We start from the raw sequence: 115,343 nt of genomic DNA on the forward strand, positions 1-115,343 counted from the left end.
AAGATTCGTGAAAGCCGCACAGGTGCCAAGCCATTCATTCTGCATGATGGCCCACCGTACGCTAACGGTAGCATTCATATTGGTCACTCAGTAAATAAGATCCTTAAAGACATTATTATCAAGTCTAAGACCCTGTCGGGTTTTGACGCGCCATATATTCCAGGTTGGGACTGTCACGGTTTGCCAATCGAGCTTAAGGTCGAGCAGAAAGTGGGTAAGCCTGGCCAGAAGGTCTCTGCGGCCGAGTTTCGTCAGAAGTGTCGCGAATACGCTGCTGCCCAGGTAGATGGTCAGCGTGAAGACTTTATCCGTCTTGGCGTGCTGGGCGACTGGCAAAATCCTTACCTCACCATGAACTTCGACACCGAAGCCAACATAGTTCGCTCTTTGGCTAAGGTGATCGACAACGGCCACCTGCACAAAGGTGTTAAGCCTGTGCACTGGTGTACCGATTGTGGTTCAGCACTGGCTGAAGCGGAAGTCGAATATGAAGATAAGACTTCACCTGCCATCGATGTTGCCTTTGTGGCGGTCGATCAAGCGGCTGTGCTGGCTAAATTCGGATTAGAGCAATCTGACGCCGAAGTGGCGACCGTTATCTGGACCACAACGCCTTGGACACTGCCTGCTAACCGCGGCCTCTCAATGGCCGGTGATATCGATTACGATCTGGTTGAGTTCACTAAAGATGGCAGCAAGCGCGCGATTATTGTGGCGCAGGAGCTGGTTGAGTCTTGCATCGAGCGTTACGGCGCCGAGTTGCACAGTGTGCTGGGCACAGTGAAAGGTCAGGCGCTGGAGTTGCTGCGCTTTAAGCATCCTTTCTATGATTTCGATGTGCCTGTCATCATAGGCGACCACGTCACTGTTGATTCGGGTACCGGTGTGGTACACACGGCTCCTGGCCACGGTCAGGACGACTTTGTTATCGGGCAAAAATATGGTCTGGAAGTGGCTAACCCTGTAGGGGATAACGGTGTCTACAAGCCAGATACCGAGTTCTTCGCCGGCCAACATGTCTTTAAAGCCAACGATAATGTGGTTGCACTGCTCGAAGAGAAGGGCGCACTGCTGAATCATGTGGCTTATCGTCACAGCTACCCACACTGCTGGCGCCATAAGACACCTATTATCTTCCGCGCGACGCCGCAGTGGTTCATCTCTATGGACCAAAAAGGTTTACGTACTCAGTCGCTGAGCGAGATCGAGAAGACGCAATGGATCCCTGACTGGGGTCAGAGCCGTATCGAGAAGATGGTCGAGAACCGCCCTGACTGGTGTATCTCACGTCAACGTACCTGGGGCGTGCCTATCACCCTGTTTGTACACCGTGATACCGAAGAGTTACACCCTGACAGTGTTGCCCTGATGGAGCGCGTTGCCCATCGCATCGAGCAAGAAGGTATTCAGGCTTGGTGGGATCTCGACGCCGCAGAGCTGTTAGGCGAAGAGGCCGACCAATACCGTAAGGTCACCGATACCCTAGATGTCTGGTATGACTCAGGCTCTACCTTCTCATCTGTGGTTGCCGCGCGTCCTGAATACAATGGTCATCCTGTTGACCTTTACCTAGAAGGTAGCGACCAGCACCGTGGTTGGTTCATGTCATCACTGATGATCTCTACCGCCATGAACGGCAAGGCGCCTTACAAGCAGGTATTGACCCATGGTTTCACCGTGGATGGTCAGGGCCGTAAGATGTCAAAGTCGATCGGTAACGTGATCGCCCCGCTGCAAGTCACCAATAAGCTAGGCGCCGACATTTTGCGTCTTTGGGTGGCGGCGACCGATTATAGCGGTGAGATGACAGTGTCTGATGAGATCCTTAAGCGTAGCGCCGATGCTTACCGTCGTATCCGTAACACGGCGCGTTTCCTGCTGGCTAACCTAAATGGTTTCGATCCGGTAAACGACACCGTTGCCATCGAAGATATGGTGGCGCTGGATCGCTGGGTGGTGCGCCGCGCTGCCGCCTTGCAAGCCGAGATCTTAGAGGCTTACGAGCAATATAACTTCCACCTAGTGACTCAGAAGCTGATGCAGTTCTGCTCTGTTGAGCTTGGCAGCTTCTATCTGGATATCATCAAAGACAGACAGTACACGGCTAAGCGTGACAGCCTGGCACGTCGTAGCTGTCAGAGCGCGCTGTTCCTGATCGCCGAAGCCATGGTGCGCTGGATTGCGCCAATCCTGAGCTTTACCGCCGATGAGGTATGGCAGTCGCTGCCGGGCGAGCGTGAAGAGTTTGTCTTTACTCAGACTTGGTTCGAAGGCCTGGTCTCTGTGACCCTAGATAGTGACCTGAGCGACGATTATTGGGCAAATCTCATCACAGTACGTGATGAGGTGAACAAGGCCATCGAGCAGGCGCGCCGCGAGCAGCGTGTCGGCGGTTCGTTAGAAGCCGAAGTGACTATCTATGCCGATGAGGCCTTAACAGAGTCTCTGGCGCTGCTGGGTGATGAGCTGCGCTTCGTGTTGCTGACCTCTAATACTCAGATTGCCCCGCTGGCGAACGCCGGTGACGATGCGGTTGAGACAGAGCTGGCTGGTCTTAAGCTATTAGTGGATAAGACAGAGGCGGCCAAGTGCGATCGCTGCTGGCATCACAGAGAAGATGTGGGTCAGGTTGAAGCGCATCCACTGCTGTGTACACGCTGTGTGACCAACATCGAAGGTGACGGCGAAGTTCGCCAGTTCGCATAAGGGAATCGAATGCCATCTAGCTGGAAAGAGAGTGGCTTACGTTGGTATTGGGTAGTTGTATTGGTGTTCGTCGCCGATCAACTATCCAAACAATGGGTACTAGCCAATTTTGACCTGAGAGAGTCAATCAACTTACTGCCATTTTTTAATTTCACCTATGTGAGAAATTATGGTGCCGCCTTTAGCTTTCTAAATGATGCCGGTGGGTGGCAGCGTTGGCTGTTTACCTTGGTTGCCGTCGGCTTTAGTACCTTGCTGACCGTCTGGCTGCGTAAGCAACCGAAAGGATTATGGCGACTGAATCTGGCCTATACCTTAGTGATTGGTGGGGCGCTGGGGAATTTAATTGATCGCTTGCAACATGGCTTTGTGGTCGATTTTCTCGACTTTTATTGGAAGACGAGCCATTTCCCCGCCTTCAACATTGCCGATTCGGCGATCTGTGTCGGTGCTGGACTCATCATCTTGGATTCGTTTATTTCAGAGCGTAAGCCAAATGGCGAAGACGTTGCAAAGGGGTAAGAAGTGACTGTTACACGTTCATTATTGTGCCATATGAATATACTGCTGGAAGATGGTTCGACCGCCGATAGCACTAAGGCCTCTGGTAAACCGGCCAAGTTAAATATTGGCGACCAGAGTCTGAGTCCGGCATTTGAGGCCGAGCTTTCGAACCTCAAGCAAGGCGATAAGCACAGTTTTACCCTGGCAGCAGCGGATGCCTTTGGCGAGTCAAACCCGGATGCTATCCACCATATGGACAGGAGTAAGTTTCCTGCCGATATGCAGCTCGAAACTGGCGTTATCGTCAGTTTCGCCGGACCTGGTGGCAGTGAGATCCCTGGTATCGTCCGCGAGGTAGTTGGGGATTCGGTAACCGTCGATCTTAACCATCCATTGGCAGGGCGCGCGGTGACATTTGAATTGGAAGTGGTGCAGGAGCTCTAATCATGACGCAACCTCCTCAAAGCCTGCAGATTAAATTGGCCAACCCGCGTGGTTTTTGTGCCGGTGTCGATCGGGCCATCAGCATAGTCGAGAGGGCGCTCGAGCTGTTCTCGCCGCCAATTTATGTACGTCATGAAGTGGTGCATAATCGATATGTTGTGCAAAATCTCAAAGACAGGGGCGCTGTGTTTGTCGACGAGCTAGATCAAGTGCCAGACGACAGCATAGTGATCTTCAGTGCTCACGGTGTATCCCAGGCGGTTCGCGCCGAGGCGAAAAAACGTGGCCTGCGAGTATTCGATGCCACCTGCCCATTGGTGACCAAGGTGCATCTGCAGGTCACCCGTGCCAGTCGTAAGGGGATCGAATGTATCCTTATCGGCCATGCGGGCCACCCTGAGGTTGAAGGGACCATGGGACAATACGACAACCCTGAGGGCGGCGTATTGTTGGTGGAGTCACCTGCCGATGTAGAGGCCTTAGTGGTGAAAGACCCTGATAACCTCTGCTTCGTGACACAGACGACTCTGTCTATGGATGATACAGCAGATGTGATAGCGGCTTTGCAGAAGCGTTTCCCGTCAATCCAGGGACCACGTAAGGACGATATCTGCTACGCCACCCAAAACCGACAAGATGCGGTGCGTAATGTCGCCGATGACGTCGACCTCTTCATTGTGGTGGGTTCTAAGAACAGCTCCAACTCGAATCGTTTGATGGAACTGGCCATTAAGAAGGGCACACAGTCTTATCTTGTGGATAATGCCGACGACATTAAACCTGAGTGGTTTAACGATATCGAGAAGGTTGCCGTTACCGCTGGCGCATCGGCGCCGGAGGTGTTGGTACAACAGGTTATCGATGCTATCGCCAAGTTGGCACCTAGTGTGATCACCGAGGTGGAAGGGCGTAAAGAAGATACCGTATTTGCCGTACCGGCTGAACTACGCTAGGTATCTTGCTGTTTTGATGAGAAAAGGAGGCTAAAGCCTCCTTTTTTGTTGCCTAAAAATTGCCCTTGGCATATCGAATTTCCTTTTTAGACCTAATATTACTAGCGAGTAACATTCGACTAATCTATGATTAACTAGTATAGTTTAAAGTTATGCTAACTTTCAGATTTTAAAAGACTAAACGACTGAAACGACTGTCAAAAGTATGGCTAATATCGGAGATTTGACATCATGGTAAAACGTGGGAAAGGGTTTTCCCTAATAGAGGTGATGGTTTCGCTCGTCATTCTTGTTATTGGCCTGATCGGCATATTTAATCTACACGTTGTTTCTAAGCGAGGCAGCTTCGAGTCTTTTCAACAGACCCAGGCTTCATACTACGCCAACGATATTATCAATCGCATGAAGTTAAATCCTAGCCAGATAGCAAATTATGCTGGCACCTATAGTGGCGCGCCAACTCTGCCAAATCCCGCCTGTACTGGCGCAGCCTTATGCTCTCCCTCTCAGACTGTCGCTTGGGATTTATATGAGTGGCGTTCAGCGTTTATCGGTGCGGCTGAGGTCGTGGGAGGGCAAAATGTAGGAGGACTTGATACTCCGACAGCTTGCGTTACGGTTAATGGGAATACCGTAAATGTTGTTATGGCGTGGAAAGGGATAAGAGCTACCTCTGATGCAGGAAGCTCGAGTGATTGCGGCACAGCAAGCAATCGACGTCGTCTTTACTCAATACAAACAGTGATCATCTAGATGAATATGGCTTTGAAAATAAAAAATAAGCAAAAGGGCCTGTCACTTGTAGAAATGATGGTAGCTCTAGTTATAAGTCTGTTTTTATCGGCTGGGCTTTTTACCATGTTTAGTATGTCGTCTTCGAATGTAACGACTACGAGCCAGTTTAATCAATTGCAAGAAAATGGACGGATAGCGCTTGCCATAATGGAGCGAGATATCTCTCAGCTTGGATTTATGGGGGATATTACGGGGACGGATTTTGTTGTTGGGACAAACACTGTACTTGAAGTGCCCACATCAGGTTTCATTGATTGTGTTGGCGCTGGATTAAATAATGCGACGCTTCCTAATACGCAACCTGCTCATTTCAGGCGGTTGTGGGGATACGAAAGTGGCGTTGGAGGTAGCTCTTTAAGCTGCTTGGCTGGTGTAACGGTTAATAAAAATACCGATGTATTACAGATGAAACGCTTTATTGGGCCCAATGTAGCAAATGGTAATAGTGATGCCATATTTGCTGCTACGAACTCTAGTGAAGTTGCATTTTTCGTCGGTGCTAACCCAGTAGCAGCCCTAACCAATCCAAGGATCTGGGAATATCAGCATCATGTTTACTATATTGCAGATGATGCAGCAGGTACTCCAGTATTACGACGAATTACTCTAACAAATAAGGGAATGAATAACTTTGAGCAATTAGTGGAAGGAATAGAAAATGTTCGTTTCCTTTATGGATTTGATAATGATGGCGATAGCACGCCAGATCGCTACATTCCCGAATCCCAAGTGACCTCGCTAATGTGGGATAACGAATCATTTCAGCGTTTGGTTGCGATAAAAGTTTTTGTTTTGGTTCGTTCTGTCCAGAATGACCCATCATATACGAATGAGACCACTTATCAATTGGGTGATAAGCAGATACAGCCTATCAAAGATAATTTTAGACGTAAGGTTATGTCGACAACGGTGGTATTGGAAAACCCAGTACTAATAAGGAGCTAAAGATGATGAAAAAACAGCAGGGGATAGTACTTTTTCTTTCCCTGATAATTCTCATTATCATGACTGTAATAGGTGTTGCTTTAGCTGTTAACTCTACACAGTCTCTTCGTATGGCTGGTGCTGGCTCTGAAAGAATTGAAGCTAAGGCAATAGCTGACGGTGGGCTTTCGCAAGTTATTGATAATTATTCCGGTGCCGCTTTTGCCAATCTTTCTAATAAGGTCACCGAGACAACTTTTAGTAGTACGCAAGTGATAACCCCACTCCCTGAGACAGCAGTTAAGGATGTTGGTTGTCAAAGAACTACCAACGCCACAGGGGCTAACTTAGTGAGTTGTCGTCGTGCTCAGGTTACCAGTACTGCCGTTTTTGGCCGTGACAATCTCGGCTCTCTAACAGTAGCTTCAGGCATCGAACAGCAAGTACTTACAGGAAACTAGGATTATGTTTAAGAAATTACTATGCAGCACAGTTATGGCTTTGGTCGTAGTTTCTGGAATGACTATAGCTGATGATACAGAACTCTATTTGATTGACTCGAATGTGCGCTCGGGAAAAAGGCCCCAAGTTTTATTTGTATTTGATAATTCAGGAAGTATGTCAACTGAGGACCAGAATGCGACTAGTTCCTACTGTTCAGCTGATGATAAAGCAAATGGTATTTGTGATTATGCCGATGGTTTCGGTGATTATTTAGCTGGCTATTCTGGTTATATAAACGAGAAAGGAATTTATTGGAATGCTGGCGGAATAGATAATACCAGTAACATGCCTACTCCCGATGAGCCGAAAGATTCGCGACGCTTTTATGCCGCTAATAATAACTGTCATAAAGCTGCTATTGCATTGCAAGAAAGAGGACGCTATACGGGATATTTACGAGAATTTAAGTCCAGTGGCAATACGGGGAAATGGTATCCCTTGGCAGATAACGAAGGGTTTAATCGTGGGCAAGTTGTTGATTGTCACCAAGATATTCTGGATAGTGATCCAGAGAATCCAGGGTTGGAAAAGGTAGGAGGAAGCTCTGTACCATTTGATCCTGGTTACCCTATAGATTCAAAGAAAATGTACACCGACTCAACAGATTCAAGCGCTCGTGATTATAGCCTTGAAAACACAGAGTTTGGTAAAGGTACACCAGTGACCCTTTATACAGCACACTACCTAGTTTGGTATCAGTGGGTTACTACCACAGAGGAAGGGCAAAATAGTGGTGGGACAGGTACTCGTTTAGAAGTTGCAAAAGATGCATTGACAACAGCCTTGACGTCATTATCTATTCCAATCGATGCTGGGTTAGCTGTATTTAACTTGAATTATCCAGATGAAGGCGACGCAGATGGCGGGCGTATTGTTTATGACATTAAGGAGATGACCTCTACAAATCAGAATTCTTTGATTTCTTTGATTAATGGTATGCCAGCTCAAACTAACACCCCTTTATGTGAGACTCTTTATGAGGCTTACCAGTACTTTAGCGGCGGGCCTGTTACCTTTGGTAATGACGATAAGAATGCTCAGGGTAGTTATAAAATCGATGGTTATATTCCTAACTCTCCTCCAAGTATTCTTACTGGCGGGAATTATACTACGCCATTTAAAAAATGCCCTGATACGGCCTATATTATTTATATTACTGATGGCGCACCGACAATAGATAGTAATGCAGATAGTGCGATCATCTCTTTAGCCAGCTCAGCTGAGAATACTGCAAACTATTCAGGATTTGACTTTGTCAATTCTTGGGGGGATACGGAAACTAGTTATCTGCCAGCCTTAGCTGCTTATATGTATAACAATGATATGGTTAAGGGAGTCAAAGATGCTAATGGCATTGATAATAAACAGAATGTTAGATTATTTACGATAGGTTTTTCCGAAGGAGCTGACGTTGCGGCCAAGTTATTGGAAGAGGCTGCTTTTAGAGGTGGAAACCCTAGAGATGATTCGGGTGTATCTAAAGGTTATTACGTTGCTAAGAATGGTCTTGATCTGGTGGCGGCAATGGATGATGCCTTAAAGTCTATTTTATCAATTGACTCATCATTTACCTCTCCAAGTATTGCCAGTAATAATTTCGATAAAACACAGACTTATAATTCAGCTTACTTTGCAATGTTCTTACCCGGTAAGGGGCCTAGATGGAGTGGAAATCTTAAGAAGTTAAAGGTCAATTCTTCAGGAGAGATTGTTGGTCCAGGAGGAAGTTCCAAGGCAATTGATTCTAATGGTAATATTGCCGCTTCTACCTGTACCTATTGGAATACATGTCCTGCTAATAATATCGATGGTAATAAGGTTAACTCTGGAGGGGTACTGCCCATTTTAAGATCAACATTAAAAAGTCGAAACATTAGGACGAATGTCGGTACTAGTATTGTGGGCATTCAATTCTCAGGTTTCGCGTCAGCCTATTCTCAAGAGGATTTAGATTGGTTGTATGGTGTTGATGTCGATGATGATGATAACGATGGTAATATATATGATGCCAGAGAAGATATTATGGGCGATCCTCTGCATTCAAAACCCCTGGCTATTAACTTTGGTGAGAAACCTAATGCGGATGGAACAGAAAATCTAGATGTTAGAGTTATAGTGGGAACTAATCAGGGGTTAGTTCACATGTTTAAAGATTCCGATTCTGGAAGTAATGATTATTCAGTTGGTTCTGTAACGGAAACCTGGGCATTTATTCCTCAGGAGTTGTGGCATAACGTTCCTACGCTTAGAAAGAATTATTCTACTGGAAGCCATAGCGTGTATGGTATGGATTTGTCGCCAGTTGCCTATACGGAAACGGATTCTAGTGGGAAAGTCAATAAGGCTTGGGTGTTCCTTGGTATGCGAAGAGGTGGTACTTCCTATTATGCCTTGGATATCACTAATCCGGACGCACCAAGTTTTAAATGGAAAATAGATTCAAATTCGACTGGATTTGAAGAGCTGGGGCAGTCTTGGTCAGAGCCTGTTGTCACCTTTGTACCAGGTATTGATGATCCTGTGTTAGTTATTGGTGGTGGCATGGCCTCAAGTGAAGGTACTGGAGAGGCGGTTTATATTGTTAATGCTAAATCAGGTGCATTTATCAAGAAGTTTTCAGCGACAGGTATGGCAAGTGTGCCTAATAAAGTTGCCGTTTTAGACAGCAATAATGATGGTATAACCGATAGAATCTATGCTGCGGATATTGGGGGGAATATTTGGCGAATGGATATGCCAGAATCGACTCAATCGACTTGGTCTACGTTCAAGTTTGCGTCTATTGCGACATCTACTTCTCCAAATGACAGGATGTTTTTTGCAGAGCCATCAGTAGCACAGACTCAATTTAATAATATTCATGACAATAGTGGTGAACTTACCTATCAGAGTGTTCCATATGACGCTGTCACTATAGGTACAGGAAATCGAACTCACCCTCTTGATATAAATACGAATGACATGTTTTATGTTTTTCAAGATCGTAATGTGGTAACTAAAACCTTTACGAGTACCGATGCACCAGCTGCGTTAACCATTAGTGAATTGTATGATGTCACCACAGCTGCGCCATCATCTCAGAGTGATAATGTTACTTTTGGAACCAAACGTGGTTGGTTTTACGACTATAGTGTTGCTGGAGAAAAGACTTTATCAGCGTCACTGATATTTGACGGAAAAGTTTATTTTACTTCATTTATTCCTCCGACTCGAACAGATGTCGATTTGGATGCCGGAATATGTGGCTTCGCAGGACAGGGACGTTTATACGTATTTGACCTGCATAAGGGAACCAGATCTTACAGCGAAACCTACTATGAAATTGGTGAAAGGGTACCAGATACGCCACAGATTGTAATACCTAAACCTGAAGAGGGTGAAGATTCTACTGCCTATATCATTGGTGTGGGCAAAGGCGAGTGTGAAGATGGAGAGTGTAAAGGCACTGTGTCTTTAGGCAGTGGTTTAAGTACCAATAGAATTTATTATCATTTGGATGAGAAGAATTAATAAATGCAGAAGTTAAAGGGCTTTACCTTAATAGAGGTGATGATCACCGTTGCTATAGTGGGAATATTAGCTGCAATTGCATATCCTTCCTACATTGATTATGTGACTAAAAGTGGACGAGCTGAGGGCGTGGCTGCGGTGATGGAGGTTGCAAACCTTCAAGAGCAGTACTATTTGGATAATAGAACTTATGCCAGTGATCTAACCAAGTTAGGGATGAGCGCAAATCCTTTCGTTACTGAGCATGAGCATTATAAAGTGGCCTCTACTGGAGGAGCTACATTTAAGGTAACCGCCACGGCTATTGGCTCTCAGGCTAGCCGGGATACGGCTTGTGCAACTATCACCATGACGGATGCAGGTGTTAAAGGTCCGTCAAAGGAGTGTTGGAAATGATTAAGCTACTTAGCACAACGATATGTCTAATATCGATTGCACTGATAACACCTGCGTATGCAAAGATGAAAGATTATAAGTGTTTCATTACTAGTGTCAAAAAGGGAGGGCAAGTTGTTTTTTATAGGTGGGAAGAAAGCCAGTTGCCGATTAGAGTGGCCGGATTACCAGGAAAACAATTAACAGATGCTAAGGGAAAGAAGTACTTTATTAAAGAAGTTGAGGAATGCGTACCGCTGTCTGACTCCTTTACAAGCGATAAAGCAAATGCTGTAGATAAACGTACTCTCAGATAGTATTTTGGTATAGGAGTCCCTGCTATTAGGGACTTTAAATTAGCAGCTATTTCCATCGGCACCATAAGAGATGAGGCCACTGCTACTTATTGTTACACTTTGAGATTCGCTTGCCTTGCCATTTGGGCAATAGATAATAGAACCGCTGGAAGATAAACCATCTGCGCTAAAGGTAATCAATGGGCCGGAACCTTTGACAGAATCATTAGTGTCAAAACCATCTATTGCTCTTAGTTCTTTGTCTGTTCCCCCCGCATCGGTTAGATAGACTCTAATTCCTCCCTTCCAATTTGTCCCTGTTCCACAAGAGGTTGCTGAGGCAAAAGGGCAGACATTGACTGTCGCGCCGTAACTTATTGCCTGATTTCTGGCAAAAGACATTAAGTTATGGATACGCTCAATACTGCGATTTACTCTGACGCTTTCATAGGCCGAAATTAAAGATGGGAGCCCTATGGTTAATATGATTCCTGCAACGACAATAGTTACCATGAGTTCAACGAGTGTGAACCCATTTTTATTCTTCATCATGAGTAAAATCCTCTATTCACTTAACACTAGTATAAGCGAGAAGTTTTAGGATTTCAGTATATATAAGCTATTCTTTTTAATGCCAATAATTTGTCGGCTTGATTAAAATTGGCGTGAGTCGTTAGCTTTGGAGCTGTTATTGGTTGCAGCTGATATTTTTCTCTTTTGAAAAGCGTATTCTACCGGCTTGATTGACGATAACGGCTTTGGAATAAGGGCTGTTGGCCGAGCCAGGGCAGTACCTTAAGGTTCCGTTGCTGCCTGATGCGAGCCCATCAGGTTGAAAACGAGCAGACGCGCGGTTGTAGTAGACAAAGTCACCACTATCAAATGAACTTGTTTGCATCAACAATTTGTCTGTGCCATCGAGCTGGTTGCTGGTCCCCGAGTCGGTAAATACCCCCAAGCCTAGGTGCCAGTCATTGGTACATTGGTTATCTTTTATTGGGCAAACCGTTACCCTAAGCCCGTAGTTGATGGCAGTATTTCTGGCGAACTGAAGAGTCTGTTGAATCATCTTTATCGCGGCGTCGGCTCGGTAAGCCTGATAGAGATCTGTAAGACTTGGTAGGCCAACCGAGAGGAGTATGGTCGCAACGGCGAGTGTGACCATTAATTCTATGAGTGTAAATCCATTATGATGTTTCATGGCTATTCCTTGCTGTATGTAGTCTATGCTTCCTGCAATGACCTGAACTCGTTTTTGGGGCGAGTTCATTGAGTATAGAAGAGTTAGCTCAACTTTAGGCGATGGGCATATATTGTTCTGCTCTATGAATATTGAATCATTTTATCTCTCGATATAATCATCTTTGGTGGTTTGGGTGGACGTGATAAGCTAGTGCCTAATAAACTTAGGTTTTGTCGAATTGGGTTAGCAGAATTTTAGGGAGCGTTTGATGAAGAAGGTCGAGGCCATTATTAAGCCGTTTAAGTTAGATGATGTACGCGAATCTCTGGCGGAGATCGGTATTACCGGCATGACGGTTTCTGAAGTCAAAGGTTTTGGACGCCAGAAAGGGCACACGGAGCTCTACCGCGGCGCCGAGTATATGGTGGATTTCCTGCCTAAAGTAAAAATTGAGCTGGTTATTCAAGATGAGCAGCTAGATCAGGCGCTCGAAGTCATCGTCGATACTGCGAGAACGGGTAAGATAGGTGACGGTAAGATATTTGTTACCGAAGTCGAACGCGTGATTCGAATTCGTACCGGCGAAGAGAACGAAGAGGCAGTTTAAGTCTAAAGTTATAAAAAACCGCTGATATCTCAGCGGTTTTTTATTGTCTGTAGATAATCATTAATCAAAGTTTGATGCCGATTCCTAGGCCTTTGGGCTTGCCGATGAGTCTCTTAGTACCGGCTCGGGAATGAAGACCTGATGAGCCGTCTCACTCTGCTTGTTGCCCTGATTCTCGATAAGTAACTCGGTTGCCGTCTGCGCTATCAACTTATTTGGCTGATGGACTGTGGTTAGCTTAGGCCAGGTCTGTCTAGAGAAGGGGCTGTCCTCGAAACCCACGATAGAGAGTTCGTCGGGTATTGCTACCCCTGCTAACCTAGCCGCGAAGAGAGCCCCCGCGGCAATTTCATCGTTACAGGCGACTATGGCCGTCGGCCGATTGGCTTTCGCCAGCAGTGTTTTAGCGCCTTCTACACCCGATTCAAAAGAATACTGACCATTGATGATGTTGGACTCGTCAAGCGATAGGTGATTGCTTTGCAGGGCGGCCTTAAAACCGGCGAGACGTTCCTTGGTGGATTCGTGCTGATGGTCACCGCTCAGAAAGGCGATATTTTTATGGCCGAGATCGATAAGGTGCTGGGTGATGGAAACCGCTCCATGTTTATCGTTGACCAGGATCGATAAGCCATCGGTTGTGCTCACCTCTTCCCCTGCAATAATGCGTACATAATTGGCATTAATCTGATCCAAGGCAGCCAAGACTTTTGGGTCTTCCGATAGCGGCGGGGTTAAAACCAAGCCTGACAGCCTGGCATGGCGCACCATATCGACCAGCTCCTGGCAGATATTATCTGACTTAGCATCGCAGGGATGGATGAGGAGCTCATAGCCTCTTTGCTTACAAGATGACAAAATACCATTTTGCATATCAATGACATAGTAGGCATTAGGGTTGTCGTAGACAAAGGCGATCACGTAGGATTTTGTGCCGGCTAGATTACGGGCAGCGACATTAGGCTGGTAGTTAAGTGCGGCAATCGCCTGATTCACTTTATCAATCGTCGCCTGACGAACCGAAGGCTCGTTATTTGTGACCCGTGAAACCGTTTTTATGGAGACGCCGGCATATTTGGCGACGTCATTAATGGTGACTTTCATCTAGCGGATACTCTTTGTGTCTGCACAGCGTCTAGCTGCTTCAGAATTCAAATATGTCTCAAACAATGTACTGTATGGTTACACAGCAGATCTCACTTCCCCTGGCGACAATATTGCTGAGTTTTACGCTATTAAGCAATCATCAAATTGATTTCTATCCCGAATTACATTTGTCCCGTTTCGAAAGCTAGTGATTTTTATCCTTGTTTATCAGTAAATTGCAACAAGATGCAACGAGAGTGTTTTGTTTAATAAATGTATAAATCCAAAGAAATTCCTGCTTTTGGTTATTTTGTTGTGGCGCATCTGTTAATTGTTGTGTAATCTTTGTACTCACATGACAGCGTTGTCATTCCTTCGGGGATGGTTATGAATACGAAAAAAGATAATAAAGTTATGGAAGGGAAACGAGATGCGACCATCTACTTTTAAGAAAAGTGTACTAGCTACAAATATTGCGCTGCTGCTGAGCGGTGCAGTGTCTGTTTCTGCTCTAGCGGCAGAGGCCGATGCAGAAGCGGTTAATACTGATAATATTGAAAAAATTGAAGTACGTGGTCTGCGTGCTTCGATGAAGGCGTCAATTAACGCCAAAAGATTTTCTGATGCCGTTGTCGATGCCGTTACAGCCGAAGACATTGGTAAATTCCCCGATGGCGACGTAGGTGAGTCACTGGGTCGTATTCCTGGTGTTACCGTTAACCGCCAGTTTGGTCAAGGCCAGCAGGTGTCGATTCGCGGCGCATCTGCTCAGCTAACCCGCACCCTGTTAAATGGTCACTCGGTTGCTTCGACCGGTTGGTTTGACCAACAGGCTATCGACCGTAGCTTTAACTATTCTCTGCTGCCACCCGAGATGATCAGTGGCATCGAAGTCTATAAGTCTTCTCAGGCCGACATCACAGAAGGTGGTATTGGTGGTACCGTGGTTGTTAAGACCCGTAAGCCGCTGGACTTAGATGCCAATACTCTATTCTTAAGCGCCAAGGGCGATTATGGTACTGTCTCTGAGGCGACAGATCCTGCTGTCTCTGGCTTGTATAGTTGGGCAAACGAGGCCGAAACCTTCGGTGTTCTGGTTTCTGCTGCGGGCTCTCAAACCGACTATCAGCGTAACGGTATCGAAACCTTGTTGGGTTGGGGCGAAATTGTGCCGACAACCTTCCAACAAGATCGTGAGCGTACCGCCTACAACATTGCCGCTCAGTATCGTCCAACCGACAACTTAGAGTTCGGCCTAACGGTTACTAGCCTGGATCTTAAGGCAAACAACGCCAACACCTCTATCTTCCTCTTCCCTACACAACAAGGCGTAAGCACTTGTAACAAAACCAATGCTGCGGGTGTTTGTACCGACATTACCCATACGGGCGAGGGTGGATTTGCCTGGGCACAGACTTGGGCTCGTGAAGCCGAGATGTCGTCAGATACCTATGACCTGGACTTCAAATATGAGGGTGAAGGTTTCACCCTTGAAGGCCGCGTCGGTAACACCAAGGCAGATGGTGGTACTAGCCTAACCTCTAACTATGGTAACTCTATCGGTCAGCCTGGTGACTTCGCCGGTCACTATGACGCTACCGGTGAAAAGATCATTATCGACATCGCTAACAAGTCTTTCGATGCGGGCGACTTTAACGGTCAGCTAGAAACTGCTGGTTGGGCACTGAAGAAGCAGCCTAACACCGACGAAGAGACCTATGCTCAGTTCGACCTGACCTTCCTGGTTGATTTCGGTGCCATCACCTCGATCAAAGCCGGTGTGCGCTATGCAGACCATGACGTGACACAGCAAACTGACGCGGCAATCGTGGGTGACATTGTGGCTAAAGATGCCTCTGAATACTACTCTGGCACCATCTCATCTGGCGCAGGTTTTACCCTGCCTAAGCCGAATTTCGATGCCATGATCCGTGACGCTAAAGCCTCAGTTGATGGCTTTACCCGCGATAAGTCTGGTTACGGTACCCTGAATGAGAAGAACCTGGCCGCCTACGCCATGGCTAACTTCGAGGCGGAAGGGATCCGCGGTAACTTTGGTTTACGTTTCATCTCGACTGATATCGAGTCTGATTACTATGCGCTGAGTTCAAGCGGTCAGTTCGCCGATGAGTTGAGCACAGACAAGTCGAGCTACAGTGACGTATTGCCAAGCATCAACGTGACGTTCGACTTAGCACCGGATCTCTTGCTACGTACCACGGCGGCTCAGGTGATGTCTCGTCCTAACTACGCAGACTTGTTTGCCACTTCGACTCTTCCTGGTCTGAACGATGGCACGCCAGGCAACGAAAAACTCAACCGCGGTTCTGTTGCCCTGGAGCCATTTAAGGCGACCCAGGCAGATGTGAGCCTAGAATGGTACTTCGGCGGTGAGGGTCTGGCTTCTTTGACCTACTTCATCAAAGACGTGAGCTCTTTCATTACCACTCGTCAGAAGCTAAACCAGCAGATTGGCATCGAAGACGATAACCTCAGAGATCAAGGCTACAGCGCCTGTGGTGTAGGCGTCTATGACTGCTGGACAGTCAGCGAGAAGTACAATGCTAACGGTGGTCATATAGAAGGAATTGAGTTACAGCTACAAGACTCGTTCGAAAACGGCCTGGGCTACTCGGTTAACTATACCTTCGCCGATGCAGGCTCTCCAGCCGAGAACTACCCAGATAAAGTGGGTGTATTCTCTGACTCTTCTAAGCACACGGTTAACCTTGTGGGCTACTATGAGATGGAAAGCTTCTCTGCGCGTCTGGCCTACAACTGGCGCAGCGAATACATGATGCGTGAGCTACCAGGTTTCTATGGTAACCGTCAGCACCAAGACTATGGCTCGCTGGATCTGAGCATGAACTACAGCGTGACCGATTGGATGGATCTGACCTTCGAAGCCGTTAACCTCACAGAGGAAGACAGCATTCAGATCGGTGTCTCGCCAGTCGACAATCCAGATGTGATCGCCGAGTTTAAAGATAACTACCCAGTATGGAGCTTCGAAGGCGAAGCGAGATACAAGGTGGGTGTCGCACTGCGATTCTAATTGACACATTAGTGTACAAAGCCCGGCTTAAGCTGGGCTTTTTATTAGCACCAACTTTTTATCAGCGACTTGTTATTAGCACCGACCTTTAATTAGACAAAGAGTAGGGCAGAGGTGAAACCATGGACATTAAGCGTATCCTTATATTGGGCGGCGGCACGGCAGGCTGGTTGGCGGCCAATCACCTGGGCAAGGCCCTTGAACATCGCCAGGACGTGACCATCACGCTGGTGGAGTCTCCCGATATTCCCATTATTGGGGTTGGCGAAGGTACAGTACCCGCCATTCGTCAGAGCCTGAAACGCTTCGGGATAAGTGAATCTGAGTTTATTCGTCGGTGTGACGTCACCTTCAAGCAGTCAATCAAGTTCGTCAACTGGATGGATAAGGACCGTCACGGAGCGGGAAACTTCTATCATCATCTGTTCGATATGCCTAGCCCTTTGGGGGAGGATCTGACCCAGCATTGGCTAGATAATACTAATACTGCATACGGCGACATGGTCTCGCCTCAGCACAAGGTGTGTGAAGCCGGGCGGGCGCCAAAGCGGATCACCCACAGTGAATATGAGGGAGCGCTGGGTTACGCCTATCACCTCAATGCGGCTAAGTTTGCCAAGCTGCTTGCCGAAAATGCCATCAGGCGTTTCAACGTCGAACATATCATGGCCAATGTGCAAGAGGTCACGCTAAGGGAAAATGGCGAGATCGCCTCCCTGGAAACCGATTGCCGGGGCAGTATTGGCGCCGACTTTTTTATCGATTGCAGTGGCTTTGAATCCTTGCTTATCGACAAGACGCTCAAGGTGCCCTTTGTCGATAAGTCTCATCAGCTGTTTGCCGACAAGGCAATAGCAGTGCAGGTACCCATTGATGAGAATGAGGCGATCCCGCCTTATACCCTGGCGACGGCGCATCAGGCCGGCTGGATATGGGATATCGCCTTGACCCATAGGCGCGGTGTCGGGTTTGTCTACTCCTCTAAATATATGGATGATGACACAGCGCTTAACAAGCTCTCCCGTTATCTGGGACAGGATATCGCCCAGTATCAGTATCGGGTCTTGCCGATGAAGCTTGGCTATCGCAGGGAGTTCTTGCATAAGAATTGCCTCTCCTTGGGATTGGCTCAGGGCTTCCTCGAGCCCTTAGAAGCCACCTCTATCTTGCTGACCGATTTTGCCGCAGGCTTCGTGGCTAATCGCATGCCTAAGGATAGCGAGGCGCTTGCCTTGCTCTCTGAACAATTTAATCAGGTGATGACCTATGCCTGGGAGCGCGTCGTCGAATTTATCAAGATGCACTACTGCCTGTCAGACAGGAGTGATGCGCCGTTCTGGGTCGATAATCGCGATTCGGAAACGATCCCCAGTGAACTCGCCACTCGACTCAAGCTGTGGCAAAACCATTACCCCATAAGGCAAGATTTCTTCAGCAAGTTTGAGGTGTTCGACTTAGAGAACTATCTCTATGTCCTCTATGGCATGCATTATCCAACGGCGCCTCAAGTTGCAGCTAAAGATCGCAGAGAAGCCTGGCAGGCCCAGGCTAGGCAGATAGCGAGTGTGGGTGAGCACCTGATGAAGGAGCTGCCAGAACACAGGGAGTTGCTAGAGAAGATCGCGGTATATGGCTTACAAAAATGTTGAGCTCGAAGCGCTATGATGTTTGATTTTTGAAAGGGCACAATCGATTTGGCGGGGCGTAGTTTATTCCAACGTCCCGCCATTAGCTTGCAGCGGATGCTTATTGTAGCTTGTCGAACTGGTTTTGCTTGGCGATAAGGCGAGACAGCTGGTTGAGCGAGGCTCTGTGAGCATAGACGATAGGCAGCAAACCTTTCTTTCTTAGCTCGAGGAAATCCTCATCGCTTAGCTCGTTCAGCACCTTATCGTCGATCAGGTAGACACCATTGATGTTGATCTTCTGCTCAGATCTTTCCAGCTTAATCGTTAGCTGCTGAGAAACCAGTAAGTTCTTATCTGCCAGGTATTGGCAAACGGCCTGTGTCTGTTGATGCATGGCGGCGACATCCAGCAGGGCATTGGTTCGCGCCGTCAGGTATTCACTGCGCTCACCCTCGTCGGTGAAGAGTCGATTACCAGCGTCCTCTGACACCATAGGGCTCTCCTCATCGATACAGACGATCACATTGTCGCCTTCCTCCGAGGTTCTGGCGATGGACAGAGGCGCATTGCTAAAGCCGATTGGGCTGATGGGCGCATCCCATTGGTTGCTCTGGCAGTAGAGGTTAACTTCGGGCTCGATCCCCATGATGGCCACCGGAATAAACTGGCCGGTCTCGCCATTCTTCACGAAGACGATGGGGAATTCGGCTGCCAGGCTAGGGATCTCCCTGGCCAGCACTGGGATCAGGTGTTCCTTGTTGAAACGGCTGAAATCGTTTGAATGCGTCAGCTTGATGTTGAGATGTTTTTCTGTCGATAGGGGGACAATCTTTGCCATGTTTTTACCTTAGTTAATTTTAGTTTGTGGTGTCTGTTCCTAGCCCACTGTTCGTTAGGCTGGGAAACGCTGGGTTAATCTTTTACCGCTAGTGGCGACCATAGTGCAAGCATTAATAGATCAAGCAGGCGCTAAAATGGTGCGATAAAGGCGTTAAGTTGAGCAACTTTCACTATTCGGCGCTTCGAATTAGATTTATCGCTGGTAGGGCATGAGTTTGCGCTTCTTAATCCCCTTCTCATAGGACCTTCTATTTTCTTTAAGAAATCATCTGGCGCCACACTCAGAATCATAGGCCTTTTTCGTTAGCATTGGTGCTCGTTTTCGGCTTTGCCATCTTCTGGATGTTACCAATAGTTGACAGCGTTGTCATATTTATGTGGCATTTGATGTTGGGTACTGTCTTTGTAGCTGTGTCTGCGAGTGGCGGTTTTCAACGGGCAGATAAAAAATTGCCTCAGAATGTCAAAAAAATGTAGAAATTCTGTTCTTTCTTAGGTAGATTAATGAATGACAGCGTTGTCATTTGCTTGTGTGGCACGTTCGTTTTGTAAGGTTTGCATTGTTAGGAAGAGGTCTCCTAACTTGTGCATTGGCAGTAGCCATTAAGTTTGTAGCAATGGTTATTGTGTTTGTTTTTTCCTATAGTCTCTCCCCAGATACTAGAGATGGCTAGATGTGTTATGTCTCAATTGGCGCCTTTATCGGCGACCCTTGATACATGATGCATCTAGCGCTTTTTTCTGGATTAGAGTGACGCCTGATGAGTGGGCTCTAGGGAAATGCGGAGCAGCGCGCACAGTACAGCACAGCACAGCGTGGCGTTCGCTGTCTTGCAGAGGTTCAGATTAAATAAACAGATTTCTTTCATTGTCAGATGACTTTTCAAAGCCAGAGTGGTTTCCAAAGCCAGATTGTAAGCCTTAGTCAGGTTGGTTTCGGGGAGCCGCTAGATTTGTACAAGTCTGACGATGATCTATTTTCGCGGCGGCATTTTTGTTAATCGGCCAAGATGCGGCGGCAAATAAGACCAAGCGCAATAAGTAAGTGATCAGCAATAGCGCAGGGAAAATGTTTGAGAGCAAGGCTGAATTTTTAGGTAAGTAGTTATTCTACAATCAAAAAAGTAATGCAGTTATCGAACGTTTTAACAAGTTAGCTTGAACAGTTATTTATTAGGATTGGCATAAAGTGGTGGCTATCTCAGATATCGCAATAGCAGGAAGCTGATTGCCTATGCTGACGGGGAAGGGTGGCTGCAATGAGACTTGAACGTTCAAGTCGAGAAAAGTGAGGATAACAATGAATAATAAGCTCATTCCAATAACATTACTCATGAGCCTGGGACTGCTTGGGTGCGGTCAGCCAACCACTAATCAAATTGCCAAGGATGAAGGCGCCGCGGCGCAGCAGGTCAGCGAAAGTTCTGCGCAGCAGGCACTGCATCAGTTTGCTACCAGCCTTGCCGTTAATTATCACACCCTGACCAATTATCCTCAGCAGTGCACCTCAACAGGTGTCGATGGCCGCTGCTTCGCCGCCCAGATAGAATTAGTCCCGGGTGTCGATTTTGACCGTAAGGATTGGGCTATCTACTACAGCCAGATGCGGCCGGTGAAACAGGTGTTAACCGATGCCTTTGAGCTGACTCAGGTTAAAGGGGATCTGCATCGCATCACCCCCACGGAAAGATTTAGCGGTTTTCAGAAAGATCAGCCAGTCGACATCGCCTTTCTCGGTGAGTTGTGGCAGCTATCGGAAACCGATGCCATGCCCAACTACTATATCGTCGTTCCCGGCCTTAAGCCCGAGCTCATCAGCAGTACTCAGCTGACTGTCGATGCCAGTACCGGCATGGAGCAGCGGCCCTATGTCGAGACTTATGTCAGCGCCGAGAGCCAATATAAGCGTAGCGATACCGATAAGCTTAAGTGGGCGACGCCTCAGGTCTTGTTTGATGCAAACCAGGATATCGAGAGTCGCCCAGAGCTTGCCGTTAACGCGATCATCCCAACGCCCAAGCGACAAATAGTCACTAGTCAAAGCCCAGTGTTATCCCTGGCCTCCGGCTATCATCTGGATGCAGGCAGTGTAGCTAAGGCGTCTGTCGAGGCGGCATTGGCTCGCCTGGCCCACCTTGGCGTTAAGCCATCGCCTCAAGGTATCCCACTCAAGTTAGAGCCGTCGACGACAAAACTTGCCGAAGGGGGCTATCGCCTCGATATTACCTCTGATGGCATCACCATAGGCGCCAGCGACGATGCCGGTTTCTCCTATGGCTTGGCGTCGCTAACAAGCCTTATTTCTCTCGACACCCTATCGCTCAATGCCATGATGATTGAAGATGAGCCTAGATATGACTTTCGCGGCATGCATGTGGACGTGGCGCGTAATTTTCACAGCAAGCAGTTTATCTTAGATCTGCTGGATCAGATGGCGGCCTATAAGCTAAACAAGCTGCATCTGCATATGGCCGATGATGAGGGCTGGCGCCTAGAGATAGACGGCCTGCCCGAGCTGACCCTAGTGGGCAGTCGTCGCTGTCACGACCTGCAGGAAGATACCTGCTTATTGCCGCAGCTGGGCAGCGGCCCAGATGGCGATAGTAAGGTCAATGGTTTCTACTCTAAGGCCGATTATATCGAGATCCTCAAGTATGCCGGCGCGCGCCAAATTCAGGTGATACCGTCCATGGATATGCCGGGTCACTCGCGCGCCGCCATCAAGTCGATGGAGGCCAGATATCGCCGTCTGATGGCCGAAGGCAATGAAGCCGCTGCTAACGAGTATCGTCTCATCGACCCGCTGGACAAGACCCGCTACGCCTCGATCCAATATTACGACGACAACACGCTCAACGTCTGTATGGATTCTAGCTATCACTTTGTCGATAAGGTGGTGAGCGAGATATCCAAGCTGCACCAGGCTGCGGGTCAGAGCCTGGAGCTTTACCATATCGGCGCCGATGAAACCGCCGGTGCCTGGGTCGACTCTCCCGTCTGTCAGGCGCTGCTTGCAGACAAAGAGAGCGGCCTGGATAGCGAGGCACATTTTGGGGCTTACTTTATCGAGCGGGTGGCCAATATGCTGGCCGATAAAGGGATTGAAACAGCGGGCTGGAGCGATGGCATGAGCCATACTCGACCCGAGCGTATGCCGGCAAATAATCAAACTAACATCTGGGATGTGGTTGCCCACGGCGGTTATCAGCGCGCCCATGCACAGGCCAACTTGGGCTGGGATACGGTACTGAGTAATCCCGAGGTGCTCTATTTCGATTTCCCCTACGAAGCCGATCCTAAAGAGCATGGATACTACTGGGCGAGTCGCAGCACCAACGAGCGCAAACTCTTTAGCTTCATGCCAGATAACCTACCGGCCAACGCCGAGCAGTGGACGGATATCGAAGGTAAACCATTTGAAGCCGACGATACCCTTAAGCTCGATGATGCGGGCAAACGCCTCAGCGGGCCGCTAAATCAAGGCGTTAGATTCAAAGGGATCCAGGGCCAGCTCTGGAGCGAGACCATACGCTCAGATCAAGTGGTGGAATATATGGTGTTTCCTCGCCTGTTAGTGCTGGCTGAAAGGGCATGGCACAAGGCCGATTGGGAGGTGCCATATCAATATCAGGGGGCTAAATATAGCCCAGAGACAAACTACTTCACGGCCGAGATGCGCGAGAAGCAGCGCGTGCAGTGGCAGACCTTTGCCAACACCTTAGGCTATAAGGAGCTGGCCAAGCTGGATAGGGCGGGGATAGCCTACCGTGTGCCGACCCTAGGTGCCAAGATCAAAGATGGTTATCTGCAAGTGAACAGTATCTATCCCGGGCTTGGAATAGAGTATCGAGTCGATGGCGGCCAGTGGCAGCAATATACAGAGGCGGTTAGCGTCTCAGGTAGAGTCGAGGTCAGAGGCGTCGCCGCCGATGGTATCCGCAAGGGGCGCATACTCAAGGTCAATTAGCATTTCGCTTTTAGCACTAGATTACTGACCGAAAAATAGGTCATTTAAGTCAGCTAATGAAAACGTAATTGAAGATAGCGCGGTTATCCGAGGTCCGATAACCGCTTTCCTCCCTGTTAAATAGCAAACAAAAATTGGGCGCCTTAGAGGCGTTAACCGGGCAGTGATTGAGAAGCTTGCTGTCACAAATTTAGTGATAATTTTAAATGACAGCGTTGTCATTTCTGTTGTAACATGACATTAACTTAGTCAGTGGGCAGGGCGGGCGAAGCTAGATGCCCTGGATAATAAAACTGTGAAAGAGGTTGGTAATGGGATTTAACCAGACAGAGGAACAGGCCCTCGTCATAGGCATAGATGGTGGTGGCAGCAAGTGCCGCGCGACTATCTACGCCGCCGATGACAGTGTGCTCGGCACTGGTGTGGCCGGGCGTGCGAATCCGCTTTACGGCCTGACACATACCTTCGACTCTATCTCGCGCGCGACCGAACTCGCTCTACAAGACGCCGGGCTAAAAGCTGGCGACGGCAAGACAATGGTGGCGGGCGTAGGCCTGGCTGGAGTCAATGTCGCGCATCTCTATCAGGCGATCAAAGCATGGCAGCATCCCTTCGCAGAGATGTATGTCACCACAGATCTGCACACCGCCTGCATCGGCGCCCATAAAGGTGGCGATGGCGCGGTGATCATCACAGGTACCGGCTCCTGCGGCTATGCCCACGTGGGCGAGCAGTCCTTGAGCCTAGGCGGGCACGGCTTTGCCCTGGGCGATAAGGGCAGCGGCGCCTGGCTTGGCTTACAGGCCGCGCAGCAGGTACTGTTAGATCTCGATGGCTTCGGCCCGGCTACCCAGTTAACCGAGCGTCTGTTGGAGCACTTCAAGGTGAACGATGCCATGGGCATAGTCGAGCACCTGGCGGGCAAATCATCCGGTTGTTATGCCACCCTGGCGCGCACGGTGTTATCTTGTGCACAGGCCCAGGATGAGGTGGCTAAGGCGATAGTGGTCGAGGGCGCCGAGTATATCAGCGCCTTGGCCCACAAGTTATTTGAGATCCACCCGCCGCGTTTCTCCATGATAGGTGGCCTCGCCGAGCCTCTGGCCCCTTGGCTGGATAAGCGGGTGGTCGACAAGATCTCGCCAATTCTTGCTCCGCCCGAATTAGGTGCCGCCTATTTTGCGCGTCAGCAGCTAGGCTTTAGCAGTTAAGCTTTAGCAGTCAGGCGTGAGCCAAGCGTAACGAGTTGTAGATGATGTTTTGCCAGGAATAGAATCGATGAAACAGACACTGATTGCCGAGCGAGTATTTGACGGCGAACACTTCCACCATAACCAGGCCATCACCATAGAGGACGGGCGTATCGTCTCTTTCGATAGGGCTAGCGATGTCGAGCCGATTCTGCTGGCCGGCACCCTGGTGCCTGGCTTTATCGATGTTCAGGTCAATGGCGGCGGCGGTGCCCTGTTTAACGACGCACCCAGCGTCGAGAAGATAAAGACCATAGGCCAGGCCCATGCCAGATTTGGCACCACGGGCTTCCTGCCGACCCTGATCACCGACGAAATTGAGGTGATGCGCGCCGCCGCCGATGCGGTGGCCGAGGCGCTGGCGCTGAATACGCCAGGCGTGCTGGGGATCCATTTCGAGGGGCCGCATCTCAGCGTGCCCAAGAAGGGTGTCCATCCGGCCAATTATATTCGTCGTATCTCTGATGAAGAGCTGGCGGTTTTTGCCCGTAATGATCTGGGGACTAAGGTGGTGACACTGGCGCCTGAGAACGTCGCACCAGAGGTGATTCATGCCCTGGTCGAGTGCGGCGTCAGGGTTTGTCTCGGTCACTCTAATGCCGACTATGACACTGTTATTAAGGCGCTTGAGGCCGGGGCAACCGGTTTTACCCACCTGTTTAACGCCATGTCGCCCATGGATTCCAGGGCGCCGGGCATGGTGGGCGCGGCGCTGGAGAGCCAGGATGCCTGGTGCGGCCTGATTGTCGATGGTCACCACGTGCATCCGGCCTCGGCTAAGGTAGCCATCGCCGCTAAGCCAAGGGGCAAGGTGATGCTGGTGACAGACGCCATGCCGCCTGTGGGCATGGATGATAACGCCAGCTTCGAGCTGTTTGGCACCCAGGTGGTGCGCCGCGGTGACAGGTTAAATGCCGTAACCGGCGAGCTTGCCGGATGCGTGCTGGATATGATTGGTGCGGTCAACAACAGCGTTAGCATGCTAGGCGTGGCCCACGAAGAGGCGCTGCGGATGGCGGCTAGATATCCTGCCGAGTTTATCGGTCATCGTCAGCGCGGAGTGTTTACCATAGGCGCCAGGGCGGATATGGTGTTGCTGGGCAGCGATAATCAAGTGGCGCGCACCTACATAGATGGCCAGTTGGTCTATCAGGCATAGCGACCCCATTAGATGCATAGCCGTCGCGATAGAGAATTGGAAAAGGCGCTGAAACAAGCGCTCTATTTGTGCTCGTCATTGAGGCGCTAATTAAGCTCTGTGCTTGTGCCTATCGGGTTAAGCCTAGTGTTTGATTTATAATAATAACGATAAGAGAGAGGCTCCTGATGGAACCTAAAACAGATACCCATCCAAAACCGGCCGCGAAACCCAGGCTGATGTCGCTCGATGCCCTAAGGGGCTTCGATATGTTCTGGATCCTGGGGGGCGAGGCATTGTTTGCGGCGTTGCTCGTCTGGACTGGCTGGCAGGGCTGGCGTATCGCCGATGCCCAGATGCACCACAGTCAGTGGCATGGCTTTACCTTCTACGACCTTATCTTCCCTCTATTTATCTTTCTCTCCGGCGTCGCCTTAGGCCTATCGCCCAAACGCCTGGACTCGCTGCCCTGGCCCGAGCGTCTTCCCCTCTATCGCCACGCGATAAAACGTTTGATGCTGCTGCTTCTGTTTGGGGTGCTCTATAACCATGGCTGGGGTACAGGCATGCCGATGGCGGCGGATGAGGTGAGATATGCCAGCGTGCTGGGACGCATCGCCTTTGCCTGGTTCTTCGCCGCCTTACTGGTGTGGCATACCGACCTGAAGACGCAGATCTTGGTCGCCATCGGTATACTCCTCGGATACGCCGCGATGCAGCTGTGGCTGCCGGTTCCCGGCGGCGTGGCGGGGGACTTCTCTATCTCTGGCTCGATTAACGCCTATGTGGACGGCAAGTTTCTGCCCGGTATTAGCTATCAGGGCAGGGCGACAGACCCTGAGGGGATCCTCTCGACCCTTCCAGCCATAGTCAATGCCTTAGCGGGTGTCTTTACCGGTCGCTTCATCGTTAAGTCTCATCCCAAGTGGGGAGGGGTAAAGGGCGAGTGGGCTAAGGTTGGCATCTTGTTACTTGCTGGCTTGCTCAGCCTGGGGCTAGGCTGGTTGATGAACCCTTATATTCCGGTAAACAAAGATCTCTGGACCAGCAGCTTTGTCATGGTCACCCTGGGCTGGAGCCTTATCTTACTCGCCATCTTCTATGCGCTGGTGGATGTGCTAAAGCTGCACAGATTGGCATTTGGATTTGTGGTCATAGGCTGCAATGCCATCATCATCTATTTGGCATCAAGCCTGGTTAAATGGGACTACCTTGCCAGCAGCCTATTTGGCGGCGCGATACAGGCGCTGCCGATTGAGATGCAGCCTCTGGCGTCAGCCTGCGCCATGCTCTTGGTGCAGTGGTTGCTGCTCTACTGGATGTATAAGCGCGGCATCTTCATCAAGGTTTAAGTCTTATAGAAGATAATGGCTGGGCAATTTAACAAGGAAAACGCTGTGTTAGCCTGCTAAGGCTAAAAAGTCAAAAATGACAGCGTTGTCTTTTTTCTGTTTATGTTTTAACATCGATGAAACAAGGGGGCAACTTGCGCCCAAGCTGTAATGTACCAAGCCGATATCATTGAGCTGATATCCGAAGATTAATTACTATAAGAAAACAGGCTTATGGAAATGACATTAAATAGTGAAAGTAAGCGCAGCAGCGTGATCCCCATGGCGATCGTTGCCGGACTCTTCTTTATTCTGGGTTTTGCGACCTGGCTAAATGGGTCCTTGATGCCTTACCTCAAGCAGATCCTGCAACTCACCCCGCTTCAAGCCTCCCTCATTCTCTTCTCCTTCTATATCGCCGTGACCTTTACCGCATTGCCCTCGGCATGGGTGATCCGTAAGGTGGGTTACAAGACAGGCATGGCGATGGGCATGGGGATCATGATGATTGCCGGCCTGCTGTTCATACCCGCGGCCAAGACGCAGGTATTTGCGTTGTTTCTGTTTGCGCAGCTGGTGATGGGCACGGGCCAGACCCTGCTACAGACGGCAGTGAATCCCTATGTGGTCAGAATTGGCCCCGAGGAGTCGGCCGCCGCTCGCGTGAGTGTCATGGGGATCCTCAACAAAGGCGCAGGGGTGATCGCGCCGCTGGTGTTTACCGCCCTGATCCTCGACAGCTTTAAAGACAGAGTCGGCGTTGAACTGACCCAGGCGCAGATCGACGAGATGGCCAATGGCCTAGTGTTCCCATATCTGGGCATGGCTATCTTTATCGGTGTGCTGGCGCTGTTGGTGAAGAAGTCGCCTCTGCCAGAGCTTGAAAATGAAGACGAGCAAGAGGAGGGCACCAAGGGCCATACCCGCGAGGCGCTGTCTCATCCTAATCTGGCATTAGGGGTAGTAGCACTGTTTTTCTATGTGGCAGTAGAAGTGATCGCCGGCGATACCATAGGCACCTTCGCCCTCTCTCTCGGGGTCGAGAACTATGGCGTGATGACCTCCTATACCATGATCTGCATGGTCATAGGTTATTCGCTGGGTATACTGACCATTCCCCGCTTCATCTCTCAGCCTAAGGCGCTGATGATCTCGGCGATACTAGGCCTAATGCTGACGCTGGGGATCTTATTTGGTGACAACGAGTCCTATGCTATCGCCAACGCGTTGCTGGTTCCCTTCGGCGGCGCCATGTTGCCAGATACCCTGTTGATGATAGCCTTCCTGGGTCTGGCTAACGCCATCGTCTGGCCAGCAGTATGGCCGCTGGCGCTATCTGGCATGGGCAAACTGACCAGCACAGGCTCGGCGCTATTGGTGATGGGCATTGCAGGTGGCGCATTCGGTCCGCTGTTTTGGGGATTAACCAGCTCGGCAACCTCCCTCGGTCAGCAGGGCGGCTATATGGTGATGTTGCCTTGTTACCTGTTTATCCTCTTCTATGCGGTGAAAGGCTATAAGATGCGTAGCTGGAAATAGCCGAGAGTGTTTATCGAATTAAAAGGAGCCGAGTGCTCCTTTTTTGTTGCCTAATATCGAGGGGTAACTCGTTAATAACGGCTTTATTAAGAGAGGGGATGTTTGTATCAGGAGTGTAATGAATCCCATCAAGGGCGGTAAATTTCCGATATAAAAAAGCCCCGACATTGTCGAGGCTGTTTTATATGGTGCCGGCACCAAGAGTCGAACTCGGGACCTACTGATTACAAGTCAGTTGCTCTACCAACTGAGCTATGCCGGCTAAATTGTGGTGCCCGAACCCGGAATCGAACCAGGGACACGAGGATTTTCAATCCTCTGCTCTACCGACTGAGCTATTCGGGCAACTAAACTAAGTGTCTAGTTAACTACTTCAAACCAGGTCTCTATGACCCTTGCCGTTTGGAGTGCGCGTATAATATAGCGCTGATATTTATCCTGCAAGCGCTTTTTTGGAGAAATTTAACTGCATGGCTAGTTAATGTGCAAAGTGCTGGCTTTTTGGCATTTATGTCGTTTTTTAGCACAGTGGCTGTGGTTAAAACTCAGGTTTTAGCCACTAATTGTTCTTAAGGGGGCATTTTCAGGCCTCTTATTTCCCAACTCCCCACTAATCTCGTTTGTCTTAGCACTACCTTTCTAAAAATTAGAAGTTTATTGGCGAAATTACGCGATATTTGTCGATCTAAATCGAAGTTAATATGCTGTTAAGTCATAAATGAGGATGAATCGTGTTTAAAAATACCCAGAGCCGCTACGGCTTGGTGAGCATAGGCCTGCATTGGCTGACAGCGATTGCCGTATTAACGCTGTTCGCCCTGGGCGTGTGGATGGTCGAGCTGACCTATTACAGCGCCTGGTATAAGCGAGCGCCGGATCTGCATAAGAGCATAGGCGTGCTGCTGATGGTGTTAACCCTGTGCCGTCTGCTGTGGCGTTGGTTAAACCCGGCGCCTAAGTCGCTCCCCGGACATCAAAGGTGGGAGAAGCTGGCTGCGGGCCTGGTGCATCGTCTGCTGTATCTGATGCTGCTTGGCATCTTGATCTCTGGCTATCTTATCTCGACCGCCGACGGCAGGGCCATTGGCGTTTTCTCACTCATCGAGCTGCCAAGCCTGGGACTATTGTTTGAGGGGCAGGCGGATATAGCCGGCAAAGTACACCAATATCTGGCCTATGGCTTTATCGCATTGGTAACTCTGCATGGGCTTGGGGCACTTAAACACCACTTTATCGACAAAGACGCAAGCTTGAAACGCATGTTAAACATTAAGGAGACACAATGAAGAAGGCTATATTGAGCGCCGCACTTATTAGCACACTAGGCGCGGGGGCATTCATGTTACCGGCTACGGCCAACGCCGCCAATTATGTGATAGATACCCAAGGCGCCCACGCCTCGGTGCAGTTTAAGGTGAGCCACTTAGGTTATAGCTTCGTGGTGGGACGCTTTAACGAGTTTGCTGGCGACTTTAGTTTCGATAGCAAGCATATGGCTGATGCCAAGGTAAATGTAACGATCAACACGGCGAGCCTCGACTCTAACCACGCCGAGCGTGACAAGCACCTGAGAAGCGAAGACTTCCTTAATGTGGCTAAGCATCCCGAGGCTAGCTTTAAGTCGACCTCGGTCAAAGAGCTGGGTGACGGCAAGTTTGTGCTCAATGGCATGCTGACCCTTAACGGGGTGACTAAGCCTGTAGCAATCGATGCCAAATTTATTGGTGAAGGGCAAGACCCTTGGGGGGGCTACCGCGCCGGTTTCGTCGGCCAGACAGAATTTGCCCTGAAAGACTATGATATCAAGATGGATCTTGGCCCAGCGTCCAGCCATGTGACCCTAGATCTCGTGGTCGAAGGCATTCGTCAGTAGTGACGGCTTAAACAACCCCCCCATTATAGAAAAAGCGCCAATAGGCGCTTTTTATTTTTATAGAGCGAGTAATTTATTACTCGTCATCTTTTTGCGGCACATAGCCTTCGATCTCGACCTCTTTGCCCTCAAACAGGAAGTTAACCATCTGCTCTTCGAGGAACTTGCGATCGTCAACATTCATCATGTTGAGTTTCTTCTCATTGATCAGCATGGTCTGCTTGGCCTGCCAGAGCGACCAGGCTTCCTGGCTGATGTTGTCAAAAATTCGCTTACCGAGTTCACCCGGGTAGAGCTGAAAGGCTAGGCCGTCTGCCTCTTTCTTAAGATACTGGCAGTTCACTGTACGCGCCATGATTACTCCTTATTTGATACTGAACCTAAGCTGGCGAGGATCCGCTCTGTGGCGGCGGCCAGACCAACCTTGGGTGGCTTGGCTATGTTATACCAGAGAGAGCCGCTCTCTTCCATGATCTCATGTGCGCTTGTGGTTTGGTGTGCCACAAAGGCGCTGATATCCAGATGGAAATGGCTGAAGGTGTGACGAAAACTGTCTATGGGCTCCTCACTAATAAGAGTTAGGCCGTTTGTTTTGGCAAACTCCTCGAGCGCCTCCTGGCTGTCAAACTGTGGGAAGCACCAGAGCCCGCCCCAGATCCCCGCAGGTGGGCGTTTGCTCATCAGCACCCTATCGTCATCTTTAATCACTAGCATATAGCCGAGCTTTTCCGGAATCGTCTTCTTCGGTTTCTTGCCGGGAAACTCAGTCTGGCGGCCCATCAGCTGCGCCTTACAGTCGATGGCGACGGGGCAGAGCTCGCACCTGGGCTTAGAGCGGGTGCAGATACTGGCGCCAATATCCATCATCGCCTGATTATATTGGGTTACGCCTGTCTTAGGGGTCAGGCTGTTGGTGAGCTGCCATAGCTGCTGCTCCACCTCGCGTTTGCCGGGCCAGCCAGCTATGGCGCCATGTCTTGCGAGCACTCGCTTGACGTTGCCATCTAATATGGGGTGATGTTGTCCAAGAGAGAGTGAGAGTACCGCCCCAGCGGTCGAGCGGCCAATACCCGGTAGGGCGAGTACCTGCTCGAATTGGGTTGGGAAGACACCATCATAGTCGCTGGCGATCAGCTGGGCACTCTTATGTAGGTTACGCGCCCTGGCGTAATAGCCTAGGCCGGTCCAGTGGTGCAGCACCTCATCCTGATCGGCATTTGCCAAGTCCAAGATAGTGGGGAAGCGCGCCATAAAGGCTTCGAAGTAGGGGATAACTGTGGCAACCTGAGTCTGTTGCAACATGATCTCGGACACCCATACCTTATAAGGGGTCTTATCTTGTTGCCAGGGAAGATGCTTGCGTCCGTGTTTGTCGTACCAGGTGACGATGCGCTGGTGAAATTGCTCTGTTTTCATGGCGCTCAGTCTATAGAGGGGCAAGGTTTTTCTCAACCAAAATGGCATCTCAAGGGCGCCATGGCTCGCACGCCGTGGGATAATTGGTATACTTTGGCAACATAGGGCTTGCCTTAGCGCAGTAACTTTGGATAATGCCCTTCTTTTTATAATTTTCCAATCATATAAGTGTCAGGATCCCGTGGGATCATATGAGTTTGTGAGTCGAGCCTAGAGTCGCTTGACGCTGACTTTTTCTCGGCGCTATATGGCCAACCAATGGCAGATCTGAGGCTGAAAAATAATGAGCGAAGTGACCACCGCAGAGTTTAACGAAGAGGGTAAATACCTTCGCAAAGTGAGAAGCTTTGTTTTACGTGAAGGACGTTTGACCAAGGGCCAGGCGCAGGCGATGGAGCAGCAATGGCCTGTGATGGGACTGGACTACTCGCCCGAGCCTTTGGATCTGGTCAAGGTGTTTGGCCGGCAGGCCGATACCGTGCTGGAGATAGGGTTCGGCATGGGCGCCTCACTGGTTGAGATGGCTAAGGCAGCTCCCGAGCTTAACTTTATCGGTATCGAAGTTCACAAGCCTGGCGTGGGTGCTTGTCTTGCTGATGCGGCTGAGGCCGGCGTCACCAACTTGCGTGTGTTCCACCACGACGCCATCGAGGTGTTGGAAAACAGCATCCAAAGCGGCAGCCTGGCCAGAGTACAGCTATTCTTCCCAGATCCTTGGCACAAGAAGCGTCATCATAAGCGCCGTATCGTTCAGCCGGAATTTGCCGAGCTTATCCGCCGCTGCCTTAAGATAGGTGGTGTGTTCCACCTGGCGACCGATTGGGAAAACTACAGCGAGCACATGTTAGAGGTGATGAGCGCGGCGCCTGGCTATAAGAACCAGGCGCAGGATGGCGACTTCGTGCCCCGTCCAGATCATCGACCGCTGACCAAGTTTGAGGCCAGGGGCCATCGTCTGGGACATGGCGTCTGGGATCTGATGTTCGAGCGTACCGAGTAAGCTTAATTTCTATAAAAAGAGGGAATACACATGGCAACACGTAGTCGTCGTTTACGTAAAAAATTACGCATTGATGAGTTTCAAGAGTTCGGCTTCGATGTGAATTGGACCTTCGATGATTCGGTAAGCGAAGAGCAGATCGATGCTATCGTCGATCAGTTTATCGACCAGGTGATCGAGGTGAGAAAGCTAGGTTTCCACGGTGGCGGCCATAAAGAGTGGGAAGGCATCATCGCCACTCAAACTATCGGCAAGTGCACCGAAGAAGACAGGCAGGCCGTGAGTGACTTCTGGAAGAGTCAGCCGGTAAAAGACGTCGTGGTCAGCGAGCTGTACGACATCTGGTGGAACTAATGCCACAGAAGGACCTGCTCGAGACTATTATCGAGCAGGTGCGTCCTCTGCTGGGAAAGGGCAAGGTCGCCGACTATATTCCTGCCCTGGCCGAGGTGGATCCTACCAAGCTTGGGATCGCCGTGACCACAATCGATGGTCAAACCATAGGGGCTGGAGACTATCTCGAGCCCTTTTCGATCCAGAGTATCTCTAAGGTCTTTAGCCTCACGGTCGCCCTGACCCTGTACGAGGAGGCCGAGATCTGGTCTCGCGTCGGTAAGGAGCCCTCGGGGCAGTCCTTTAACTCCCTGGTGCAGATAGAGCTCGAGCGCGGAGTACCGAGAAACCCCTTTATCAACGCCGGCGCACTTATTATCGCCGATCTGTTGCAGAGTCGCCTCGGCGCGCCTAAGCATCGTATGCTCGAGGTGGTCAGAAAGCTGAGCGCCAACCCTCATGTGATTTATGATAAGCGTGTCGCGGCCTCTGAATATGAGCACAGCGCCCGTAACGCTGCCATCGCTTACCTGATGAAGTCCTTCGGCAACTTTAATAACGATGTCGATAGGGTGCTGAGAAACTACTTTCACTACTGCGCGCTGAAGATGAGCTGCGCCGATCTATCCAAAGCCATGCTCTATCTGGCCAACCGAGGCCAGAGCCTCTCGGCAGAGCAGGTGGTTTCGCCCATACAGACACGTAAGCTTAACGCCCTGTTGGCGACATCTGGTCTGTACGACGGTGCGGGTGAGTTTGCCTATCGGGTCGGCATGCCGGGTAAGAGCGGCGTGGGCGGCGGCATCATAGCCGTGATCCCGGGCGATATGAGCATCTGTGTCTGGTCACCCGAGCTAGATAAAAACGGTAACTCTCTAGCGGGCACCGCCGCACTCGAGAAGCTCTCCCAAGCCCTGGGCCGTTCTATCTTCTAAAAGAGCGCCTGGTTAATTTAAACCATCGTTCTGTCTTTATCCTTCTCTGCATTCTACTGTTCATGTCTTAGCTGTATTCAAATCGATGGTGAAATTTACTAAAAACTGGTTGAAGGCTTTACTTTTGTTAGCCCATCGCCGACTTACAGCCTTAGTCCACATAGTAAGTTTTGCCTAATTCATTGATTATATTTGATTAGTTAAAATTGGCACGATACCTGTATTGTTAGTCATCAACGACACATGGTGCACCTTAAGCTTCTCATCATGTGATTTTCGATGACTTAAGGAATAAGAATATGAAGAAATTGACCGCATCTCTTGGACTGACAGCTTTCGTACTTGCCACCACCAGCGCCGCCTGGGCCGGTGAAGATAAGGACAACCATATCTCGTTCGGACGGGATGACAAACAGTGCGAGGTGAGCCTCAACTATGATGTTTCGGTCGAGCCGAGCAAGTTGGTGGTCAGTGAGGCGAAGAAAGAAGTGTATCGCATCGAACTTGGACGTCTCTATGTTAACGGTGACAAGGTTGAGCTAAACGACAAGCAGCAGGCGCTGGTTAATCAGTATGCCGGTGAGGTGTCTAAGCAGCTTCCCGAGGTGATCGACGTGGTGCATGACGCCGTCGATATCGCGTCTACCGCCGTGAGCATGGCGCTCACGCCGCTGCTGGGTGATGCCGCCGGTGCCAAGATCGATGAGATGATGGACGGCCTGTCGAAGCGTATCGACACGGTTGCCTATCAAAATGGCGACAAGTTCTACCTGGGCGCCACCGAATCTTCTATCGAAGACACCTTCGGCAAAGAGTTCGAACAAGAGATGGAGCAGCTGGTGCAGAGCTCTATCGGTAGCATGATGATGACCCTGGGCAGCGAGATGATGAAGGGCGACGGCGAGAGCTTCGAGGAGAAGATGAATGCCTTCTCAGCCAAGATGGACAAGGTGGGTGACGATATCGAAGCCCAGATTGAACAGCAGGCCACAGATCTCGAGGCGCGCGCCGACAAGCTATGTGACAACTTCCAGCAGCTGGTGGCCCTAGAGTCCCAGATGCGCAGTGAAGTACCGGCCCTACGTGACTACCCACTGGTGAGCGCTAAGCAACAAACCCTGCGGGAATAGCCCGCAAACGATTTCCTCTGGCATAGCAAGATCCACATTTCCCTGCACTTACCTTGGGTGCAGGGCTTTTTTTATTCTGGACCTGCCATTGTTATGACTTTTCCTCCACTCCTAACTGGGTGTATAGTGGCTAGAAAATAGGTATTAGAATCAAAGAGCAAATCTTTGGTATACTTGTAAAAAATAATAACAATGCTGGCGAAATTTCGATAACGAAATGGCTAACAGTCTGACTCTACTCTTAAAATAATCTGCATAGTCAAGGGGATAACTTCGCGTTTAGGAGGTATCTCTATGATTTATAATTGGTATTTATAGGGTCGCAAACACCTTAAGGCTATTTAAATGTTAGAACTTTTAGAACCTATTGCAATTTTTACTCATGTTGCTCGCGCCGGGAGCTTTAGCTCTGCCGCGCGAAAATTGGGGATTTCTAAATCAAAGGTCAGTACTCAGGTTGCCGACCTTGAGCATAAATTAGGTGTTCAGCTGATACAGCGTACCACTCGTAGCTTGAGTCTAACCGAGGCCGGACAGCTGCTTTATGCCCAGGGTGAAGAGTTGCTTCGCGATGCCGATCAGGCGGTCGCCAGCGTACACAATCTCAACGATGCCACGCGCGGCGTACTCAAGGTGGGGATCTCCCAATCCTTCGGTACCATGCACATCATTCCTGCCTTACCAGATTTCATGGCCAGACACCCTGAGTTGGAGCTACAGGTTAGCCTGTTGGATCATAAGGTTGACGTGGTCAGTGAGGGCTTAGATCTCCTGTTGACCATGTCTGAGCAGCTGCCGCTTGGCATGGTGGCCAGGCCCCTGATGAAGTGTCAGTTCCTGCTGGCAGCATCTCCCGAGTATGTGGCCAAGCACGGTTACCCTGAGCGTCCAGAGCAGCTGGTGGACCATAACTGCCTCGTGTATCACGGCGAGTGGCATGAGCACAGCGTGTGGCAGTTTAAGAAGGGTGACGATTATTGTGAGATTGGCGTATCGGGTAACTTCAGGGTCGACAACGCGCCGGCGCTCAAGTCTGCAGCCGTGAGCGGTCTGGGTGTGGTGTATCTCGCCAGTTACCTGCTTGAGAATGAGATAGAGAAGGGCACCCTGGTTCCCTTATTGCCGGAATGGCAGTTGACTCACCATCTGCCATTGCAGGCCGTTTACCCAAGACGTAAACACCTGGCACCTAAGGTGAGCGCCTTTATCGACTTCATTAAGGATCATATCGGTTCACCACCATATTGGGATGAGCCATACGCCGCCCTGTATGCCCAGCGTAAATAGCAGGATGTGGCTGAAAAAACAGCATTTTATCCATGTTGCTGTTAAGGTCTTTACCATTTTCAGTTATCAATAACTTAAAAACATTGTTCTGATAACAAGACGATAACCCCCGGTATTTTTGATGTCGGGGGTTATCTTTTTATAATCATGTAGTTGCACTGGTATTACCTCTCTATTTTGCGATGGCTTATTTAGCTTGAGCTAAAGCTTGAGAGGAATTCACGTTGCAGTCTGTTCTTAATTTAATACAATGGTGGCAGTTGATATCGGGATGACCTGAATCAGTTAGCCGAGCCAGAGAATGACCCCTCTCTCGTTTGGTTGCACAGGTCGGCGTTACTGCAATCTTGAATCAATGCTGGCAGCGGTTTAAGAACTAAAACAATGCTAGCCTTAAAACCATCATCCTAGTTTTGGTTTACCCCAGCAAAGATTGCTGGGGTATTTTTCTTTTAGGGCCTTGGATTATTAAGCGTCCAGATCTCCGCCCAATCTTTTCCTGTAGCTTCCCCTTCTGTCATAGTGCTTTGGCTTTGACCAAACATCTTCATCTTTTAGTTTCTTATGACTGAAAAATAAAGATAGTTTAATGCGCCGTGCATGGTATCTGAGTATTACTCAGGGTATCGTGCTGATATTGTTTAATTCAGCTCGTTTCGTGTACGACGCATTGCTTAAAGGCCATCGTTTAAAGGCCATTGCATAAAGGGCATGGCGCGATGAGTGCGAAGCGAGATAAAGGGAAGTATATGGCGCGTAAGATCTTATTGTTGATTGTGGGGTTGCTGGTTCTAGTGGTGCTGGCGGGTGTCTACCGTTTTAATTTTACTAATGACGATCTCTATGTGGTTAAGGAAGATGGCAGTGTCATCCCCTTAGATGAGGATGTCGATAAGGTGATGCTTACCCTCTTTAGCATCAAGACCCATAAGGCTTGGTCTATCAAGCTGCCTGAGTCTCAGGCCGAGGCGAGACTCACCAGTATCAGCCTGAGCGGCGACAGACGCTTTGCCAGCGGTGATTATCAGGATGGCCCAGAGCGTGGCAGTGTGCACCTGGATTATATGAAGATAGTGACGCTGAACCATGTCGCCGACGGGGATGAAGAGCGCGTGTCGGATACAAACAGCGACGAGATGCTGTTTGTGGCGCCTTTCTTCGTCTCCAATCAGGGCAGCGGCGTGTTCGCCTATCTGGGGCTGTTTAGCATCAATCACAAGCTTGGTGATATTGAGCAGTTAGACAGCTACTTTATCGGAGACAGGGTTGAGATAAGCGCCCTGCAGACCGAGGAGCCGTTTGAGCTGACCTCGAGTGTGTCGCTGAGCTATCTCACCCATGGCGATCAGCAGGCGATGGCCGAGGCGCCCACCAACAAGGTGACTAAGCTTATCAAGGTGACCCCTGAGGGCTTTAGCGAGTAAGCCTTAATCCTCAGCTAAGAGGCGTTAGCCTTGATTCAGAATAGAATTAGCCGATAAAACTAAAAAGGCCGCTCTGGTTGAGAGCGGCCTTTCTTATGGCTAACTATGCCTTAAATACTGGCTCTAGTGATGAGTTAGGCCTTATGAGCCCAGTTCATCACCTTAGCTTCCAGTACATCCAGCGGCAGCGGTCCGTTCTTGAGTACCAGAGTGTGGAACTCGCGAATATCGAACTTATCGCCCATGATCGCCTTGGCCTTCTCGCGAATATCGACAATCTTGAGCATGCCTATCTTGTAGGCGGTTGCCTGTGATGGCATCACGATATGACGCTCCACCATCTTGATGGCGTCTGACTCGGCATTAGGGGTGTTGTTGACATAGTATTGGATCCCTTGCTCGCGGGTCCAACGCTTGGCGTGGATGCCGGTATCCACCACCAAGCGGCATGAGCGCCATAGCTCCATGGCTAGGCGGCCAAAATCTGAGTAGGGGTCTTTATACAGGCCCATCTCCTTAGGGAAGAACTCGCTGTACAGCCCCCAGCCCTCTATGTAGGCGGTGTAGCCGCCAAACTTTCTGAATTTAGGGATCCCTTGCAGCTCCTGGGCGATGGCGATCTGCATATGATGGCCAGGAGTACCCTCGTGGTAGGCCAGCGCTTCCATCTGATACTTGGGCATGGCCTCCATGTCATACAGGTTGGCGTAGTAGGTGCCTGGGCGGCTGCCATCAGGTGTGGGCTGATTATAGAAGGCCTTACCGGCCGATTTTTCTCTGAACGCCTCGACCCGTTTGACTATCATGGGCGCCTTAGGCTTAACAAAAAACACCTCGTCCAGACGAGAGGAGATGTTATCTATCAATGCCTTGGCATCGTCTAGATAGGCGGTGCGGCCTTCCTCTGTGTCGGGATAGTAGAACTGCTTATCTTCACGCATAAACTTGAAGAAGGCCTTAAGATCGCCCTCGAAGCCGACCTTCTTCATGATGGCGCGCATCTCCTGATGGATGCGGTCCACCTCGGCGAGCCCCAGCTGGTGGATCTCATCGGCTGTCATGTGGGTGGTCGTAGTGCGTGCCAGGGCGTTGTTGTAGAAGGCCTCGCCGTCTCTAAACTTCCATACACCATCTTTGGTATCGGCGCGCTTTTCCAGGGTTTCGACATAGGCGATAAGCTTGTCATAGGCAGGCTTAACCTGAGCGGTCAGCGCCTGTTTGGCCTCATCGAGTAGCTTATTGCGCTGGGCATCGTCTATCGCTAGCTTAGCCACCTTGCGCTGAAAATCGGCCCAGATGGCACTGTCATCAGTTTGATCGAAGGGGGCGCCGCTGATGATGTTGCGGCTGTCTGACAGTACATAGGCAAACACAAACTTAGGCGCTATGATGCCCGCCTTGGCGCGCTCTTCTAGGGCTTCTTCCAACTGCTGCATGTAGTGGGGCACACCCTTGAGGCGGCTGATATAGGCCTCGGCGTCCGAGACGCTGTCTATCTGATGTTGGTTGATCAGGAATGATGCCACCATGGAGTGGCCGCCGTACATCTGGTTTACCGGGTAGGTATACAGGCGCCACTTGTAGTCGCTGATGCTCTGCTCGAGTTTCTGAGTCAGCAGGTCGTAGCTAAGCAGGGTCTGGGCATCTAACTTGCTTTTGTCTATCTGCTTAAGCTGGGCCAGATGCTGCTTATCTCTTGCAAGGCTCTTCTTGTCGGCAGCTTCCCCTCGCTCATCCCACTTGCCATAGTCTGTCTTGATCCCAAGATGGGTCTGGCTGATGGGGCTGGCCATCACATTTTCCATGAAGATGGTTTCGAACAGTTGATTGGCCTTCTCCGATTCCTGGGCGCTGATCTTCTGTACCGGTTCGCTGGCGCTAAGTAGAGGGAGTGAAACTGGCGCGGCGTGCACTGCGCCAGAAAGGAGTGTCGCCAGTGAGATGGCGAGCATAGTTGTTTTTGTTTTTATTGGCATGACTTTATTGGCTTAACTCTATTGGCCAAACTTGGCGTTTGTTGATTAGTGCCTGTTATCCTAATAAAGCCCACGATTAAATATGCAAACTAAGTGTTAGAAAATGTTTCTGTTCCCCTCGAATGAGGGGAAAGATTATTCGCAAAATAGCCCAAGTAGTTCGTTGACAAACATCTGCCCCTTGGCCGTGAGCTGCCAATGTTCATCTTGTATGATGACCAGTCCCTTCGCCGCGCCCCGCGCCATGCCTTCATTCAGCACCTCTGCCGAGAGGCCGGTGCGGCTCTCAAACTCGCGCTTAGGGATGGGCGACATCAGCCTCAGGCGGTTCATCAGGTATTCCAGCGCCCTGTCTTCCGCTAGTACCTCGCTCTTATCGAATAGATAGTCACCGGCGCCCAGATAACCCTTGGGATGCTTTATCTTCACCGTGCGGTAGATGCGCTGATCTTCTGCCATGGTGATCTTGCCGTGGGCACCACAGCCGATCCCCAGATAGTCACCAAACTGCCAGTAGTTGAGGTTGTGACGACACTGGTAGCCGGGCTTGGCGTAGGCGGAGATCTCATACTGCTCATAGCCGAGCGCCGCGAGGCGCTGCTGGCCCTGCTCATAGATCTGCCACAGCGCCTCATCATCCGGCAGCTGGGGCGGTTTTGAGTGAAACAGGGTATTAGGCTCTATGGTGAGCTGATACCAGGAAAGATGGGGCGGATTGAGGGCCGCCGCCTTATCGATATCCCGCATCGCTTCCTCGAAGCTTTGATTGGGCAGGCCGTGCATGAGATCCAGGTTAAAACTCTGATAACCGGCCTGGGCCGCCTTGGTAGCCGCCACTTCCGCCTCATGCTTGTCGTGAATTCGCCCTAGCAGATTGAGCTTATCGCTGGAAAAACTCTGCACGCCGATGGAGAGGCGAGTCACCCCGGCGGCGCAGTAGGCGCTAAAGTCATCGTGCTCTAGTGTGCCAGGGTTGGCCTCCATGGTGATCTCTATATCCGGTGCAAAAGGGATCTGCGCCCTTACACCATCGAGCAGTCGCTCTATCTGGCTTGCATCGAACAGGGAGGGCGTGCCGCCACCGATAAAGATGGAGTGCAGGCTGCGCCCCTGTACATAGGCCGCATCGTTTTTCAGATCATTGAGAAGGTCGTCCACATATTCCTGCTGCGGCAGTTCACCATGCTGGCCATGGGAGTTGAAGTCGCAGTAGGGACACTTCTGTACGCACCAGGGAATGTGAATATAGAGACTGAGCGGAGGAAGCGTAAGCATTAGCCGAGTACACCCTTGGCCTTGAGTTCGCTTAGCAGCAGTTGCATCGCCTTGCCTCTGTGGCTGAGGGCATTCTTCTCATCGCTCCTCAGCTCGGCGGCGCTGCACTCATGATCCATCGGAATAAAGACTGGATCATAACCATGACCGTTATCGCCTTTAGGCTCGAAGCCTATGCTGCCCTCCCAGGAGGCCTGGCAGATGATTGGGGTCGGGTCTTTGGCGTGACGCATGTAGACCAGGATGCACTGAAAACGCGCGCTGCGCTTGTCGTTGTCATTCAGGGCGCCGAGCAGCTTAGTGTAGTTGTCGCTATCGCTCGCGCCTTCGCCGCCGTAGCGGGCCGAGTAGATGCCGGGGGCACCCTCTAAGGCGTCTACTTCCAGGCCGGAATCGTCGGCGATGGCCGCAAGGCCGGTTACCTGGGCGGCGTGGCGAGCCTTGATGATGGCGTTCTCGACGAAGGTGGTGCCGGTTTCCGGGACCTCTTGAACATTAAATTGGCTCTGTGGCAGAACCTCTATGCCAAATTCGGCAAGGATCTCGGCAAACTCTTTCAGTTTTCCCTTGTTGCCGCTGGCTAATACGATTTGATTCATTTTCGCTGACTCATGGTGGCAGGTTTCAATGGCCGCAATCATACCCAAGCTGGCGGGGAAACGATAGGGCATCTGCTTAAATAACAACAAGCCGCGCGGGGCGCGGCTTCAACTGGGTTTGAACTGGCTTAATGGTGCCGCTTAATCGACGTAAAACTTCTGCTTAAACTTCAGCTGGGTGTTGAGCTTGTTGCCATACTTGATGGCTATCTGAAAGTTGATCTCCTGATCGTCCCGGTAGGGCACCTCGGCGATGTAATAGATGGCCTCGCCTTCGCGTATCTCCTTGAAGGTCAGCTCTACCCTGGCATCGAGCAGGTTGTTGGCGATCCCCGAGATCTCTACCGGAATGGCCGGCGTGCCTTCGGCGCTGGTATCGAGCACTGAAATATTGATAAGGCCGGTATAGCTGCTGCGCTTGATGCCGTAGGTCTTGGCGATAGAGGGGGTGATAAAGGTACTGCCCAGGGCAACATAGTGGATATCGAAATTGCCGACGCTCTGCTTCTGCTCCGCCGCGGCATTGCCCATGCTAAGCAGGGTAAGCGCCAGGGCACAAAAAAGGGTACGTATCATGGTGAACTCCTGTCACGGGATAATTGATTCTAGTATAGCTATTAAAGTCTTAGGCTGCGGCGCCTTAGTTTATTTGCTTACACATTTCATGGGATTAAGACAGATATAGCCTCGGGGATCTCTTTTGGCATCACCACGCGGATCTGCTTGTGGCGCCCAAGTTCCCCCTTCTCGATAAGGATATTGCCCTTGGCCGTCTTAAACTGCTTCGCCAGAAACTTACACAGGTGAGCATTGGCCTTGCCGTCGATGGGCGGGGCGGTAATGGCCACCTTAAGCTCGTCGCCGTGGGGACCAACAATCTGGTCCCGACTGGCTTTAGGCTGAATATAGAGCCTGATGACGAGGTCGTCTTGTTCTTTGGTGACAACCCCCATCTAGACGTTGGCCCAGAAGGGAACGTACTGAGACAAGAGCTTGTTGATGAAGATCAGGCCGAACATGAAGATCATCACAGAGAAATCCAGGCCACCCATGGGAGGGATGATCCGGCGGATAGGGGCGACCAGCGGCTCGGTTAGCTGCGCCATCACCATCTCGATCGGGTTGTGGCCCTGGCTGACCCAGCTGAGGATGGCGCGCAGGATAAGCATCCAGAACAGCAACACGCCCGCCTGTTTCAGCACAGAGACCAGTGCCACCAGGAGTATGATAGGCAGGTTAATGGCGGCGCCCGCCATCAGGCTGAGGATCACAAACTTGATCACCACCACCGCCAGGGCGAGTACCACTGAGGCAGTATCTAAGCCGCCCAGCGGCGGCAGGAAGCGGCGCATGGGGCCGACCACGGGATGGGTCGCCTTCACTACAAACTGGCTGAAGGGGTTGTAAAAATCGGCGCGGGCCAGCTGCAACCAGATACGAATGATGACCACCATGAGGTACAGGTCAAACAGGGTGTTCACTAAAAAACTTAATGCATCCATTGTGTTTCTCTACTGTGCTGTATCGAATAAAACTAGGGTTAAACCTATATAAGGCCAGCCCTAAAACTGCTTCGCCATCTCCTGAGCCCTGTCCATGCAGTCGTGCATGGCGGTGCGCACTATCTCCCTCAGGCCGGCGCGCTCGAACGCCGCTAGGGCCTGAGCCGTGGTGCCGCCCTTAGAGGTGACATTTTCCCTTAATTGCGCTGGCGAAAGCTGTGGATTCTGCTTCACCATAGCGGCCGCGCCTAATGCTGCCTGCTGCACCATCTCTCGGGCGGTCTGCTCGTCGACGCCATCTTGTTTGGCACTGTCAATCATAGCCTCCATCATAAGGAAAAAATAGGCTGGAGAACTGCCCGCCAGGGCGATCACCTGATTGAGATCCTCTTCCTTTTCGACCCATACGGTTTCGCCGCCGGTTTGCATCAGCTGCTCACACAGCTCGCGGTCTTGCGCGCTCACGCCCTGCTCGGCGTAGAGCCCCGTCATGCCAAGGCCTATTTGCGTCGGGGTGTTGGGCATGGTGCGGATAAGCTGAATCGGCTGCTTGAAGAAGGCGTGGTAGCGCTCGGCCGTGACCCCGGCGGCGATGGTGACGATAAGCTTGTCTTTCAAGTTGAGTCCGCTCATCGCCTCGCACACCTGCTGCATCAGCTGAGGTTTCACCGCCAGTACGATAACGTCGGCCTCATCGGCAGCCTGCAGGTTGTCGTGGGAGACTCGAATGCCTAAATCCTGCTTAAGGGCGATGAGTTTGCCTTCGCTGGGGTTAGTGGCGTGAATAAGCTCAGGTGCATAGCCGCCCTTGACCAGGCCGCTGGTGATACTGCGGGTCATGTTGCCCGCGCCGATAAAACAAATCTTCTTCTGTGTCATAAGGGTCTCTATTTATTCGTCTAACTATCTATATTTGGGCGCTTAGGCTAATTACAAGGGCTAAGCCTTAGGCGCGATATTCTAGGCTTTGGCATAGTCCCGGGCGCCGAAGATGGCGCTGCCGATCCGCACCATGGTCGAGCCTGCGGCGATCGCCTGCTCAAGATCTTGGCTCATCCCCATGGAGAGGGTATCCAGGCTCGGGTGTTGCTGTTTCAGCGCCTCGAACAGGGCCTGCATCTGGCTAAACTCGGCCTGCTGCAGCGCAACATCGTCTGTGGCGGTGGGAATGGCCATAAGCCCTCTCAGGGTCAGCCTGGGCAGGGAGGCGATGATTTCGGCCAGGTGAGCGACCTCATCTGGATTAACGCCCGACTTGCTCTGCTCCTGGCTGACATTCACCTGGATGCAGACCTGCAACGGCGCAAGATGGCTGGGGCGCTGCTCGCTCAGGCGTTTGGCGATCTTCTCTCGGCTGAGTGTGTGCATCCAGTCGAAGTGCTCGGCGATGCTCTTGGTCTTGTTCGACTGTAGCGGGCCGATGAAGTGCCATTCGATGTCGCCATGGCTTTCGCGCAGGGCATTTATCTTCTCTTCACCTTCCTGAACATAGTTTTCACCAAAAAGCCGCTGCCCGGCATCATATGCCGCTACTATCTGATCTATCGGCTTGGTTTTACTGACCGCCAGCAGCTGTATCTCCCTGCTGTCACGTGATGAATTTTGCGCCGCTTGAGCGATTCTTTGGTGGGCGTCGGCCAGTCTGTCTGCTATTGTTGTCATGTTGTAAGTTTTTGGTTGAATGGATATCCCATACTATGGAAATCACAGAGTTACTTGCCTTTAGTGTAAAACACAACGCGTCGGATCTACACCTTTCTGCGGGAGTCTCTCCCATGATACGTGTTGATGGTGAGGTCAGAAAGATTAATCTGCCGGCCCTGGATCATCAAGGCGTACACAGCCTCGTTTATGACATCATGAACGACAAACAGCGTAAAGATTATGAAGAGCATTTAGAGATAGATTTCTCGTTCGAAGTGCCCAACTTAGCCCGTTTCCGTGTGAACGCCTTTAACCAGTCCCGCGGCGCCGCGGCGGTGTTCCGTACCATTCCCAGCGAGATCTTAAGCCTGGAGAAATTGGGCGCCCCTGAGATTTTCAAGAAGATTGCCAGCTTTCCCCGTGGTCTGGTGTTGGTAACCGGCCCGACAGGTTCGGGTAAGAGTACCACCCTGGCGGGCATGATAGATTATGTGAACGAGAACCGTCACGACCATATCCTGACCATCGAAGACCCTATCGAATTCGTGCATCAGAACAAGCAGTGTCTTATCAACCAACGTGAGGTGCACAGACACACCCACAGCTTCAACGCCGCGCTGCGTAGCGCACTGCGTGAAGACCCGGACGTGATCCTGGTGGGTGAGATGCGTGACCTCGAAACTATACGTCTGGCGATGACGGCGGCGGAAACCGGTCACTTGGTATTTGGTACTTTGCACACCACCTCGGCGGCGAAAACCATCGACCGTGTGGTCGACGTATTCCCAGAGGGCGAGAAGAGTATGGTGCGTACCATGTTGTCTGAGTCCCTGCAGGCGGTAATCTCCCAGACCCTGATCAAGAAGGTTGGCGGCGGTCGTGTGGCGGCCCACGAGATCATGATGGGTACCCCGGCGATTCGTAACCTTATTCGCGAAGATAAGGTGGCACAGATGTACTCGGCCATTCAAACGGGTATGGCCCACGGCATGCAGACCCTAGATCAGTGTCTGCAAAATCTGGTCAACCGTGGCCTGATCACCCGTGAAGATGCGATGGCCAAGAGTTCTAATAAAAACGCTAGTTTCTAGTAAGGTTTGAGTATGGAAGTTCGTCCATTTTTAAAGGTGATGGTGGAGCGCAAGGCGTCGGATCTCTTCATCACCGCCGGCTTTCCCCCCAGCGCTAAGGTTGATGGCGAGGTGCGCCCCTTAGCCGAGAACCCTTTTACCCCGGCCCAGTCGCTGGAGTTTGTCGAGGCCCTGATGACAGAGGCCCAGCGCAAAGAGTTTCATGAGACCCGCGAATGTAACTTTGCCTATGGCGAGAAGGGCCTGGGACGTTTTCGTGTCAGCGCCTTCTGGCAGCGCGAGTCACCAGGTTGCGTGATGCGTCGCATCGAGACCAAGATCCCGCTGGTGGAAGATCTTAAGCTGCCACCGATCCTGAAAGACCTAGTGATGAGTAAGCGTGGCCTTATCATCATGGTGGGTGGTACGGGTACAGGTAAGTCGACCTCGCTGGCGGCGCTTGTGGGTTACCGCAACTCCCACGCCCGTGGTCATATCCTCACCATCGAAGATCCGGTGGAATTTGTCCACGACCATCGCAAGAGCATCATCACCCAGCGTGAGGTGGGCATAGATACCGACTCGTTCGATGCCGCGCTCAAGAGTTCACTGCGTCAGGCGCCGGATGTGATCCTGATCGGTGAGATCCGTACCCAGGAGACCATGGAGTTTGCCCTGTCGTTCGCCGAAACCGGTCACCTCTGTATGGCTACCCTGCACGCCAACAACGCCAACCAGGCGCTGGACCGCATCATGCACCTGGTGCCCGAGAGTAAGCACCAGCAGCTGCTGTTCGACTTGTCGCTGAACCTTCGCGGCATCGTAGCGCAGCAACTTGTGCCTAAGGCAGATGGCACGGGTCGCCGGGCGGCCATCGAGGTGCTGATCAACACCCCAAGGGTTGCCAGCATTATCCAGAAGAACGAGCTGCATCTGCTTAAGGAAACCATGGCCAAATCCAACGAGCAGGGGATGCAGACCTTCGACCAAGCGCTGCTCAAGCTCTATGTGGAAGGTGAGATCAGCTACTCGGATGCGCTGCACCACGCCGACTCGCCAAACGATCTGCGTCTGATGATCAAGCTGCAAAGCTCAGAATCGGCAAGCTCAGGCTTCATGGAAGGTGTGACGCTGGATCTCGACTAGCCTCTTATTGCACTTTGAAAAAACCGATAATCCCTTTATCGGTTTTTTTATGTGTGGCGATTGATCTCTAAGGGGCCGAACCGCGTACTGATGCCCATGCATCATTAGCCTCGGCCAGGTGCCCAGGTGCAAAGAAAAAGAAAGCGCGTTGGGCAACACAGACAAAAACAAGGAATCACTTTGGCAAAATACTTTGGATTGAATAAACAGCAGGGCCATGGCGGTCGTGGCAAGACGACGGTACTGCTGATGAATCTGGGCACACCGGATGCGCCAACTACGGGCGCCGTGCGTCGTTATCTGGCGGAGTTTCTCTCGGATCCCCGCGTGGTGGAGATCCCTAAGCTGGTGTGGATGCTGATACTGCACGGCATCATTTTACGCATCCGCCCGGCAAAGTCTGCCGCCCTGTATCAGTCTATCTGGACGGAGCAGGGCTCGCCTCTGATGGCGATCACCCAGGCGCAGCGGGACAAGCTCGCGCAAAAGCTGAGTGAAAATGGCAGTGACGTTAATGTGGATTTCTGCATGCGTTACGGCGAGCCGAGCGTTAAGGAGACGCTGAGACGTCTCCATAGCGAGGGAACCGACAAGCTCATCGTCTTGCCCCTCTATCCTCAGTACGCCGCGCCCACCACGGCCTCGGCCTTCGACGCCCTGACCAAGGAGCTGATTTCGTGGCGCTACCTGCCGTCGCTGCACTTTATCAACAGCTATCATGACCACCCAGATTATATTGCGGCGCTGGCTGACTCTATCGCTAAGGACTTCGAGCAACATGGCAAGCCGAAGAAGTTAGTGCTCTCTTACCATGGCATGCCCGAGCGCAACCTGAATCTCGGCGACCCCTACTACTGCCTGTGTCAGAAGACCACCCGCCTGGTGGTGGAACGCCTAGGGCTCACTGATGACGACTATATCACCACCTTCCAGTCGCGCTTTGGCAAGGCCAAGTGGCTCGGCCCCTACACGGATGCCAGCCTGGAGGCGTTAGCGAAAGAGGGCGTGGATGATGTGGCCATCGTCTGCCCGGCGTTCAGCGCCGACTGTCTGGAGACACTCGAGGAGATCGAGCATGAGAACCGGGATGTGTTCACCCAGGCCGGTGGCAGCGAGTATCGTTATATTCCCTGTCTCAATGACCAGGAACTGCATATTCAGATGATGGTGAATCTGGTGAGGCCGTATCTTTAACTTGGTTAGGTTAAAGGGGGGATTCTTGGTTGCCTCAAGGGGGGCATTAGTTTGCTTGATTAGCATTTGGCGACATGCTCACTTATTAAATGAGTTGAAGGTTGTACTTTCACTTCTATCAATTGCCTGTGGCAGGCTTATGTGCAAGCACTCTTTTGGCACGCCGCAAGCACGTATATGGACACCTCGGATAGATCAAACATTTTGTGAGTAACAGAAAGTAATACTGCGTACGTATATCCGACCTGTTTGTGAGCATCATTGTGCTCTGGCCTTAATGAGAACCGCGCCTTCGCTGCTTATCGTCCGTTCGGTGTTACAACACCTTGTGCTCTCTCAGCATTTACGAAGGCCGGTATTACCTGTTACTTCATTAATTGTGTTCGGTTTTTAGGGTATGTAATTGTTCTTGTTGTTTAGCTAGGTCTGTACTCCGTTTTGTAGTAAAGCATCGCCCAAATTATCCTGGCGAGTTTGTTGGCCACAGCTACCGCCGCTTTCTGTTTGCCTCTTCGTTCAATGACCTTTCTTGCCCAGACAGATAACCTGTCGTCATTATTCTTTGCATAGCGTATGACAGACCAAGCACCTTGAATCAGCTGTCGTCTTAGATAGCTGTTTCCCCGCTTGGTGATAGCTCCTAATTTCTGTTTTCCACCACTTGAGAATTCTTTCGGTACCAGCCCCAAATTTGCCGAGAAATGTCGCCCATTTTGATACCCAGAACCATCACCAGCGAACGATACCGACGCCGTAGCAATAATTTCAGCGACACCTCGTATGGCGGTTAACCGCTTGGTATCTTCATGATTTCTTGCCTGTAGTCGAATCTCTTTTTCCAGTGCTTTAATCGAAGCATTGATGGCATATAGCTCATCAAGTAACTCTCTGATATACCTGCGGGCGGTGGTGGTTAGTGAGTTATCGGCATCTTCGAGTAACTCAGGTAGAGCAAGGTTGAGCGGGTCGCGGCCTTTGGGAATAACAATGCCGTATTCACTCAACAATCCACGTATTTGATTGGTCAACGCGGTTCTGACACGAATACGACGCTCGCGAATTCGATGGGAAATAATGATATCGACCTGCGCTAAGGTTCTTGGCTTAACGAAGATAATGTTGGGGCGCATCGCAGCCTCACAGATTGCAAAGGCATCATTGCGGTCATTTTTATTGCCTTTCACGAAGGGCTTCACATGCTGTGGTGGGATAAGTTTTACCTCAAATCCACGCGACAACAGCTCTCGGCCCCAATAATTTGAGCCACTACAGGCTTCCATGGCAATCACTGCATCTGGATACTGAACGAGCGTTTTCAACAGTTGAGTGCGTTTAACGGTGCGATTAAAGAGCGTTTTACCGACTTGATTGACACCGCAAACCTGAAGAACATTTTTTGCCAAATCGATACCAATTAGAGTAACTTTCATAGTGGACACCTTTTGTTGACATTGAACCTTGTAAATTCAATATGGCGCTTTTGACGCCGACTTCACAAGAGGTGTCCATCTCATCATCCGTGTGGGCTTCACGGCGGCGTCCATGCCGCCAAGAGCCAAAAGCGTGCTTACACTCGTATCTAAACGTCTCTTCGATTTGATTTCATTTGTTGCTTATAAAGGGAAAAGATTTTGCGCATCTTTGCTTATTTGAAGCAACTCATAACAAGCAGTTGAAACTGGACAGGTATACAGTCGTATTTTAATGATGTGACTTTTGGGTGATTTTAAGTCGAAATTCGTGCGCGTTTTTCCATTGTTGTCAAAGTTAACACTTTTAAAATTAATCACTTATGCTTTTGATTAAGTAGATAATAGGTTTGGAAAACGCGCATGCGCGATTTGACGGATGGTGTATTTGAAGTAAAGGTGATAACTTCGTTGCAATACAATCAGTTAACAATGCGCGTTTCACTGGCCTAATATGATAGACGCGCATGCTCACTAATAAAATATTAGCCCCTAATCATCGATTGAACTCCGCAACATGCAATAGAGGAACATATGGAAGTAAGAAATATTGACCAGGACGAACTGGATGCGCTCCTTGCCTTAAATGAAGATCACTTTAATGACGTAAAAAGCAAAAGGATTAATCCAGGCAAGCTTCAAGAGACATTTGTTGCTTTTGCGAACTCTGATGGCGGGGATTTATACATAGGTATAGAAGATAAATCTGAAACGGGTGAGCGGGTTATAGGGTTCGGAGAGCAAGAGGATGCGAATGCTCTAATATCGACTCTTTTGGAAGAGACCAATCCCGCTGTTGAAAATGTCGTTATTGAGTTTTTAGAAGTTGAAGGCAAGGGGCTGATTTTACATTTTGGCATCCCCAAAAGCCCTAAAGTTCACTACACAGCTTCTGGAGATTGTTACATTAGAATTAATGCAGCTAAAAGAAAAATCAAAGGAGACCGTATTACTCAGCTAGGCTATTCAAAAGGTGCAGAACCATATGAAAGAAGAGCTCTAGATAACGTTGATATAGAAGATATTTCAGAGGGTGAATTGCTCTCTAGGTACATGGAGCGCGTTGGCACCCATTTGCTACCAGAAGCTTTCTTAAGAAAACAGCGCTTACTAACAAAAAAAGATGGTGAAAGAGTTCCGAATGTTGGTTCCGTTCTGTTATTTGATGATGAGCCCCAAGCTACCTTAGAGAAACGGTGTGCTGTAAAGGTTTATAGGCTAAGGACGACTGAAACCGAGTATAAGCGAGAGCAGCTTGAAGAAATGCCCGTGACAATAAATGGCGACGTAGAAAGTGTAATTGAGAAAACCGTTAATCAAGTTACTAAATACATCGATGGAGCTTCCTTTCAGGATGCTGGCAAGATTGTAAAGCTCAACTATCCATCAGAGGCATTGAAGGAAATACTCGTAAACGCCGTTATTCATCGAGACTATAGCCTTAATGATGACATTCATGTGCGAGTTTTTGACAATCGAGTTGAAGTACAGAGCCCGGGTAAGCTTCCAGGTTACATGACACTGGAGAACCTTTACGATGAGCGATTTTCTAGAAACCCCAATGTGGTTCGCATGCTACACAATCTTCCAAATCCGGTTAATCACGATATTGGAGAGGGATTAGATACCGCCAAAAATGAGCTAAAAAAAGCCGGCCTCGTTGACCCTATCTTTTACGAAAAAGAAAATGCGTTTATTGTCACCATCAAACACCAAAAAGTCGCATCGGTAGAGGATGTCATTCTACAGTATTTCTCTAACAACCCTAGTTCATCCATATCAAATAAGCTTGTAAGGCAACTTAGTGGTGAAGATGATATGCAAAAAGTTAAGCTTGCCTTGCAAAAATTGAGAGCGGCCGGTGAGATAAAGCTAGAAGATGAAAATGCATCTGCCTTTAACTACCGGTACATCAAAGCATAGGCTAACAAATCAAAGCACTCGGACGCAGCAAAGCTGCGCCGGTGTTTGAGGCGTTATACTTTTAGGTGAAAATGTCAGGTTATAGATGGAGTTGCCTAGCTTGCGAACGAGGTAACTCGGCTCAAGAAAAATATTGTGAGTATTGTGGAGCAAGCGCAGTCGCTACAGCTTGGGAGTTAGAAGCGCATGAATTCATTATGAACTTCCTCAAAAACAATAATGGAGAGCCTAAATGTAGTGCATGTGGGAATACATCTCATAGAGTCAAATTTAGTGAGGATCCATTCGTATATTTTGAGTCTCGGCAGAGGCCATTAATTAGGGCTATGTTTGTAATATCTACATGTACTGCATGTAATTTAGAACTCAAAACGGAATATGCAGTACCAACATTCCGCAAACTATATCGCTGGATAACAAAGAAAGATATAGAAAATGAATGGTGGTTAAAAAGGTAAATATGTATAAGAAACTGTTTGAAAGTGGACAAAGTTTACTTGGCTGTTTCATTTCACATTGTAGTAACCAAAATTCTCTTTTTAACAGTGTGTTAACTGCGTAAATATTAAGCAGTTCCAAATTGAATTGAACAAAAATCTAACTCGGAAATGCCAAGAACTTTCACATGCCGTCTAATCGAAGAGATGGATAACTGGGTGTAGGTACGGCTGAGGCCTTCGATTTCAGGGACGAAATCGTAGAGCGCCCAGGGAAGGGTTTACAGCGTGCCGCAGCTGTACCTGCACATAAAGCCTGCTGCCAAGCAATTTAAAACACTGACAGTTAACGCTGCAATTTGCCTTGCTAAGGAACAAACCAAGCTTTGGTTGTGTTCTCTCTAATACACGAAGAGATCGCTTTTACACATCCCTGTATTCGCGACATTGGTGCGTCCATGCTCTGCACCTGCTGCAAGCAATTCAAAACAGTAACAGTTGGCCATCAAATGACATCGAAACTGTCAGAAAGGTACGGGCTACAATCAGAGAAAAACTCAGAGAGCGAGTTTCCGCGCAGCAAAAAGCGGCCTTGTTTGGCCGCCTTCGAACGTTCAAATTTTAGTAGAGATTCTCGAAATAACTCTCGATGATGAGTACCGCCGACATGGAGTCGACCTGGCCCTTAGAGAGGGCCTTGTAGCCGCCCATTTCAAATAGCCTGGCCTTGGCGTCGGCTGTGGTGAGACGTTCATCCTGGGTGGCGGTCTTGACGCCGAAGCGGCCGCTGATGCGGTTGGCAAACTTGCGGGCTCGCTGGGTCATCTCCTGCTCTGTGCCATCCATGTTGAGGGGCAGGCCGACGACGATAAGGTCGGGTTTCCACTCCTGGATAAGCGCCTCTATCTCTTCCCACCTGGGGATGCCGTCGTTGGCCTTGAGGGAGGCGAGGGGAGTGGCGCTGCCGGTGATCTGCTGTCCGATGGCGACGCCTATGCTCTTGGTGCCGAAGTCGAAGCCCAAGACGCTTGCTGAACTCATAGTGAATTTTATCCTTTACTGTTAGGCGTGACCGGCCTGGGAGGAGAGCTGCCAGATGTCGAAGCCCAGTGATTCTGTGGCCTTCTGCCAGCGGCTCTCATGATCTGTGTTGAACATGAGGTCAATATTGGCCGGGATGGAGAGCCAGGTGTTGTCGGCCAGTTCCTGTTCCAGCTGATGACGGCCCCAGCCAGCGTAGCCGAGGGCGACGATAAACTGCTCGGGCGCCTCTTTGCTGCCCAGGGAGGTGAGCACGTCTCTTGAGGTGGTGAGCATGAGATCGTCGCTGATCTGCTGGCTGTTGCTCCACTGTGGCTGCGGCGTATGTAGCACGAAGCCCTTCTCCTGTCCCACGGGGCCGCCGACCAAGACTTTGCTGTTGATGCTCTCTATGGTGTGAAAATCATCCAGCTCCATCTGCCTGAGCAGCTCATTGACATCGACCCCTATGGGGCGATTGATCATCAGCCCCATGGCGCCTTGTTCGTTGTGCTCACACAGGTAGATCACGCTGCGCTCGAAGAAGGTGTCCTTAAGCGAGGGCATGGCAATGAGTAAATGATTTTGCAAACTATCCATCTAGCGCTCCAATGGGTTAACCACCCGCCAGTTTCACCTGATAATTCAGTTTTTCCAGCAGTGTCTTCAGCTGCTCTCTGTTGTCTGTTTGGATCTCTATGTTGAACTCTTTTACCGTGCCGCCGCAGCCGCACTGTTTTTTCAGCTTCTGCGCCAGTGCCTTGAGCTCTTTCTCGTCCAGGCCAAGGCCCTTGATCACTGAGACGCCTTTGCCTTTACGGCCCTTGCTGTCTTTATGAATGCGCACTATGCCGTCGCCTTCTGGGATGGCCTTGGTTTCCTTGGGCTGGTCGATTTTGCCGCCATCAGTGCTGTACACCAGGGCAATATTGGGATCGATTCTCATCATCTGTCACATGCTTAACTAAGATACCCTGAGTTTATCAAATTGAAACTCCCTTGTGGGAGGAGTAATTCTTAGATACGAAAAAAAGACCACCCTAGGGTGGTCATGGATAAGCATAGATACCAAATGCAGGGAGGTATCGATGTATTAACATCCCAAGGCGCCGGGCGAGCTGACGCAATCAGTGAGCAAAACTCTTTTAGCGAAACCTAGAGGCTATAGGTACTGCAGCGCCAACATCAGCAGCGACAGGCCTGTGTAGGCGGCGCAGGGGAGGATGAATCGGTGAAAACGGCTGATGGCCACACTGCAGGCGGTGAGGGCGAAGCCGATGGCGATGCTGGCATGACTCGAGCTATAGCCCTTCGCCATGGCGATCATCATGATGACCAAGGCCAGTAGGGGCAGGGTAAAGAGCACCCACTGGGAGGTCTTTACCTTGGGGCTCTCCGCTATGGGCGTGGCCAAAGATTTAGGGGCGAACATGAAGATGGCGCTGGCGATAACAAATGCTGTGATAAACCAAGTCATGGGACAGATCTCATATAACACTAATTGATAATCATTATCATTTGGGCTTTTGCTGAAGTCAAGCTGAACGAAACGCTATTTACAATAAAGAAGAGTTGTAGAACAGAGGTTTGCTATGTAAGCTTTAGGATAAATTCCTGTTTAAGTCATGCCTGAAACATGCTGGAGAGTCTATGAAAAAGGTGATTATCTTAGCCGCTGCACTTGCCCTGTCGGCCTGTAGCACACTGAAAACCAGCTCTGATTATGATCCCAAGGTCAACTTCGATGATGTGAAGAGCTATGCATGGGTGGTGAAGAAGACTGAAGATACCACCTACAACTTAGATGGCTTGATGGATCAGCGCGTTCGCGAGGCGGTAGACCGTGAACTGCAGATGAAGGGGATCAGCAAAGTGGAGGCGGACAACGCCGACGTGCTGGTGAACTACTTCACTAAGGTCGACAAGAAGATCAATGTCGATACCTTTAATACCAACTTTGGTTACGACCCTTACTACTATGGCCCGGGTTGGGGCTGGGGCGGTAGCGTTCACACCCAGACCACGGTACGTGAGTATGAGGTGGGCACCCTGGTGCTGGACATGATCAACAAAGAGACGGGCAAGCTTATCTGGCGCGGCTCTGTGGCCGATACCATTCGTGACAAGAGCACCCCAGAGGAGCGCGTCGAGGTGGTCAACAAGGCAGTAGCGGCCATGATGCTCAACTACCCACCACAGAAAGAGGCGAAATAGCCTCTCTATGAGCTAAGAGTTAAGATGAAAGCGGCCAAGAGGCCGCTTTTTTAATGTCCCGCTCTCTTTATCATTTCTCTCTAATGGTTCGAACCTGGCATCTGTCCCATCACTAAGAAGTGTGACCCGGGTGGCGCGTTTAGGGGCATATTTGCACCTTCCTTCGACCAAAGTCCTAGTTATTCCACCGCTGGCCTGGTGTTATGCTGCCTCGACCAGGATTTTTTAAACTCATGATTTAATCGTATCTAGGGGGCAGCGTGGAACAGTTTTTACAGCAGTGGTTTCACCACTATGAGAAGGGCGAAGGCGTCGAGGCTAAGGAGCTTAGCCAGGAGACCCTGAGTCATTGGCAGCAGCTGCTGGGCGGCGCCAAATCCGGAGAGCTGGAGCACTGGCAGAAGAATCCGCCGGGGCGTCTGGCACTTATCCTTCTCATGGGGCCTGTGGCGCATCTGCTGGAAGACGAGGCGGCCCTGGCGCTGCAGCTTAAGGCGCGGGATCTCTGTGTCTCCGGCGTGGACCGCGGCTTCGATACCCAGCTTGAGCCCCTGCAACGTCGCTGCTTCTACGATCCCCTGTTCTATTCCAGCAAGAGTGAAGACAGGGCATTGCTGGTTCGCTTGCTTGAAGGGATGCAATCCCACATGGCAACCACCGCTAGGCCAGCCTGGAGCCACTGGTATCAGCAGGCCTCGCTCGCAAATTAGATTACTACTCAAGAGCCTATCGCTGGCGAGTCATCCGGCTCGCCACGCCTATCTTTTAACTCGGCTCTCTTATCCCAGATCTCCTACTACTCTCTTCAACCTCGCTCTCCTAGCTCAGCTGCACCGCTAATCGGCCGTCAGAGCCTAATTAGGCGATGGCGGCGCTTAAGATTTGGCGGAATACCTGACTCACCTCCTGGTTGACGCTGCTGTGCTGGATCAGATCCACGTTGGCAATCCAGCCCATCTGTTCCATATTCAGCGGAATCGGGCACAGCTGCCCCTGGGCCAGGGCGTCCTGCACTAAATGTTCAGGCAGTAGTGTCCAGCCGAAGCCTGACTTGGCCAGATCTAGCAGGGCGTAGTAGCTGTCGGCCAGCCAGAGCTGAGGCGAGTGCTCTGCCTGAAAGCTCGATTGCTGCGTCTGCTTGCTGCCTATGGTGAGTTGACGGTGAAGCTTCAACTGGTCGAGGTTGTTGGTCTCCGCCTTGGCCAGTGGGTGATTAGGGCTGACCACAGGCTCAAACTTCACCGACCCCAAGGATTCGAAGTCTATCTGCTGGGGATAGATCTCCTCGCTGAAGATCACCCCCATGTCGACGTTTTGCTGCCTCACCTGCTCGATGATCTCCTTGCTGGGCAGCATGCGCAGCTCGAGCTGCATAAGGGGGTATTTGTCGGCAAACAGGTTCAGGTGCTGGCTGAGCTCAGAGAAGGGTACCCCTTCATCGATCGCCAGACGAAACTGTTGCGGCAGGCCGGCGTCCAGCGAGCTTATGAGGGATTGCAGCCTTAGGTGCTGAGCGATCACCGCCTTGACCTGGGGCAGCAGGGTCTGACCGGCCGGGGTGAGCACAGGATAGCGGCCACTGCGGTCGAACAGCTGCTTGTCGCAGTCTATCTCCATGTTGATGATCTGCTGGCTCACCGCAGATTGCACCTTGTTGAGGCGCCGGGCGGCCGCCGAGAAGGAACCGGTTTCCACAGTCGCCAGAAAGAGTTGTAGCTGCTCGAGTGTCGGCATATCGTAAAATGAGATGGTATCTAACTTTTATGTATCATAAATATGGATAAAAATGGTCGCAAGTTAAATTTGCGGAGCGACGACCATGTCTACTACAGAGAGAATCCTACATTCGGTGCTTTTTGAGATCTTTGCCCTGGCCTTAGTAGTGCCCATCGCCATCTGGTTCACCGGCCACGGTGTGGGTGAGATGGCCGCCGTCGGTATTGGTCTTAGCCTCTATACTGTCACCTGGAACTACTTCTACAACCTGGGGTTCGACAACTATTTCGGTGAAGATCGTACCAAGCGCTCGCTTAAACTGCGGGTGGTGCATGCCCTGGGCTTCGAAGGTGGATTAGTCTTCGTGACTGTGCCTGTGGTGGCCTGGTTTCTGGGGATCACCATCTGGCAATCTTTGATGCTGGAGGCGGTTTTCTTAGTGGTGTTTTTCTTCTATGCCATTATCTTTAACTGGCTTTTTGACTGGGCAAGATCTAAGTTTTATGGGCAGCGTGCGAAGGCTTAACGAGGTCAGTGCACGCGGCGGCTAGGTGATGGCCAAAATGAGAATTAATTTCACTAGATAGATATTCTTATATTGGAGATGCAGGCAGAAGGATATAAAATGTATCCCTGTCTGCATCTTTATATTTGATTGTTTTTCATGCGTTTTGAGATAGCTCTGCTAGAGATAGCTCTGTTTGAGATAGTTCTGCTTGAGATAGCTGCATGAGTGCATTATATGACAGATATGAGTGGTCCAAGGGCCTTTGCCCACAAAATGCCGATTAGAAGCAGTTCGTTTGCCATTAAGCTGAGCCTAGGCTTAATCTGTGTTGTCTGCGGCTTATGCATCAGTGGCGCCGCGCTGGCTCTTGGCTGGATCGATAGCGATTTAGATGGCGTGCCAGACAGTAAAGATGCCTGCCCGCACTCTCGCCCCAATGCCGTGGTCGATGCTAAGGGCTGCGAGATAAGGCGAGGTGAAATAGCTTGCATCGCGCCCGAGGGAGAGCTGCTGAGCTTTTGTGAGCCTGCCGCTCAGAAAGCCCAATATGGGCAAGCCAGACAGAATAAGCAAGACGAGCAGGTTAAGAGGTCGATAGGCGAGTCCAATGTCGTGCGCGTCTACTTTGCCTTCGCCAGTGCCGAGGTGAGTATCGACCAGTGGCCGCAACTGGCCAAGGTGCGCGACTTTCTTAGCGCGAGTGATGCAAGGCTCACCCTGGTCGGGCATACGGATAATATAGGCAGCGAGGCGGTGAATCTTAGTTTGTCACGCCAGCGCGCCGAGCGGGTGAAACAGATTTTTGTTCAAGATTATGGTGTTAAGGCGGAGCGACTGTCGATAGTCGCCAAAGGTGCCAGTCAGCCCGTGACCGATAACTTTGGTCCTGGCGAGCGGGCCTTGAATCGTAGAGTCGAGTTTATAGTTGAGGCCAGGTAATACTGGTCCATTTTATTAGGGAGCGTTACATGGAAAATTTGGATAAATATATCGAGCAAGCGCCTGAGCTGATCCTGACCTATGGTCTGCAGGTGGTCTTCGCCATAATCATCTTTATTATTGGTAAGTACCTGGCCAATGTGGCTAAGAAGCTTACCACTAAGTTGATGAATAAGCGTAAGATCGACAAGACTGTGGTCTCTTTCGTGGCTAACATGGCCTGGGCTTTGGTGTTTGTCTTCACTGTGATCGCCACGCTTGGGCAGATCGGTGTTCAGACGGCTTCTCTAGTTGCCGTTATCGGTGCCGCCGGTTTGGCCGTTGGTCTGGCGCTGCAGGGCTCGCTGTCTAACTTCGCCTCTGGCGTGCTTATGGTGCTCTTCCGTCCTTGCCGCGTAGGCGACTACATCGAGGCGGCGGGTATCGCGGGTACGGTCGATGAGATCACCATCTTCTCGACTAAGCTGCGCACCCCTGATAACAAGGTGATTGTGGCGCCTAACTCATCAATCATGAACGGTACCATCACCAACTACTCAGCCATGGAAACCCGTCGTATCGACTTGGTTATCGGCGTGTCTTACGATGCCGACCTTAAGCAGACCAAGGAAGTGCTTAAGCAGGTATTGGACAACAACGCCTACATTTTGAAAGATCCTGCCTACACAGTGGCACTGACCGAGCTGGCGGACTCTTCGGTTAACTTCGTGGTACGTCCTTGGGTCAAGGGTAGCGACTACTGGCCGGCCCGTTTCGAGATCCTAGAGCAGATCAAGCTGGCGCTGGACGAGAACAATATCGGTATCCCATATCCACAGATGGATATCTATGTCAAAGAGACGCCAGCGGCTTAAGCCTTGGCTCGATGGACAGTAAAAAGGTCGGCATTTGCCGACCTTTTTTGTGCCTGAATTCAGGGCTGAGCGCCATCCTTCTTAGTGGGCCTGACTGTCCTGGTTGCCGTGACCGCCATGTTGATAGTCGAACTTTGGCATGCCCCAGTAGTAGCGAATGGCCAGCATGCGGAAGCCAAAGCCGACACTCAGGCTGATGGCCAGGTTGACCCACTCGGTCACCTTGAATTCAGGGCTGAGCGCCAACTTTCTTAGTGGGCCTGACTGTCCTGGTTGCCGTGATCGCCATGCTGATAGTCGAACTTGGGCATGCCCCAGTGATAGCGAATGGCCAGCATGCGGAAGCTAAAGCCAACACTCAGGCTGATGGCCAGGTTGATCCACTCGGTCACCTCAAAGCTGCGCAGCAGCATGTAGAGGCTAGCGGTGGTCAGCGAGACCAGGGCGTAGAGCTCCTTCTTGAAGATCAGCGGCACCTGATTACAGAGGATGTCGCGGATCACCCCGCCGAAGACGCCGGTCACCACCCCCATGACGATGGCAAGTGTCGGGCTAAAGCCCAGCAGCAGGGTCTTCTGGGCGCCGACAATGGAAAATACCGCCAGCCCCAAAGCGTCTATGGCCAGAAACAGTTTGGAGAGATAGCGCATCACGGGCGAGATGATAACCGTCAGCAGCGAGGCGAAGGCGATGGCCAGTAGGTAATGGATATTCTCTACCCAGATGAGGGGATAGTTGCCCAGGAGGATGTCGCGTAGGGTACCGCCGCCTATGGCGGTGGCACAGCCTATGATGACCACGCCAAACAGATCCATCTGTTTTCTGCCGGCGCACAGCGCACCTGTCATGGCCTCGGCCAGTATGCCGATGAGCCAGAGGAGGGTGATAAATTCAGCTTCTTGCATTGTCGATTCAGTCGGGAAAAAAGAGTGCGCATATTGCCAGTCTCTCACGGGAAATGACAGCGAGATTTTTTGAAAAATTCGGATTAGATTTTTTAATTTTATATGTTGGTGAATTTTGGCTTGTTAGTAGTTTGTTGCCTTAAATATGGCTCATTGTGGTTTTCATCCTATTAGTTTATTCAGGTTAAATTTGAAAGTGGATGACGCCCGAAGATAATTTTATTGGCAGGCGTTAGGGCTGGCTCTAGCGAGGGCGGGCGGCGAGGAGTACTATTTGCGCTCGGTGTATCATTTTTAAGATGAGTAGGATGGGGAAGATGATTGATTTTCGCAGTGACACAGTAACTCAGCCCACGGCGGCGATGCGCCGCGCCATGGCAGATGCCCAGGTTGGCGACGATGTGTATGGAGACGATCCCAGTGTTAACCGACTGGAGGCTATGGCGGCAGAGCGTTTTGGATTCGACAGTGCCCTGTTTACCTCCTCGGGCACCCAGGCCAACCTGCTGGCGCTGATGTCTCACTGTGATCGTGGCGATGAGTATCTCTGTGGTCAGCAGGCCCACAACTATAAGTTCGAAGGGGGCGGGGCGGCTGTGCTGGGCAGCATTCAACCTCAGCCGCTCACCAACCAGCCTGATGGCAGCATCTTGCTGTCTGATATCGAGGCGGCCATCAAACCGGACGATTTCCATTTTGCCCGCACTCGTCTATTGAGTCTGGAAAACACCATAGGCGGCAAGGTGTTGCCTCAGTCCTATCTGGCCGAGGCGCAGGCGCTGGCCTTCAACAAGCGGCTCAAGATTCACTTAGATGGTGCCCGCATCGCCAATGCGGCGGTGGCTCATAACCTGGATATCGCCGATATCACCCAGTATTTCGACTCTGTCTCTATCTGTCTCTCTAAGGGACTGTGCGCCCCCGTGGGCTCGCTGCTACTCGGTGATGAGCGGCTGATCAACAAGGCCCGCCGCTGGCGTAAGATGCTAGGTGGCGGCATGCGTCAGGCGGGGATTTTGGCGGTGGCCGGCGAGATTGCCCTGAACGAGCAGGTCTCCCGCCTGGCAGTGGATCATGAAAACGCCCGCTATCTGGCCGAGCAGTTAAGCTGTCTCGATGAGTTCGAGGTAGATCTTGGCGAGGTGCAGACCAACATGCTGTTTGCCCGGGTGGTAGAAGGTGTCGCCATCGACAAGCTGGCCACGTCACTGAAGGCATCTGGTATCCTCATCAGCCCGGGCAAGACGCTGCGGATGGTCACTCACGCCGATATCCGCCTCGAAGATATCGATCTCTTTATCGATAAGCTCAAGTCGCTGCTCTGAGCGATTAGCCTAGCGAGACAGCCATAGTGAAAGCAAAAAGCCATCCTCTGGATGGCTTTTTTGTTATCAGGTAAACGGCCTAGTGATGATGGTCGTGGCCGCCTTCAAGTAGCTTGCCATCGGCCGAGTAGAAGCCTGAGCTACCGTGCTGAATGAAGCCCTGGGTGATCATCTTGGCGATGAAAGGGTCAGACTCGCTGTCGCCCACATCGGCAAAGTCGAGATCTTGGTAACCCGAGGTCAGCAGTTCGAAGCCTTGCTGATTGATAGGAGTCAGCTTGGTGAGTTGATAGTGAAGCTGCTGCTCGCCCTGGGTAATGGTCAGGCTGGCTGGAAGCTGGAGTTCGTTTATCCAGTCAAGTTCCAGAGACTGCTGCTTGCCTTGGGCGTGTGCTTTGCCCTTATGGGAGCCGCTGTTGTGAGAGTAGCTTTGCTGAGTAAAGCAAGCACCTTGATGCTGCTCGCCCTTATCGAATTGGCTCAAGGCGGCGGGGGCGATCAGATGAAACTGCTTGTCGATATCCGTATGGATATTGAGCGCCAGCAGATCGCTACGGCGATAGCTGATAGAGCGTTTCTGCTCGGGGAAGTAGCGTACATACTCGCCATTCTTCTGCCAGGCCTCATAGCTTACCGGGCCGCGCTGATAGATGATGGTGCCGTCGAAGCGGGTCAGGATCAGCTGGTGGGCTTGCGCCTTATCATCATTTCCTGCGGTTATTTGATAGCTGGCTTGAAAGCGCGTCGGCTGAGCGGCGCTGTCGCAGATCAGCGTACTGACGGCATGCTGATGTCCTTGGCTGTCTGACTGAGCGTGAGCCATGGCTAGTTTTCCAACGAGCAGGTTGCCCATTAGCAGGCTGCCGGTGACGCCTAAAAAGAGAGAGACTGACTTGAATGTTGAGCGAGACATAATAGACCTACTGATATTTCTCTTTAACCAAATAAGCAGCCTGACAACCTAGTTTAATAGGTGTCAGGCTGCGGGTCGCTGCGCCTTATTGCGCCGCGGCGGCTTCTGCCTTCTTGACCAGGTCACCGGCATAGTTCATCACATGGAAGATGTGATTCTGCTCTACGGTACCCTCAACCAGGCTTGCACCTGGGCCACGAGCGAAGATGGCCACATCTTCACCGGCATGGGTTTCGCTTTCCAGCGGTACCAGGGCTTCCTGGTGGAAACCGGCACTCTGGGTGTCTATGTAGTTCAGATCCACACGACCAGGCTCGGCAGCGTAGTTGTAACGCTCGTCGCCACCAGTTTCCAGTGAGCCAAAGCCCAGACCGTTGGCATAGCCGACAGTGGTGTATGGCATGCCGTTGGCATCGGTAGAGTTAGTCACAGACGGCTGACCGTTTGAGTCGTTGCTCTTAACCAGACCCAGGATAGGGTTACCACGGGTTGGATAACCTGCGATGGTGAACACGTGGCTGTGGTCGGCGGTCACCATCAACAGGGTGTCGTTAGCCGAAGTTTTCTCCATGGCCACACGTACTGCCTCAGACAGAGCGATGGTGTCGTGCAGGGCACGGGCCGCGTTACCGGCATGGTGAGCGTGGTCGATACGACCGGCTTCGACGATCAGCACGAAGCCTTTGTCGTTCTTGCTCAGAATGTCGATACTCTTAGCCGTCATCTCTGCAAGTGAAGGCTCGCCGTTTACGCCATCTTCGACTCTGTCGTAGTCATATTCCATGTGAGACGAGTTGAACAGACCCAGGGCGTGCTCTGTAGTGCTTGTGTCCATGGCCAGGAAGCTGTCACGGTCGGTAACATAGGCGGCGTTAGGGTACTGCGCCATCCACTCGGCGGTCAGGTCACGACCATCTTTACGCTTACCCGCCTTGCCTTCTGGATCGACAGTGGTGTTAGGGATGAAGGCGCGACGACCGCCACCCATGACCACGTTGATCCCCTTACCGTCGTTGAAGTCCAGCATCTGGGCGGCAATGTCTTTACAGCCATTGGTAACGGCTTCGGCCGGCAGGTTGCTGTCTGCTTCCCAATCACGCTCTGGCACGTGGGCATAGGTCGCCGCAGGGGTGGCGTGAGTGATACGGGCGGTAGAGACCACACCGGTAGACATGCCCGCCATGGCGGCCAGTTCCAGCGAGGTGACCAGATCTTGGCCTGTAGTTGATGAACAGACACCGCGCTCGACGCCTTCACCCTGAGAGATCACGCCTACGTCTGTCTTCACACCTGTGACCATGGCGGTCATGGTGCCGGCAGAGTCTGGCGTTTGGCCATCGACGTTATAGGTCTTAGCCAGGCCTAGGTGAGGCAGGGTCTCGAAAGAGAGTGAGTTCTCTTCACCTGTCTGACCTTTTAGCTGACCGTCGAGGATGCGCGCCGCCGTCACGGTTGACACGCCCATGCCGTCGCCCACAAACAGAATGATGTTCTTGGCGGCGCCTGCCTCATTGTTGTTGGTCATGCCCGACGCCTTAGTGACGCGGTTTTGGCCATCGACATACCATTGGTTAACGCCGGTCCAGTCTTTGCCGTTAGTGCCGTTGCTACCGTCGGTACCTGGCGTACCCGCGGTGCCATCTTTACCGTTATCACCGTCGCTACCACAAGCCGCTAGGCCGAGAATGGCTGCTAGAGACAGTACTAGTAGTTTCTTATTCATTTTGTTGCTCCCAATTAATACTTAGTACCGCCAAGCGCTTGGGCTTGGTTGATGATGTGGAAAATGACGTTCTGTTCCATCACGCCCTGTACCAGGTTTGAGCCTGGGCCTGTGGCGTGCAGGCTGATATCTTCACCGGCGTGCGTCTCGCTACCCATAGGGATAAGTGACTGCTGCATAAAGTCTTTGTCTTGCGTATCGACTGAAGATAGGTCGTCACGATTACCCACAATGGCGCCAGGACCATTGGTGTAACCTAGGGTGGTGTATGGCTTGCCATCCAGAGCGGTTGAAACAGTGCCATCTACGCCATGTACCAGACCAAGGATAGGGTTACCACGCTTTGGATAACCTGCGATGGTGAACACGTGGCTGTGGTCGGCGGTAACCAGGATCAGTGTTTCATCTGGGTTAGTGTTTTCTACCGCGGCCTTAACGGCGTTAGAAAGTTCGACGGCGTCAGCCAGGGCGCGCTTGGCGTTGCCCGCGTGGTGACCGTGGTCGATACGACCCGACTCGACGATCAGCAGGTAGCCGTTGTCGTTCTTCTTCAACATCTCGATAGACTTCTCAGTCATCTCGGTCAGTGAAGGCTCGCCACCTACATCATCGGCGCGATCGGCTTCATATTCCATGTGAGACGAGTTGAACAGGCCCAGCAGGTGATCTGTGGTGGCAACATCGATGGCGTCGAACTCTTCGCTGTTCCACACATAGGCGGCGTTGTCGAAGTTTTCAACCCAAGCCTTGGTCAGATCCATGCCATCCTTACGCTGACCCTTCTTGTTTTCACCGTCGGTAACTGTGTTAGGGATGAAGGCGCGGCGACCGCCACCCAGGGCGACTGTCAGGGCATTGTCTTTATCGCGCATGACCATCTGGTAGGCGATATCCTTACACTCGTTAGCCACTGCCTCGGCAGGCAGATTGGCGTCTGATTCCCAGTCGCGCTCAGGGCTGTTGGCATAGGTAGCCGCTGGCGTGGCGTGGGTGATACGGGCAGTAGACACTACGCCGGTAGACAGGCCCTTAGCGTTGGCCAGATCAACCAGGGTGACCAGCTCGTTGCCTTTAGATGACAAACAGTTGCCACGCAGTGACTGGTCAGATACTGAGATAACACCCGCCTTAGACTTAACGCCCGTGGCGATGGCTGTCATGGTGCCGGCGCTGTCAGGAGTCTGTTGGTTAGTGTTGTAGGTCTTGATCAGGGCGGTATGGTCGAACTTCTCGAAGCTTAGGAAGTTCTCTTCACCACCTTGGTTACCGGCCATCTGTTGGCCTTGGTAGATACGCGCGGCGGTCAGGGTAGAGATCCCCATACCATCGCCCACAAATAGAATGACGTTTTTGGCCTTTGCTTTGGTTTCTAGTGTGGCCTTGTCTGACACCCGTTGGGCACTTTCCTTATACCAATGGCTGTCTGTCTGAACACTGGGTAACACGGCGCTGTTGGCGGCCATGGTTACTAGGCTGCAAGAGATCAACGCAGCTAATCTTTTTATCATCATCACTTTCATCATCCGTATTGGGTTGAAGTAAATTGTTCGCTATTTGAGATAAAGCGGCCTGATTGTCAGGTATCCAGATGACAGAATTGATGAATTAAGATTGCAGTTATGTGAAGCTAAGATGTCGAACCCCTTTTTATGCCTGAGTTAACTTGGTGCAAAGGGCACTAAAACGGTGAGATAAATGTATATGGTAAAATTTTAAGCTATTGTTTTTATGTTTAATTTATTCTTGGTCTGTTTCTTGTAACGCTTTCGTTTGAGTCTATCAGGGAGAGCCCAAATGAAATATTACAGTCGACGCTTTATTAAACCCGAACATTTAAATCCGGCTAATGCATTGTTCGGCGGACAGTTATTAAGCTGGATAGATGAGGAGGCGGCCATCTTCGCGGCCTGTCAGATGAATAGCCAGAGCATAGTCACCAAGATCATCTCAGAGATCAACTTCATGACCCCGGCGCGCCAGGGCGATGTGATCGAGTTCGGCTTAGCGCTCATCAGTGCCGGGGTTAGCTCCATCACCGTCTGCTGCGAGGTGCGTAACAAGGCGACCCGTCTGCCTGTGGTGACCATAGATAAGATGATCTTCGTTAACGTGGATGAGAACGGCCTGCCCAAGCCCCATGGTATGCGGGCTAATGCTGCCTAATAGCTGCTTAGCCGATGCCTAATAGCTGCTTAGTCGCTGCTTAGTCGCTGCTTAAGAGCTGCTAAATAGAGTCTAAAGCTGCGCCAGAAATAGCCAATAAAAAAGAGGGCGGATATGCCCTCTTTATCTTTATCTTTATCTTTATCTTTATCTTTATCTTAAAGCCACTAAGGCTTAAGCCAATTTAATTTTCTTTGCTCAGGTCTTCTTTGACCGATTTGACCGCATCGCGCGACGCATGACCAATCGCCTTGGTGGTGTCACGGGTGGCGTGGCCGATATCTGTGGTCACCTCTTTGGTGGTGTTACCAATTGAGCGACCTGCATGCTTAAGGTCGGCGCAGGCGCTAAGGGCGCCAAGGATCATAACCGCGCTAATAATTTTTTTCATAATGATCTCTTGTTGACAAAAGTTGTCACATTTTAACCCGTTAGCCCATTAAGCGAAAGCCTCCCCAAAAGGGAGGCTCATAATGGCTAGGGCTGGGCACTCGATTAGCGCCTCGACTGTTACTCGATTAGCGCCTCGATAGTCACTTGGTGAACGTATTAGTGCAGCTTGAGGTGAGGGTGGATGATGCGGCTGATCCCTTTGGCAAACATCAGCAGGGTACCTTTAAAGATCCCATGTAGTTCAATTAGATGGCGCCGATAGAGCGAGGTATAAACGAACCTGGCTATCTTGCCCTCCACCAATACACCACCGCCGATGAAGGACATCAGGTTGCCCACGGTATGGAACTTGGACAGGTTTACCAGGGAGCCGAGATCTTTATAGAGGTACTCCTTGCTGGGGGGCTGCCCGGCTAGCATCAGGCTGATGTTGTCGGCCGTCATCAGCGCCATCTGCCGCGCCGACTGGCCTCTCGGCGGCACCCAGGAGCCGTCTGGCTGTGGGCAGGCGGCGCAGTCGCCGATGGCGAAGATGTGGGGATCCCGGGTGGTCTGCATGTTGGGCTTAACCATCACCTGATTGATCTGATTGCTTTCCAGGCCGCCAATCTCACGCATAAAGTCGGGCGCCTTCACCCCGGTGGACCAGATGGTCATGTCGCTGGCGATGGTCTGGCCGTCGCAGGTATGCAGCGCACTCTCATCCACCCGGTCGATGCGAGTATTGGTCATGACTCGAACGCCAATCTGATTAAGCTGGTTCGTTACCGCCTGGGAGATCTCCTGCTTCTCCACCTTGGGCAGGATACGTGAGTCGGCCTCGATCAGCGTAACCTCTAACAGGCTGGTGTCTATCTTATAGCCGAAGCCGCTGAGCTGCTCGACCGCATGATGCATCTCGGCGGACATCTCGACGCCTGTCGCCCCGGCGCCGACCACGGCGATTTTGATCTTGTCGTCCAGCTGGTGGTGGCTGGCATAACGCATAAATTTATTGAGCAGCATGGTGCGGATCTGCATCGCCTGTTGGGTGTTGTCGAGGAAGACGCAGTGTTCCCTGACCCCAGGGATCTTAAAATCGTTGGCGATACTGCCGATGGCCAGCACCAGATAGTCGTAATCTATGCGCCGGGCAGGCAGGAGTTCATTGCCCTTTTCGTCTAAGATGGGGGCCAGGATCACTTGCTTGTGCTCGCGGTCGATATCTGTCATCGCCCCCTGCTGAAAATGGTAGCCGTGGGCGGCGGCATGACCTCGGTAGCTGATGGCATCTATGCCGATATCCAGCGCCCCGGTGGCGACCTCGTGCAGCAGGGGTTTCCAGATATGGCTGTCGGCGCAGTCGATAAGGGTGATCTTGGCCTTGCCCTTACGTCCCAGTTTACGACCTAACTTGGTCGCTATCTCCATTCCACCCGCACCACCGCCAACGATGACGATATTGGCCACTGCACCCATGAGGCTATTGCTCCTATATTCAGCTTAACTTGATGATTGGCCGGCATTGTTCTGCCAGCAAAACTGTCTCGAATCGAGAAAAGTGTAAGCTTGAGGTGATATTTTGGCAATTAGCCTTAGTTGGCGTGATTAAGTGGGTGAAAACAGCGGTTTTATCTATAACTAGTTGTTTTGTAAGCGTTGTTGTTTGTGGTTTTTGCGGTTTTATTCTGTGTTTGTCACATTTTGGTGCAACGTAAATGTGATCTAGATTGTTTTGTGAGCAGAAAAGTGTGAGCCAGATCTTGTGTGTGATCTGGCTCCGGGGGATGGTTACGCGGCAGAGTCGAGCTTAGATAATCTCTGGTGATAGTCTTTGATCAGATGTGCCATGATCTCCTGCACTGAGCTGTCTTTGGTGGCATCGTCCATGAAGATCTTAAAGGTCACTAATACATGGCCATCATTTTTCAGGCGGTCGCTTTGCATCGAGAAGTAGGCGCTCTCGCCATCGGCTTCCCTGATGGTAAAGCCGTCATGTTCGAAGATGCGGTGACCGGATCTGTCGTGCCACTTGGTGATGCGACTCAGGCCGATTTCGCATGACTGATTGAATTCGATATGGTTTTGCCAGGTGGTTGGGTGAGCGGGATCCTTAATATGCGGGCATCTGACTGTATAGTTATAGACATGAGAAATGGCTGTCATAAATTACCTTCCTGATTATGGATACAAGGGCCATCATAGGCACTGCATTTCTTTAGGGTCAACAACTATTCGTCCAGTATTTGCCGATTTACCTGGCCATGGGAGAAGACCCTTAACCTGTTGTAGCACGATAGGAACGGCCATAACCTTGTGCTGTGTCTCATTTTTAAGCCCATTTTGCCATCTGCTTAATAAAGCATCAGCTAATAGACGTTTTTTTCCCGAATCGGCCTATTTTGTGAAAACTTGCGCTCAGAAAAATCCACTGACCCGCGCCGCTAATCCAAGATGAAAAATTTAAAAAATGCCAAATGAGTCAGTTAATTGCCCTTGCTATTCCTGGTGAAAGTATTAGCTTGTTACTAATATGATAAGCAGTTGTAAATGACGCTGCCCGTCATTCACATCTGTCTGCCGTCTGATGAAAGTTATCCATGAATTGTCGCTTGGCGCTCTGGAGGCCATAATGCTTGGTAGAAACGCTTCACCTCTCGCTCGACTCACCCTGTTTAGCGCGGCGCTGCTGCTTGCGGCTTGCGGCAAGGCGCCGGCCCCCGGGCCCGCCGTTATGCCCAGTGTGATAGTTAATACCGCCCAGGTTAAGGAGATCCGCGCCAAGACGGAGATCGTCGGTCGCACCCGGGCATCGGAAGATGTGGTGATCAAGTCACAGATCCAGGGGCAGCTGCTGAAGCGCACCTTTGTCGAGGGGGATGACATAGATGCCGGCGAGCTGCTGTTTGAGATCGACCCCTCCACCTTCGAGGCCGAGCTTGCGCAGCAACAGGCGGTGCTCAAGCAGGCCATAGCCTCTCGCGATGTGGCGGTGATGAACTGGGAGCGTGGCCGTCGCCTGCTACCCGATGGCATGATCAGCGCCCAGGACATGGATGAGCTTACCAGTCGTAAGCTGACCACGGCGGCGGGGGTGGTGCAGGCCGAAGCGGCGGTGAAGGCCGCCGAGTTGCAGCTCAGCTATACCAAGGTTTACGCGCCTATCTCTGGCCGTATCAGCGGCGCCAAGGTGAGCCAGGGGGATATCATCACGCCTCAGTCTGAGCTGGCCAGCCTGGTGCAGTTGCAGCCCATGTGGGTTAACTTCCAGGTTGCCGAGAAGACCATCATCTCCGCCAAACAGAACTTTTCCAAGGCCGCCAAACATGAGGTGAAGATCTCGGATATCGTGATCCGCCTGCGCCTGCCCAACGGCACCATGTTCGACGAGACTGGGTATATCGACTTTATCAGCAATAGGGTCGATGCCGCCACCGGCACCCTGGAACTCAGGGCCACCTTCAACAATGAGAGTAAGCTGATGCTGCCAGGGCTGTTTGTGACTCTGGTTATCGAGTCGCCTATTAGCGAGCAGGCCATCTTAATTCCACAGGCGGCGGTGCAGGAAGATCAGCAGGGACGTTTCGTCATGGTGCTGGATGGTGACAACAAGGTGCAGAAGCGGGTGGTCGAACTGGGTGACAGATTCGGCGTCGACTGGCGCGTGCTCAGTGGCCTCAACGAGGGCGAACGTATAGTGGTGGATGGTCTGCAGAAGATCCGTCCGGGTATCGAGGTGAAGGCCGTCGAGCAGCAGGCGGTGCCTTTCCAAGAAGCTAACGATGCCTAATCGGGGGTCATTATGATCAGTGAGTTTTTTATTCATAGGCCGAAATTTGCCTTCGTGATCTCAACCGTGCTGACCCTGGTGGGCTTGATCTCTATCCCCATCTTGTCGGTGGCCGAGTTTCCCGAAATTGCGCCGCCACAGGTGAGCGTTAGCACTAGCTATTCCGGGGCCAGCGCCGACATAGTCAAAGACACCATAGCCCAGCCCATAGAGGCTGAGGTTAACGGCGTCGAAGGGATGCTCTACATGCAGTCCAAGAGCGCCAACGACGGCAGCTACTCCCTCAACGTCACCTTCGATGTGGGCACAGACGCCGACATGGCCCAGGTGAAGGTGCAAAACCGGGTGCAGCAGGCGATGCCCAGACTGCCCGAGGAGGTGAAACGCCAGGGGGTGAAGGTTGAGAAGCAGAGCCCCAACATCCTCATGGTAGTAAACCTGGTTTCCCCCAACGAGACCTTCGATTCCCTGTTTATTACCAACTATGCCGGCCTAAACGTCAAAGACGCCCTGGCGCGGCAGAATGGGGTATCTAAGGTGCAGGTGATCGGCGCCCTGGATTACGCCATCCGTATCTGGCTGGATCCCAATCAGATGGCCAGCTTTGGCGTGACCGCCAGCGATGTGATCGCCGCCCTGAGAGAGCAGAATATTCAGGTGGCCGCCGGTCGTATCGGCGCCGCGCCCGTGGATCCCCAGCAGCAATTTCAATATACCCTGCAGACCAAGGGACGTCTGAAAGACCCCGAGGAATTTGGCCGGGTGATGATCCGTGCCAATCCCGATGGCTCTAAGGTGATCGTCTCAGATGTCGCCCGGGTCGAGCTGGGCTCTCAGACCTATGACGCCCAGGGTAAGCTGAACAACAAACCCTCAGCCATCATCGCCATCTATCAGGCGCCGGACGCCAACGCCCTGGAGGTCGCCAAGGCGATCAAGGCCGAGATGGATACCCTCGCCAGCCGCTTTCCGGACGACCTCGAGTACAAGGTGCTCTATGACACCACAGAATTTGTCGAGACCTCGATAACCGAGGTGGTGCAGACCCTGTTTATTTCGGTCGCCCTGGTGGTGTTTGTGGTCTACATCTTCCTGCAAGATGCGCGTTCGACCCTAGTGCCGGGGATCGCCATTCCCGTCTCCTTGATAGGTACCTTCGCTTTCCTGTTGGCCTTCGGCATGAGCATCAACACAGTCTCTCTGTTCGCGCTTATCTTGGCTATCGGTATCGTGGTGGATGATGCCATTGTGGTGGTGGAAAACGTCACCCGCCTGATGGAAGATGAGGGGCTGTCGCCCACAGAGGCGACCTCCAAGGCGATGAAGGAGGTGACGGGCCCCGTTATCGCCACCACCCTGGTGCTGCTGGCGGTGTTTGCCCCCACGGCGGTGATGCCTGGGATCACGGGGCAGATGTATGCCCAATTCTCTGTGACTATCTGTATCTCAGTGCTTATCTCCTCGGTCAACGCCCTGACCCTGAGTCCGGCCCTGTGCGCCTCCCTGTTAAAGCCACCCAAGAAACATACCCACGGCTTCCACCACCTGTTTAACACCTACTTCGAGCGCTTCACCGGCGGCTATATGAAGCTGGTCTCCTCTCTGGTACGTAAGCTGGTGCTGGTTGGCGTGGCCTATGCTTGCTTGATCGGCGTCACCGGCGGCATCGCCAAAGTGCTGCCATCGGGTTTCGTGCCCATGGAGGATAAGAAGGCCTTCATGGTGGATATTCAGCTGCCAGATGGTGCCTCGCTCAACCGCACCGAAGAGGTGATGCGTAATCTGGTCAAGCTGACGCAGGAAGAGCCTGGGGTGGAGAATGTGATCCATGCCAGTGGCTTCAGTATCCTGACCGGCTCGGTCTCCTCTAACGGCGGCCTGATGATCGTGACCCTGTCGACCTGGGAGGAGCGTGATTCGCCCGACATGGTGGAGGCGGCGATTGTCGCCAAGTTGCAGGCCAAGTATGCCGCCAATCCGTCGGTGAAGGCGATGGCCTTCTCGCTGCCACCTATCCCGGGAGTTGGGAGCGTCGGCGGTTTCGAGTTTGTGCTGCAGGACACCCAAGGGCGTTCGCCCCAGGAGCTGGCCTCTGTGATGCGGGCGCTTATCATGAAGGCCAACGGACAGCCTGAGATCGCCATGGCCTTTAGTAACTTCCGCGCCGATGTGCCGCAGATGTATGTGGATGTGGATAGAGACAAGGCCAAGGCGTTGGGGATCTCGTTAAATGAGATCTTCTCTACCATGCAGACCATGCTCGGCTCTATGTATGTCAACGATTTCAACCGCTTCGGTAAGGTGTTCCGGGTGATACTCCAGGCCGAAGGCGAGTTTAGAAATTCCGACAAGGATATTGCCAGCTTCTATGTGCGCTCGGCAAGTGGCGAGATGGTACCCCTGAGCACACTGGTGAAGGTGACGCCCATCCTGGGACCGGACGTGATGAACGCCTACAACATGTTCAGCTCGACCACCATCAACGGCTTCCCGGCACCGGGCTTTAGCTCGGGTGATGCCATCGCCGCCATGGAAAGGGCGGCTCAGGAAACGCTGCCTGCGGGCTACAAGTTTGAGTGGACGGGGCAGACCTACCAAGAGATCAAGGCGGGTAACCTGGCACCGTTGATCTTCGCCCTGGCGTTGGTGTTTACCTATCTGTTCCTGGTGGCCCAGTACGAGAGTTGGAGCATTCCCTTCGCGGTCATGCTGGCGGTGCCTATTGCCATCCTGGGGGCCTTCCTCAACATCTTGTTGGTGGGGAGCGAGCTCAACCTCTACGCCCAGATAGGCCTAGTGCTCTTGATCGGTCTGGCCTGTAAGAACGCCATCCTGATCGTCGAGTTTGCCAAACAGCTCAGGGAAGAGGGCAAGAGTATTCTGGACGCGGCAGAAACCGCTGCTAGGTTGCGTTTTCGCGCCGTACTCATGACCGCCTTCTCCTTCCTGCTGGGGGTATTACCCTTGGTGATTGCCACTGGCGCCGGCGCAGGAAGTCGTCGCGCCCTGGGTTATTCCGTCTTCGGAGGCATGATGGCGGCGACTCTGGTGGGCACCCTGTTAGTGCCTGTGTTTTACGTCATCATGCAGAAGCTGCGTGAGCGCATGAAGGGTGAAGGCGCGACGAGCCAATAGTTAAAACTTGAGCTAAATCTTAAAATCTGGGCACAAAAAAGGCGACTTCAAGTCGCCTTTTTTATCGAACCGTTCGATTAAGCCGGAACTACGTTCGCTGCTTGCAAGCCTTTTTGACCTTGCTCGATATCGAAGGTGACCTTTTGGCCTTCGGCTAGCGTCTTGTATCCGTCAGATACGATAGCGCGGAAATGCACGAACACATCAGCGCCGCCATTTGCCTGCTCGATGAAACCAAAACCTTTATCTTCGTTAAACCACTTAACGGTACCAGTTGTATTAGACATATTTGTCCCTTATTTAATTCATATAAAAATCCGCGACATTGCGGTATGCCGAGCCGTTGAATTATTGAGTATTACGATGAAGCTAAGGGAAAACTGAGGACAAAAATGGTGAAGATTTGACTAAGGTTTTGACTTTTACTTGATGCTTTAAACTAATAACCCTGAACAACAGAGCCCGCGTAAGATAACACACTTTAGCCGTTTACCTAGGGGTTATTTTCGCCATCATGGAGGATATCTGTTGCGCTAAATTTATATGGCAGTGCTTTCATGGGCTTATGGGAATAAAAAGTTACTGCCTCTTGAACACTTATGCTTTTTCATTGGCAGTTGTCGTGGCCGAGTGGTCGTGCGTGAGTGCTTGAGTGATAGTGCGGAACATCAGGGAGAAGAAAAAGGCTCGCCGGCTATAGTTGCTGACGAGCCTTTTAGCTAGCTGAATCTTTGCAGGGAAAAAGCGAGCTGACACCATTTTATAACACATGTATCCGAAGGGACTAGTCCAAAAGTGTGACATGAAAAGAGTATTTAGCTATTAGTGCTGGATTTTTATGATAAAAACTTCGAAAAGCCGGGTGTTTCATCGCTAGATGAGTGATTTTGTTTGTATCACGGCCGTTTGCCGAGGCTTTGATTCGGGAAGTTTGATAAAAGTGCTCTTGCTCGAGTGAGCGTAAGTCTCGACCAGCCCGCATGTCGATTGGCTAAACGCTAGCCAATAACAAGCGAACTAATAGTAAGCCAACTAGTAACAAGCGACGAATAAAAAGCGTATGAATCGAGAGCTGGCTGATAAAAACTGTGTGGGCTTAAGGAGCTGTTCGAGCCGAGCGGTGACAATGCACGCTCAACACCTCGACAGGAGAGGGTTTAAGCTTGCCATTAAAAAGGCCCACCTGAGGTGGGCCTTGGGGAATTTCTACTTGCAGGGAGAAATTCGAAACTTGTTAGGTTAGCCTATAGCGCGTTGGTGAAGATCTGGCAGATCTCTTCGTGGGTCGCCTGTTTAGGGTTAGTCAGGCCGCAGGCATCTTTCAGTGCGTTGTCGGCAAGGGTTGGAATATCTTCCGCCTTCACGCCCAGCTTGGTGAGGTTCTCTGGGATCTTCACCGCGACAGATAGCGCCTTGATCGCATCGATTGCGGCCGTTGCGCCTTGCTCGTCAGTCATGGTGCTGACATCGACCCCCATCGCCTTGGCAACATCTTTAAGACGCGGCGCGGCAACCTGTGCGTTGTAGGCCTGAACGTGTGGCAGTAGCAGAGCGTTACAGACACCGTGTGGCAGGTCATAGAAACCGCCTAACTGGTGCGCCATGGCGTGTACATATCCCAGGCTGGCGTTGTTAAAGGCCATACCCGCCAGGAACTGAGCGTAAGCCATCTGATCGCGGGCCTCCAGGCTCTGACCGTTCTCAACCGCTTCCACCAGGTTACCCTTGATAAGCTCGATCGCCTTGATAGCGCAGGCATCTGTGATAGGGTTGGCGGCGATAGAGACATAGGCCTCGATGGCGTGTGTCAGGGCGTCCATACCTGTCGCGGCAGTCAGGCCGGCAGGCTTGAGCAGCATCAGCTCGGGATCGTTCACCGACAGGATAGGCGTGGTGTGCTTGTCGACGATCGCCATCTTGATGTGACGGGCTTCGTCTGTGATGATGCAGAAACGAGTCATCTCACTGGCGGTACCGGCTGTGGTGTTGATGGCGACCAGCGGCAGTTGCGGCTTGGCCGACATATCCAGGCCTTCATAGTCCTTGATGTTGCCGCCGTTGGTGGCAACCAGGGCGATACCCTTGGCGCAGTCGTGTGGTGAGCCGCCACCCAGTGATACCACGAAGTCACAGTCATTCGCCTTGAGCAGCGCCAGACCCGCCTCGACATTGCCTACTGTTGGGTTAGGTTGCACGCCATCGAAGATAGTCGATGTGATGCCCGCCGCGCCAAACTTCTCGACGATCTGACCAACCAGGCCGATCTCGACCAGTGGCTTGTCGGTGACGATCAGTGCGCGCTGAAAGCCTAAGGTTTTAATATCACCAATTGCGTCGTCAACAGCATTTTGTCCCAATACGTTGACTGATGGGATAAAAAATTTAGCAGCCATAAAATCACCTTTTTTATGCTTAAAGTTAAAAGTTGTTATCTTTTCTGGTAACTAAAGTACCAACGCGGTTATCGCAAAGGTGTGATCTTCCTCATAATTAGCGGTTATCCAGTCGAAAGCATGGCAAAAATTTAGATCAATACGACTAAATTTGTAAATTTATGACAAATACGAAATTTGACTGATTTTCAATTTCGAAAATCTATCACGGCAACTTTCATAAGTTGAAATTGACTCGTTGAGGCCAAATCACCCGATAATCAGCTGTTTATTTTCTGTGCATCGAATTAGGTCGTCTGCACAATATTTGTGCAGGCTGATTTTCGTCAAACGCCTGAGCGTCCAGTCACCTCGTCTGTCTTACTCGAAAAGATTGTTTCATAAGCTGTTGATTATTAAGCTTAAAAATAGTTCATCTGATTGACATAAATCTGTCGTCAAGCTGTTACCTGTGCTTGGCATGTTTACTGCTCAAGGAAATAGGGCAGTTTGACTGACTAGCAGGGAAATGGGCGATGGGCTTAGAAAAGTTACTCTATTTGCAGGGCGTCGGCGCCAGCTATAGCGATTACTCGGGTCGCCTGGTGCACCATAGCCAGGCCGAGCGCTTAGGGCTTCTCGCTTGTCTGCTGGCTAACTGCACTCAGCCCAAGTTTCATCTGGATGATCTCAGCCCAGATGGTTTCGTCGCCGCCAATGGTGAGGCGATTGAAGAACGTAATTTCGACCTCGATGTCGCGCCCTGGCAACGCCCGTTGGCGACCTTTCAATTTGCCTGTCTGACTGAGCCAAGCTTTATCTTATCGCTGCCAGCCGAGATGCAGCCCGACCTTAGGGTGCGCATCCTCACCGAAGGCGGCACTCAGCTCGAGATGAGTATACCTTTTGCGGCGCTGGAGCGGGTGGGCGACTATTATTGTGAGCCCCACCTCTATTACCGCTACCGGGTATCCATCGCGCCTTACCTAACTCAGGGCCAATCCCTACCCATGGGCTATCACAAGCTGTCGGTGGGTTTCTGTAAAGGGACCCTTGATGGCAAGAGTAAGCTCAATACCGTGGCCATAGACTGGCAAACCGAAGGCCATCACGGCACCTGGCTACTGGCGCCGCCCAAGGCTAAACAGCTACGGGAGACGGATAAGCCCTGGGGGGTAAGTATTGCCCTCTATAGCCTGCGCAGCGACAGTCAGTGGGGCATAGGGGACTTTGGCGATCTGGGGGCTTTGATCGCCTGGCTCGGGGGCTATGGCTGCGACTTTATTCAGCTCAATCCGCTCCATGCCCTGGGGGATTCCTTCAATCTGGAAGAGGCCTATATCAGCCCCTACAGTCCGAGCGACAGACGCAGGCTCAATCCTCTCTATATTCATATCGAGTCTGTGCCCGAGGCCAATGAGATAGCGCCGCTGCTGCAAACTCTTGCCCTGGATCGCGAGCGCCTCAACCGTGATAACTGGCTCGATTACCCTAAGCTCACCCAGCTCAAGTATCGCCTCTTTGTCGCCCTCTATCAGGTGTTTAGCCGTGATGTGCTGGGTAGCGGTGGGCCGCGCGAGCAGGCCTTCATGCAGTTTGTCGCCCAGGAAGGGGAGGCGCTGAGCAGTTTCTGCCAGCTGGAGGCAGACAAGGCCCAAGCTCAGGGAGAGCAAATGGCCGCAGATCCGCAGTTGCATAGTTACTTGCAGTTTGTTGCCCACGAGCAGCTGATCGCCTGTCAGCATCAGGCGCTCGCGGCGGGCATGAGCATTGGCCTTATCGGCGACATGGCCGTTGGCGTTCGCGGCGATGGCGCCGAGGTGCATCACAATCGAGACGCCTATTGCCAGCAGGCCAGCATAGGTGCGCCGCCGGACGATTTTGCCCCCAAGGGGCAGAACTGGGGGCTGACGCCGCCGGATCCTATCGCCATGGCCCAGTCGGGCTTTAGCCATTTTATTGCGCTGGTTCGCAGCAACATGCGCTACTACGGCGCCCTCAGACTCGATCATGTGATGGCGCTGCTGCGTCTCTGGTGGTGGCCGAGTGAACCCCAGGAGGCTCCCGGGGCCTATGTGTACTACCCCATAGACACGCTACTTGCGATCGTGCGCCTTGAGAGCATGCGCAGCAACTGTGTGGTGATCGGCGAAGATCTCGGCATAGTGCCGGACGAGGTGCGCGCCAAGCTGAGCGATGGCGGCATCTATGCCAACGAACTCTTCTATTTCTGCAAGCAGGGCGAGGCCTTTAAGTCGCCACAAGATCACAGGGCCGACAGCCTGATGATGCTGGCTAACCATGACGTGCCCACACTACTGGCCTGGTGGTCTCAGAGTGACCTGCATCTTAAGCGTCAGCTGGAACTTCTCGAAAGTGACCAGGCGCTAGAGCAAGCCCTAGAGCGACGCGACGGCGAGCGCCAGCAGCTGCTGGCCTGGCTCGAAGCCAACGGCGAAACCGCCTCGCTGGAGGAAGATTATCTGCTCCTGCTCAGCGCCTGGGTGACGGTGGCGGCACGTTCCCACTCGCGCCTATTTAGTGTGCAGCTGGCGGATCTCTGCTGCGAGCGACACGGGGTCAACATCCCCGGCACCTGGCAGGAATATGCCAACTGGCAGCGACGACTGCCCTATAGCCTGACCAGTCTGAGACAGTCGCCCTCGATAAAGCGCCTGCTACGCAGCATCGTCGAGGGACGCAGCTCGGCCGAGGCCAGCGAGCAATTTTGCCGGGCAGGCGAGCATCTTCGTCAGCCTGTTTTCAGCCGATGACACAGCTATGACACTCCTATGAGACAGACAAGCAAAGGGATAACCAGATGACTAAGCAGATACCAGTGCAGACACCTGCGCAGACACCACTGATAGCGCCAAGTGAAATTGAAGCCCTGCTGGCTGCCGACTACGTGGATATCTTCGCCTTGTTGGGGATGCATGCTATAGAGATGGCTCCGGCCACTAAGTCTAGTAAGGGCATCAAGGAGGCTAAGGCGGTAAGCCTGGTCAAACGCCTGGTGGTGCGCTGTTTTCTGCCGGGGGCAGAGCGGGTTGAGCTGATCGCCAAGCAAGATGGCCGCAAGGTGGCCGAGCTGGACAAGTGCCACGATGAGGGGATCTTTGCCGGGCTCGCCGGGCGGCGCATCAACCCTTTCGAGTATCGCCTGCGAGTGCATTATCCTTTCAGCGTCGAGGAGATAAACGACCCTTACCAATATGCCAGCCTGCTGAGTGATGAGGCGCTGTACCTCTTCAGCGAGGGGCGTCAGGAGCAGGCCTATCGTTTCATGGGGGCCAACTGGCGTGAGGTCGATGGGGTGAGCGGCGTGCAGTTTTGTGTCTGGGCGCCCAATGCCAAGCGGGTCTCTCTGGTGCACGATGCCATCGACTGGGACGGCAGACGTCAGGTGATGCGCCACCATCCGGCCAATGGCGTGTGGGAGATCTTCATCCCCTCGATGAAGGCGCTGACCCACTATAAATATGAGATTGTCACTCAGGAGGGAGAGCGACTGCTCAAGGCCGATCCCTTCGGCCGCGCCATGCAGGGCGCCCCGGGTAACGCTTCAATCGTACCGCCCCAGCTCGACTATGCCTGGCAGGATAAGCGCTGGCTGGCGAAACGGGCCAAGCAGAGCTGGCACGATCAGCCCATCTCCATCTATGAGGTGCATCTTGGATCCTGGCGTCGCCAGGGGGAAAACGGCGAGCAGTATCTCAGCTATAGCCAGCTTATCGATCAGCTGATCCCCTATGTGGTCGAGATGGGCTACACCCATCTGCAACTGATGCCCCTGTGCGAATATCCCTTCGACGGCTCCTGGGGCTATCAACCGGTCGGCCTGTTTGCGCCGACCCACAGATTCGGCCAGCCTCACGAGCTCAAGGCCTTCGTCGATGCTTGTCATCAGGCCGGCATAGGGGTGATCCTCGACTGGGTCGCGGCGCATTTCCCCAAGGATCCCCATGGACTGACCCGCTTCGACGGCTCCTGTCTCTATGAGCATGAGGATCCCCGTCAGGGAGAGCATCCAGATTGGGATACCCTTATCTACAACTATGGCCGCGGCGAGGTGCAGAGCTATCTGCTCAGCAACGCCCATTACTGGCTGCAGGAGTTTCATTTAGATGGCTTGCGCCTGGACGCCGTCTCTTCCATGCTTTATCTCGACTACAGCCGCGAGCCCCATCAGTGGCTGCCTAACGCCCATGGCGGGCGCGAGAATCTGGATGCCATCGCCTTCTTGCAGGACCTCAACACGCGTCTCTACCAAGGCTTTCCCGGCATCATGATGATCGCCGAAGAGTCCACCGCCTGGCCCGGTGTCACCAAGCGGGTCGATGAGGGCGGCCTGGGCTTCGGCTTTAAGTGGAATATGGGCTGGATGAACGACAGCCTGAACTATATCGGCCGGGATCCCATCCATCGTAGCCATCATCATAACGAGCTGACCTTCAGCCTGATGTACTGCTTCACCGAGCAGTTCATCCTGTCGCTGAGCCATGACGAGGTGGTGCATGGCAAGGGCTCCTTGCTGCATAAGATCCCCGGCGACGACTGGCAGAAGTTTGCCACCCTGCGGGCCTATCTGGGCTTCATGTGGGGCCATCCCGGTAAGAAGCTGCTCTTCATGGGCGCAGATTTTGCCCAGCGCGACGAGTGGGATCATCAGCATAGCCTCGACTGGCACCTACTGGCGTTCGAGCCCCACCAGGGGATGCAGCGCTGGGTGAAAGATCTCAACAGCCTCTATCGTCAGAGCGTTGCCCTCTATGGCGACGATCACCACGGCGAGGGCTTTAGTTGGCTTGACTGCGATAACGCCAGCGCCAGCGTACTGAGTTTTATCCGCCAGAGCGGCGACAAGCAGCTGATCTTTATTGTTAATATGACCCCAGAGGTCTACCGTGAGTTTCGCATCGGTCTGCCGCAGCCCGGGCGCTACCATGAGCGCCTCAACAGCGACAGCCACTATTATGGCGGCAGCGACGTGGGCAATCAGGGGGTTATCCACACCGAGCCCGAGGCCTATCAGGGCCAAGCTCAGAGTGCCTGCATCAGCGTGCCGCCGCTGGCCTGTCTGGTGCTGGAACTGGACGAGAGTGTGTCATGCGACTGACCCACGGCAAGCCTTATCCCTTGGGGGCAACCTTAGATAGCGAGGGGGTGAACTTCGCGCTGTTTTCCGCCCACGCCACTGCCGTCTACCTCTGTCTGTTTGACGAGGAGGATAGGGAAGTGGCCAGGCTGCGTCTCGAGCGTCAGTCCCAGCAGATCTGGCATGGCCATGTGTCTGGGCTCAGGGCGGGTTGCCGCTACGGCTACCGGGTCGATGGCCCCTATCAGCCCTTGATTGGCCACAGATTTAATGTCAACAAGCTGCTGCTCGACCCCTACGCCAGGCGCCTGAGCGGCGCGATTAAAGATCATAAATCCCACTACGGCTATCAGTTTGGTCATGAGCAGGAAGACTTAAGTTTTTGCGAGCTGGATAACGCCGAGCGGATGCCCAAATGTGTGGTGGTGGATCTCGAAAACCTTAAGCCCATAACGCCCCTAGTGAATCCCTTCGATCAGAGTGACAGCCCGCTGTCCCTGCGTCGCAGCGTGATCTACGAGCTGCATGTGAAGGGCTTTAGCCAGCAAAATCCCGAGGTGGCCAGTGAGCGTCGTGGCCGCTTCGCTGGCCTTGGCGACCCTGCTAGCCTGCAGCACCTGAAAAGCCTCGGGGTCACAGCCGTCGAGCTTCTGCCTGTGCAGCAGTTTGTCACCGAGGCCTTCCTGCAGCAGAAGGGGCTGACTAACTACTGGGGTTACAACACCATAGGCTATTTCGCGCCCCATCAGGCCTACCTAAGCGAGTCAATAAGCGAGTCTGAGGGCGATGGAGCGATAGAGGAGTTTCGCGACATGGTCAGCGCCCTGCACGGCGCCGGCATAGAGGTGATCCTGGATGTGGTCTACAACCATAGCGCCGAGGGCAATCGTCTCGGGCCTACCTATAGCTTTAAGGGGATAGACAACCTCAGCTACTACCGTCTCCACCCCAGCGAGCCGCGCTACTACATCAATGACACAGGCTGCGGCAATACCCTCAACCTGTCCAATCCCAGGGTATTACAGCTGGTGATGGACTCGCTGCGCTACTGGGTCGAGGTGATGGGGGTCGATGGCTTCAGGTTCGATCTGGCCAGCACCCTGGGGCGGGAGGATCATGGCTTCGATGTGGGGTCTGGCTTCTTCGATGCCATCAGCCAGGATCCTGTTCTCAGCCGGGTGCGTCTCATAGCCGAGCCCTGGGACATAGGCCCTGGTGGCTATCAGCTGGGGCAGTTTCCCATAAGCTGGAGCGAGTGGAACGACAGGTATCGCGATACGGTGCGCCGTTTCTGGCGCGGCGATGCCGGCATGTTGCCCGAGTTCGCCACCCGTTTTCATGGATCCAGCGATCTGTTCGAACACGCCGCGCGCAAGCCCGCCGCCAGCATCAATTTTATCACCAGCCATGACGGCTTCACCCTGATGGATCTGGTGAGCTATCGCCACAAGCACAATCAGGCCAACGGCGAGCAGAATCGCGACGGCCACAACGAGAACTACAGCGACAACTATGGCCACGAGGGGCAGAGCGACGAGCTGGCGCTCACCGCACTGCGTGCTCGCCAGTGCCGCAACATGCTCACCACACTGTTTATGTCTCAGGGTGTGCCCATGTTGCTGGCCGGCGATGAGGTGGGTCATAGCCAGCTGGGCAACAACAACGCCTATTGCCAGGACAACCCCGCCAGCTGGCTCGATTGGCGCAAGGATATCGACAGTGATGAACTGCTGAGTTTCACCGCTAACCTCATCAAGCTGCGTCGCCGTTTCCCCATGCTGTGCCACAGAGACTATATCCACGAGAGCGCCAACCAGGCCTCCCCAGGACTCGACTGGTTCTGTCGACAGGGCGAGCCCATGACAAAGGCCCACTGGGGCGAGGCGCAGACCCGCACCCTGAGCCTGGTGATCAGTGGCGAGTTGGAGGCCCAGGCCGGTTGCCGACAGGCGCTGCTGCTGATGTTTAACGCCGACAACAGGCCCCAGCAGTTCACCCTGCCGAGTCTCGAGGGGATAGTGCAGTGGCAGTGTCTGCTCAGTACCCAGGACAGCCCCCAGTATGGCGAGTCCGCCAGCTATCAGGCCCTGCTGCAGGGGGCCAGTCTGTTGCTGCAGGACCGTAGCCTGATGATCTATTACGCCCAATTTACCTCAGCGCAAGAAGAGCCCTCAGCGAGAGAAATGCCCTCGGCAAAAGGAGAGTCTAGATGAGTTCGACAGCTAAGCCGGTGAAGTCCACTAAAACGAGTAAGACTAGCAGCAAGCCTGTGGTAAAGGTCGAAGCCAAGGCCGACAGCCTTATCTGCGATCCCTGTGAGACCCTGGGGGCCTGTTTCGAGCGTCACATCGACAAGAGTCTGACCCCCAAGGAGCGTGACGAGCAGGCGCTGTTCTACGCCTTCGCTATGAGCGTGAAAGATCAGATGCTGCCAAAGTGGCGCGCCACCCGCCAGCTGGATCGCGACACGGGCAACAAGAAGGTCGCCTACCTGTCGCTGGAGTTCCTCATGGGGCGGGCCCTTGGCAATGCGCTGCTGAATCTGGATATGAACGATGAGAGCGCCCAAGTATTGAAAGACTATGCTGTGGCGCTGGAGACTCTGGAGGCTCAGGAGCATGACGCCGGGCTGGGCAACGGCGGCCTGGGACGCCTGGCGGCTTGCTTCCTCGACAGCTGCGCCAGCCTGGATCTCAATGTCACCGGCTACGGCATAAGGTATGAGTACGGCATGTTCGCCCAGAAGCTGTGTGACGGCTATCAGGTGGAGCGCCCCGACCGCTGGCTCAGGGACGGCAACCCCTGGGAGGTGAGGGTGCCGAGCCACAACGTGACTGTGCCTTTCTTCGGCCATACCGAGTCCTATATCGACCGCGACGGTAAGCGCCAATACACTTGGGTGGAGACTCAGGATGTGCTGGCGGTGGCCTATGACATCCCTGTGCCCGGCTATCGGAACGAGCGGATAAACACCCTCAGGCTGTGGAAGTCTGAGGCCACGGACGATTTCGATCTCGAGGAGTTTAACCAGGGGGATTATACCGAGGCGGTGGCCCGTAAGAACCTGGCGGAGCAGATCACCATGGTGCTCTATCCCAACGATGCCAGCGAGAATGGTAAGGAGCTGAGGCTGCGCCAGCAATATTTTCTTTCTTCTGCCAGCCTGCAGGATCTGCTCAATACCTGGGTGAGCCAGCGCGGCCCCGACTTTAGGGATTTTGCCCGCCAGCATGTGATGCAGCTTAACGACACTCACCCCAGCGTGGCGATCCCCGAGTTGATGCGCCTCTTGATGGACAAGTATGGTCTGTCCTGGGAGCAGGCCTGGGATATCACCAGCCAGACCATGGCCTACACCAACCACACCCTGCTACCCGAGGCGCTGGAGCGTTGGCCGGTGCGCATGTTCGCCCACATGCTGCCCAGGTTGCTGGATATCATCTATGAGATCAACGCCCGCTACCTGGACATGGTAGCTCACCATTGGCCGGGCGATGGCGACAAGCTGCGAGCCATGTCGATCATCGAAGAAGGCGATGAGCCCCATATCCGCATGGCTTACCTGGCGATCGTCGCCAGCTTCTCGGTGAACGGCGTCGCCGGGCTGCATACTCAGCTGTTAACCTCTGGCCTGTTTAAGGACTTTTATGCCTTGTGGCCCGAGAAGTTCAACAACAAGACCAACGGCGTGACCCCGAGACGCTGGCTGGCTCAGAGTAACCCGGCGCTGGCCGAGCTGCTGGGCAAGCGGTTAGGCGAAGGCTGGGTGAAAGATCTTAGCCGTCTCAGCGCGCTCAATGCCTTCACCGATGACGAGGGGCTGCTCAAGGCCTGGCAGGAGGTCAAGCATGGCAACAAGCAACAGCTGGCCGAGCTGGTGGAGCAGGAGTGCGACGTTCGCTTCGACCCTAAGATGATGTTCGATGTGCAGGTGAAACGCATTCACGAATATAAGCGTCAGCTGCTCAATATCCTGCATGTGATCCACCTTTATCACCAGATCCAGCAGGGTAAACTCACGGATATCACCCCTAGGTGCGTGCTGATCGGCGGCAAGGCGGCCCCTGGCTATGCCATGGCCAAGCTGTTGATTAAGCTCGCTAACAATGTGGCCCACATGGTCAACTCGGATCCCCTGGTGACGCCTTATCTGCGTTTCGCCTTCTACCCCAACTATAACGTCAGCGCCATGGAACGGATCTGCCCGGCGACGGATCTCTCCGAGCAGATCTCTACCGCCGGCAAGGAGGCCTCGGGCACGGGCAACATGAAGTTTATGATGAACGGCGCCCTCACCATAGGCACCCTGGATGGCGCCAATATCGAGATGCTCGAAGAGGTGGGCGAAGATAACTTCTTCCTTTTCGGCCTGAGGGCCGACGAGGTGGAGGCTTTGAGGCCCCACTACGATCCCCTGCACTTTATCGCCAAGTCACAGGCGCTGACCGAGGTGATGAACCTGCTGGAGAGTGGCCACTTTAACCTGCTGGAGCCGGGGATCTTCGACCCCATCATCAACAGCATACGTTGTCCTCGGGATCCTTGGATGACCGCCGCCGATTTCGAGTCTTACCGGCTCGCTCAGGTGCAGGCGGCCAAGGCCTACCGGGATCCCCACCATTGGACACAGATGAGCATACGCAATACCGCCGCCAGTGGTCGCTTCTCCAGCGATGTCACCATTGGTCAATATCGAGACGAGATCTGGGGGATAGCCTAATGACGTTTATCGAGCTAAGTCGGGCCGCCGCGGCGCCCAAGCAACTGGTGTGTTTTTTATCTCAAGGAGTGAGTACCTATGCCTAACATGAATCCTAGCCCACGTTATATCAGTAATTTAACCCGAGAAACCTATGCATTAATCTTGGCCGGGGGGCGAGGTTCACGTCTGCATGAATTGACCGACTGGCGCGCCAAGCCGTCGCTCTATTTCGGGGGTAAGTTCCGCATCATCGACTTCCCGCTGTCGAACTGCATCAACTCGGGCATTCGCCGCATCGGCGTGGTGACCCAGTACAAGTCGCACTCGTTGATCCGCCACGTGATGCGCGGCTGGGGCCACTTCAAGAAGGAGCTGGGGGAGTCGGTGGAGATCCTGCCCGCCTCTCAGCGTTACTCCGAGAGCTGGTATAAGGGTACGGCCGATGCGGTATTTCAGAATATCGACATCATACGCCATGAGCTGCCCAAGTATGTGATGATCCTCTCTGGCGATCACGTCTATCGCATGGACTATGCGGGCCTGCTGGCCGCCCATGCCGAGTCGGGCGCCGACATGACGGTCTCCTGCCTCGAGGTGCCGGTGGCCGAGGCGGCGGGTGCCTTTGGGGTGGTCGAGGTGGATGAGCGCAACAAGATTTTGGGTTTCGAAGAGAAACCTGAGCTGCCCAAGCACCTGCCGGAAAATCCCGAGATGTGTCTGGCGTCTATGGGTAACTATGTGTTTAACACAGAGTTTTTGTTCGAGCAGCTCAAGAAAGATGCCATGAACGAGAACTCGGATCGCGACTTTGGCAAGGATATCATCCCGTCGATTATCGAGGGGCACGAGGTCTATGCCCACCCGTTCAGAAGTGGCTTCACCGATGAGGAGGCCTACTGGCGTGACGTGGGCACCCTGGATTCCTTCTGGCAGGCTAACATGGAGCTGCTATCGCCCACCCCGGCGCTGAATCTTTATGATGCCAAGTGGCCCATCTGGACCTTCCAGGAGCAGCTGCCGCCGGCCAAGTTTGTCTTCGATGACGACGAGCGTCGCGGCATGGCGGTGGACTCCATCGTCTCCGGTGGCTGTATCATCTCTGGCTCTACCGTGAGACGCAGCGTGCTGTTTAACGAGGTGCAGGTCTGCTCCTACTCCACGGTGGAAAACGCTGTGGTACTGCCCGATGTGGTGGTGCTGCGTCACTGCCAGATCAAGAATGCCATCTTAGACAGAGGCTGCATCATCCCCGAGGGTACGGTAATTGGCCACGACCATGATCACGACAGGGCGCGGGGCTTTAGGGTTTCGGAAGGTGGGATCACCCTGGTGACCCGTGACATGTTGGGGTTACCGGTGGGTTATGAGTAAGACGCAGAAGGAGAGCGCCATGAAGCGCGTGTTGATGGTCGCCGCCGAAAATGGCGCGCTCAAGGGTGCCAAGGTGGGCGGCATGGCCGATGTGATCCGCGACCTGCCGGGCGCCCTCTATCCTCTGGGGGTGTGTAGCGATGTGATCATGCCAAGCTATGGTTTTCTGCATCGTCAGCAGGGGGCCGAGCCGCTGGGTGAACTGGTGGTCGACTTCTATGGCCAGCCCCATTGGCTGACCCTCTACCGCGCATCGCATCCCAGTCTGCCTGAGGTGAACCTGTTTCTGTTGGATCATCCACTGTTCGATCAGGGGGGTAAGATCTACACCCCGGGGGCGAGCGATCGCCCCTTCGCCGAGGACGCCAACAAGTTCGCCCTGTTCTGCCTCGGGGTCGCCAAGGCGGTGTTGTCCGGCTTGATGTCAAGGCCGGATCATCTGCATCTGCATGACTGGCACTGCGGCGTGCTGGCGCTGCTGCGCGCCTTTGCCCCCGAGTATGCCGCGCTGCAGGCGATCCCCTGTGTGCTGTCTATCCACAATCTGGCGATTCAGGGGGCGCGGCCCTTAACTCAGGAGCACTCCTCACTGCAGGCCTGGTTGCCGAGTCTGTTCGCCTCGCTTGAGCGTGACGCACTCAATCAGGTGATCGATCCCAGGTACCCCCAATGCTTCAATCCGCTGCGGGCCGCCATAGTGCTGAGCGATCGCGTGCATCTGGTGTCGCCCAGCTATGCCCAGGAGGTGCTGCGTCCCTCATCGCCCGATAAAGGGTTTATTGGCGGCGAAGGCTTAGAGGCGGACCTTCAGCAGAAACAGCAAGCGGGTGCGTTGCATGGCATCTTAAACGGCTGCGAGTATCCGAGTAAGTTGAAACGTTCGGGTCAGCTCAGCAAGCGTCAGGCGCTGCTCAGGGGCAACACAGACAAGCTGTTGCCGCTCATCGATAGCGCCGAGCAGGCGATACAAGGTTGGTTATGTCAGACGCCTTGGGTGCGCAGCGTCGATCAGCTGGCGCTGATGTCTCTTGCTCGGCTGAGGCGACAGTCGGAGTTTCAGGATGCCCCCAGGCTGCTGCTGACCTCTGTGGGGCGCCTGACGGATCAGAAGATGGCGATCCTCTGCTATCGTGACCAGCAGGGTATCAGCACACTAGAATATCTGCTAAAGCTCTTGGCTGAGCATGCGCCTAATGGCCTGATGGCTATCCTGGGTAGCGGCGATCAGGCGATAGAGGCGCAACTGGCACAGCTTGCCGGGCGCTATCAGAACCTGCTCTTTATCAACGGCTTCGACTTGCCATTGTCTGACACCCTGTACGAGTGCGGTAACCTGTTTATCATGCCCAGCTCCTTCGAGCCCTGCGGCATCAGTCAGATGCTGGCGATGCGGGCCGCTCAGCCCTGCCTGGTGCATGGCGTTGGGGGGCTGAAAGATACGGTGAGTCATGGCGAAGACGGGTTTGTCTTCTATGGCGACAGTCTGGCGGAGCAGTCGAGCGCTTTGTTGGAGATCTTGGCGCAGACCCTGCCGCTCATCGGTAAGGAGGCCTGGCACGTTATCTGCGACAATGCCAGTCAGAAGCGTTTCAGCTGGGGCGCCTCGGCAAAGCGTTACTGTCAGCACCTCTACTGCCTTTAAGCCTCTGGCGAAAGAGACTAACCTGAGTGGCGAACTTGTAGGGCTAGCGCAGCAGTTCACCTTCTATGGGATGAAACTGGGTGGCTGCGTCCATCAGCGCCTTGGCACTGAGCTCAGGCACGCCGTAAACTTCAGTTTCTAGGGAATACTTGCGGCCAATATGTTCGAGCAGCAACGCGAAGTCGCCATCGCCCGAGAGTAAGACAACAGTATCCACCTCTGGGGCATGCTCCATGATATCTATGGTGATCCCCACGTCCCAGTCGCCCTTGGCGCTGCCGTCGCTGCGCTGGATATAAGGCTTCAACTTGACCTCGAAGCCGATATGTTTCAGCGCATCCTGAAACTTTATCTGGCCATCATCACCCCGGTCGATGGCATAGGCTAGCGCCGTAACTATCTCCCCCTGCTCATTAAGTCTCTGCCACATCGCGTGGTAGTTAAACTGACGTCCATAGGCCTGGCGGCAGGTGTAATAGATGTTTTGTACATCGACAAAGAGGGCGATCCGTTTCAATTTGACAGCTTAGCTTGTTGAGTCATGGCTTGACCTTAACTTAGTGGCTTGATGAGGGGAAGGGGGCAGAGGGATAAATAGGCTTTGTTAACACTTCGTTGCTTTTGTCACGGGGCGATGTTTAGAATAGGCCTGCAAACCAAGATCACAGTCGCAGTCACTTAAATAATAACGATAACAACAGGAGTATGACTTGAGTCGAGAAGCGCGCTATTTAGAAGAAGCCAGAGGCTTTTATCAGAGTGGAAAATTCTCCTCTGCCGGTATCTATGCCCGTAAGGTGATTCGCAGAGAACCCAGTAATGGTGAGGCGCAGGCCTTGTTGGGCCATCTTGCTTTTCGAAGTGGTGAACATCAAGAAGCCATGAGCTGCTACCTAAAGGCCCAAGCCGCTGGATTTCAAGATCAAGAACTTCGCTTAAATCTGGTGACCCTGCATGAGCGCCGCGAGGCGTTCTTCGATGCCGTTAACTTACTCAGGGAGCTGGTTGAAGAGACGCCGCAAGATTTAAGCCTGCAGCTTCGCCTGGGCATAAACGCCAGTCGCACCGGCGATATGACGACGGCCGAGTCGGCGCTACTCGCTGCGTTAGCGGGTGATGAGCAGGCGGCGCAGGCAAGCCTGAACCTTGGGCATGTCTACAAGGCCAAGGGGGACACAGATAAGGCCGCAGCCTTTTACCATGATTATATTCGTTTGGCGCCCAGTCAGCAGGCGACCGCCTACTGGAGCCTGGCGGATCTGAAAAACTATCGATTCACCGAGCAAGATGAAGCGGCCCTTAAGGCCAATATTGCTGCCGAGGAGTTCTCTCAGGCGAGTCAGTCGCTATTTCATTTTGCCCTGAATCGTGTCTATGAGCAGCGCAAGCAGGGTGAGCAGGCCTTCGATGCGGTGCGAATGGCCAACCAGCTGATGCGTCCACTACGGCCCTTTAAGAGAGAGGCCTTTACCCGCTTGGTCGATAGCCTCAAGTCGGCTGAGGTGAAGCCGCGCGGTGAAGAGACTAGCGGGCCTTGGACACCTATCTTTATCGTTGGCATGCCGCGCTCGGGCACCACCCTGTGTGAGCAGATCCTGGCCAGCCATTCTCAAATTGCAGCGACAGATGAGTTGCCCTTCATGGAGCGTCTGGCCCTGAGTCTGGAGATGAAGGGGGGTTATGGCGCCATGTTGCCCCGGCTGTCAGAAGAGCAGATAGCCCAGATGCGTCAGCAGTATATCGAGCAGGTGAACCAGTATCTTAAGGCCCAGGGTGAAGCGTCGCCAAGCCTAGTGCCAAGCTTAGTGATAGACAAGAACCCCAACAATTTCATCCATATTGGTCTCATCAAGACACTGTTTCCTGAGGCCAAGATCATCAATGTGATCCGCGATGCCAGAGATAACGCCATGGGGGTCTATAAGCAGCACTTTAGCCATGGTCATGATTACTCCTACCATCTGGATGATATCTGCCACTATTGGCAGCTATATCTGGAGTTGATGGCCCATTGGCAGCAGGCCTATGGCGATAGCTTGTATCACCTCTGTTTCGAGCAGTTGGTGAAGGCGCCGGATCAGCAGATCCCGGCCATGGTGGACTATGTCGGTCTGGCGCTCGAGCCTGCCTGTCTTAAGTTCTATGAGTCAAAGCGCAGCGTGCTGACTCCTAGCGCCAGCCAGGTTAGGCGGCCTATGAATGTAAAGGCGATAGGTCAGAGTGAGGCCTATGCAGCCTTTATTCCCAATGCCTATCGTACCCTGACCGTGATTGCCGATAGGGCCCACAAGAGCTTCTTGAGTTGATGGGGCGATGAGCTAAGGTGCGTTAAATAAGGTGTCTTAAATAAGATGCCTTAAATAAAGTGTTTTAAGTAGGCGCAGACTCAGTAAAAGGGGCGACACATTTGTGTCGCCCTTTGTGGTATGACTGAAGCCGATTGGCTAACGTTAACGGCCATCGCGAACAGCCAGGGTTTAGTTAAGCTGACCGTGGCACTGCTTATATTTCTTGCCAGAGCCGCAGGGGCAGGGGCTGTTGCGAGTCAGTCCAGGCTCGGGCTGCGGCATCTTCACTGCGCTAGCGGCTTGCGAGGATGGTGTGGGTCTTGTTTGTGACGATATGGGGGTGCTGGGTGTTGACGTAGGTTGAGGCGCGGCTGTATTTACCTGAGCCAATTCAGGGCTCATGGCCGGCCCCATGATCAGATGCACCAGTATCTTCATCGCCGATGTTTGACTGTCCACCATCACCTGCTGCTCTAGCGGCGCCGCCTGCGCCAAAGTTTGTTGCCGCAGTCGATGGAAGGCGTCCCAGCCAGCCTTATCATCGCCAAATTGTGACCATAGCGCCTGCCAATCTAGCGCGAAGTCATTGAGTAACTTGATAAAGGCTTGACTAGCCTCTGAGCCATTACCGATCGCGCTTTGGATCTGAGCAGTCAGCTCCTGGGTTAGCAGACGTACCTCGCTGGGGGGCATCACCAAGGGGAAGTTCACCTTCTCTGTGATGATCTCTGTAGATTTGTCTGGAGTGTAACTTAGGTGTTTAGGCTTAAAGCTTGGGTCATCTAAGTCGCCATAGGCCAGCGATGCCTCGTTGACCATTTGCCAAAAACGACTCGAGCCCATTGTGTCGATAACCAGATGCACCCGCATTTTGTCACTCTTGTTCATCACCTTATGGTATTTCCAGGAGTCGAAAATCCAGCATTCTCCCTCGCCCATGTGTACCTGCTTATCGTCGCAGTGAAACTGTACCGCCTCGTCTGTGACGATGGGGATATGGATACGCACCCGGTTGTGCCAATGGTAGTTGATGTCGCTGTGCAGGGGCACCTCGCAGCCGGGGGCTAGACGCATCAGACGAGAGCGGCCAATTACCTCGCCGAAGGAGGCGATCACCTGCTGGAGATAGGAACTCTGCAGCAACGCAGGAGTGGGGCTCATAGGGCCCTTAAATTCGTTGTTAAAGCTGCCGCCGACCGAGATAAGGGCGATGGCCGAATTGCCTTTAAAGCTCTCATGATGGGCGCGCCAATCATCTTCATCGAAGGCGGCCAGCTCCTGTTGCAGGCGCTCGACATCGAAACTCAGGGGCAGGCGGTAGAACTCTTTCGCTAACTTCATAATCTCTCTTGTATCCCTATTGCAGTTTGCCGTGGCAGGCCTTGTATTTCAGCGCAGAGCCGCAGGGGCAGGGGGCGTTACGGGCGGTATTGGGGTAGCGAGTGCTCGAACCCTCGATTAACTGGGGACTTGCTTGTTCAAGCTTGATTTCTTCCCTGTTCTGGGTAGTTGACGCTGGAACCGACGCCGACGTTTGTAGGTCCTCTGGTGGCGAGGGTAGATCTGTTGCAAAAGGCAAGATGTCTCGTGACGCCAGTCGCTGATTTACCTTATGCAGACAAGCTTGTGTTTGTGGCCAGATAGCGGCGATGGCCGAATAGTTGGCCAGCCATTTATCGGCCTTAGGGGCCGAGACTGTGTAGCGTGAGTGAGGCAGCTTGCCTTCGCTTCGCTCGGCCAGTGAAGCGTCTAAGGAAAGCTGGCAGAACTCGACTATCTTCTGGGTGGTGCCCTTAGGATCGGCAACCAGATCATGATAGCTGACTAAGTGCCAGCGCTCTTGGGGCAGCTTGTCCAGCGAGGCCATGATGTGCTCGTTGGCCTGACACCACTGGAAGCTGGCGATCTGTTCTAGTGGCTTTCCTCTGAGCGCCTGCCAACCCGGAGGCAGCAGGAGTGACCAGTCGCCGCCCCAGCCGGGCAGGCCTGGGTAGGTGCGAAAACGGCCGCTGCGCCAGGCCTGCATTATGCTGGCAACATTTTCCTTGGGATCCCGCACCAGATAGATGAAGCGGGCGTCGGGAAAGAGCTTAGCGAGAAAGTCGATACGTAGGCTGTTCTTTGGGGTTTTCTCCAGAAAGCGGATCGGTCCTAAGCTCTTCAGGTAGGGTTTCCCCTGATGATCCCTCAGCGCGGCCTCGAAGTCAGCCTTGAGCTGCTGGTCAATATCCGCATCCCAGTCGCTGATATCCAGCGCATTGGAGGCAAATCCCTTAGCGGTGATATTGAGCTGCCTGTGCTTTTCTATTACAGCGTGGCTCTCGCCACCAATGGTCCAGAGTGATTCGCTATGGCTTAAGAGTTCAAAAAGTAGCGTGCTGCCGGATCGCGGCGCCGAGATGATGATAATGGGTCTATCGAAACAGGATTGATGCAACAGCGCCACCTTCTGTAGGGTGTTTTGATATTGTTATGGTGGCTTTACTTTAATGTTATTGCAGAAAAACTCAAGTGGGCGGCTCGTTTGGCAGTTCCAAGTTATGGCTCTGGAAGAGGGGATGTGCAGGGTTCAACAAAAGTGAAGTCTGGGCGTCTGAATGAGTTTTGGAGATAGGTAGCGGCGGGCCGACACATTTGCTTGCACTCTTACGCTTCAATGAATGTGACGCTTTGCGCAGCTTTACATTGCTTTACCCACCTAAGGGCGGTGCCATTTTACAATAGGGGCAGTCGAAAAGCCCATGGATAAGATACCGCCCCAATGGATAAAAAATACCTGTACATTCCCCTTGGCGTGCTGGCGCTAGCCGCCTTGCTCACCTTTGCCGTTGCTGCCAATCAGGCCAAGAGCCAGTCGCCAACATATCAGCCCCAAGTTGTAAAGGGCAAAGCTGCTAACGGCAAAGCTGCTAATGCCAACACAGCTAATGTCAAAGCTGGGGCCAGAGCCGTGCCGATTGCCAGTGCCCGGGTCGAGGCCCATGAAGTGGCTCAGCATCTCTCTTTGGTCGGCAAGCTTGCCGCCAATCGCTCGGTGCAGATAGCTGCCGAGGTATCGGGTAAGGTGCAGGCGATCAACTTAAGCGATAATCAGGCGGTGTCTCAGGGGCAGGTATTGGTGCATCTCGAAGATGCCAAGGCCAAGGCAAATCTTGCAGAGGCCAAGGCCTATCTGAACGATGAGCGGCGCAAGTTAGGCGAGTACAAGCGGCTGATAAAACAGCACGCTATTACTCAGACCGAGATAGATGCTCAGCTGGCCAGCGTCGATATCGCCGAGGCCAGGCTGCAGGCCGCCCAGGCGGACCTGGATTATCACACCCTCAAGGCCCCCTTCGACGGTGTGATTGGGCTGGTGGACTTTAGTCTGGGCAAGCTGGTGAGCGTGGGCAGCGAGCTGGTAAGCCTGGACGATCTCTCCAGCATGCGTCTGGATCTGCAGATCCCCGAGCGTTATCTGTCGCAGATCTACCTAGGCATGCCTGTGGTGGCCAGCAGCAGTGCCTGGCCAGGCGAGCAGTTTCATGGTCAGGTGGTGGCCATGGCGCCGCGGATCAACTCCGAGACCCTCAATCTTAAGGTGAGGGTGAATTTCGACAACCCCAGCCTTCAGCTCAGGCCCGGCATGTTGATCTCGGCGCGGCTTGATTTTGCCCCTGTGACTCAGGCGGTAGTGCCGGTTCAGGCGCTGGAATACTCAGGCACCAAACGTTTCGTCTATGTGATCGACAGCGACAATATCGCCCGCCGCACTCAGGTGACCCTGGGGGCGCGTATCGACGATCAGGTGCTGATCGATGATGGCTTATCCTTGGGCGACAGAATCGTGGTCAAGGGGCTGGTTAACATGCGTGATGGCATCAAGGTGGAAGATGTTGAAACCGGCCAGCTCGCCGAGGGGCTGGGAGGCAGGCGTTTGACTCAGACCCAGACCCAGACTCAGACTCAGGTCCAGACTCAGGTCCAGACTCAGGTCCAGACGGGCGAGACTGAAACCGCGCGGGGGCAGAGCTAATGTTGCTGTCGGATGTGTCGGTAAAACGCCCTGTGGTGGCGCTCGTCTTAAGCTTACTGCTGTGTGTATTTGGTCTGGTGAGTTTCTCCAAGCTGGCGGTGCGAGAGATGCCGGATGTGGAGAGCCCCGTGGTGACTGTGATGACCAGTTACAGCGGCGCCTCGGCCAGCATCATGGAGAGTCAGATCACCACAGTGCTCGAGGATGAGCTGACGGGGATCAGCGGTATCGACGAGATCACCTCTGTGACCCGCAACGGCATGTCACGCATCACCATCAGCTTCGATCTGGACTGGAACCTAACCGAAGGGGTGAGCGATGTGCGCGACGCCGTGGCTCGCGCCCAGCGCCGTCTGCCCGACGAGGCGGATGAGCCCATCGTTTCCAAGGATAATGGGTCGGGCGAACCTTCCGTCTACATCAACCTCAGCTCCAGCACCATGGACAGGACTCAGCTGACCGACTATGCCCAGCGAGTGCTTGAGGACAGATTTAGCCTGATCACCGGGGTGAGCTCGGTAAATATCTCCGGCGGTCTCTACAAGGTGATGTATGTGCAGTTGGATCCTAAGTTGATGGCCGGACGCGGGGTGACCACCACAGATATTACCGATGCGCTGCGCAGCGAAAACGTGGAGAGCCCGGGCGGTGAGGTGCGCAACGACACGACTGTAATGACAGTGCGCACCGCCAGGCTCTATCTGCATCCCGAAGACTTCGATTACCTGGTGGTGCGAACTGCAAGCGACGGTAGCCCCATCTATCTCAAGGATGTGGCGCGGGTGTTTATCGGCGCCGAGAATGAAAACTCCACCTTCAAGAGTGACGGCGTGCCTAACCTCAGCTTAGGGATCGTGGCCCAGTCGGATGCCAATCCTCTGCAGGTGGCGCAGCGGGTGCGCGAGGAGGTGGATAAGCTCCAGAAATTCCTGCCCGAGGGCACTCAGCTGTCGGTGGATTATGACTCGACCGTCTTTATCGACCAGTCTATCGGCGAGGTGTACAACACCCTCTATATCACCGGGGCCCTGGTGGTCTTGGTGCTTTATCTGTTTATCGGTCAGGCTAGGGCGACGCTGATCCCTGCGGTGACCGTGCCTGTGTCGCTGATCTCGGCCTTCATCGCCGCCAACTACCTGGGTTACTCCATCAATCTCCTGACCCTGATGGCGCTCATCCTGGCTATCGGCCTGGTGGTGGATGATGCCATCGTGGTCGTTGAAAACATCTTTCATCATATCGAGCGGGGGGAACCTGCGATTCTGGCGGCCTATAAGGGTGCCAGAGAGGTGGGGTTTGCCGTGGTGGCGACTACCGCCGTGTTGGTGATGGTGTTTCTGCCTATCTCCTTCATGGATGGCATGGTGGGGCGCCTCTTTACCGAGTTTGCCGTGATGCTGGCCATGGCGGTGATCTTCTCATCGGTTATCGCCCTAACCCTGACCCCAGTGCTTGGCAGCAAGCTCCTCAAGCGTAAACACAGGCCCAAAGCCCTTAACCGCTTGATGGACAGCGGCTTCGCTCGACTCGAAGCCTGGTATCGCCGCGCCGTGGCCTGGGCGGTGCGTTACCGCCTGGCGGCGCCAGTGGTGATTGTCGCCTGTGTCATAGGAAGCGGTCTGCTGATGAACCAGGTGCCGGCGCAGCTGGCGCCCCAGGAAGACAGAGGGGTGATCTTCGCCTTCGTCAAGGGCGCGGAGGGCACCAGCTACAACCGTATGACGTCTAATATGGATATCGTCGAGCAGCGGCTGATGCCACTGCTCAGTCAGGGGGTGATCAAATCCTTTAGCGTACAGGCGCCGGCGTTCGGGGGGCGGGCCGGGGATCAAACCGGCTTTGTGATCATGCAGCTAGAGGATTGGCAGGCCCGTGATATCAACGCGCAGCAGGCGCTGGCCGTGGTGGCTAAGGCGCTCAAGGGGATCCCCGATGTCATGGTGCGGCCCATGTTGCCCGGCTTTAGGGGCAAGTCCAGCGAGCCGGTGCAATTTGTGCTGGGCGGCAGTGACTATGATGAGCTGTTTAAGTGGGCGAGCAAGCTTAAGGCGATCGCCGATGCCTCGCCAATCGTCACGGGGGCCGATCTCGACTATGCCGAGACCACCCCAGAGCTGGTGGTGAGCGTGGATAGGCAACGCGCCGCCGAGCTTGGGATCAGCGTGGCTCAGGTGTCTCAGACGCTAGAGGTGATGCTAGGTGGACGCAGCGAGACCAGCTTTATCGAACGCGGCGAAGAGTATGACGTATATCTGCGGGGCAAGGAGGAGAGCTTTAACAGCATGGCGGATTTGAGCCAGATCTATATGCGCGCCGCCAACGGTGAGCTGATCACCCTAGATGCCATCACCCATATCGAGGAGGTCGCCTCGGCCCATAAGCTAAGCCATACCAATAAGCAGAAGTCGATCACTCTCAAGGCCAACCTCGGTGAGGGCTATACCTTAGGTGAGGCGCTTGACTTCCTCGATGCCAAGGCTATCGAGATCTTACCCGGGGATATCAGCATCAGCTACACGGGGGAGTCGAAAGAGTTTAAGGAAAATCAAAGCAGCGTCATGCTGGTCTTCGCCCTAGCGCTGCTTGTAGCCTACCTGGTGCTGGCGGCCCAGTTCGAGAGTTTCATCAACCCGCTGGTGGTGATGCTGACGGTTCCTATGGGGATCTTCGGCGGATTCATCGGTCTCTATCTGATGGGGCTCGGGCTCAACATCTATAGCCAGATCGGGATGATCATGCTGATCGGCATGGTGACTAAGAACGGCATACTGATCGTCGAGTTTGCCAATCAGCTCAGGGATAGGGGCGCCTCGCTGGAACAGGCGATACTGGACGCCTCCGCGCGTCGCCTGCGCCCCATTCTGATGACGGCCTTCACCACCTTGGTCGGTGCCGTGCCCTTGATTCTATCGAGCGGCGCCGGTTCTGAGAGCCGGATCGCCGTGGGCACAGTTGTGTTCTTCGGCATGGCGTTCGCCACCCTGGTGACCCTGTTGGTGATCCCTGCCATGTATCGGCTGATCTCGGGTCGCACCCGCTCACCGGGTTTCGTCGCCGCCCAGCTTGAGACCGCCATCGCCAAACAGCAGGCAAGCGGCGCCTTAGTGGCTGGATGTTCGACTAGGTGACTCGATGCAAGAGTGACGCTCTTGTCTTGCCTCTGTGTGAGATAGGGGCAAGACAGAGAAAAGACAGAGACAAGACCTTCACTGTGTTTCATCTGATCCTTAAGGGGTAAAGGTAAAATGCCTTTCACAGAGAACTTGTCTCAGTGCCAATGCTGTAGAGGTCGATGTTGAGCCGGTTGACCCTGTAAGTTGCCAACTCTTGGCTTGCTAACTTGTTTCCTTAAATACAGAGAGTGTTATTCAAAGGCATTAGTTAGGAAGAGCAGATTTAAAGATGGAGCTGACTCATTGCCGATGAAATTGAGGCGTTGGATTATCTTTTACTTATTATTTCACATCGATAATCGTTTCTAAATTTGTTGTCTTAAAGATGATTGTCATAAAAGGTGATTGTCATAAAAGATGATTACCTCAAACAATTCATTAGATTAATTTCATGTTTCTATGTTTGGCTTAAATAGCCATTAAGTTGAAAAATTTACATCTTAAAGAAAAAGTGAATATTTCACAGGCTTTGTTGATTAAATATTCATCATAATAACTGAGATGGCGCGAGTGTCATTAATACGACGGCTGACTCTATCTTGTTTTCATCTGGCTAGTTGTTTAATTAACGCCACCTGCTTTCAAATAAATCCTTTTTGCTCAGTTGTTTAATTTGTGTTGGAGTTTTTGCTTTAGCTTGGGATTGTTTGTTTATTAAACTGGTCATGCCAGTGTCAATAAAATAGCACTCCTGCTGGCCAAGTTCGCTATTCATTCAAAATTCGATGTTCCTCCTGTTTGCATGATTCAATTTGGTTAAAAATGTTGCATTTTGTATCGATGGCGTGTTAAATCCGCTTTCTATCGCACTTTTGTCTCATCTTGTATAGCCAAATTCATGCTTCCGGCTAGTGTTCTCTTGTCTGAAAGTCTGTCTTTGGTTGATAGCCTTTGTCATCTAGGGTTGAGAGTGGAGCCGTAAGAGTGGGGTAAGGGGTCATTTAAAAAAAGTTAAAAAAATTTGAAGTAATAGGTTTAGTGAAATGGATATTTTGCGCGCTGGTCAGTCTGCTCTGGCAAATATCATAATGCAGCGAAAGGGAGAGCTTGTGAAAAGCTTTGTTGCTCTGTTGACTGCCATCATGAGTCTTCTCTCGGCTTCTTCGTGGGCCGACGATACCGAGTTATATGTCTATGAGGCGAGCGCCCGTACTGGGGCTAGGCCACAAATCCTGATCATCTTCGATAACTCTGGCAGTATGAGCACCAAAGTCTATGACGTGGATAAACCTTATACGCCGGGAGCTGGGGGCGGCTCGCGTTACAATAACGGCAAGAAAGGGATGCTCTATTACGTAAAAGGTGATCAGGGTAAGAATAAGTTGCCCGACCCCGATGACCCTAATGAACGACGTAAATTTTCAGGCACCATCAATAGCTGCGGTAGCTCCTGGGAGTTCCTGAACGACTATGGCATCTTTACCGGTTTCTTCCGTAAGTATACCTTTAGCGGTGCCAACGGTGCCTGGCGTGAGTTTGGCGATAACAATGGTCTGAATGCTAAGGCGGTGGATTGCTACGAAGATATTCAGGAAGGCAATTATCTTAATGCTAAGGGATTAACCTCGGGGCTACCTGTCGATAGTTTGGGATCTCCCACCACGCCTATCATGTATAACAATGTCAGCAGTAGTTCGAGTGATAGCATCAAGAAGACCGCCAAGGAGCAGGCGCAGCTTACCGGCTTTGGTACCGGGCGGGTGCTCACCGTGTATACCGAGGATTACCTTCGCTGGCATCACAATGCAAACAAGAAACAAGAAGATAAAACTCGCTTAGAGCTGGCCAAAGATGCGATTAAAAACGTCATCTTAACCACCCCGGGAGTGGATTTCGGCCTGGCAATTTTCAACATGAATGGCCCAGATGACACCCTATATAATGGCCGTAACGGTGGGCGCATCATCAAAGCCATTCAGACCCTGACGCCAGGGCAAAAAAAGACACTACTCAGTGGGGTTAAAGATATTGAGTATGGCTGGAACACCCCCCTGTGTGAAACCCTTTACGAGGCCTATCGTTACTTCGCCGGTAAGTCTGTGGAGTTTGGCGATGATGATAAGGATTATACCTATGAATCATGGGGCCGATGGGTAACTTATAGAGCCAATAAAAATGATAGTTTGGACAAGGATGCGCTTGTTAAGGGAACAAATACCTATCAATCCCCCTTTAAGAAGTGTCAGAACAACGCCTATATCGTCTTCATAACAGATGGGGAACCGACCCTAGACAGCGCCGCCGATGTGGAAGTCACGAAGTTAACCGGTGGCGTCGATAAGCACAGCACTAGTTACATGAGCGCGCTGTCGAGTTGGATGTATCGCAAAGATGTAAACCCTAACATGGATGGCGATCAGCATGTGATCACCCACACCATTGGCTTCAGTGAGGGGGCAAAAAATGCCGAAGATCTGTTGAAGAAGGTGGCGAGCAAGGGGGGCGGAAGCTATTTCGATGCCACCGATGCGACTAAGCTGCAGGGCTCTATTCAACAGGCGGTGAATGAGGTGTTGGCCAACAGCGCAAGTTTTACTTCTCCCTCTGTGGCCAGCAACAACTTTAACCGTACCCAGACTTTTAACTATGCCTATTACTCCATGTTCCTGCCGGACAGAGGTCCGCGCTGGACGGGGAATATCAAGAAGTTCAGAGTCGCCGCCGATGGGACAGTTTTGGACGCAGAGGGTAAAATAGCGTTGGGTGATGACGGTAACATCAAGGATAGCGCCTGCTCCTACTGGACGCCCAAGAAGCTTTGTGGCGATGGCAACGATGTGCGCAAGGGGGGCGTCCTGTCGGCGATGCAGAGTGCCGATAGCCGAACCCTATACAGTAATTTGGGGGGCGGCATGGATACGCTCAGCCTGTCGGCGGCGGCCACCAAGGCAGGTGGTCAGGAAGACCTGGCCAATTTCATGGGTGTTGATAAGAGTCAGCTCACTAACCTATTCGATTGGGCTAAGGGGCTGGATGTGGACAACGACAAGAACCAGACGACCATTGCCGATCCCGCCAAGAACTGGCGCAATGACATCATGGGTGATGCCCTTCACTCTAAGCCTCTGGCATTGAACTTTGGCAGTAAGTCTAGCCCGGATATACGTATCCTGGTTGGTACCAACCATGGCTTCATGCATATGTTCAAGGATGACACCACTGCCAACGAGGTTAGCGAGAGCTGGGCCTTCATGCCTTATGAACTGCTGCCAAATATCCAGACCCTGAGAAACAATGTGCCGACGGGCGTGCACTCAGTCTATGGTATCGACGGCTCTCCTGTTGCCTATGTGAAAAATGGCGCCTCAGGTGTAGAAAAAGCTTGGCTCTTCTTCGGCATGCGTCGCGGTGGTGATAGTTACTATGCCCTGGATATCAGCAACCCTGATTCGCCAAGCTTCAAGTGGCGTATCGATGCCAGCTCGCCGGGCCTGAGTGAGCTTGGACAATCCTGGTCGACACCTGTGGTGACCACGATTCGCAGTGCCAGCGGCACGGAAAAACCTGTGCTCATCTTCGGTGCTGGGTATTCACCTGCGGGTAAAGATGGTAAAGACCTTGGCACTAAGGATAACAAAGGGCGTGGCGTGTTTATCGTCGATGCCGATACCGGCAAACTGATCCATCAATTTGGCGCCGGTGGCGGCACGGCCCTGCCAGGGATTCAGGACAGTATTCCTAGCGGTGTGGCGGTACTCGATGCCAGTGGCGATGGCAATACCGACCGTATCTATGCGGTCGATACCGGTGGTAGTGTCTGGCGCATGGATATGCCAAGGGCGGATAAGGCTAGCTGGTCAGCCTTTAAGTTTGCCGATCTAGGTGGCAAGTCGCTGCTGCAGAATCGTCGCTTCTACTCGGCCCCAGTTGTGGCGCAGACCATGATTAACAATGTCTCAGTGGTTGATTATACAGTCAATGGCAAGACTACTAGGGTAACCACGAGTCAGAATGTACCTTACGATGCCGTGGTGGTGGGCAGTGGCCACAGGGCGGCGCCGTCCGATACCTCCCGCGAAGACATGTTTTTCACCCTACAAGATAGAAACGTGGTGACTCAGACCTTCGGCGGCACGGGCAGGCCTAAGGCGCCAGCGCCTTTGACTCTTAGCGACCTCTACGAAACGACCAAGTTGAAGGCTAATCAAGCGCCCGACAAGATTGCTATTAGTAAGAAGCGCGGGTGGTATTTTAAACTTCCTGGGCTTGGTGAGAAGAATCTGTCACCGGCGACTATCATTAACGGTCAGGTGTTCTTCACGACCTTTGTGCCGGGTACAGCAGCGAGTAACAACCAGTGCTTAACGTCAGGCATGGGCTTCCTCTATCCCTTTAATCTGCACTATGGCACGAGTAACTACACGTCGGTCGCTCTAGAGGCGGGTAACTTGGTATTAGACACTCCTCAGCTTGTGATCCCTGCCGACAACAAGGGGGGGCAAGGAAAGGATGGTGATGCCTACATGTATCTGATCGGCATAGGTAACGCCGCCGAGAAGATGGAGAAGGTTAAACCCGACGACGATTGCCCCGCCGGGGACAATCGCTGCATAGGTGGCCGACTGCGTGCTCATAAGATCTACTACTATAGCGAGTAGCAAGTGGTCAGAAGCAAATTACATCGTTGACTAATAGAGGCTGAGCGCCTAGCTACTCAGCCAAAGAGTGAGAGGAATAGCGTGAATAAATTAATTTTGCTGGTGCTACTGGCATTATGTGTAATAGCCGGGCCGCTCAAGGCCGAGCCGAGGGAAGACTATAAGTGTTTCATTGAGACCAATGAGGGGCAGGTTCTGGTGCGTTTCTCCTGGCAGCCCAGCAAGGCGCCACAATATAAAAAGCAGCTCGTCGGTAGTCAGCTGCCCGCGTTACTGCACACGGACGGTAAGCCCATGACGGTGAAGCGCGTCTATGAGTGTGCCAAGAAAGAAGAGGCGTTTAGTACCAGTCAGGGCCGCATGTTAGAGCACAATTGGCCCATGGAAGGTTAGTTGTCACTAAGAGTGTCATCATGAATGTCATCTATAGTGCCAATGACAGAGCTATCGAGGCGTCATAAAAAAAGCCGGGTTATTACCCGGCTTTTTACTTCTATCAAGTGCGACTTATCAAATATCAGGCCTTGGCCAAGCCTTCTTTAGCGTCTCGGTTGCTAGGACTCTCGATCGTTTGTTTTGCGCGGCGCCGTGTTTGCGGTTTACGCCGTGCCCGCCACATCAGGTAACCGGAAAGGGCCATCAGGCTAGGTAAGAAGCCCACCACACACCAGATAATTTTGCTGACCAGCCCGCCGAAGTTGCCGTAATGCAGCGGGCGGAAACTATCGACAAATTGATAAAGTGCGCCGGCCTTGGTGGCATCGACACTGGCGCTGAGCTGACCGGATTTATCATCGAAACTGACGATAGAGCCATAGTCGCTGCGAAGCGCGCCGCGATCTTGGGCGGCGCCAAAAAGGTGGATGCCGGCATAGCTCTTGTCGGGGAAGCGCACATAGTGGGTCTGAAAGCCTGGGATCACCTGAGTCGCCTGTGTCAGCAGCGCTTCCACATCCAGCTGCTTGTTGTAGTAACTCTGGGTGACGATTAGGGTCTTGGGGTCGGGTTCGTGCCACTCCTCGATGATGTGCTCTATGTTCCACCAGGCACCGGTGAAGCCCAGGATCAGGAACAGTGGCGCACCTATGATCCCCAGCATCTTGTGGCTATCGCTGAGAAACAGGCGCAGACTCTTGCCCCATCTAAGGGTGAAAAAGGTTCGCCAAAACTGACGGTGTAATATAAACCCAGATAAGGAGAGCAAGATCAGCAAGATAGATACTAATGCAGTAACCGCTAGCCCCAGATGATCCGCAAGCAGGGTGTAGTGCAGCTCCAACAGCCAGTCCAGCAGGTAGTGACTCAGGCCGACAGGTTGGCTCAGTAGGCTGCCTTGGCTAGGGTCGACAAACAGGAGTTGCCAGTCGTAGGTGCCTTGCTTGGCGACATAGAGCTTGTCTGCCTCGCCGGCGTTAGGTGCAAACTGCCAGCCAAGAATTTCATGTTGTGGCAACGCCTCATCTGCCGACCTCAGTAGCTGGGTGAAACTCAGGCGGGTCTCGCTGGCGGCGAGCACCTTTTCCGGCATCAATAGGTGTTCGAGCTCGCTCTTAAACACCAACACACTGCCGGTCAGAGCGATGATAAATAGCGGTAGGGCGGCGAAGAGTCCGAGCCAACCATGCCATTTCCATAGGAGACGACGCATTAGATTATTACCTTTCGTTTTGGCGCCATTGCCATGCTCCACGCTGTGTGAGCGGCAGGGCAGAAGAATAAAATTGCAGCTTAACACTAATGAGAATTAATTTCATTCTCAACTTGTGGCATATGGAAATGGGTCACACTTTGGCTAGAAACAGTTGGCTAAAAACAGTTGGCCAAAAACAGTGGATGAATGCGTCTGGTGAAAGGCGAAAGAAGTGACTTTGGAATAGGTGGAAAAGGAAGGATGCCAAGGTGTGAGGTTGTTGAGTTAAGTCTATGTTTTTTAGACTTTTTTTGACGCTGTCATTAGGGGGGTAAGGTTTGGTGATAGGCAAGAGCCTAGCCAAGTCCCTGCAAAGCTAAGTTAAGAAGTCGCCTAGCTAGTCAAAGCTGTAGACTGGCTAGGCGGCGGATATCATAGCGGTGTTTGGCTGCCGTCATACTGACCGCGGATCAGCTGGTCTTTCTCTATGAGGAGCAGTTCACCAGACAGGCCTTTTTTGATGCTGCTGTCGATGGCGAGAACCCGGTTGTCGAACAGGCCTAGTACCCGAGTCTGTGAGGTATGGCCCACGACGATGCGCTTGACCTTGAAGTAGTCCAGGATGTTGGCCAGCTCCTGGGTATCGAAGTCTGGCTTAAAGTAGCCGCGATACCAGGTGGGGCCGTTGCCGAAGAAGAGAAAGTTGAGCAGCTCATCTTGCTTCAGCTCAGCCTTACTCTTGTCGATATTTTCCCGGTAGAGGCTGTTGGCCCTGGCCAGTGTCAAGCCGCGGTCGACCCACTCCTGACTGATACCGCCGTGGAGGAAGAGGGTGTCGTTGATCTTAACGATAGTGTGCTTACTTCTCAGCCATTGGCCGAGTTCGCTGTCTTGACCGTAGAGCGCATCATAGGGGCGATCAAGCAGCTTGCTGACAGTCTGGTACTTGTCGTTGACGTAGCGCAGGTCACCGCGCATCACCATCTGTTCGTGGTTGCCCATCAACAGGTGCAGCTGGCCGCCGGCGGCCTTGGCCTGCTTGTCGAGCTTGTACATGAACCAGAGTACCTCGTTAACCTGAGGGCCGCGGTCGAACATATCGCCCGTCATCACCATATGGCCCTTGCCGAAGGCCCAGTTGTTATCCTGGTCGATGATCTTATGGCGGCGCAGCAGCTGCAGCAGCACCTCATATTGACCATGAACGTCGCTGAGCGCCACTATCTTATCCACTCCCTGATAGCTGTCTGCCAGCACCTCTTTAGCCTGCGGATTCAGGTTGGGCTCAGGAAGTTTGCCGCAATGTTCGGGGCGACTCAGCTTACCTTGATCGACGCGGGTCTGTTTATGCTCTCCTTCGCAGATCCAATCGGCCATATCGGCCTTGGGGTTGAGAAATAGATAGGGGCCGTCATTAATGCCTGAATTCGTACTGGCTTGAGTCACTGCCTTAGTCTCTTGCTCAGTTTGTGCCTGAACGGCTAAAACCTGTAGGGGCAGTAAACCGGCCAGGCATAAGCTGGCCGCCTTAAGCGCTGAGTCTAGGGGCATTAGCCTGAGTGTTCTATTCAAGACAAATCCTTTTATTATTCTGATGTTGTTGGCGGATAGGCGTTCAATCCTAGCACGCTTTTGTTTCCGTGTTAGACCCTTTTAAAAAGGGGATCAGGTTTTGGGAAGAGAAGATAAAAAAACGGAGGCTGCTGCCTCCGTTTGTATGTGCTTTGCGCTATTGAAATTACTCGAGAGTGTGAGATGCGCGCGTTAACTCATGCGCTTGTACTTGAGACGGTGCGGCTCAATCACATCCGTACCCAGAGTCTCTTTCAGCCAGGTCGAGTATTCTGTGTAGTTACCTTCGTAGAAGTTCACCTGACCCTCGTCGCGGTAATCCAGGATGTGGGTGGCGATTCTGTCGAGGAACCAACGGTCATGCGAGATCACCATGGCACAGCCAGGGAATTCAAGCAGGGCTTCTTCCAGGGCGCGCAGGGTTTCGACGTCGAGATCGTTGGTGGGCTCATCGAGGAGCAGCACGTTACCGCCCGCCTGGAGCAGCTTGGCAAGGTGCACACGGTTGCGCTCACCACCGGACAGGGTGCCGATGATCTTCTGCTGATCGCCGCCGCGGAAGTTGAAGCGGCCCACGTAGGCGCGGCTCGGGATCTCAGTGTTGTTGATACGCATGATATCTTGACCGCCGGAGATCTCCTCCCATACGGTCGCCTTGTCGTTCATGGCATCACGGAACTGCTCCACCGAGGCGATCTGAACCGTATCACCCACTTCGATGCTGCCGCTGTCTGGCTGTTCGGCGCCGCTGATCATCTTAAACAGGGTCGACTTACCGGCACCGTTAGCACCGATAATACCGACGATGGCGCCTTTAGGTACGCTGAAGCTCAGGTTGTCGATCAGCACGCGGTCGCCATAGGACTTGGTCAGGTTGTTCACCTCGATCACCTTGTCACCCAGGCGTGGCCCTGGCGGAATAAACAGTTCGTTGGTCTCGTTACGTTTCTGGTAGTCGTTGGTGTTCAGCTCTTCGAAACGTGCCATACGTGCCTTGCCCTTTGACTGACGGCCCTTGGCACCTTGACGAACCCACTCGAGTTCCTTGGCGATGGTCTTCTGGCGGGCACTTTCGGCAGCCGATTCCTGCTTCAGACGGGCCTCTTTCTGCTCTAGCCAAGAAGAGTAGTTGCCTTCCCATGGGATACCCTCGCCACGGTCGAGTTCTAAGATCCAACCGGCGGCGTTGTCGAGGAAGTATCTATCGTGGGTAATGGCCACAACGGTACCCGTGTATTCTTGCAGGAAGCGCTCTAACCAGGCGACAGACTCGGCGTCCAGGTGGTTGGTCGGTTCGTCCAGCAGCAGCATGTCTGGCTTTTCAAGCAGCAGGCGACAGATGGCCACACGGCGACGCTCACCCCCTGATAATACCTCAATCTTTTCGTCCCAGTCCGGCAGACGCAGGGCGTTGGCGGCGCGCTCGAGAATGTTGTCCAGGTTGTGGGCATCCTGGGCCTGGATGATGGCTTCCAGCTCACCCTGCTCCTTGGCAAGGGCGTCGAAATCGGCATCTGGTTCAGCGTATAGGGCGTAAACCTCATCGAGACGGGTCAGGGCGTTCTTGGCCTCACTTACCGCTTCTTCGATCGCTTCGCGCACTGTCTGCTGAGGATCTAGTTTAGGCTCCTGGGGCAGGTAACCTATCTTAAGATCCTGCATCGGACGCGCTTCACCCTCGATCTCGGTATCGATACCGGCCATGATGCGCAGCAGGGTGGATTTACCCGAACCGTTAAGGCCTAAGACACCGATCTTGGCGCCGGGGAAAAAGCTTAGGGAAATATCTTTGAGGATCTGCTTCTTCGGCGGGACTATCTTGCCCACGCGTAGCATGCTGTATACAAACTGAGCCATAAAAAAGTTTACTCACTGACGAAACAATGGGGGCAATTCTACTGTAATCGCCTTAGAACTTAAATCGGATTTTCGGTCCCTTTTCGCTGGCCTCGCCGCCATGTTCTATGATGAGAAGTTTTTGTTTTGTGACATCTTGTAAAAATTGTTAACATCCTGAGCCGCTCAAGGGGGCATAGCTAAACGCTAGGCGCCATGAATTAAGCGGATGAACACAGTTTCTGATAAAAAGCATCGATTAAAAGCTTTGACCTCAAGCGTTGAAGAAAGAACACAAGAATAAGAATAACGATAAAGATAAGGGATTGATCTTGAAAGCCACATCACCTGTTATTGCCGCCTCCCTGTTAAGTGGTGCCTGCCTGTTATTGCCACTTGCCGCACATGCCGAGTCAGCACAAGCCAAGCCTGTTCAAAAAGCGCCAGCCCAAGGCCAATTGGCGTATGCCTTAGCCTCTGCGTCTCAAGTGCAGCGGCCAGCGGATGAGCCGGCGCAGATTGCGCCGGTAGAGACCATAGACTTGCCGCTTTCACCCAGCGAGAAGGATTGGTGGGGCGCGACACTGGAACTCTCAACCGTGCTGGTGCTTGGCGAGCTGCTGTACAAGACAGGCTCAGAGGCCATGGAAGATGATTTCGATTATGAGATAGATGGCAATGCGGCGGAGTTTTTCTACGACAGGCTGACCACGGGGGCCTCCTGGAAGTATGACGATAACGATATCGGCATGAACTGGGGCCACGCCTACGCCGGCGCCCTCTATTATCAGGCGTTTCGTAACCACGGTTTCAACTACTACGAGTCGACCCTGGGCACCTTTGCCGCCTCCACCATCTGGGAGGTGTTTGCCGAGTATAAGGAAGTGGTGAGTATCAACGATCAGATAGTCACCACCTGGGGCGGCGCCGTGCTGGGGGAGAGCCTGTTTCAGTTTTCCGAGATGCTGGCCGCCAAAGAGGGCTGGTTGCCAACCGGCCTAAGTTATCTGTTTAACCCTTCGCGCACGCTACGAGGTTGGTTTGGTTACCCGAGCCCCAACCGATTCGATCGCAGTCAGACCCAAGACAGCTTCTCTGTGTATACCGGCGTGCGCTACGCCAGCAAAGACAAGGCGGATGTTAGCAGTACCATGGCGATGCTGGGGATGCGTGCGGCCATCGACAGCCGCGAAGGGAAATACGATACCCTCAGCGGCACCCCGAGCCGGGTCGAGATGATGATGGAGACAGCGGTTTCTCAGGAAGGTGTGGAGGAGTGGCAGATGGCCACGCAACTCTTGCTGGGCAGCTACGGGCGCAAACATAAAGGCGGCGGGCTCGCCAGCGACTGGTCTCACAGCTTCTATGTCGGCCCATCGACGGGCATGGAATATACCAGCCTGGGGCTGGAGCTGGATGAAGATTTCTACGCCGTGGTCAACCTGCTGGGCCTGTCGATGGGGGCCAACTGGTCCAATCAAGATATCAGTATCGACCTGCGCGGCGATCTCTTTGGTGACTTTGCCATGGTGAAGCCTTTCGCCACCAAAGATTATCTCTCCCAGGGACGGCATTTCTGGGGCACCAAGTCTGTGCTCTGGGAGGGGGAATATGGCTATGCCTGGGGCCACACCTTTAACCTGTCGCTGGAGGCCAGCTATCGTAATCTCTTACTAGGCATGAAGCTTAAGTCCCAGCGCTGGAGCTCGATCAACGACAAAGAGAACGAGCGCGCGCCCCAGTGGAACCCCAATAACAGCGATCTGGACTTCGACGATGCCAGAGACAGATATGAGATCTATCTCAGCTATGGCATCAGTAAGGATCTGACCCTGAGCCTGCACCATGAGCGGATCGACCGTAGCGGTGAGATCCATGGCATAGACAATCCGGGGATCTACAGCCGCCTCGATGACAGCGAGCAGCGCAGCTGGCTGCAACTCGAATACTACTACTGAGTACCATGACTGATCACGGTTGCTGATTACCATTACTGATTACGATTGCTGATTACCATTACTAATGCAAAATGACGGCCCAGTGCCGTCATTTTTGTTGGGTAATTAAAACAGTGTTTTCGTTCAAAAGGCTGTAAACCAGCCATTTTGTCCCTTGCAAAAAAGGAGTCTTGGCAAATCAGGCCACCTTAACCCCACTTTTGTCCTAAGGTGCATTTTGATGAACATTTCTCAGCCTGAATCGCAACTAATTTCATGTCGCAAATGCTGGGATTGTGATCGAATGCACTGTAGAATACCGCGCAACCCTACCTTATAAGACTTTCACAGCTGGAGTGACCAATGCTGAAAAAAGAGATGAACATCGCTGACTTTGATCCGCAACTGTTTCAAGCGATCCAGGAAGAGACTCGTCGTCAAGAAGAGCACATCGAGCTAATCGCCTCGGAGAACTACACCTCTCCTCGCGTGATGGAGGCTCAAGGTTCTCAGCTGACGAACAAGTACGCCGAAGGCTATCCTGGCAAGCGTTACTACGGTGGTTGTGAACATGTCGACATCGTTGAGAACCTGGCCATCGAACGCGCCAAGGAACTTTTCGGTGCGACCTATGCTAACGTTCAGCCTCACTCCGGCTCACAGGCTAACAGCGCAGTCTACATGGCGCTACTGCAACCAGGCGATACCGTTCTGGGTATGAACCTGGCTCACGGCGGTCACCTGACGCACGGCTCTCCAGTAAACTTCTCTGGCAAGCTATACAACATAGTTCCTTACGGCATCGACGAGTCTGGCAAGATCGACTACGACGAGATGGAGCGTCTGGCCGTTGAGCACAAGCCTAAGATGATGATCGGTGGTTTCTCTGCCTATTCTGGTATCGTCGACTGGGCGCGCATGCGTGAAATCGCCGACAAGATTGGCGCTTACCTGTTTGTCGACATGGCGCACGTTGCAGGCCTTATCGCAGCCGGTGTCTATCCAAACCCTGTGCCACACGCACACGTGGTAACTTCTACTACTCACAAGACCCTAGCCGGTCCTCGCGGCGGTATTATTCTGTCTGCGGCGAACGATGAAGACTTGTACAAGAAGCTGAACTCTGCGGTATTCCCAGGTGGTCAGGGTGGCCCATTGATGCACGTTATCGCGGGTAAGGCGGTAGCCTTCAAGGAAGCGCTGTCTCCTGAGTTCAAGGAATATCAACAGCAGGTAGTAGTTAACGCTAAGGCGATGGCTAACACCTTCATCGAGCGTGGTTTTGATGTGGTTTCTGGCGGCACCGAAAACCACCTGTTCCTGCTGGACCTGATCGCTAAAGATATTACAGGTAAAGATGCCGATGCGGCGCTGGGCCGTGCCAACATCACGGTAAACAAGAACTCAGTACCTAACGACCCACGTTCACCTTTCGTGACCTCGGGCCTGCGTATCGGTTCGCCAGCCATCACACGTCGTGGCTTCAAAGAAGCCGAAGCGGTTGAGCTGACCAACTGGATCTGTGATGTGTTAGATGACATCAACAACGAAGCCACTATCGAGCGCGTGAAGAACCAGGTGCTTGAATTGTGCGCTAAGTTCCCTGTTTACGGTTAACCTTAAGGGGTAAATCGGGTAAACTCCGATGGCCGCTACTGATTTAATATTGGTAGCGGCCATTTTTGTATCTATTTCAAGGGAAAGCTCCCCAAGATACCGATTAGCATTTGCTGGAGGCTCAATGCATTGTCCGTTTTGCAGCGCAACCGACACTAAGGTGATCGATTCTCGTCTGGTGGCCGATGGTCATCAAGTACGTCGTCGCCGCGAGTGTCTACTTTGCCACGAGAGATTTACCACCTTCGAAGGCGCCGAACTGGTGATGCCGCGTGTGGTTAAACAAGATGGTAGCCGCCAACCCTTCGACGAAGACAAGCTGCGCGGCGGCATGCTGAGGGCGGTAGAGAAACGCCCCGTGTCGATGGACGAGATAGAGCAGGCGCTAAGCAAGATAAAATCGACCCTGAGAGCCACGGGCGAGCGTGAAGTGACCTCTAAGATGATAGGTAACCTGATGATGGATCACTTGGTCAATCTCGACAAGGTGGCCTATATCCGTTTCGCCTCTGTGTACCGCGCCTTCGAAGATGTCTCCGAGTTCGGCGAGGCGATTGCCAAATTGCAAAACGATAAGAGCAAGTCGGGTAAGTCGTAATCGATGCGTATCTGGGCTTCCCCAATTATTCTCAAGAGATGGCGATGAGCATGGCCTGGTCCAAATTTGATTCCCAGATGATGGCGCGTGCCATTAAGTTGGCCCGCAAGGGGCAATACACCACCAGTCCCAACCCTAATGTCGGCTGCGTAATAGTCCAAGGGGAGACCCTGGTGGGTGAAGGATTTCATATCGCCGCCGGCGGCCCCCACGCCGAGGTGCACGCGCTGCGTATGGCTGGCGATAAGGCCAAAGGCGCCACCGCCTATGTAACCTTAGAGCCCTGTAGCCATTATGGCCGAACGCCGCCCTGCGCCGAGGCGCTGATCAAAGCTGAGGTTTCCCGCGTGGTGGTGGCGGTGACCGACCCTAATCCTCAGGTATCTGGCCGTGGCATCAAGATGCTCCAAGATGCAGGCATTCTCGTCGAGGTGGGTCTGCACCAGGAAGAGGCCGCAGCACTCAACCCAGGCTTCATGAAGCGGATGCGCAGCGGCCTGCCTTGGGTCGGCATCAAGCTTGCGACCAGCCTGGATGGTAAGACGGCGCTCTCTAACGGCGTCTCTAAGTGGATCACAGGGCCAGAGGCGCGCCGTGACGTGCAGCGTATGCGCGCCCGTTTCGATGCCGTCGTGACCGGCATAGAGACGGTACTGGCCGACGACCCTAGCCTGAATGTACGTCATCTGGAGCTTGGCAGCCTGTCCGAGCAGTTAACCGAGGCCGACATTCGTCAGCCACTTCGCGTGGTGCTCGACTCCCGCGCGCGCCTAGGTGCCAAGGCAAAACTGTTTGAGACACAATCCCCCGTGCTGCTGGTGAGCTGTCAGCCCTATCCCGAGGCCGTGGCGAGCGCCTGGCCCGAGCAGGTGAGTCAGTTGCAACTGCCAAGCGACAATGGGCAGGTGCCGCTAAAGGCGCTGCTGGAACATCTGGGATCTCAGCTTAACAGCGTGATGGTCGAGGCTGGGGCGACCCTGGCCGGCGCCTTCATGGCGCAGGGGCTGGCGGACGAGCTGGTGCTGTATCAGGCGCCGAAAATCTTAGGCGGCCATGGCCGTAACCTGCTGGCACTGCCGGACTATACTGAGATGACGCAGCTGCCTGCGCTCAAGCTTTGCGACGAGCGTGCGATCGGGGCCGACAGACGCCTCACCTTTCAATTGAGTCACAATCATTTACCGAGCGATAAAGAGTAGTTAGTCATGTTTACTGGGATCATCGAGGCTGTTGGCAGCCTGAGAAAAATTGAGCGTCGCGGCGATGATATTCGCCTGACGGTGGCTAGCGGCAAGCTGGACTTAAGTGACGTCAAACTCGGTGACAGTATCGCCACCAATGGCGTGTGTCTGACCGTGGTCGAGCAGATGGCCGACGGCTATGTGGCCGATATCTCAGCCGAGACCGTGGCCCTTACCGGCTTTGCCCATTATCAGGTGGGACAGAAAGTCAACCTGGAAAAGGCGGTGACGCCGACGACCCGCCTCGGCGGTCATATGGTGAGCGGTCACGTCGATGGCGTGGCTAGCGTGGATGACAGACAGTATCGCGGCAAGGCGATCGAATTCTGGCTGACGCCGCCCAAGGGGCTGGCGCGCTATATCGCCCACAAAGGCTCTATCACCATAGATGGTGTCAGCTTGACGGTGAACGAGGTGGACGGCGAGCGTTTTCGTCTGACCATAGTGCCCCATACCGCCAGCGAAACCACGCTTATCGATTTGAAGGCGGGCGACAGGGTCAATATCGAGGTGGATCTGATCGCCCGGCACCTGGAGCGCCTACTGAGTTTTCAGGCGGCAGAGGAAAATCCAGCCAAAGGCTCAGAGGTCACCATGGATCTGTTAGCTCGCTCCGGCTTTTTAAGATAGACGCTGGCAATCCCAGCCAATAGCAGATTAAATAACTCTTACTATAAGAATATTTCAAGGTCTAATAAATCAAGGTCTAACAATGGCACTACACAGCATAGAAGCGATTATCGAAGATATCCGTCTGGGTAAGATGGTTATCTTGATGGATGACGAAGACAGAGAGAATGAAGGCGACCTGATCATGGCCGCTAACCTAGTGACGCCCGAGGCGATCAACTTCATGGCCACCTATGGCCGTGGCCTCATCTGTCAGACCATGACCAAGGCGCGCTGCGAGCAGCTCAACCTGCCGCTGATGGTGAGCAACAACAATGCCCAGTTCTCCACCAACTTCACCGTGTCTATCGAGGCGGCCGAAGGGGTGACCACTGGTATCTCGGCCTATGACAGAGCCGTTACCGTACAGGCCGCCGTGGCCCGTGACGCCAAGCCGTCGGATATCGTGCAGCCAGGTCACATCTTCCCACTGATGGCCCAAGAGGGCGGGGTGCTGATCCGCGCCGGTCATACCGAGGCGGGTTGCGACCTGGCCCGTCTGGCAGGCCATGAGCCGTCGGCGGTGATTGTCGAGATCCTCAACGAAGATGGCACCATGGCGCGTCGTCCAGATCTTGAGGTGTTTGCCGAGAAGCATGGCCTCAAGATAGGCACCATCGCCGATCTCATCGAATACCGTAACACCAAGGAAACGACAGTGGTGCGCGAGGCCAAGTGCAAGCTGCCGACCCGTTTCGGCGAGTTCAACATGATCACCTACCGCGACACCATAGATAACCAATTGCATTATGTGCTGGTGAAGGGTGAAGTTCAGGCTAACGCTATGGTGCGTGTGCACCTGCAAAACACCTTCAATGATCTGCTGCACTCTGAGCGCGATGAGAAGCGTAGCTGGCCGCTGGAAAAAGCCATGGCGCGTATCGCCGATGAAGGCGGCGTCTTGGTGGTGCTGGGTCATCAGCAGAGCAACGAAGAGTTGGTGGCCAAGGTGAAGGCCTTCGAGGCGGAAGACAAGGGGGAAGTCGGCGCACCGGCGCAGTGGCAAGGCACCTCACGTCAGGTGGGTGTGGGCTCGCAGATCCTGGCCGATGTGGGCGTGACCAGCATGCGTCTGCTCAGCTCGCCTAAACGTTACCATTCGCTGTCGGGTTTCGGCTTGGAAGTAACTGAATACATTG

At 52.7% G+C, this 115,343-nt stretch carries 93 protein-coding genes and 2 tRNA genes (2 of these 95 cut by a window edge); 56 read left to right on the top strand and 39 right to left on the bottom strand.

The annotated features are described in order from the left end of the window. From ileS to SHEW_RS05705, 10 genes are all read left to right on the top strand, one after another. Positions 1–2,706 carry the 3' portion of an isoleucine--tRNA ligase gene (gene ileS, locus SHEW_RS05660; protein ID WP_011864903.1) on the top strand. The gene continues 117 nt to the left of window position 1, outside the view, so the window shows 2,706 of its 2,823 coding nt (coding positions 118–2,823); its start codon lies beyond the left edge, outside the window; the stop codon is at positions 2,704–2,706. Between the two features lie 9 nt (positions 2,707–2,715). Then, the gene (gene lspA, locus SHEW_RS05665) at positions 2,716–3,228 is read left to right on the top strand and encodes a signal peptidase II (RefSeq protein ID WP_011864904.1); all 513 of its coding nucleotides are present in this window, start codon (positions 2,716–2,718) and stop codon (positions 3,226–3,228) included. A 3-nt stretch (positions 3,229–3,231) separates the two neighbouring features. Continuing rightward, positions 3,232–3,654, top strand: a complete 423-nt coding sequence (fkpB, locus tag SHEW_RS05670) for an FKBP-type peptidyl-prolyl cis-trans isomerase (protein ID WP_011864905.1) — start codon at positions 3,232–3,234, stop codon at positions 3,652–3,654. Between the two features lie 23 nt (positions 3,655–3,677). Continuing rightward, positions 3,678–4,607, top strand: coding sequence for a 4-hydroxy-3-methylbut-2-enyl diphosphate reductase (gene ispH, locus SHEW_RS05675; protein WP_190272423.1), 930 nt, complete (start codon positions 3,678–3,680; stop codon positions 4,605–4,607). Positions 4,608–4,838: 231 nt separating this feature from the next. Continuing rightward, positions 4,839–5,360, top strand: a complete 522-nt coding sequence (pilV, locus tag SHEW_RS05680) for a type IV pilus modification protein PilV (protein ID WP_011864907.1) — start codon at positions 4,839–4,841, stop codon at positions 5,358–5,360. Further along, a complete protein-coding gene (locus SHEW_RS05685; RefSeq protein WP_011864908.1) occupies positions 5,361–6,347 on the top strand; it encodes a PilW family protein in 987 nt (328 codons plus the stop codon). A gap of 5 nt (positions 6,348–6,352) precedes the next feature. After that, positions 6,353–6,787 carry a pilus assembly PilX N-terminal domain-containing protein gene (locus SHEW_RS05690; protein ID WP_011864909.1) on the top strand — a complete coding sequence of 145 codons (435 nt, stop codon included), beginning with the start codon at positions 6,353–6,355 and terminating at the stop codon, positions 6,785–6,787. 4 nt (positions 6,788–6,791) lie between these two features. Continuing rightward, positions 6,792–10,340 carry a pilus assembly protein gene (locus SHEW_RS05695; RefSeq protein ID WP_011864910.1) on the top strand — a complete coding sequence of 1,183 codons (3,549 nt, stop codon included), beginning with the start codon at positions 6,792–6,794 and terminating at the stop codon, positions 10,338–10,340. 3 nt (positions 10,341–10,343) lie between these two features. Further along, complete coding sequence (locus SHEW_RS05700) at positions 10,344–10,736, top strand: type IV pilin protein (protein ID WP_011864911.1); 393 nt, start codon at positions 10,344–10,346, stop codon at positions 10,734–10,736. After that, positions 10,733–11,032, top strand: coding sequence for a TapY2 family type IVa secretion system protein (locus SHEW_RS05705; protein ID WP_041406494.1), 300 nt, complete (start codon positions 10,733–10,735; stop codon positions 11,030–11,032). Before SHEW_RS05700 ends, SHEW_RS05705 begins: the two co-directional genes overlap by 4 nt. A 39-nt stretch (positions 11,033–11,071) precedes the next feature. Here the strand turns inward: SHEW_RS05705 and SHEW_RS20320 are convergent, their stop codons facing one another. After that, positions 11,072–11,563, bottom strand: a complete 492-nt coding sequence (locus SHEW_RS20320) for a GspH/FimT family pseudopilin (protein ID WP_011864912.1) — start codon at positions 11,561–11,563, stop codon at positions 11,072–11,074. 136 nt (positions 11,564–11,699) lie between these two features. Then, positions 11,700–12,212: a GspH/FimT family pseudopilin gene (locus tag SHEW_RS05710; protein ID WP_011864913.1), complete on the bottom strand. Its 513-nt coding sequence runs from the start codon at positions 12,210–12,212 to the stop codon at positions 11,700–11,702. A gap of 250 nt (positions 12,213–12,462) precedes the next feature. Here SHEW_RS05710 and SHEW_RS05715 point away from each other — a divergent pair, with 250 nt between their 5' ends. Then, positions 12,463–12,801, top strand: a complete 339-nt coding sequence (locus SHEW_RS05715; RefSeq protein ID WP_011864914.1) for a P-II family nitrogen regulator — start codon at positions 12,463–12,465, stop codon at positions 12,799–12,801. 84 nt (positions 12,802–12,885) lie between these two features. On the opposite strand, the gene SHEW_RS05720 is transcribed toward SHEW_RS05715, so the two are convergent. Next, positions 12,886–13,905 carry a LacI family DNA-binding transcriptional regulator gene (locus SHEW_RS05720; protein WP_011864915.1) on the bottom strand — a complete coding sequence of 340 codons (1,020 nt, stop codon included), beginning with the start codon at positions 13,903–13,905 and terminating at the stop codon, positions 12,886–12,888. Positions 13,906–14,317: 412 nt separating this feature from the next. On the opposite strand from SHEW_RS05720, the gene SHEW_RS05725 reads away from it, so the two are divergent. Further along, a complete protein-coding gene (locus SHEW_RS05725) occupies positions 14,318–16,942 on the top strand; it encodes a TonB-dependent receptor (RefSeq protein WP_011864916.1) in 2,625 nt (874 codons plus the stop codon). Positions 16,943–17,064: 122 nt separating this feature from the next. Beyond that, positions 17,065–18,591, top strand: a complete 1,527-nt coding sequence (locus SHEW_RS05730; protein WP_011864917.1) for a tryptophan halogenase family protein — start codon at positions 17,065–17,067, stop codon at positions 18,589–18,591. Positions 18,592–18,688: 97 nt separating this feature from the next. Here SHEW_RS05730 and SHEW_RS05735 read toward each other — a convergent pair whose 3' ends face one another. After that, positions 18,689–19,408 carry a SapC family protein gene (locus SHEW_RS05735; RefSeq protein ID WP_011864918.1) on the bottom strand — a complete coding sequence of 240 codons (720 nt, stop codon included), beginning with the start codon at positions 19,406–19,408 and terminating at the stop codon, positions 18,689–18,691. A 1,302-nt stretch (positions 19,409–20,710) separates the two neighbouring features. Between SHEW_RS05735 and SHEW_RS05740 the strand changes: the two genes are divergently transcribed. The 5 genes from SHEW_RS05740 to nagP all read left to right on the top strand — a co-directional run bounded on the left by SHEW_RS05740 (position 20,711) and on the right by nagP (position 28,635). Next, entirely contained in the window at positions 20,711–23,377 is a 2,667-nt protein-coding gene (locus SHEW_RS05740) for a beta-N-acetylhexosaminidase (protein ID WP_011864919.1), read from the top strand. 311 nt (positions 23,378–23,688) lie between these two features. Further along, positions 23,689–24,588 (top strand): N-acetylglucosamine kinase, encoded by a 900-nt coding sequence (gene nagK, locus SHEW_RS05745; RefSeq protein ID WP_011864920.1) that lies wholly within the window; start codon positions 23,689–23,691, stop codon positions 24,586–24,588. A 67-nt stretch (positions 24,589–24,655) separates the two neighbouring features. After that, positions 24,656–25,786: an N-acetylglucosamine-6-phosphate deacetylase gene (gene nagA / locus SHEW_RS05750; RefSeq protein ID WP_011864921.1), complete on the top strand. Its 1,131-nt coding sequence runs from the start codon at positions 24,656–24,658 to the stop codon at positions 25,784–25,786. Between the two features lie 167 nt (positions 25,787–25,953). Further along, a complete protein-coding gene (gene nagX, locus SHEW_RS05755) occupies positions 25,954–27,117 on the top strand; it encodes a transmembrane glucosamine N-acetyltransferase NagX (RefSeq protein WP_011864922.1) in 1,164 nt (387 codons plus the stop codon). 213 nt (positions 27,118–27,330) lie between these two features. After that, entirely contained in the window at positions 27,331–28,635 is a 1,305-nt protein-coding gene (gene nagP, locus SHEW_RS05760) for an N-acetylglucosamine MFS transporter NagP (RefSeq protein ID WP_398351074.1), read from the top strand. Between the two features lie 186 nt (positions 28,636–28,821). Here the strand turns inward: nagP and SHEW_RS05765 are convergent. Together SHEW_RS05765 and SHEW_RS05770 are read right to left on the bottom strand one after the other, a co-directional pair. Further along, positions 28,822–28,897, bottom strand: a tRNA-Thr gene (locus SHEW_RS05765). A gap of 7 nt (positions 28,898–28,904) precedes the next feature. Further along, positions 28,905–28,980: transfer RNA gene (locus SHEW_RS05770), tRNA-Phe, on the bottom strand. 386 nt (positions 28,981–29,366) lie between these two features. Here SHEW_RS05770 and SHEW_RS05775 point away from each other — a divergent pair. Both SHEW_RS05775 and SHEW_RS05780 read left to right on the top strand, forming a co-directional pair. Next, complete coding sequence (locus SHEW_RS05775) at positions 29,367–29,921, top strand: cytochrome b (RefSeq protein ID WP_011864924.1); 555 nt, start codon at positions 29,367–29,369, stop codon at positions 29,919–29,921. Continuing rightward, positions 29,918–30,508 (top strand): YceI family protein, encoded by a 591-nt coding sequence (locus SHEW_RS05780; protein WP_041406496.1) that lies wholly within the window; start codon positions 29,918–29,920, stop codon positions 30,506–30,508. Before SHEW_RS05775 ends, SHEW_RS05780 begins: the two co-directional genes overlap by 4 nt. A 76-nt stretch (positions 30,509–30,584) precedes the next feature. On the opposite strand, the gene SHEW_RS05785 is transcribed toward SHEW_RS05780, so the two are convergent. Both SHEW_RS05785 and mutY read right to left on the bottom strand, forming a co-directional pair. Further along, positions 30,585–30,863 carry an oxidative damage protection protein gene (locus tag SHEW_RS05785; RefSeq protein WP_011864926.1) on the bottom strand — a complete coding sequence of 93 codons (279 nt, stop codon included), beginning with the start codon at positions 30,861–30,863 and terminating at the stop codon, positions 30,585–30,587. Positions 30,864–30,865: 2 nt separating this feature from the next. Next, a complete protein-coding gene (mutY, locus tag SHEW_RS05790) occupies positions 30,866–31,924 on the bottom strand; it encodes an A/G-specific adenine glycosylase (protein WP_041407001.1) in 1,059 nt (352 codons plus the stop codon). Between the two features lie 283 nt (positions 31,925–32,207). Here mutY and trmB point away from each other — a divergent pair, with 283 nt between their 5' ends. From trmB to SHEW_RS05820, 6 genes are all read left to right on the top strand, one after another. Then, positions 32,208–32,924, top strand: a complete 717-nt coding sequence (gene trmB, locus SHEW_RS05795) for a tRNA (guanosine(46)-N7)-methyltransferase TrmB (protein ID WP_011864928.1) — start codon at positions 32,208–32,210, stop codon at positions 32,922–32,924. Between the two features lie 30 nt (positions 32,925–32,954). Continuing rightward, complete coding sequence (locus SHEW_RS05800) at positions 32,955–33,278, top strand: YggL family protein (RefSeq protein ID WP_011864929.1); 324 nt, start codon at positions 32,955–32,957, stop codon at positions 33,276–33,278. Further along, positions 33,278–34,192 carry a glutaminase B gene (gene glsB / locus SHEW_RS05805; RefSeq protein WP_011864930.1) on the top strand — a complete coding sequence of 305 codons (915 nt, stop codon included), beginning with the start codon at positions 33,278–33,280 and terminating at the stop codon, positions 34,190–34,192. The genes SHEW_RS05800 and glsB overlap by 1 nt, the downstream gene beginning before the upstream one ends. 299 nt (positions 34,193–34,491) lie before the next feature. Further along, a complete protein-coding gene (locus tag SHEW_RS05810) occupies positions 34,492–35,322 on the top strand; it encodes a YggN family protein (RefSeq protein ID WP_011864931.1) in 831 nt (276 codons plus the stop codon). A 345-nt stretch (positions 35,323–35,667) separates the two neighbouring features. Then, positions 35,668–36,609 (top strand): LysR family transcriptional regulator, encoded by a 942-nt coding sequence (locus tag SHEW_RS05815; protein WP_011864932.1) that lies wholly within the window; start codon positions 35,668–35,670, stop codon positions 36,607–36,609. A 749-nt stretch (positions 36,610–37,358) separates the two neighbouring features. Continuing rightward, positions 37,359–38,033, top strand: coding sequence for a hypothetical protein (locus SHEW_RS05820; protein ID WP_041406499.1), 675 nt, complete (start codon positions 37,359–37,361; stop codon positions 38,031–38,033). A gap of 134 nt (positions 38,034–38,167) precedes the next feature. Here the strand turns inward: SHEW_RS05820 and SHEW_RS05825 are convergent, their stop codons facing one another. The 8 genes from SHEW_RS05825 to SHEW_RS05860 form a co-directional block, all read right to left on the bottom strand. Then, on the bottom strand, positions 38,168–40,009 hold the full coding sequence (locus SHEW_RS05825) for a DUF885 domain-containing protein (RefSeq protein WP_011864934.1): 1,842 nt from the start codon (positions 40,007–40,009) through the stop codon (positions 38,168–38,170). A 135-nt stretch (positions 40,010–40,144) separates the two neighbouring features. After that, entirely contained in the window at positions 40,145–41,284 is a 1,140-nt protein-coding gene (gene hemW, locus SHEW_RS05830) for a radical SAM family heme chaperone HemW (protein WP_011864935.1), read from the bottom strand. Continuing rightward, complete coding sequence (rdgB, locus tag SHEW_RS05835; protein ID WP_041407003.1) at positions 41,284–41,883, bottom strand: RdgB/HAM1 family non-canonical purine NTP pyrophosphatase; 600 nt, start codon at positions 41,881–41,883, stop codon at positions 41,284–41,286. Before rdgB ends, hemW begins: the two co-directional genes overlap by 1 nt. A 141-nt stretch (positions 41,884–42,024) precedes the next feature. Continuing rightward, positions 42,025–42,459, bottom strand: a complete 435-nt coding sequence (locus SHEW_RS05840; RefSeq protein ID WP_011864937.1) for a DUF4426 domain-containing protein — start codon at positions 42,457–42,459, stop codon at positions 42,025–42,027. Positions 42,460–42,545: 86 nt separating this feature from the next. Next, a complete protein-coding gene (gene yggU, locus SHEW_RS05845) occupies positions 42,546–42,836 on the bottom strand; it encodes a DUF167 family protein YggU (RefSeq protein WP_011864938.1) in 291 nt (96 codons plus the stop codon). Further along, positions 42,837–43,385, bottom strand: coding sequence for a YggT family protein (locus SHEW_RS05850; RefSeq protein ID WP_011864939.1), 549 nt, complete (start codon positions 43,383–43,385; stop codon positions 42,837–42,839). Between the two features lie 60 nt (positions 43,386–43,445). Continuing rightward, complete coding sequence (proC, locus tag SHEW_RS05855) at positions 43,446–44,264, bottom strand: pyrroline-5-carboxylate reductase (protein WP_011864940.1); 819 nt, start codon at positions 44,262–44,264, stop codon at positions 43,446–43,448. 81 nt (positions 44,265–44,345) lie between these two features. After that, positions 44,346–45,047 carry a YggS family pyridoxal phosphate-dependent enzyme gene (locus SHEW_RS05860; protein ID WP_011864941.1) on the bottom strand — a complete coding sequence of 234 codons (702 nt, stop codon included), beginning with the start codon at positions 45,045–45,047 and terminating at the stop codon, positions 44,346–44,348. 35 nt (positions 45,048–45,082) lie between these two features. Here SHEW_RS05860 and SHEW_RS05865 point away from each other — a divergent pair, with 35 nt between their 5' ends. The 3 genes from SHEW_RS05865 to hemH all read left to right on the top strand — a co-directional run bounded on the left by SHEW_RS05865 (position 45,083) and on the right by hemH (position 48,439). After that, positions 45,083–46,120 carry a type IV pilus twitching motility protein PilT gene (locus tag SHEW_RS05865; protein ID WP_011864942.1) on the top strand — a complete coding sequence of 346 codons (1,038 nt, stop codon included), beginning with the start codon at positions 45,083–45,085 and terminating at the stop codon, positions 46,118–46,120. A gap of 12 nt (positions 46,121–46,132) precedes the next feature. Beyond that, positions 46,133–47,245, top strand: a complete 1,113-nt coding sequence (locus SHEW_RS05870) for a PilT/PilU family type 4a pilus ATPase (RefSeq protein ID WP_011864943.1) — start codon at positions 46,133–46,135, stop codon at positions 47,243–47,245. Between the two features lie 180 nt (positions 47,246–47,425). Continuing rightward, on the top strand, positions 47,426–48,439 hold the full coding sequence (gene hemH, locus SHEW_RS05875) for a ferrochelatase (protein WP_041406501.1): 1,014 nt from the start codon (positions 47,426–47,428) through the stop codon (positions 48,437–48,439). A gap of 416 nt (positions 48,440–48,855) precedes the next feature. Here hemH and SHEW_RS05880 read toward each other — a convergent pair whose 3' ends face one another. Then, positions 48,856–49,869 carry an IS110-like element ISSlo1 family transposase gene (locus SHEW_RS05880; protein WP_011864733.1) on the bottom strand — a complete coding sequence of 338 codons (1,014 nt, stop codon included), beginning with the start codon at positions 49,867–49,869 and terminating at the stop codon, positions 48,856–48,858. A 573-nt stretch (positions 49,870–50,442) separates the two neighbouring features. Between SHEW_RS05880 and SHEW_RS05885 the strand changes: the two genes are divergently transcribed. Then, complete coding sequence (locus tag SHEW_RS05885) at positions 50,443–51,831, top strand: RNA-binding domain-containing protein (RefSeq protein WP_011864945.1); 1,389 nt, start codon at positions 50,443–50,445, stop codon at positions 51,829–51,831. 1,058 nt (positions 51,832–52,889) lie between these two features. Here the strand turns inward: SHEW_RS05885 and ruvX are convergent. The 4 genes from ruvX to SHEW_RS05905 all read right to left on the bottom strand — a co-directional run bounded on the left by ruvX (position 52,890) and on the right by SHEW_RS05905 (position 54,765). Then, positions 52,890–53,309 carry a Holliday junction resolvase RuvX gene (ruvX, locus tag SHEW_RS05890; RefSeq protein ID WP_011864946.1) on the bottom strand — a complete coding sequence of 140 codons (420 nt, stop codon included), beginning with the start codon at positions 53,307–53,309 and terminating at the stop codon, positions 52,890–52,892. Between the two features lie 21 nt (positions 53,310–53,330). After that, a complete protein-coding gene (locus tag SHEW_RS05895) occupies positions 53,331–53,888 on the bottom strand; it encodes a YqgE/AlgH family protein (protein ID WP_011864947.1) in 558 nt (185 codons plus the stop codon). Between the two features lie 16 nt (positions 53,889–53,904). Beyond that, positions 53,905–54,234 (bottom strand): stress response translation initiation inhibitor YciH, encoded by a 330-nt coding sequence (gene yciH, locus SHEW_RS05900; protein WP_011864948.1) that lies wholly within the window; start codon positions 54,232–54,234, stop codon positions 53,905–53,907. Positions 54,235–54,450: 216 nt separating this feature from the next. Further along, a complete protein-coding gene (locus tag SHEW_RS05905) occupies positions 54,451–54,765 on the bottom strand; it encodes a hypothetical protein (RefSeq protein WP_011864949.1) in 315 nt (104 codons plus the stop codon). A gap of 173 nt (positions 54,766–54,938) precedes the next feature. On the opposite strand from SHEW_RS05905, the gene SHEW_RS05910 reads away from it, so the two are divergent. Continuing rightward, positions 54,939–55,502, top strand: coding sequence for a DUF4136 domain-containing protein (locus SHEW_RS05910; protein WP_011864950.1), 564 nt, complete (start codon positions 54,939–54,941; stop codon positions 55,500–55,502). A 260-nt stretch (positions 55,503–55,762) separates the two neighbouring features. Next, on the top strand, positions 55,763–56,212 hold the full coding sequence (locus SHEW_RS05915) for a DUF924 family protein (protein WP_011864951.1): 450 nt from the start codon (positions 55,763–55,765) through the stop codon (positions 56,210–56,212). 148 nt (positions 56,213–56,360) lie between these two features. Here the strand turns inward: SHEW_RS05915 and SHEW_RS05920 are convergent, their stop codons facing one another. After that, the gene (locus SHEW_RS05920; protein ID WP_011864952.1) at positions 56,361–57,236 is read right to left on the bottom strand and encodes a LysR family transcriptional regulator; all 876 of its coding nucleotides are present in this window, start codon (positions 57,234–57,236) and stop codon (positions 56,361–56,363) included. Between the two features lie 85 nt (positions 57,237–57,321). Here SHEW_RS05920 and SHEW_RS05925 point away from each other — a divergent pair, with 85 nt between their 5' ends. The 3 genes from SHEW_RS05925 (at position 57,322) to SHEW_RS05935 (ending at position 59,519) form a co-directional block, all read left to right on the top strand. Beyond that, entirely contained in the window at positions 57,322–57,744 is a 423-nt protein-coding gene (locus SHEW_RS05925; protein WP_011864953.1) for a PACE efflux transporter, read from the top strand. A gap of 216 nt (positions 57,745–57,960) precedes the next feature. Next, positions 57,961–58,665 (top strand): OmpA family protein, encoded by a 705-nt coding sequence (locus SHEW_RS05930; protein WP_011864954.1) that lies wholly within the window; start codon positions 57,961–57,963, stop codon positions 58,663–58,665. A 29-nt stretch (positions 58,666–58,694) separates the two neighbouring features. Further along, positions 58,695–59,519, top strand: a complete 825-nt coding sequence (locus tag SHEW_RS05935; protein WP_011864955.1) for a mechanosensitive ion channel family protein — start codon at positions 58,695–58,697, stop codon at positions 59,517–59,519. Positions 59,520–59,600: 81 nt separating this feature from the next. Here the strand turns inward: SHEW_RS05935 and SHEW_RS20690 are convergent, their stop codons facing one another. Both SHEW_RS20690 and SHEW_RS05940 read right to left on the bottom strand, forming a co-directional pair. After that, positions 59,601–59,765, bottom strand: coding sequence for a hypothetical protein (locus SHEW_RS20690; protein WP_398351096.1), 165 nt, complete (start codon positions 59,763–59,765; stop codon positions 59,601–59,603). A gap of 5 nt (positions 59,766–59,770) precedes the next feature. After that, positions 59,771–60,424: a trimeric intracellular cation channel family protein gene (locus SHEW_RS05940; RefSeq protein WP_011864956.1), complete on the bottom strand. Its 654-nt coding sequence runs from the start codon at positions 60,422–60,424 to the stop codon at positions 59,771–59,773. A 317-nt stretch (positions 60,425–60,741) separates the two neighbouring features. Here SHEW_RS05940 and ltaE point away from each other — a divergent pair, with 317 nt between their 5' ends. Next, entirely contained in the window at positions 60,742–61,749 is a 1,008-nt protein-coding gene (gene ltaE, locus SHEW_RS05945; protein ID WP_011864957.1) for a low-specificity L-threonine aldolase, read from the top strand. 79 nt (positions 61,750–61,828) lie between these two features. Here ltaE and SHEW_RS05950 read toward each other — a convergent pair whose 3' ends face one another. The 3 genes from SHEW_RS05950 to SHEW_RS05960 form a co-directional block, all read right to left on the bottom strand. Continuing rightward, positions 61,829–62,662: a hypothetical protein gene (locus tag SHEW_RS05950; RefSeq protein ID WP_011864958.1), complete on the bottom strand. Its 834-nt coding sequence runs from the start codon at positions 62,660–62,662 to the stop codon at positions 61,829–61,831. Positions 62,663–62,747: 85 nt separating this feature from the next. Continuing rightward, a complete protein-coding gene (locus tag SHEW_RS05955) occupies positions 62,748–64,385 on the bottom strand; it encodes an alkaline phosphatase family protein (protein WP_011864959.1) in 1,638 nt (545 codons plus the stop codon). A gap of 14 nt (positions 64,386–64,399) precedes the next feature. After that, positions 64,400–65,896, bottom strand: a complete 1,497-nt coding sequence (locus tag SHEW_RS05960) for an alkaline phosphatase (RefSeq protein WP_041407009.1) — start codon at positions 65,894–65,896, stop codon at positions 64,400–64,402. A gap of 283 nt (positions 65,897–66,179) precedes the next feature. On the opposite strand from SHEW_RS05960, the gene SHEW_RS05965 reads away from it, so the two are divergent. Continuing rightward, positions 66,180–66,548: an acyl-CoA thioesterase gene (locus SHEW_RS05965; RefSeq protein WP_011864961.1), complete on the top strand. Its 369-nt coding sequence runs from the start codon at positions 66,180–66,182 to the stop codon at positions 66,546–66,548. Positions 66,549–66,732: 184 nt separating this feature from the next. On the opposite strand, the gene SHEW_RS05970 is transcribed toward SHEW_RS05965, so the two are convergent. The 3 genes from SHEW_RS05970 to SHEW_RS05980 all read right to left on the bottom strand — a co-directional run bounded on the left by SHEW_RS05970 (position 66,733) and on the right by SHEW_RS05980 (position 69,086). Further along, complete coding sequence (locus tag SHEW_RS05970; RefSeq protein ID WP_011864962.1) at positions 66,733–66,939, bottom strand: hypothetical protein; 207 nt, start codon at positions 66,937–66,939, stop codon at positions 66,733–66,735. Positions 66,940–67,097: 158 nt separating this feature from the next. Continuing rightward, entirely contained in the window at positions 67,098–68,399 is a 1,302-nt protein-coding gene (locus SHEW_RS05975; RefSeq protein ID WP_011864963.1) for an NAD(P)/FAD-dependent oxidoreductase, read from the bottom strand. A 312-nt stretch (positions 68,400–68,711) separates the two neighbouring features. Further along, on the bottom strand, positions 68,712–69,086 hold the full coding sequence (locus SHEW_RS05980) for a hypothetical protein (RefSeq protein WP_011864964.1): 375 nt from the start codon (positions 69,084–69,086) through the stop codon (positions 68,712–68,714). Between the two features lie 466 nt (positions 69,087–69,552). Here SHEW_RS05980 and SHEW_RS05985 point away from each other — a divergent pair, with 466 nt between their 5' ends. Together SHEW_RS05985 and SHEW_RS05990 are read left to right on the top strand one after the other, a co-directional pair. Further along, positions 69,553–70,710 carry an efflux RND transporter periplasmic adaptor subunit gene (locus SHEW_RS05985; protein WP_011864965.1) on the top strand — a complete coding sequence of 386 codons (1,158 nt, stop codon included), beginning with the start codon at positions 69,553–69,555 and terminating at the stop codon, positions 70,708–70,710. Between the two features lie 12 nt (positions 70,711–70,722). Next, positions 70,723–73,845 (top strand): efflux RND transporter permease subunit, encoded by a 3,123-nt coding sequence (locus SHEW_RS05990; protein ID WP_011864966.1) that lies wholly within the window; start codon positions 70,723–70,725, stop codon positions 73,843–73,845. A gap of 77 nt (positions 73,846–73,922) precedes the next feature. On the opposite strand, the gene cspE is transcribed toward SHEW_RS05990, so the two are convergent. Both cspE and yiaY read right to left on the bottom strand, forming a co-directional pair. After that, a complete protein-coding gene (gene cspE, locus SHEW_RS05995) occupies positions 73,923–74,132 on the bottom strand; it encodes a transcription antiterminator/RNA stability regulator CspE (RefSeq protein WP_011864967.1) in 210 nt (69 codons plus the stop codon). Positions 74,133–75,089: 957 nt separating this feature from the next. Next, the gene (yiaY, locus tag SHEW_RS06000) at positions 75,090–76,238 is read right to left on the bottom strand and encodes an L-threonine dehydrogenase (protein ID WP_011864968.1); all 1,149 of its coding nucleotides are present in this window, start codon (positions 76,236–76,238) and stop codon (positions 75,090–75,092) included. Between the two features lie 515 nt (positions 76,239–76,753). Here yiaY and malQ point away from each other — a divergent pair. The 6 genes from malQ to SHEW_RS06030 all read left to right on the top strand — a co-directional run bounded on the left by malQ (position 76,754) and on the right by SHEW_RS06030 (position 89,030). Beyond that, a complete protein-coding gene (malQ, locus tag SHEW_RS06005; RefSeq protein WP_011864969.1) occupies positions 76,754–78,991 on the top strand; it encodes a 4-alpha-glucanotransferase in 2,238 nt (745 codons plus the stop codon). Between the two features lie 47 nt (positions 78,992–79,038). Next, a complete protein-coding gene (glgB, locus tag SHEW_RS06010) occupies positions 79,039–81,336 on the top strand; it encodes a 1,4-alpha-glucan branching protein GlgB (protein ID WP_011864970.1) in 2,298 nt (765 codons plus the stop codon). Then, positions 81,327–83,528, top strand: coding sequence for a glycogen debranching protein GlgX (gene glgX, locus SHEW_RS06015; protein ID WP_011864971.1), 2,202 nt, complete (start codon positions 81,327–81,329; stop codon positions 83,526–83,528). Before glgB ends, glgX begins: the two co-directional genes overlap by 10 nt. Continuing rightward, positions 83,525–86,035: a glycogen/starch/alpha-glucan phosphorylase gene (locus tag SHEW_RS06020; RefSeq protein ID WP_011864972.1), complete on the top strand. Its 2,511-nt coding sequence runs from the start codon at positions 83,525–83,527 to the stop codon at positions 86,033–86,035. Before glgX ends, SHEW_RS06020 begins: the two co-directional genes overlap by 4 nt. A gap of 78 nt (positions 86,036–86,113) precedes the next feature. After that, positions 86,114–87,388 (top strand): glucose-1-phosphate adenylyltransferase, encoded by a 1,275-nt coding sequence (gene glgC / locus SHEW_RS06025; RefSeq protein WP_011864973.1) that lies wholly within the window; start codon positions 86,114–86,116, stop codon positions 87,386–87,388. After that, positions 87,381–89,030, top strand: coding sequence for a glycogen synthase (locus SHEW_RS06030; protein WP_011864974.1), 1,650 nt, complete (start codon positions 87,381–87,383; stop codon positions 89,028–89,030). The genes glgC and SHEW_RS06030 overlap by 8 nt, the downstream gene beginning before the upstream one ends. 43 nt (positions 89,031–89,073) lie before the next feature. Here SHEW_RS06030 and SHEW_RS06035 read toward each other — a convergent pair whose 3' ends face one another. Continuing rightward, the gene (locus SHEW_RS06035; protein ID WP_011864975.1) at positions 89,074–89,547 is read right to left on the bottom strand and encodes a LabA-like NYN domain-containing protein; all 474 of its coding nucleotides are present in this window, start codon (positions 89,545–89,547) and stop codon (positions 89,074–89,076) included. Positions 89,548–89,740: 193 nt separating this feature from the next. Here SHEW_RS06035 and SHEW_RS06040 point away from each other — a divergent pair, with 193 nt between their 5' ends. Then, positions 89,741–91,336 carry a tetratricopeptide repeat-containing sulfotransferase family protein gene (locus tag SHEW_RS06040; protein ID WP_011864976.1) on the top strand — a complete coding sequence of 532 codons (1,596 nt, stop codon included), beginning with the start codon at positions 89,741–89,743 and terminating at the stop codon, positions 91,334–91,336. 171 nt (positions 91,337–91,507) lie between these two features. Here the strand turns inward: SHEW_RS06040 and SHEW_RS06045 are convergent, their stop codons facing one another. Together SHEW_RS06045 and SHEW_RS06050 are read right to left on the bottom strand one after the other, a co-directional pair. Then, on the bottom strand, positions 91,508–92,659 hold the full coding sequence (locus tag SHEW_RS06045; RefSeq protein ID WP_011864977.1) for an aspartyl/asparaginyl beta-hydroxylase domain-containing protein: 1,152 nt from the start codon (positions 92,657–92,659) through the stop codon (positions 91,508–91,510). Positions 92,660–92,675: 16 nt separating this feature from the next. Then, complete coding sequence (locus SHEW_RS06050) at positions 92,676–93,755, bottom strand: sulfotransferase (RefSeq protein WP_011864978.1); 1,080 nt, start codon at positions 93,753–93,755, stop codon at positions 92,676–92,678. 324 nt (positions 93,756–94,079) lie between these two features. Between SHEW_RS06050 and SHEW_RS06055 the strand changes: the two genes are divergently transcribed. Beyond that, positions 94,080–95,333, top strand: a complete 1,254-nt coding sequence (locus SHEW_RS06055; protein ID WP_011864979.1) for an efflux RND transporter periplasmic adaptor subunit — start codon at positions 94,080–94,082, stop codon at positions 95,331–95,333. Further along, on the top strand, positions 95,333–98,461 hold the full coding sequence (locus SHEW_RS06060; protein WP_011864980.1) for a multidrug efflux RND transporter permease subunit: 3,129 nt from the start codon (positions 95,333–95,335) through the stop codon (positions 98,459–98,461). The genes SHEW_RS06055 and SHEW_RS06060 overlap by 1 nt, the downstream gene beginning before the upstream one ends. A gap of 610 nt (positions 98,462–99,071) precedes the next feature. On the opposite strand, the gene SHEW_RS20815 is transcribed toward SHEW_RS06060, so the two are convergent. After that, positions 99,072–99,221 carry a hypothetical protein gene (locus SHEW_RS20815; RefSeq protein ID WP_190272409.1) on the bottom strand — a complete coding sequence of 50 codons (150 nt, stop codon included), beginning with the start codon at positions 99,219–99,221 and terminating at the stop codon, positions 99,072–99,074. Positions 99,222–99,534: 313 nt separating this feature from the next. On the opposite strand from SHEW_RS20815, the gene SHEW_RS06065 reads away from it, so the two are divergent. Further along, a complete protein-coding gene (locus SHEW_RS06065) occupies positions 99,535–103,104 on the top strand; it encodes a pilus assembly protein (protein ID WP_041407019.1) in 3,570 nt (1,189 codons plus the stop codon). 81 nt (positions 103,105–103,185) lie between these two features. Continuing rightward, complete coding sequence (locus SHEW_RS06070) at positions 103,186–103,497, top strand: TapY2 family type IVa secretion system protein (protein WP_011864982.1); 312 nt, start codon at positions 103,186–103,188, stop codon at positions 103,495–103,497. A 124-nt stretch (positions 103,498–103,621) separates the two neighbouring features. Here SHEW_RS06070 and SHEW_RS06075 read toward each other — a convergent pair whose 3' ends face one another. The 3 genes from SHEW_RS06075 to ettA all read right to left on the bottom strand — a co-directional run bounded on the left by SHEW_RS06075 (position 103,622) and on the right by ettA (position 108,163). Continuing rightward, positions 103,622–104,752 carry a PepSY-associated TM helix domain-containing protein gene (locus SHEW_RS06075; RefSeq protein WP_011864983.1) on the bottom strand — a complete coding sequence of 377 codons (1,131 nt, stop codon included), beginning with the start codon at positions 104,750–104,752 and terminating at the stop codon, positions 103,622–103,624. Between the two features lie 414 nt (positions 104,753–105,166). Continuing rightward, a complete protein-coding gene (locus SHEW_RS06080) occupies positions 105,167–106,285 on the bottom strand; it encodes a metallophosphoesterase (protein WP_011864984.1) in 1,119 nt (372 codons plus the stop codon). Between the two features lie 213 nt (positions 106,286–106,498). After that, a complete protein-coding gene (ettA, locus tag SHEW_RS06085) occupies positions 106,499–108,163 on the bottom strand; it encodes an energy-dependent translational throttle protein EttA (RefSeq protein ID WP_011864985.1) in 1,665 nt (554 codons plus the stop codon). A gap of 311 nt (positions 108,164–108,474) precedes the next feature. Here ettA and SHEW_RS06090 point away from each other — a divergent pair, with 311 nt between their 5' ends. From SHEW_RS06090 to ribBA, 6 genes are all read left to right on the top strand, one after another. Then, on the top strand, positions 108,475–110,100 hold the full coding sequence (locus SHEW_RS06090; RefSeq protein ID WP_011864986.1) for a DUF3943 domain-containing protein: 1,626 nt from the start codon (positions 108,475–108,477) through the stop codon (positions 110,098–110,100). Between the two features lie 342 nt (positions 110,101–110,442). Further along, a complete protein-coding gene (glyA, locus tag SHEW_RS06095) occupies positions 110,443–111,696 on the top strand; it encodes a serine hydroxymethyltransferase (protein ID WP_011864987.1) in 1,254 nt (417 codons plus the stop codon). A gap of 124 nt (positions 111,697–111,820) precedes the next feature. Further along, entirely contained in the window at positions 111,821–112,294 is a 474-nt protein-coding gene (nrdR, locus tag SHEW_RS06100; protein ID WP_011864988.1) for a transcriptional regulator NrdR, read from the top strand. A 38-nt stretch (positions 112,295–112,332) separates the two neighbouring features. After that, positions 112,333–113,493 (top strand): bifunctional diaminohydroxyphosphoribosylaminopyrimidine deaminase/5-amino-6-(5-phosphoribosylamino)uracil reductase RibD, encoded by a 1,161-nt coding sequence (ribD, locus tag SHEW_RS06105; protein WP_011864989.1) that lies wholly within the window; start codon positions 112,333–112,335, stop codon positions 113,491–113,493. A 6-nt stretch (positions 113,494–113,499) separates the two neighbouring features. After that, positions 113,500–114,165, top strand: a complete 666-nt coding sequence (locus SHEW_RS06110) for a riboflavin synthase (RefSeq protein ID WP_011864990.1) — start codon at positions 113,500–113,502, stop codon at positions 114,163–114,165. An 82-nt stretch (positions 114,166–114,247) separates the two neighbouring features. Then, on the top strand, positions 114,248–115,343 hold the 5' portion of the coding sequence (ribBA, locus tag SHEW_RS06115; protein ID WP_011864991.1) for a bifunctional 3,4-dihydroxy-2-butanone-4-phosphate synthase/GTP cyclohydrolase II. The gene runs 8 nt beyond the window's last position; the window shows 1,096 of its 1,104 coding nt (coding positions 1–1,096); it begins with the start codon at positions 114,248–114,250; the stop codon falls past the right edge of the window.

The organism is Shewanella loihica PV-4, assembly GCF_000016065.1.
Taxonomy (GTDB): domain Bacteria; phylum Pseudomonadota; class Gammaproteobacteria; order Enterobacterales; family Shewanellaceae; genus Shewanella; species Shewanella loihica.

Excerpts from the sequence above, each read along its gene's own strand:
- lspA (WP_011864904.1), top strand. The coding sequence starts at position 2,716 with ATGCCATCTAGCTGGAAAGAGAGTGGCTTACGTTGGTATTGGGTAGTT.
- pilV (WP_011864907.1), top strand. The coding sequence starts at position 4,839 with ATGGTAAAACGTGGGAAAGGGTTTTCCCTAATAGAGGTGATGGTTTCG.
- SHEW_RS05685 (WP_011864908.1), top strand. The coding sequence starts at position 5,361 with ATGAATATGGCTTTGAAAATAAAAAATAAGCAAAAGGGCCTGTCACTT.
- SHEW_RS05690 (WP_011864909.1), top strand. The coding sequence starts at position 6,353 with ATGAAAAAACAGCAGGGGATAGTACTTTTTCTTTCCCTGATAATTCTC.
- SHEW_RS05695 (WP_011864910.1), top strand. The coding sequence starts at position 6,792 with ATGTTTAAGAAATTACTATGCAGCACAGTTATGGCTTTGGTCGTAGTT.
- SHEW_RS05700 (WP_011864911.1), top strand. The coding sequence starts at position 10,344 with ATGCAGAAGTTAAAGGGCTTTACCTTAATAGAGGTGATGATCACCGTT.
- SHEW_RS05705 (WP_041406494.1), top strand. The coding sequence starts at position 10,733 with ATGATTAAGCTACTTAGCACAACGATATGTCTAATATCGATTGCACTG.
- SHEW_RS20320 (WP_011864912.1), bottom strand. The coding sequence starts at position 11,563 with ATGATGAAGAATAAAAATGGGTTCACACTCGTTGAACTCATGGTAACT.
- SHEW_RS05710 (WP_011864913.1), bottom strand. The coding sequence starts at position 12,212 with ATGAAACATCATAATGGATTTACACTCATAGAATTAATGGTCACACTC.
- SHEW_RS05715 (WP_011864914.1), top strand. The coding sequence starts at position 12,463 with ATGAAGAAGGTCGAGGCCATTATTAAGCCGTTTAAGTTAGATGATGTA.
- SHEW_RS05720 (WP_011864915.1), bottom strand. The coding sequence starts at position 13,905 with ATGAAAGTCACCATTAATGACGTCGCCAAATATGCCGGCGTCTCCATA.
- SHEW_RS05725 (WP_011864916.1), top strand. The coding sequence starts at position 14,318 with ATGCGACCATCTACTTTTAAGAAAAGTGTACTAGCTACAAATATTGCG.
- SHEW_RS05730 (WP_011864917.1), top strand. The coding sequence starts at position 17,065 with ATGGACATTAAGCGTATCCTTATATTGGGCGGCGGCACGGCAGGCTGG.
- SHEW_RS05735 (WP_011864918.1), bottom strand. The coding sequence starts at position 19,408 with ATGGCAAAGATTGTCCCCCTATCGACAGAAAAACATCTCAACATCAAG.
- SHEW_RS05740 (WP_011864919.1), top strand. The coding sequence starts at position 20,711 with ATGAATAATAAGCTCATTCCAATAACATTACTCATGAGCCTGGGACTG.
- nagK (WP_011864920.1), top strand. The coding sequence starts at position 23,689 with ATGGGATTTAACCAGACAGAGGAACAGGCCCTCGTCATAGGCATAGAT.
- nagA (WP_011864921.1), top strand. The coding sequence starts at position 24,656 with ATGAAACAGACACTGATTGCCGAGCGAGTATTTGACGGCGAACACTTC.
- nagX (WP_011864922.1), top strand. The coding sequence starts at position 25,954 with ATGGAACCTAAAACAGATACCCATCCAAAACCGGCCGCGAAACCCAGG.
- nagP (WP_398351074.1), top strand. The coding sequence starts at position 27,331 with ATGGAAATGACATTAAATAGTGAAAGTAAGCGCAGCAGCGTGATCCCC.
- SHEW_RS05780 (WP_041406496.1), top strand. The coding sequence starts at position 29,918 with ATGAAGAAGGCTATATTGAGCGCCGCACTTATTAGCACACTAGGCGCG.
- SHEW_RS05785 (WP_011864926.1), bottom strand. The coding sequence starts at position 30,863 with ATGGCGCGTACAGTGAACTGCCAGTATCTTAAGAAAGAGGCAGACGGC.
- mutY (WP_041407001.1), bottom strand. The coding sequence starts at position 31,924 with ATGAAAACAGAGCAATTTCACCAGCGCATCGTCACCTGGTACGACAAA.
- trmB (WP_011864928.1), top strand. The coding sequence starts at position 32,208 with ATGAGCGAAGTGACCACCGCAGAGTTTAACGAAGAGGGTAAATACCTT.
- SHEW_RS05800 (WP_011864929.1), top strand. The coding sequence starts at position 32,955 with ATGGCAACACGTAGTCGTCGTTTACGTAAAAAATTACGCATTGATGAG.
- glsB (WP_011864930.1), top strand. The coding sequence starts at position 33,278 with ATGCCACAGAAGGACCTGCTCGAGACTATTATCGAGCAGGTGCGTCCT.
- SHEW_RS05810 (WP_011864931.1), top strand. The coding sequence starts at position 34,492 with ATGAAGAAATTGACCGCATCTCTTGGACTGACAGCTTTCGTACTTGCC.
- SHEW_RS05815 (WP_011864932.1), top strand. The coding sequence starts at position 35,668 with ATGTTAGAACTTTTAGAACCTATTGCAATTTTTACTCATGTTGCTCGC.
- SHEW_RS05820 (WP_041406499.1), top strand. The coding sequence starts at position 37,359 with ATGGCGCGTAAGATCTTATTGTTGATTGTGGGGTTGCTGGTTCTAGTG.
- SHEW_RS05825 (WP_011864934.1), bottom strand. The coding sequence starts at position 40,009 with ATGCCAATAAAAACAAAAACAACTATGCTCGCCATCTCACTGGCGACA.
- hemW (WP_011864935.1), bottom strand. The coding sequence starts at position 41,284 with ATGCTTACGCTTCCTCCGCTCAGTCTCTATATTCACATTCCCTGGTGC.
- rdgB (WP_041407003.1), bottom strand. The coding sequence starts at position 41,883 with ATGAATCAAATCGTATTAGCCAGCGGCAACAAGGGAAAACTGAAAGAG.
- SHEW_RS05840 (WP_011864937.1), bottom strand. The coding sequence starts at position 42,459 with ATGATACGTACCCTTTTTTGTGCCCTGGCGCTTACCCTGCTTAGCATG.
- yggU (WP_011864938.1), bottom strand. The coding sequence starts at position 42,836 with ATGGGGGTTGTCACCAAAGAACAAGACGACCTCGTCATCAGGCTCTAT.
- SHEW_RS05850 (WP_011864939.1), bottom strand. The coding sequence starts at position 43,385 with ATGGATGCATTAAGTTTTTTAGTGAACACCCTGTTTGACCTGTACCTC.
- proC (WP_011864940.1), bottom strand. The coding sequence starts at position 44,264 with ATGACACAGAAGAAGATTTGTTTTATCGGCGCGGGCAACATGACCCGC.
- SHEW_RS05860 (WP_011864941.1), bottom strand. The coding sequence starts at position 45,047 with ATGACAACAATAGCAGACAGACTGGCCGACGCCCACCAAAGAATCGCT.
- SHEW_RS05865 (WP_011864942.1), top strand. The coding sequence starts at position 45,083 with ATGGAAATCACAGAGTTACTTGCCTTTAGTGTAAAACACAACGCGTCG.
- SHEW_RS05870 (WP_011864943.1), top strand. The coding sequence starts at position 46,133 with ATGGAAGTTCGTCCATTTTTAAAGGTGATGGTGGAGCGCAAGGCGTCG.
- SHEW_RS05880 (WP_011864733.1), bottom strand. The coding sequence starts at position 49,869 with ATGAAAGTTACTCTAATTGGTATCGATTTGGCAAAAAATGTTCTTCAG.
- SHEW_RS05885 (WP_011864945.1), top strand. The coding sequence starts at position 50,443 with ATGGAAGTAAGAAATATTGACCAGGACGAACTGGATGCGCTCCTTGCC.
- ruvX (WP_011864946.1), bottom strand. The coding sequence starts at position 53,309 with ATGAGTTCAGCAAGCGTCTTGGGCTTCGACTTCGGCACCAAGAGCATA.
- SHEW_RS05895 (WP_011864947.1), bottom strand. The coding sequence starts at position 53,888 with ATGGATAGTTTGCAAAATCATTTACTCATTGCCATGCCCTCGCTTAAG.
- yciH (WP_011864948.1), bottom strand. The coding sequence starts at position 54,234 with ATGAGAATCGATCCCAATATTGCCCTGGTGTACAGCACTGATGGCGGC.
- SHEW_RS05905 (WP_011864949.1), bottom strand. The coding sequence starts at position 54,765 with ATGACTTGGTTTATCACAGCATTTGTTATCGCCAGCGCCATCTTCATG.
- SHEW_RS05910 (WP_011864950.1), top strand. The coding sequence starts at position 54,939 with ATGAAAAAGGTGATTATCTTAGCCGCTGCACTTGCCCTGTCGGCCTGT.
- SHEW_RS05920 (WP_011864952.1), bottom strand. The coding sequence starts at position 57,236 with ATGCCGACACTCGAGCAGCTACAACTCTTTCTGGCGACTGTGGAAACC.
- SHEW_RS05925 (WP_011864953.1), top strand. The coding sequence starts at position 57,322 with ATGTCTACTACAGAGAGAATCCTACATTCGGTGCTTTTTGAGATCTTT.
- SHEW_RS05930 (WP_011864954.1), top strand. The coding sequence starts at position 57,961 with ATGACAGATATGAGTGGTCCAAGGGCCTTTGCCCACAAAATGCCGATT.
- SHEW_RS05935 (WP_011864955.1), top strand. The coding sequence starts at position 58,695 with ATGGAAAATTTGGATAAATATATCGAGCAAGCGCCTGAGCTGATCCTG.
- SHEW_RS05940 (WP_011864956.1), bottom strand. The coding sequence starts at position 60,424 with ATGCAAGAAGCTGAATTTATCACCCTCCTCTGGCTCATCGGCATACTG.
- ltaE (WP_011864957.1), top strand. The coding sequence starts at position 60,742 with ATGATTGATTTTCGCAGTGACACAGTAACTCAGCCCACGGCGGCGATG.
- SHEW_RS05950 (WP_011864958.1), bottom strand. The coding sequence starts at position 62,662 with ATGTCTCGCTCAACATTCAAGTCAGTCTCTCTCTTTTTAGGCGTCACC.
- SHEW_RS05955 (WP_011864959.1), bottom strand. The coding sequence starts at position 64,385 with ATGAATAAGAAACTACTAGTACTGTCTCTAGCAGCCATTCTCGGCCTA.
- SHEW_RS05960 (WP_041407009.1), bottom strand. The coding sequence starts at position 65,896 with ATGATGATAAAAAGATTAGCTGCGTTGATCTCTTGCAGCCTAGTAACC.
- SHEW_RS05965 (WP_011864961.1), top strand. The coding sequence starts at position 66,180 with ATGAAATATTACAGTCGACGCTTTATTAAACCCGAACATTTAAATCCG.
- SHEW_RS05970 (WP_011864962.1), bottom strand. The coding sequence starts at position 66,939 with ATGAAAAAAATTATTAGCGCGGTTATGATCCTTGGCGCCCTTAGCGCC.
- SHEW_RS05975 (WP_011864963.1), bottom strand. The coding sequence starts at position 68,399 with ATGGGTGCAGTGGCCAATATCGTCATCGTTGGCGGTGGTGCGGGTGGA.
- SHEW_RS05980 (WP_011864964.1), bottom strand. The coding sequence starts at position 69,086 with ATGACAGCCATTTCTCATGTCTATAACTATACAGTCAGATGCCCGCAT.
- SHEW_RS05985 (WP_011864965.1), top strand. The coding sequence starts at position 69,553 with ATGCTTGGTAGAAACGCTTCACCTCTCGCTCGACTCACCCTGTTTAGC.
- SHEW_RS05990 (WP_011864966.1), top strand. The coding sequence starts at position 70,723 with ATGATCAGTGAGTTTTTTATTCATAGGCCGAAATTTGCCTTCGTGATC.
- cspE (WP_011864967.1), bottom strand. The coding sequence starts at position 74,132 with ATGTCTAATACAACTGGTACCGTTAAGTGGTTTAACGAAGATAAAGGT.
- yiaY (WP_011864968.1), bottom strand. The coding sequence starts at position 76,238 with ATGGCTGCTAAATTTTTTATCCCATCAGTCAACGTATTGGGACAAAAT.
- malQ (WP_011864969.1), top strand. The coding sequence starts at position 76,754 with ATGGGCTTAGAAAAGTTACTCTATTTGCAGGGCGTCGGCGCCAGCTAT.
- glgB (WP_011864970.1), top strand. The coding sequence starts at position 79,039 with ATGACTAAGCAGATACCAGTGCAGACACCTGCGCAGACACCACTGATA.
- glgX (WP_011864971.1), top strand. The coding sequence starts at position 81,327 with ATGCGACTGACCCACGGCAAGCCTTATCCCTTGGGGGCAACCTTAGAT.
- SHEW_RS06020 (WP_011864972.1), top strand. The coding sequence starts at position 83,525 with ATGAGTTCGACAGCTAAGCCGGTGAAGTCCACTAAAACGAGTAAGACT.
- glgC (WP_011864973.1), top strand. The coding sequence starts at position 86,114 with ATGCCTAACATGAATCCTAGCCCACGTTATATCAGTAATTTAACCCGA.
- SHEW_RS06030 (WP_011864974.1), top strand. The coding sequence starts at position 87,381 with ATGAGTAAGACGCAGAAGGAGAGCGCCATGAAGCGCGTGTTGATGGTC.
- SHEW_RS06045 (WP_011864977.1), bottom strand. The coding sequence starts at position 92,659 with ATGAAGTTAGCGAAAGAGTTCTACCGCCTGCCCCTGAGTTTCGATGTC.
- SHEW_RS06055 (WP_011864979.1), top strand. The coding sequence starts at position 94,080 with ATGGATAAAAAATACCTGTACATTCCCCTTGGCGTGCTGGCGCTAGCC.
- SHEW_RS06060 (WP_011864980.1), top strand. The coding sequence starts at position 95,333 with ATGTTGCTGTCGGATGTGTCGGTAAAACGCCCTGTGGTGGCGCTCGTC.
- SHEW_RS20815 (WP_190272409.1), bottom strand. The coding sequence starts at position 99,221 with ATGAATAGCGAACTTGGCCAGCAGGAGTGCTATTTTATTGACACTGGC.
- SHEW_RS06065 (WP_041407019.1), top strand. The coding sequence starts at position 99,535 with ATGCAGCGAAAGGGAGAGCTTGTGAAAAGCTTTGTTGCTCTGTTGACT.
- SHEW_RS06075 (WP_011864983.1), bottom strand. The coding sequence starts at position 104,752 with ATGCGTCGTCTCCTATGGAAATGGCATGGTTGGCTCGGACTCTTCGCC.
- SHEW_RS06080 (WP_011864984.1), bottom strand. The coding sequence starts at position 106,285 with ATGCCCCTAGACTCAGCGCTTAAGGCGGCCAGCTTATGCCTGGCCGGT.
- ettA (WP_011864985.1), bottom strand. The coding sequence starts at position 108,163 with ATGGCTCAGTTTGTATACAGCATGCTACGCGTGGGCAAGATAGTCCCG.
- glyA (WP_011864987.1), top strand. The coding sequence starts at position 110,443 with ATGCTGAAAAAAGAGATGAACATCGCTGACTTTGATCCGCAACTGTTT.
- nrdR (WP_011864988.1), top strand. The coding sequence starts at position 111,821 with ATGCATTGTCCGTTTTGCAGCGCAACCGACACTAAGGTGATCGATTCT.
- ribD (WP_011864989.1), top strand. The coding sequence starts at position 112,333 with ATGGCGATGAGCATGGCCTGGTCCAAATTTGATTCCCAGATGATGGCG.
- SHEW_RS06110 (WP_011864990.1), top strand. The coding sequence starts at position 113,500 with ATGTTTACTGGGATCATCGAGGCTGTTGGCAGCCTGAGAAAAATTGAG.